At 66.4% G+C, this 115,343-nt stretch carries 88 protein-coding genes (2 of these 88 running past the window's edge); 59 read left to right on the forward strand and 29 right to left on the reverse strand.

The features are described 5' to 3' along the window. The 6 genes in view from smc to NX784_RS03515 are tightly spaced (at most 16 nt apart) and all read left to right on the forward strand, a layout consistent with a single transcriptional unit that may run on beyond the window. Positions 1-293 carry the final stretch of a chromosome segregation protein SMC gene (gene smc / locus NX784_RS03490; protein ID WP_258815302.1) on the forward strand. Its footprint begins 3,232 nt before the window's first position, so 293 of the gene's 3,525 nt are visible here — the last part of the coding sequence; its start codon lies off the left edge, out of view; the stop codon is at positions 291-293. Then, a complete protein-coding gene (locus tag NX784_RS03495) occupies positions 290-1,462 on the forward strand; it encodes a cell division protein ZipA C-terminal FtsZ-binding domain-containing protein (protein ID WP_258815303.1) in 1,173 nt (390 codons plus the stop codon). The genes smc and NX784_RS03495 overlap by 4 nt, the downstream gene beginning before the upstream one ends. A 7-nt stretch (positions 1,463-1,469) precedes the next feature. Beyond that, a complete protein-coding gene (ligA, locus tag NX784_RS03500) occupies positions 1,470-3,827 on the forward strand; it encodes an NAD-dependent DNA ligase LigA (protein WP_258815304.1) in 2,358 nt (785 codons plus the stop codon). A gap of 16 nt (positions 3,828-3,843) precedes the next feature. After that, the gene (gene galU, locus NX784_RS03505; RefSeq protein WP_258815305.1) at positions 3,844-4,734 is read left to right on the forward strand and encodes a UTP--glucose-1-phosphate uridylyltransferase GalU; all 891 of its coding nucleotides are present in this window, start codon (positions 3,844-3,846) and stop codon (positions 4,732-4,734) included. Next, the gene (gene def, locus NX784_RS03510; protein WP_258815306.1) at positions 4,731-5,267 is read left to right on the forward strand and encodes a peptide deformylase; all 537 of its coding nucleotides are present in this window, start codon (positions 4,731-4,733) and stop codon (positions 5,265-5,267) included. The genes galU and def overlap by 4 nt, the downstream gene beginning before the upstream one ends. After that, a complete protein-coding gene (locus NX784_RS03515) occupies positions 5,264-5,752 on the forward strand; it encodes a hypothetical protein (RefSeq protein ID WP_258815307.1) in 489 nt (162 codons plus the stop codon). The genes def and NX784_RS03515 overlap by 4 nt, the downstream gene beginning before the upstream one ends. Positions 5,753-5,758: 6 nt before the next feature. Here the strand turns inward: NX784_RS03515 and NX784_RS03520 are convergent, their stop codons facing one another. Beyond that, positions 5,759-7,546, reverse strand: coding sequence for a DUF885 domain-containing protein (locus tag NX784_RS03520; RefSeq protein WP_258815308.1), 1,788 nt, complete (start codon positions 7,544-7,546; stop codon positions 5,759-5,761). Between the two features lie 272 nt (positions 7,547-7,818). Here NX784_RS03520 and NX784_RS03525 point away from each other — a divergent pair, with 272 nt between their 5' ends. Genes NX784_RS03525 through NX784_RS03535 form a run of 3 tightly spaced genes read left to right on the forward strand, consistent with a single transcriptional unit; the run spans position 7,819 to position 11,090 of the window. Beyond that, a complete protein-coding gene (locus NX784_RS03525; RefSeq protein WP_258815309.1) occupies positions 7,819-8,241 on the forward strand; it encodes a hypothetical protein in 423 nt (140 codons plus the stop codon). Continuing rightward, positions 8,238-9,698, forward strand: coding sequence for an ATPase domain-containing protein (locus tag NX784_RS03530; protein WP_258815310.1), 1,461 nt, complete (start codon positions 8,238-8,240; stop codon positions 9,696-9,698). The genes NX784_RS03525 and NX784_RS03530 overlap by 4 nt, the downstream gene beginning before the upstream one ends. A gap of 9 nt (positions 9,699-9,707) precedes the next feature. Beyond that, positions 9,708-11,090 (forward strand): hybrid sensor histidine kinase/response regulator, encoded by a 1,383-nt coding sequence (locus NX784_RS03535; RefSeq protein ID WP_258815311.1) that lies wholly within the window; start codon positions 9,708-9,710, stop codon positions 11,088-11,090. A 9-nt stretch (positions 11,091-11,099) separates the two neighbouring features. Here the strand turns inward: NX784_RS03535 and NX784_RS03540 are convergent, their stop codons facing one another. From NX784_RS03540 to NX784_RS03550, 3 genes are all read right to left on the reverse strand, one after another. Further along, a complete protein-coding gene (locus NX784_RS03540) occupies positions 11,100-12,296 on the reverse strand; it encodes a pyridoxal phosphate-dependent aminotransferase (protein ID WP_258815312.1) in 1,197 nt (398 codons plus the stop codon). A gap of 63 nt (positions 12,297-12,359) precedes the next feature. Next, the gene (locus NX784_RS03545) at positions 12,360-15,254 is read right to left on the reverse strand and encodes a sensor domain-containing protein (RefSeq protein ID WP_258815313.1); all 2,895 of its coding nucleotides are present in this window, start codon (positions 15,252-15,254) and stop codon (positions 12,360-12,362) included. A gap of 13 nt (positions 15,255-15,267) precedes the next feature. After that, entirely contained in the window at positions 15,268-16,122 is an 855-nt protein-coding gene (locus tag NX784_RS03550; RefSeq protein WP_258815314.1) for a phosphate/phosphite/phosphonate ABC transporter substrate-binding protein, read from the reverse strand. Positions 16,123-16,558: 436 nt separating this feature from the next. Here NX784_RS03550 and NX784_RS03555 point away from each other — a divergent pair, with 436 nt between their 5' ends. Both NX784_RS03555 and NX784_RS03560 read left to right on the forward strand, forming a co-directional pair. Beyond that, complete coding sequence (locus NX784_RS03555; protein WP_258815315.1) at positions 16,559-19,882, forward strand: PAS domain S-box protein; 3,324 nt, start codon at positions 16,559-16,561, stop codon at positions 19,880-19,882. 164 nt (positions 19,883-20,046) lie between these two features. Further along, positions 20,047-20,352, forward strand: coding sequence for a hypothetical protein (locus NX784_RS03560; RefSeq protein WP_258815316.1), 306 nt, complete (start codon positions 20,047-20,049; stop codon positions 20,350-20,352). 77 nt (positions 20,353-20,429) lie between these two features. Here the strand turns inward: NX784_RS03560 and NX784_RS03565 are convergent, their stop codons facing one another. The 3 genes from NX784_RS03565 to map are packed head-to-tail and all read right to left on the reverse strand — an operon-like array spanning position 20,430 to position 24,682. After that, positions 20,430-21,176, reverse strand: a complete 747-nt coding sequence (locus NX784_RS03565) for a pseudouridine synthase (protein WP_258815317.1) — start codon at positions 21,174-21,176, stop codon at positions 20,430-20,432. A gap of 32 nt (positions 21,177-21,208) precedes the next feature. Beyond that, positions 21,209-23,800, reverse strand: coding sequence for a [protein-PII] uridylyltransferase (locus NX784_RS03570; protein WP_258815318.1), 2,592 nt, complete (start codon positions 23,798-23,800; stop codon positions 21,209-21,211). Positions 23,801-23,857: 57 nt separating this feature from the next. Next, positions 23,858-24,682, reverse strand: coding sequence for a type I methionyl aminopeptidase (gene map / locus NX784_RS03575; RefSeq protein WP_258815319.1), 825 nt, complete (start codon positions 24,680-24,682; stop codon positions 23,858-23,860). Positions 24,683-24,986: 304 nt separating this feature from the next. Between map and rpsB the strand changes: the two genes are divergently transcribed. From rpsB to NX784_RS03665, 18 genes are all read left to right on the forward strand, one after another. After that, positions 24,987-25,733, forward strand: a complete 747-nt coding sequence (gene rpsB / locus NX784_RS03580) for a 30S ribosomal protein S2 (protein WP_166856233.1) — start codon at positions 24,987-24,989, stop codon at positions 25,731-25,733. A 144-nt stretch (positions 25,734-25,877) separates the two neighbouring features. Next, positions 25,878-26,786, forward strand: coding sequence for a translation elongation factor Ts (tsf, locus tag NX784_RS03585; RefSeq protein WP_258815320.1), 909 nt, complete (start codon positions 25,878-25,880; stop codon positions 26,784-26,786). 117 nt (positions 26,787-26,903) lie between these two features. Further along, positions 26,904-27,620 carry a UMP kinase gene (gene pyrH / locus NX784_RS03590; protein ID WP_105375943.1) on the forward strand — a complete coding sequence of 239 codons (717 nt, stop codon included), beginning with the start codon at positions 26,904-26,906 and terminating at the stop codon, positions 27,618-27,620. A gap of 27 nt (positions 27,621-27,647) precedes the next feature. Beyond that, positions 27,648-28,208, forward strand: a complete 561-nt coding sequence (gene frr / locus NX784_RS03595) for a ribosome recycling factor (protein WP_258815321.1) — start codon at positions 27,648-27,650, stop codon at positions 28,206-28,208. Between the two features lie 161 nt (positions 28,209-28,369). After that, the gene (uppS, locus tag NX784_RS03600; protein ID WP_258815322.1) at positions 28,370-29,122 is read left to right on the forward strand and encodes a polyprenyl diphosphate synthase; all 753 of its coding nucleotides are present in this window, start codon (positions 28,370-28,372) and stop codon (positions 29,120-29,122) included. Between the two features lie 13 nt (positions 29,123-29,135). Beyond that, a complete protein-coding gene (locus NX784_RS03605; RefSeq protein WP_258815323.1) occupies positions 29,136-29,963 on the forward strand; it encodes a phosphatidate cytidylyltransferase in 828 nt (275 codons plus the stop codon). Positions 29,964-30,058: 95 nt separating this feature from the next. Further along, positions 30,059-31,228 (forward strand): 1-deoxy-D-xylulose-5-phosphate reductoisomerase, encoded by a 1,170-nt coding sequence (ispC, locus tag NX784_RS03610; RefSeq protein WP_258815324.1) that lies wholly within the window; start codon positions 30,059-30,061, stop codon positions 31,226-31,228. A gap of 34 nt (positions 31,229-31,262) precedes the next feature. Beyond that, positions 31,263-32,609, forward strand: a complete 1,347-nt coding sequence (gene rseP / locus NX784_RS03615) for an RIP metalloprotease RseP (protein ID WP_258815325.1) — start codon at positions 31,263-31,265, stop codon at positions 32,607-32,609. Between the two features lie 96 nt (positions 32,610-32,705). Continuing rightward, positions 32,706-35,066 carry an outer membrane protein assembly factor BamA gene (gene bamA / locus NX784_RS03620; protein WP_258815326.1) on the forward strand — a complete coding sequence of 787 codons (2,361 nt, stop codon included), beginning with the start codon at positions 32,706-32,708 and terminating at the stop codon, positions 35,064-35,066. Positions 35,067-35,098: 32 nt separating this feature from the next. Beyond that, a complete protein-coding gene (locus tag NX784_RS03625; RefSeq protein WP_258815327.1) occupies positions 35,099-35,623 on the forward strand; it encodes an OmpH/Skp family outer membrane protein in 525 nt (174 codons plus the stop codon). A 77-nt stretch (positions 35,624-35,700) separates the two neighbouring features. Further along, positions 35,701-36,759, forward strand: a complete 1,059-nt coding sequence (gene lpxD, locus NX784_RS03630; protein WP_258815328.1) for a UDP-3-O-(3-hydroxymyristoyl)glucosamine N-acyltransferase — start codon at positions 35,701-35,703, stop codon at positions 36,757-36,759. Next, positions 36,756-37,232, forward strand: coding sequence for a 3-hydroxyacyl-ACP dehydratase FabZ (gene fabZ, locus NX784_RS03635; RefSeq protein ID WP_258815329.1), 477 nt, complete (start codon positions 36,756-36,758; stop codon positions 37,230-37,232). Before lpxD ends, fabZ begins: the two co-directional genes overlap by 4 nt. Further along, a complete protein-coding gene (gene lpxA / locus NX784_RS03640) occupies positions 37,232-38,020 on the forward strand; it encodes an acyl-ACP--UDP-N-acetylglucosamine O-acyltransferase (protein ID WP_258815330.1) in 789 nt (262 codons plus the stop codon). The genes fabZ and lpxA overlap by 1 nt, the downstream gene beginning before the upstream one ends. Next, positions 38,004-39,161: a lipid-A-disaccharide synthase gene (lpxB, locus tag NX784_RS03645; RefSeq protein WP_258815331.1), complete on the forward strand. Its 1,158-nt coding sequence runs from the start codon at positions 38,004-38,006 to the stop codon at positions 39,159-39,161. Before lpxA ends, lpxB begins: the two co-directional genes overlap by 17 nt. Beyond that, positions 39,158-39,829, forward strand: a complete 672-nt coding sequence (rnhB, locus tag NX784_RS03650; RefSeq protein WP_258815332.1) for a ribonuclease HII — start codon at positions 39,158-39,160, stop codon at positions 39,827-39,829. Before lpxB ends, rnhB begins: the two co-directional genes overlap by 4 nt. Next, on the forward strand, positions 39,826-40,614 hold the full coding sequence (locus tag NX784_RS03655) for a TrmH family RNA methyltransferase (protein ID WP_258815333.1): 789 nt from the start codon (positions 39,826-39,828) through the stop codon (positions 40,612-40,614). Before rnhB ends, NX784_RS03655 begins: the two co-directional genes overlap by 4 nt. Before the next feature lie 51 nt (positions 40,615-40,665). Continuing rightward, on the forward strand, positions 40,666-41,877 hold the full coding sequence (locus NX784_RS03660; RefSeq protein ID WP_258815334.1) for an EAL domain-containing response regulator: 1,212 nt from the start codon (positions 40,666-40,668) through the stop codon (positions 41,875-41,877). Then, a complete protein-coding gene (locus tag NX784_RS03665; protein ID WP_258815335.1) occupies positions 41,878-42,777 on the forward strand; it encodes a DUF2071 domain-containing protein in 900 nt (299 codons plus the stop codon). It abuts the gene before it with no gap. A gap of 104 nt (positions 42,778-42,881) precedes the next feature. Here NX784_RS03665 and ppsR read toward each other — a convergent pair whose 3' ends face one another. Then, complete coding sequence (gene ppsR / locus NX784_RS03670) at positions 42,882-43,730, reverse strand: posphoenolpyruvate synthetase regulatory kinase/phosphorylase PpsR (RefSeq protein ID WP_258815336.1); 849 nt, start codon at positions 43,728-43,730, stop codon at positions 42,882-42,884. Between the two features lie 371 nt (positions 43,731-44,101). Here ppsR and ppsA point away from each other — a divergent pair, with 371 nt between their 5' ends. Continuing rightward, the gene (ppsA, locus tag NX784_RS03675; RefSeq protein ID WP_258815454.1) at positions 44,102-46,456 is read left to right on the forward strand and encodes a phosphoenolpyruvate synthase; all 2,355 of its coding nucleotides are present in this window, start codon (positions 44,102-44,104) and stop codon (positions 46,454-46,456) included. Between the two features lie 66 nt (positions 46,457-46,522). Here ppsA and NX784_RS03680 read toward each other — a convergent pair whose 3' ends face one another. After that, positions 46,523-47,488, reverse strand: coding sequence for a tetratricopeptide repeat protein (locus NX784_RS03680; RefSeq protein ID WP_258815337.1), 966 nt, complete (start codon positions 47,486-47,488; stop codon positions 46,523-46,525). Positions 47,489-47,800: 312 nt separating this feature from the next. Here NX784_RS03680 and NX784_RS03685 point away from each other — a divergent pair, with 312 nt between their 5' ends. The 9 genes from NX784_RS03685 to NX784_RS03725 all read left to right on the forward strand — a co-directional run bounded on the left by NX784_RS03685 (position 47,801) and on the right by NX784_RS03725 (position 55,261). Further along, on the forward strand, positions 47,801-48,175 hold the full coding sequence (locus NX784_RS03685) for a hypothetical protein (protein ID WP_258815338.1): 375 nt from the start codon (positions 47,801-47,803) through the stop codon (positions 48,173-48,175). Positions 48,176-48,229: 54 nt separating this feature from the next. Then, positions 48,230-48,652, forward strand: a complete 423-nt coding sequence (locus NX784_RS03690) for an NfeD family protein (RefSeq protein ID WP_258815339.1) — start codon at positions 48,230-48,232, stop codon at positions 48,650-48,652. Continuing rightward, positions 48,649-49,020: a hypothetical protein gene (locus NX784_RS03695; protein ID WP_258815340.1), complete on the forward strand. Its 372-nt coding sequence runs from the start codon at positions 48,649-48,651 to the stop codon at positions 49,018-49,020. The genes NX784_RS03690 and NX784_RS03695 overlap by 4 nt, the downstream gene beginning before the upstream one ends. Before the next feature lie 28 nt (positions 49,021-49,048). Beyond that, on the forward strand, positions 49,049-49,972 hold the full coding sequence (locus tag NX784_RS03700) for an SPFH domain-containing protein (protein ID WP_258815341.1): 924 nt from the start codon (positions 49,049-49,051) through the stop codon (positions 49,970-49,972). 3 nt (positions 49,973-49,975) lie between these two features. Beyond that, complete coding sequence (locus NX784_RS03705) at positions 49,976-50,782, forward strand: SDR family oxidoreductase (RefSeq protein ID WP_258815342.1); 807 nt, start codon at positions 49,976-49,978, stop codon at positions 50,780-50,782. 32 nt (positions 50,783-50,814) lie between these two features. Beyond that, complete coding sequence (locus NX784_RS03710) at positions 50,815-51,165, forward strand: hypothetical protein (RefSeq protein WP_258815343.1); 351 nt, start codon at positions 50,815-50,817, stop codon at positions 51,163-51,165. 102 nt (positions 51,166-51,267) lie between these two features. Further along, the gene (gene lepB / locus NX784_RS03715) at positions 51,268-51,954 is read left to right on the forward strand and encodes a signal peptidase I (RefSeq protein ID WP_258815344.1); all 687 of its coding nucleotides are present in this window, start codon (positions 51,268-51,270) and stop codon (positions 51,952-51,954) included. A gap of 176 nt (positions 51,955-52,130) precedes the next feature. Then, positions 52,131-53,327: a multidrug effflux MFS transporter gene (locus NX784_RS03720; protein ID WP_258815345.1), complete on the forward strand. Its 1,197-nt coding sequence runs from the start codon at positions 52,131-52,133 to the stop codon at positions 53,325-53,327. A gap of 68 nt (positions 53,328-53,395) precedes the next feature. Continuing rightward, entirely contained in the window at positions 53,396-55,261 is a 1,866-nt protein-coding gene (locus NX784_RS03725; RefSeq protein ID WP_258815346.1) for a GGDEF domain-containing protein, read from the forward strand. A gap of 13 nt (positions 55,262-55,274) precedes the next feature. On the opposite strand, the gene smpB is transcribed toward NX784_RS03725, so the two are convergent. Next, a complete protein-coding gene (gene smpB, locus NX784_RS03730) occupies positions 55,275-55,724 on the reverse strand; it encodes an SsrA-binding protein SmpB (protein ID WP_056435493.1) in 450 nt (149 codons plus the stop codon). Between the two features lie 79 nt (positions 55,725-55,803). Here smpB and NX784_RS03735 point away from each other — a divergent pair, with 79 nt between their 5' ends. Next, positions 55,804-56,235, forward strand: a complete 432-nt coding sequence (locus NX784_RS03735; protein ID WP_258815347.1) for a type II toxin-antitoxin system RatA family toxin — start codon at positions 55,804-55,806, stop codon at positions 56,233-56,235. Further along, positions 56,228-56,539 (forward strand): RnfH family protein, encoded by a 312-nt coding sequence (locus NX784_RS03740; protein ID WP_258815348.1) that lies wholly within the window; start codon positions 56,228-56,230, stop codon positions 56,537-56,539. The genes NX784_RS03735 and NX784_RS03740 overlap by 8 nt, the downstream gene beginning before the upstream one ends. On the opposite strand, the gene NX784_RS03745 is transcribed toward NX784_RS03740, so the two are convergent. Beyond that, complete coding sequence (locus NX784_RS03745; RefSeq protein WP_258815349.1) at positions 56,540-57,076, reverse strand: DUF4124 domain-containing protein; 537 nt, start codon at positions 57,074-57,076, stop codon at positions 56,540-56,542. 154 nt (positions 57,077-57,230) lie between these two features. Here NX784_RS03745 and guaB point away from each other — a divergent pair, with 154 nt between their 5' ends. The 5 genes from guaB (at position 57,231) to NX784_RS03770 (ending at position 63,940) form a co-directional block, all read left to right on the forward strand. Continuing rightward, positions 57,231-58,691: an IMP dehydrogenase gene (gene guaB / locus NX784_RS03750; protein WP_258815350.1), complete on the forward strand. Its 1,461-nt coding sequence runs from the start codon at positions 57,231-57,233 to the stop codon at positions 58,689-58,691. A 54-nt stretch (positions 58,692-58,745) separates the two neighbouring features. Then, complete coding sequence (gene guaA, locus NX784_RS03755) at positions 58,746-60,356, forward strand: glutamine-hydrolyzing GMP synthase (RefSeq protein ID WP_258815351.1); 1,611 nt, start codon at positions 58,746-58,748, stop codon at positions 60,354-60,356. Between the two features lie 294 nt (positions 60,357-60,650). Continuing rightward, positions 60,651-61,052 (forward strand): Arm DNA-binding domain-containing protein, encoded by a 402-nt coding sequence (locus NX784_RS03760; protein WP_258815352.1) that lies wholly within the window; start codon positions 60,651-60,653, stop codon positions 61,050-61,052. Between the two features lie 155 nt (positions 61,053-61,207). Further along, a complete protein-coding gene (locus NX784_RS03765; protein ID WP_258815353.1) occupies positions 61,208-62,455 on the forward strand; it encodes an efflux RND transporter periplasmic adaptor subunit in 1,248 nt (415 codons plus the stop codon). Between the two features lie 9 nt (positions 62,456-62,464). Then, on the forward strand, positions 62,465-63,940 hold the full coding sequence (locus NX784_RS03770) for an efflux transporter outer membrane subunit (RefSeq protein ID WP_258815354.1): 1,476 nt from the start codon (positions 62,465-62,467) through the stop codon (positions 63,938-63,940). A 457-nt stretch (positions 63,941-64,397) separates the two neighbouring features. Here NX784_RS03770 and NX784_RS03775 read toward each other — a convergent pair whose 3' ends face one another. Then, positions 64,398-66,095, reverse strand: a complete 1,698-nt coding sequence (locus NX784_RS03775) for a hypothetical protein (RefSeq protein WP_258815355.1) — start codon at positions 66,093-66,095, stop codon at positions 64,398-64,400. 120 nt (positions 66,096-66,215) lie between these two features. On the opposite strand from NX784_RS03775, the gene NX784_RS03780 reads away from it, so the two are divergent. The 3 genes from NX784_RS03780 (at position 66,216) to NX784_RS03790 (ending at position 71,541) form a co-directional block, all read left to right on the forward strand. After that, the gene (locus NX784_RS03780; RefSeq protein ID WP_258815356.1) at positions 66,216-68,612 is read left to right on the forward strand and encodes a TonB-dependent receptor; all 2,397 of its coding nucleotides are present in this window, start codon (positions 66,216-66,218) and stop codon (positions 68,610-68,612) included. A gap of 74 nt (positions 68,613-68,686) precedes the next feature. Continuing rightward, the gene (locus NX784_RS03785; RefSeq protein ID WP_258815357.1) at positions 68,687-69,877 is read left to right on the forward strand and encodes a helix-turn-helix domain-containing protein; all 1,191 of its coding nucleotides are present in this window, start codon (positions 68,687-68,689) and stop codon (positions 69,875-69,877) included. Between the two features lie 233 nt (positions 69,878-70,110). Continuing rightward, positions 70,111-71,541 (forward strand): polysaccharide deacetylase family protein, encoded by a 1,431-nt coding sequence (locus NX784_RS03790; RefSeq protein WP_258815358.1) that lies wholly within the window; start codon positions 70,111-70,113, stop codon positions 71,539-71,541. On the opposite strand, the gene NX784_RS28910 is transcribed toward NX784_RS03790, so the two are convergent. Then, the gene (locus NX784_RS28910) at positions 71,496-71,714 is read right to left on the reverse strand and encodes a hypothetical protein (protein ID WP_370662903.1); all 219 of its coding nucleotides are present in this window, start codon (positions 71,712-71,714) and stop codon (positions 71,496-71,498) included. The genes NX784_RS03790 and NX784_RS28910 overlap by 46 nt on opposite strands. Positions 71,715-72,521: 807 nt before the next feature. Between NX784_RS28910 and NX784_RS28915 the strand changes: the two genes are divergently transcribed. Both NX784_RS28915 and NX784_RS03800 read left to right on the forward strand, forming a co-directional pair. Next, positions 72,522-72,845 (forward strand): helix-turn-helix domain-containing protein, encoded by a 324-nt coding sequence (locus NX784_RS28915; RefSeq protein ID WP_370662907.1) that lies wholly within the window; start codon positions 72,522-72,524, stop codon positions 72,843-72,845. Between the two features lie 83 nt (positions 72,846-72,928). Then, positions 72,929-74,044 carry an extracellular catalytic domain type 1 short-chain-length polyhydroxyalkanoate depolymerase gene (locus tag NX784_RS03800; RefSeq protein ID WP_258815360.1) on the forward strand — a complete coding sequence of 372 codons (1,116 nt, stop codon included), beginning with the start codon at positions 72,929-72,931 and terminating at the stop codon, positions 74,042-74,044. A 33-nt stretch (positions 74,045-74,077) separates the two neighbouring features. Here the strand turns inward: NX784_RS03800 and NX784_RS03805 are convergent, their stop codons facing one another. The 10 genes from NX784_RS03805 to NX784_RS03850 all read right to left on the reverse strand — a co-directional run bounded on the left by NX784_RS03805 (position 74,078) and on the right by NX784_RS03850 (position 86,043). Continuing rightward, on the reverse strand, positions 74,078-75,460 hold the full coding sequence (locus NX784_RS03805) for an esterase-like activity of phytase family protein (RefSeq protein WP_258815361.1): 1,383 nt from the start codon (positions 75,458-75,460) through the stop codon (positions 74,078-74,080). Positions 75,461-75,598: 138 nt separating this feature from the next. Then, a complete protein-coding gene (locus NX784_RS03810) occupies positions 75,599-76,306 on the reverse strand; it encodes a YukJ family protein (protein ID WP_258815362.1) in 708 nt (235 codons plus the stop codon). A 170-nt stretch (positions 76,307-76,476) separates the two neighbouring features. Further along, on the reverse strand, positions 76,477-77,520 hold the full coding sequence (gene pstS / locus NX784_RS03815; RefSeq protein ID WP_258815363.1) for a phosphate ABC transporter substrate-binding protein PstS: 1,044 nt from the start codon (positions 77,518-77,520) through the stop codon (positions 76,477-76,479). 119 nt (positions 77,521-77,639) lie between these two features. Beyond that, positions 77,640-78,050: a hypothetical protein gene (locus tag NX784_RS03820; RefSeq protein WP_258815364.1), complete on the reverse strand. Its 411-nt coding sequence runs from the start codon at positions 78,048-78,050 to the stop codon at positions 77,640-77,642. Positions 78,051-78,325: 275 nt separating this feature from the next. Continuing rightward, positions 78,326-79,066 carry an aquaporin gene (locus NX784_RS03825; protein WP_258815365.1) on the reverse strand — a complete coding sequence of 247 codons (741 nt, stop codon included), beginning with the start codon at positions 79,064-79,066 and terminating at the stop codon, positions 78,326-78,328. Between the two features lie 18 nt (positions 79,067-79,084). Then, a complete protein-coding gene (locus NX784_RS03830) occupies positions 79,085-79,573 on the reverse strand; it encodes an arsenate reductase ArsC (RefSeq protein WP_258815366.1) in 489 nt (162 codons plus the stop codon). A 37-nt stretch (positions 79,574-79,610) separates the two neighbouring features. After that, positions 79,611-79,955 carry an ArsR/SmtB family transcription factor gene (locus NX784_RS03835; protein ID WP_258815367.1) on the reverse strand — a complete coding sequence of 115 codons (345 nt, stop codon included), beginning with the start codon at positions 79,953-79,955 and terminating at the stop codon, positions 79,611-79,613. 454 nt (positions 79,956-80,409) lie between these two features. Next, complete coding sequence (locus tag NX784_RS03840) at positions 80,410-82,704, reverse strand: ATP-binding protein (RefSeq protein WP_258815368.1); 2,295 nt, start codon at positions 82,702-82,704, stop codon at positions 80,410-80,412. 75 nt (positions 82,705-82,779) lie between these two features. Next, positions 82,780-85,068, reverse strand: a complete 2,289-nt coding sequence (locus NX784_RS03845) for an ATP-binding protein (RefSeq protein WP_258815369.1) — start codon at positions 85,066-85,068, stop codon at positions 82,780-82,782. A gap of 114 nt (positions 85,069-85,182) precedes the next feature. Continuing rightward, entirely contained in the window at positions 85,183-86,043 is an 861-nt protein-coding gene (locus tag NX784_RS03850) for an alpha/beta fold hydrolase (RefSeq protein ID WP_258815370.1), read from the reverse strand. Between the two features lie 89 nt (positions 86,044-86,132). Between NX784_RS03850 and NX784_RS03855 the strand changes: the two genes are divergently transcribed. Next, positions 86,133-86,984 carry a LysR substrate-binding domain-containing protein gene (locus NX784_RS03855; RefSeq protein WP_258815371.1) on the forward strand — a complete coding sequence of 284 codons (852 nt, stop codon included), beginning with the start codon at positions 86,133-86,135 and terminating at the stop codon, positions 86,982-86,984. A 23-nt stretch (positions 86,985-87,007) separates the two neighbouring features. Here NX784_RS03855 and NX784_RS03860 read toward each other — a convergent pair whose 3' ends face one another. Next, positions 87,008-87,475 (reverse strand): MarR family winged helix-turn-helix transcriptional regulator, encoded by a 468-nt coding sequence (locus tag NX784_RS03860; protein ID WP_258815372.1) that lies wholly within the window; start codon positions 87,473-87,475, stop codon positions 87,008-87,010. 92 nt (positions 87,476-87,567) lie between these two features. On the opposite strand from NX784_RS03860, the gene NX784_RS03865 reads away from it, so the two are divergent. The 5 genes from NX784_RS03865 to NX784_RS03885 all read left to right on the forward strand — a co-directional run bounded on the left by NX784_RS03865 (position 87,568) and on the right by NX784_RS03885 (position 100,338). Beyond that, the gene (locus NX784_RS03865) at positions 87,568-88,401 is read left to right on the forward strand and encodes a p-hydroxycinnamoyl CoA hydratase/lyase (protein ID WP_258815373.1); all 834 of its coding nucleotides are present in this window, start codon (positions 87,568-87,570) and stop codon (positions 88,399-88,401) included. A gap of 45 nt (positions 88,402-88,446) precedes the next feature. Continuing rightward, positions 88,447-90,333 (forward strand): feruloyl-CoA synthase, encoded by a 1,887-nt coding sequence (locus NX784_RS03870; RefSeq protein WP_258815374.1) that lies wholly within the window; start codon positions 88,447-88,449, stop codon positions 90,331-90,333. Positions 90,334-90,353: 20 nt separating this feature from the next. Next, positions 90,354-92,045, forward strand: coding sequence for a tannase/feruloyl esterase family alpha/beta hydrolase (locus tag NX784_RS03875; protein WP_370662904.1), 1,692 nt, complete (start codon positions 90,354-90,356; stop codon positions 92,043-92,045). Positions 92,046-92,329: 284 nt separating this feature from the next. Further along, a complete protein-coding gene (locus NX784_RS03880) occupies positions 92,330-99,334 on the forward strand; it encodes a hybrid non-ribosomal peptide synthetase/type I polyketide synthase (protein WP_258815375.1) in 7,005 nt (2,334 codons plus the stop codon). 140 nt (positions 99,335-99,474) lie between these two features. After that, on the forward strand, positions 99,475-100,338 hold the full coding sequence (locus tag NX784_RS03885) for a CE1 family esterase (RefSeq protein ID WP_258815376.1): 864 nt from the start codon (positions 99,475-99,477) through the stop codon (positions 100,336-100,338). 82 nt (positions 100,339-100,420) lie between these two features. Here the strand turns inward: NX784_RS03885 and NX784_RS03890 are convergent, their stop codons facing one another. Beyond that, on the reverse strand, positions 100,421-101,854 hold the full coding sequence (locus tag NX784_RS03890; protein ID WP_258815377.1) for a sugar porter family MFS transporter: 1,434 nt from the start codon (positions 101,852-101,854) through the stop codon (positions 100,421-100,423). A gap of 280 nt (positions 101,855-102,134) precedes the next feature. Between NX784_RS03890 and NX784_RS03895 the strand changes: the two genes are divergently transcribed. Together NX784_RS03895 and NX784_RS03900 are read left to right on the forward strand one after the other, a co-directional pair. Further along, positions 102,135-104,657, forward strand: coding sequence for a glycosyl hydrolase 115 family protein (locus NX784_RS03895; protein WP_258815378.1), 2,523 nt, complete (start codon positions 102,135-102,137; stop codon positions 104,655-104,657). An 85-nt stretch (positions 104,658-104,742) separates the two neighbouring features. Beyond that, entirely contained in the window at positions 104,743-106,341 is a 1,599-nt protein-coding gene (locus tag NX784_RS03900; protein WP_258815379.1) for a histidine kinase N-terminal 7TM domain-containing diguanylate cyclase, read from the forward strand. A 30-nt stretch (positions 106,342-106,371) separates the two neighbouring features. Here the strand turns inward: NX784_RS03900 and NX784_RS03905 are convergent, their stop codons facing one another. The 4 genes from NX784_RS03905 to NX784_RS03920 all read right to left on the reverse strand — a co-directional run. Beyond that, a complete protein-coding gene (locus NX784_RS03905) occupies positions 106,372-106,971 on the reverse strand; it encodes an NF038129 family PEP-CTERM protein (protein ID WP_258815380.1) in 600 nt (199 codons plus the stop codon). Between the two features lie 11 nt (positions 106,972-106,982). Further along, positions 106,983-110,954 (reverse strand): OmpL47-type beta-barrel domain-containing protein, encoded by a 3,972-nt coding sequence (locus tag NX784_RS03910; protein WP_258815381.1) that lies wholly within the window; start codon positions 110,952-110,954, stop codon positions 106,983-106,985. A gap of 138 nt (positions 110,955-111,092) precedes the next feature. After that, positions 111,093-111,707, reverse strand: a complete 615-nt coding sequence (locus tag NX784_RS03915) for an NF038129 family PEP-CTERM protein (RefSeq protein WP_258815382.1) — start codon at positions 111,705-111,707, stop codon at positions 111,093-111,095. Between the two features lie 11 nt (positions 111,708-111,718). Continuing rightward, a protein-coding gene (locus NX784_RS03920; RefSeq protein WP_258815383.1) for a discoidin domain-containing protein crosses the window boundary here: on the reverse strand, positions 111,719-115,343 show its 3' portion. It continues 1,130 nt past the right edge of the window; 3,625 of the gene's 4,755 nt are visible here — the last part of the coding sequence; the start codon falls outside the window, past its right edge; it ends in the stop codon at positions 111,719-111,721.

A 115,343-nucleotide genomic window follows, 5' to 3' on the forward strand; every position in this document is an offset into this window, starting at 1 on the left:
CGCTGACGGCGACGGCGCTCGTGTTCTCGATGTTCCGCCTGAACCCGGCACCGTTCTGCCTCCTCGACGAGGTCGACGCGCCGCTGGACGACGCCAACACGGAGCGCTTCTGCCGCATGGTCAAGCGCATGTCGGACCATACCCAATTCCTCTTCATCTCGCACAACAAGATCGCGATGGAGATGGCCAACCAACTGATCGGTGTGACGATGCAGGAGCAGGGCGTATCGCGCATCGTGGCGGTGGACATGGAGTCCGCCGCGAATTTCGCTACTGAGGCACAAGCAGCATGACAGACCTTCAAATGAGCCTGATCGCGGCCGGCGGCGTCTTCGTCGTCGGCGTCATTAGTTACAACAAGTGGCAGGAGTACAAGGCCCGCAAGAGCGTGGAGCGCGCGTTCGCGCACGACCACGACGACGTGCTGATGACGGGTGGCGCGGACGTCGCCCCCGCGCACGCGGGGCGCCACGAGCCCGTGCTGGACGGCGCGCTGCCGAACCACGACGCGTTGATCGAACCGAGCATCATGGCCGAGCCGCTGCAGCATGCCGCGCCGGGCGCCGTGCCCGCGGCTGCACCGATGCCGGCAGCCGCCGCCGCGCTGGACCCGATCGCGGGTCTGCCCGCCGTGAAGCCGGACACGCCGCCCGCGCAACTGGCAGAAAACCTCGTCGACCCGCTGATCGACTGCCTGATCCCGCTGAATTCGGAAGGCCCGCTGCGCGGCGACCGCATCCTGCCCGCGCTCGTGAAGCTGCGCCGCGTCGGCAACAAGCCCGTGCACTTCGTCGGCCTCGCCGTGAACGGCGACTGGGAACCGATCGTGCACGGCGGCGTGTACACGAAGTTGCAGGCCGGCGTCCAGCTGGCCACGCGCACGACGGCGCTGAACGAACTGGAATACTCGGAGATGGTCACGCGCCTGCGCGCCGTTGGCGACGAGATTGGCGCCGAGCCGGAAGTGCCGGACATGATCGAAGTGATGAGCGAGGCGAAGACGCTGCACCGCTTCGTCGCCGGCCACGATGCGCAACTGGGCGTGAACCTGGCGTCGAAAGGGGCGCCGTGGGCGATGGCCACGTTGATCGGCGCGCTGGAAAACGCCGGCTTCGACGTGCGCCCGGACGGCAAGTTCGTGATGCCCGACCGCGAAGAGGGCGGCGGCACCTTGTTCACCCTGTCGACCAACGTCACCTTGGGCGCCGACACGACGTCGCGCCTCACGCTGCTCTTGGACGTGCCGTGCGTGGCCCCGGCGCGCGATGGCTTCGGCAAGATGGTCGCCTGCGCGAAGGATCTCGTGCAGCGCCTGGACGCGGCCATCGTCGACGACTACGACCAGCCGCTGACGGATGCCACGCTGGAAGAGATCGCGGGCCAGGTGCGCGAGTTCTACCAGGAGATGGACGCGTCCGACATCGCGGCCGGCTCCACGCGCGCGCTGCGCCTGTTCAGCTGAGGTGACGATGAGCGGACCGCAGGCCGACCTGGAACGGATGGCGTGGCTCGTCAAGGAGCTGAACCACCACATCTACAACTACCACGTGCTCGACGCGCCGACGATTCCCGACGCCGAGTACGACCGCCTGTTCCGCGAACTGCAGGCGCTGGAAGAGCAGCATCCGCAGGCCGTGTCGGTGGACTCGCCGACGTCGCGCGTGGGCGCGGCGCCGATCCCGGAATTCAAGCAGGTCACGCATGCTGTGCCGATGCTGTCGCTGAACAACGGCTTCTCCATTGATGACATCGACAACTTCGACCGCCGCGTGCGCGACGGCCTGGGTCATGCGCACGTGCAGTATGCGGCCGAGCTGAAATTCGACGGCCTCGCGATGAGCTTACGGTACGAGAATGGCGTATTCGTGCAGGCCGCCACGCGTGGCGACGGTTACACGGGCGAGGACGTCACGGCGAATATCCGCACGGTGCGCGTGATTCCGCTGCGGCTGCGCGGCGACGACATCCCCGACGTGCTGGAAGTGCGCGGCGAAGTGCTGATGTTCAAGGAAGACTTCGAACGCCTGAACCAGCGCCAGCGCGACGCGGGCCAGAAGGAATTCGCGAACCCGCGCAATGCCGCGGCGGGCAGCCTGCGCCAGCTCGACGCGCGCATTACGGCGCAGCGCCGGCTGCGCTTCTTCGCCTACGGCATCGGCCTGCTGGAAGGCGCCGCGCTGCCGGAGTCGCACTCGAAGGCGCTCGACTGGCTCGATCAACTGGGCCTGCCCGTGTCGAAGGAACGCGCGGTGGTCACCGGCTGCGAGGGCATGCTGGGCTATTTCCGCGACATCGGCGCGCGCCGCAAGGCGCTGCCGTACGAGATCGACGGCGTCGTATATAAAGTCGACCGCCTCGCGGACCAGCGCGAGCTGGGCTTCGTGTCGCGCGCGCCGCGCTTCGCGCTCGCGCATAAATTCCCGGCCGAGGAAGCGCTGACGACCGTGTCCGCCATCGACGTGCAGGTGGGCCGCACCGGTGCGATTACGCCCGTGGCGCGGCTCGTGCCCGTCTCGGTCGGTGGCGTCACCGTCACGAACGCCACGCTGCACAACGAGGACGAGGTGCGGCGCAAGGACGTGCGCGTGGGTGATACGGTCGTCGTGCGCCGCGCCGGCGACGTCATCCCGGAAGTGCTGTCCGTCGTGCTGGAACGCCGTCCGACGCCGATTCCACCTGTGTACGAGTTGCCGAAGACGTGCCCCGTGTGCGGCTCGCACGTCGTGCGCGAAGAGGGCGAGGCCATCGCGCGCTGCTCCGGCGGCCTGACGTGCGCCGCGCAGCGCAAGGAAGCGATCCGCCACTTCGCGGGCCGCCGCATGATGGACATCGAGGGCCTCGGCGACCGCTACATCGACAGCCTCGTGGAAGCGGACCTGATCCACGGCGTCGCGGACCTGTACCGCCTCACCCTGGACGATCTCCTCAAAATGAAACGTCTTGCCGATGAACGCGACGGCACGACGCCGGAGACCGTCAAGCAGGGCAAGGTCGCGACGAAATGGGCCGACAACCTGCTGGCCGCCATCGCCGCCAGCAAGCATCCGCCGCTGGAACGCCTGCTGTTCGCGCTGGGCATCCGCCACGTGGGCGAGTCGACGGCAAAGACGCTGGCCGACTGGCTGGGCAGCCTGGACCTCGTGCGGCGCGCGCCCGCCGCGCTGCTGCGCGTGCTGCCCGACATCGGCGGCACGGTCGCGGAAGCCATCGCCGACTTTTTCGCGGAACAGAAGAACCAGCAGGCGCTCGACGCCTTGCTCGCCGCCGGCGTTACGCCGCAGGGCGAGCATCCGCCGCGCGCCCAGTTGCGCGAAAAACTCGACGACGTGGGTCTGCTGGCCGCGCTCGGGATTCCGAAGCTGACGGAGCCGCGCGCGCGCCAGTTGCTGGCCGATGGCCGCACTTTGGACGACCTCGCGCACCTGAAGATCTTCACCGTGTTCGGCTTGCCGGACGGCGTGGCCGGCGCGCTCGAACAATGGATGGGCGAGCCTGGCAACCGTGACATGCTGGCCGCGCTGGCCGCGTTGCGCGCCGAGCTGTTGGCGCTACTGCCGCAGGATGCCGTCGATGCCGCCGGCCCGCTGACCGGAAAGACGTTCGTGCTGACCGGCACTTTGCCCACGATGTCGCGCGACGCCGCGGGCGCGCTGATCGAACAGGCCGGCGGTAAGGTGTCCGGTTCCGTGTCGAAGAAGACGTCGTACGTCGTCGCCGGCGCGGAGGCGGGCAGCAAGCTGGAAAAGGCCGAGCAGCTCGGCGTGACCGTGCTGGACGAAGCCGGTCTGCTCGCGCTGCTGGGCGGCGCACAGAATACAACTCAATAATGGATGGAGCTTCACAATGACCGCAATTAAGAAAGCCGTATTCCCCGTCGCGGGCCTTGGCAGCCGCTTCCTGCCGGCGACCAAGGCGCAGCCGAAGGAAATGCTGCCCATCGTCGACAAGCCGCTGATCCAGTACGCGGTCGAGGAGGCGGTGGCCGCCGGCATCACGGAACTGGTGTTCATCACGGGCCGTAACAAGCGCGCCATCGAAGACCATTTCGACAAGGCGTACGAGCTGGAATCGGAGCTGGAAGCGGCCGGCAAGAAGGAGTTGCTGAAGCTCGTGCAGCAAGTCATCCCGAAGAACGTCAACTGCATCTACATCCGCCAGCCGGCCGCGCTGGGCCTGGGCCATGCCGTGCTGTGCGCGCGCCCGGTGATCGGCAACGAACCGTTCGCCGTGCTGCTGGCCGACGACTTCATGGACACGGCCGACGGCCACAAGCCCGTGCTGGCGCAGATGACGGATTTGTACGGCTACGAGAAGTGCAGCGTGCTCGCCGTGCAGGACGTGCCGCGCGCGAACACGCGCCAGTATGGCATCGTCAGCGCACGCGCCTACCGGCCGGATCTGGAACTCGTGTCGGGCATCGTCGAGAAACCGAAGCCCGAGGACGCGCCGTCCACCCTGGCCGTCGTGGGCCGCTACGTGCTGTCGGGCGCGATCTTCGAGCACCTGGAAAACCTGGGCACGGGCGCCGGCGGCGAAATCCAGCTGACGGACGGCATTGCGTCCTTGATGTCGCGCGAACGCGTGCTCGCGTACCGCTATGCCGGCACGCGCTACGACTGCGGCTCCAAGCTGGGGTATCTGAAAGCGACGGCCGCCATCGGCATGAAGCACCCCGAGACGGCCGAAGGCTACCGCGAATTCCTCGCGCAATTGTGTGCGGACCTGCCGAAATGACGATCCGCGAGATCCTGAAAATGGGCGACCCGCGCCTGCTGCGCGTGGCCGAACCCGTACGCGACTTCGACACGCCGGAACTGCATGCGCTCATTGCCGACATGTTCGAGACGATGCACGCCGTCGACGGCGCCGGCCTCGCCGCGCCGCAGATCGGCGTCAACCTGCAGCTCGTGATCTTCGGCTTCGGCAAGAACCAGCGCTATCCCGACGCGCCCGCCGTGCCGGAGACGGTGCTGATCAACCCGGTGTTGACACCGCTGTCGGAAGAGATCGAAGAGGGCTTCGAAGGCTGCCTGTCGGTGCCGGGACTGCGCGGCAGCGTGCCGCGCTACACGCAGCTGCATTACGAAGGCGTCGACCAGTACGGGCGCGCCATCGTGCGCGACGTGGATGGTTTCCATGCGCGCGTCGTGCAGCACGAGGTCGACCATCTGCACGGCATCCTGTACCCGATGCGCATCCGCGACTTTTCCCGCTTCGGCTACACCGAAGTGATGTTCCCCAACCTCGACCCGAAGGCCGACGATTGAAGCCGTATCACATATTCGCCACGTGCGCGCTCGCGCTGGCCGGCGCCTGCGCGCATGCCGATGACCTGTTCACGAAGATAGCCGCCGACCCGAAGAGCGAGCTGTGGATCGACAGCGGCTTCGCCACGTACCACTTCGACCACGACAAGAACCTCAACGGCGGCAACCGCGGCATCGGGGTCGAGTACCGCTTCTCCGGCACGATGGCCGCGGCTGCCGGCCGCTTCGTCAACAGCGACCGCTATTACTCGAACTACGCGGGCGTGCTGTGGCAACCGTACGCGCTGGGACCCGTGCGCCTCGGTGCCGCGATCGCAGCATTCGACGGCTATCCGAAGATGCGCGACCGTGGCTGGTTCCCGGCCGTGATTCCCACGTTCACGTACGAATACCAGCGTGTCGGCCTCAACGTCGGCGTGATCCCCACCTACAAGGATCGCTTGTATGGCGGAATTTCCGTGCAGCTGAAGGTCAAGCTGTTCTGATTCGCATCACTTGCCCGTCGCATACGGCGACTTCCCACCCTCCGCGATGAACGTGTCGATGCGGGCGCGCAGCACCGGGAGCGGCACGGACCCGAGCTGCAGCACCGTGTCGTGGAACGCGCGGATGTCGAACCGGTCGCCCAGCGCCGCCTCGGCCTTCCGGCGCGACTCCACGATGGCCATCTCGCCCAGGTAGTACGACAGCGCCTGCCCCGGCCAGGAGATGTAGCGGTCGACTTCCGTTTCGATCTCGTGGTCCGACAGCGCCGTGTTGTCGTGCATATAGGCCTGCGCCTGTGCGCGCGTCCAGCCCATTGCATGGATGCCCGTGTCGACGACGAGGCGCGCGGCGCGCCAGGCCTGGTAGCTCAGCATGCCGAACGTTTCGTACGGCGTCTCGTACATCCCCATCTCGCTGCCCAGGCGCTCGCAATACAGGGCCCAGCCTTCGCCATAGGCCGAGATGTAGGCGCGGCGGAACGGCGGTACGTCCGTCTGCTCCAGCGCGATCGGCATCTGGAACGCGTGGCCCGGCGCCGATTCGTGCAAGGTCAGCGCGGGAAGGCTGTACAGCGCGCGGGCCGGCAGGTTGTACGTGTTGACGAGATAGATGCCGGGGCCGCCGCGCGCCGACGTGTAGTACGGCGCCTGGTCCGCCGGGACGGGCTGGATGGCGAAGCGGCGGCGCGGCAGGTAGCCGAAATACTGGTCGGCCTTGCCGTCGAACTTCTTCGCGATCCACGCGGCGTCCTTCAGCAGTTCGTCCGGCGTCTTCGCGTAGAAGCGCGGGTCGCTGCGCAGGAAGGCGAGGAACGCGGGCAGGTCACCCTTGAAGCCAGCTTGCGCCATCGTCTGTTGCATCTCGGCGCGGATCTTCGCCATCTCGGCCAGGCCGATCGCGTGGATCTGCGCGGCCGTCAGGTCGGTCGTCGTGTACTCGGCGATCTTCGACTGGTAGTACGCCTTCCCGTCCGGCAGGCTCTCCGCGGCGAGCGTCGTGCGCGCGTGCGGCACGTACTCGTCGCGCATGAAGCGCAGCGCCTTCGCGTACGCGGGCTTGACGGCGCTGCCGATCAGCGCGATGCCCTGGGCGCGCAGGCGCGCCTGCTCGTCCATCGAGATCGTCGCGGGCATCGTCTTGAAGGGCAGGTACCAGACCGTGTCCTCGGGGCGCTGTGCGTCCGCCATGGCGACGAGCGGCGCGTCGCGGCCGGCCAAGGTGACTTGCGGCGGCGTGAAGCCGCGCGCGAGCCCCGCGCGCATGTTGTCGAGTTCCTCGTCGAAGTAGCGGGGCAGGTCGGCCAGCTGGGCCAGGTAGCCGCGGTATTCGTCGGCCGTCTTCAAGGGCTGGCGCGCGACGTAGGTGATGTCGGACCAGAACGCGCTGTCCGCATTCACGGGCTGCTCGTATTCGCGGAAGCGCTGCGCCGCGACCAATGCGGCGATCTGCGCGCGGTACACGGCGTAGTTGATGCGCTCCGGCGGCGACAGGTCGGCGGGCCGGATGGCGTCCAGGCGCCGCAGCACGCCTTCCCACTCGCCCAGGCGCGCGGCCTGCGTGCGCGCATCGATCTTCGGCAGCGCGGCGCCGGCATCGCGCGGCTCGTCCTCGTCCCAGGCCATGCGCTGCTTCACGCGCCATTGCCACTCGGCCTTGTAGATGGCCTGGAAACGGGCGTCGGCGGCGGCCGTCGCGCGGGCGGGTGCGGGGCGCGTGGCGGCCGAGGCGGCGGCCGGCGCGAGCAGCGTCGACAGGGCGAGGGAGAGGCTTGCTGCGAGCATGGTCTGCTTCATGGAGGTCCTGTGGTCGAGGTGGGGCGAGGCCGGGTGATGCCTCAGCCCGCGATCTTACCGCCGCGCCACGCGCGCCGCCAGTGCGGCTGAGCGCTCGACCGGCCGCAGGCTTCTCCCGCCGCCACACCGGATGCGCGACAATGATGAATTGCTATGATTGTATTGACGCCATTTTAAAAATTTAACTTTTCCATCGCAGGTTATAATGGCCGAACGGACGTGCCAGCCGAGGCCACGCCGCCATGGCATGACAACCCCGACACCACCCCTGCATGGATAAAGACGAAAACAGAGCGCAGCAGGTTGCCGCCGACAGGCCGTCGGACGCGACGCGGCCCGGCCATGTCGAGCCCCTGATCCGGCCCTGGTCGCGCCTGGGCCGGCAGTTGGTGCCGCTGATCGGAGAAGGCGGTTTCGTCGCATTGTTCACCCGTTCCGCGCGCTTGCTGTCGCCGCCGCGGGAATGGCTCAGCGTCGATACCGCGCGCAGGACGAGCAGCCTGCTGCTGACGGCCCTCGAGCGCGACCTTGCGGCGGCCGACCCCGCCGAAGCGGCCGCGACGCACGAAGCATTGATGGGCACGTTCGTACGCCAGCTCGGCGCCCTCATCGGCCCCACGTTGACCGCACGGCTGCTGGCCGAGACCGGGGCGGACGGCGCACCGCACAAGAATCAAGAGGAGCACAAGCAATGAGCGGAAAAGTAACCCTGGAGAAATTGTGTACCGGCGTGCCCGGGCTCGATGTTCTCCTTGGGGGCGGCCTCAGCGAGTTTTCGTTCACGCTGATTGCCGGCGCCCCGGGCAGCGGCAAGACGACGCTCGCGCACCAGATCATGTTCGCGCTCGCGAACGTCGAGCGGCGCGCGCTGTTCTTCACCGTGCTGGGCGAACCGCCGCTGAAGATGCTGCGCTACCAGCAGCAGTTCTCGTTCTTCGACATGGACAAGGTCGGCCCGGCCATCCGCTACGTGAACCTGGCCGACGACCTGCGCGCGGGCGACTTCAGCGGCGTGCTGGAACGCATCATGCGCGAAGTCGAGGATTTCGCGCCGAGCCTCGTCTTCGTCGATTCGTTCCGCTCCGTCGTGCAGACGGCCCGCAGCGGCAACGAGGGCCTGTGGGACCTGCAGCACTTCGTGCAGGAACTCGGCTCGCGCATGGCGACCTGGCAGGCAACCACGTTCCTGATCGGCGAATACAGCCAGGCCGATGTCGAGGCCAATCCGATCATCACCGTCGCCGACGGCATGATCGCGCTGTCGCACAACCTCGACGAGGACTCGGTCGTACGCAAGATCCGCATCATCAAGATGCGCGGGCAGGCCCACATGGCGGGTGCGCACACGCTGCGCATCACGGACGACGGCATCCGCGTGTATCCGCGCCAGCTGGCGCCGATCCCGGAAGCGTACCAGACGATCGCCGACGGACCGCACCGGATCCCGGTCGGCGTCCCCGGCCTGGACGAGATGCTGCATGGCGGCCTGCCGAAGGGGCATACGATGCTCGTGTCGGGCCCCACCGGCATCGGCAAGACGATCCTCGGCACGCGCTTCCTGCAGGCCGGTGCCGCGCAGGGGGAGAAGGGCGTAGCCGTGTTCTTCGAAAAGCACACGGCGCGCCTGCACAACGCGGAACTCGTCAACCTCGTGCGGGACGGGCAGGTGACGGTGCTGGAATCGCTGTCGCTGTCGCTCACCGTCGAGGAACTGCTCGACCAGCTGACGGAGGCGATCGAGCGCACGGGCGCGACGCGCGTCGTGATCGACTCGCTGTCCGAGATCGGCCTGTACCTCGCGCCGGAATTCCGCTACGACCTGCGCCTTTCCGTGTTCCGCACGCTGTCGCTGCTGGCACGGCGCGGCGTGACGGCGCTCGTCACGGTGGGCTATGACGACAACTCGCCGAACTGGCGCTTCTCGATCGACAACCTGTGCTTCCTGGCCGACGCCGTGCTGTCGATGCGCTTCGCCGAGGTGGAAGGCCACGTCTGCAAGTTCATGACTGTCATTAAAGTGCGCGGTACGAGCCACAGCAACGAGCTGCGCGAATACCGCATCACCGATGCCGGCATCGAAGTGGCGCCGCACGCGGCCAACCTGGACGCCCTGATGTCGGGCTTCCCCACACGGCGCGAGCCGCACAAATAAAGGACCGCGATGGGAACGTACCGACAAGAGCCACCCGCCTGCGCGCAGCGTTCCATCGAAGATCTCATCTGCGACAGCCTCGGCGAGGCGATGCCCGATGCAGTCCTGCTGCGCCGCATCCGCGCACTGGAGGCCGAGCTGGACGCCGCGCAGGCGCTCGCCCGGCGCCAGGGCGAGGAACGCCTGGCCATCGAAGCATCGCTCGCGGAACTGCGTGAAGCGAACGAACACCTCGTGCTCGCCACGGTCAACGCCGAATACCAGCGCGAGGATGCGGAGGCCGTCAACCAGCGCCAGAACGAATTCCTCGCCATGCTGGCGCATGAATTGCGCAACCCGCTGTCGCCGCTGGCGATGGCCGCGTCGCTGCTGGAACGCGACGCCGGGGCCGCGCCGCAGCAGCTCAAGCTCGCGCGCGTGATCGGGCGCCAGGTCGACCACATGGCGCGCCTGCTCGACGACCTGCTCGACGCGGCCCGCATCAGCAGCGGCAAGATCACGCTCGACGTCGACGCGCTGGCGCTGGCCGACGTGCTGCGCCACGCCGTCGAGACCGTGCAGCCGCGTATCGCGGAGCGGGGGCAGACGCTCGACGTCGACCTGCCGGACGAAGCGGTGGCCGTGGCGGGCGACAAGGTGCGCCTGGCGCAGGTGTTCACGAATTTGCTCGGCAATGCGTCGAAGTACACGGGCGATGGCGGCCACCTCGCGCTGGCCGCGCAGGTCGGTCGCGACGAGATCGTGGTGACGGTGCAGGACAACGGCACGGGCATCGCCGCCGACGTGCTCCCGTATATCTTCGACCTGTTCACGCAGGGCCCGCGCTCGCTGGCCCGGTCGGAGGGCGGGCTGGGCGTGGGCCTGAACGTCGTGCGCAACCTCGTGGGCATGCACCGGGGTACGGTGGAGGCGCACAGCGACGGTCCGGGACTCGGCAGCCGCTTCACGGTGCGCCTGCCGCGCGCCACCGGCCTGCCCGCCGTGCCCGCCGAACCGAAACGGACAGGGGCGACGCCGCGCCGCCGCATCCTGCTCGTGGAAGACAATGTCGACGCGTGCGCCACCCTCGCCGACATCCTGGCCGCGGAAGGGCATGACGTCGTGTGCGCCGTGGACGGCCGCGAAGGCCTGACGCTGGCGCTCGGCCGCCAGTGGGACGTGATCCTCTGCGACATCGGCCTGCCGGAACTCGACGGCCTCGCATTGATGCAGGCGCTGCGCGCGCAGCAGGAAGGCGCGCGGCCGTACGCCATCGCGCTCACGGGCTACGGCCAGCCCGACGACGCGGCGCGTGGCCTGGCGGCCGGCTTCGACCGCTATCTCGTGAAACCCGTCGGCGCCAGCGCGCTGCTCGGCGTCGTCGCCGACGCGCCCGTTCCCGCGCGCGTCTGACGCGCGCCGTCAGCGCCGCAGCAGGCGCGCGAGGCGGTCGACGGCCTGTTCGATCCGCTCGTATTTCGTCGCGTAGGAAAAGCGCACGTGTTGCTTCGGCGCGGCGAAGCCGAAGTCGTCGCCGGGCACGATCGCGACGAGGGCGTCACGCAGCACGGCCATGCCGAACGCGCTGCTGTCGTGCGCGTCGCGGTGGTCGACCTGCGTGATGTCGGCATACACGTAGAACGCGCCGTCCGGCAGCACGGGTACCTGGAAACCCAGGTCGCGCAGCGCGGGCACGAGGAAGTCGCGGCGCCGGCGGAACTCATGGCGGCGTTCCTCGAAGATGGCGATGGCGTCGTCGTGGAACGCGGCCAGCGCCGCGTGCTGCGCGATCGCGGGTGCGCAGATGAACAGGTTCTGTGCAAGCTTCTCGACGGCCGGCACGAGCGCTTCCGGCAGCACGAGCCAGCCGAGGCGCCAGCCCGTCATGCTGAAGTATTTCGAGAAGCTGTTGACGGTGATGACGTCGTCGCCGAACGACAGGGCGCTCGTCGCGCGGTCGCCTTCCTTCTCGCCGTAGTACAGGCCCTGGTAGATCTCGTCGACGATGGAAAAGCCGCCGCGCGCGCGTACGGCCGCGACGAGGTCCTCCGTCTGGCCCGGGGGCATCGACGTGCCCGTCGGGTTCGATGGCGACGCGACGATGACGCCGCGCGTGCGCGCCGTCCAGCGCGCCGCGACCTGGGCCGCCGTCAACTGGTAGCGTTCGGCGGGCCCGGACGGCACGAGGACCGCGTTGCCGCCGAACGCGCTGACGAAATGGCGGTTGCACGGGTAGCTCGGGTCGGGCATCAGGATCTCGTCGCCGTCGGCCACGAGCGCGGCGCAGGCCAGCAGCAGGCCGGCCGACGCGCCCGCCGTCACGACGATGCGCTGCAGCGGGATGTCCAGCCCGTAGGCGCGGGCATAGTGGGCGGAGATGGCTTCGCGCAGGGCGGGCAGGCCCAGCGATTCCGTGTATTGCGTGGCGCCGCGCTGGATGGCGTCGACGGCGGCGCGGGCGACGATGTCGGGCGCCGTGAAGTCGGGTTCGCCGACGCTCATGCTGATGACGTCGTGGCCGGCGCGCGTCATGCTTGCCGCGGCCTTGACCATTTCCATCACGCGGAAGGGTTCGATGGCGTCGACGCGGCGCGCCACCTGGATTCGATTCTCTGACATGGTCGGTTTGAAACTGAGGAATCCCGCTATCTTAGCCGATGCCGGGGTTCCCTGCCGCCGCCCTCACGCCATGGCCGGCGCCCCCGCCAGCAGCGCGGCGCAGCCGTGGGCCGGCAACGGACGGCTGACGTAATAGCCCTGGATCTCGTCGCACGCATACTGTTCCAGTTCGCGGATCTGCTCGACGTTCTCGACGCCCTCCGCCACGACCTTCAAACTCAGGCTGTGCGCGAGGCGGATCACGGCCTTCGTGATGGCGGCGTCGTCCGGATCGTCCGGCAGGTCGCGCACGAACGTGCGGTCGATCTTCAGCGCGTCCAGCGGGAAGCGCTTCAGGTACGCAAGGCTCGAATAACCGGTGCCGAAATCGTCGACCGACAGCCGGATGCCGAGCGCCTTGATGCGCGTGAGGATCTCGACGGCGGCCTCCGGGTTCGCCATCAGCATCGATTCCGTCAGCTCGAATTCGAGCAGCGCGGGGTCGACACCGGCGCGGGCGACGATGCGCTCGACGGCGCCGTCCAGGTCGGCCTGCTGCAGCTGGCGCGCGGACAGGTTGATTGCCACCGGCCGCACGGCCATCCCTTGCGCCTGCCACGCGGCGAGCTGGCGGCACACTTCGCCGATCACCCATTCGCCGACCGGGAGGATGAGGCCCGTGTCCTCGAGGATGCCGATGAATTCCAGCGGAGCCACGAGGCCGCGCTGCGGGTGGTTCCAGCGCAGCAGCGCCTCGAACCCGCTGATGGTGCCGGCCGCGAGGTTCAGTTTCGGCTGGTAGTGCAGCAGGAATTCGCCGCGCTCCAGCGCCTGGCGCAGCTGGACTTCCGTCTGCAGGCGCTGCGCGGCGTTCTCGTGCATCGCGGCGACGTAGAACTGGTAGTTGTTGCGGCCGCCGTTCTTCGCGCCATACATCGCGGTGTCGGCGTTTTTCAGCAGCGCTTCCGCGTCGCGCCCGTTCTCGGGATACGTCGCGATGCCCACGCTGGCCGACACGAACAACTGCTGGCCCGCGAGATAGAAGGGCTGCGCCAGCGCCTCGATGACGCGTGCCGCGACGGTCGCCGCGTCGGTGTCGGCGGCGATCGCGGGCAGCACGACGGCGAATTCGTCGCCGCCCAGCCGCGCCACGACGTCCTCGTCGCGCGCGCAGGCGCGCAGGCGCTTCGCGGCCTGCACGAGCAGCTGGTCGCCCACACCGTGCCCCAGCATGTCGTTGACGTCCTTGAAGCGGTCCAGGTCGATGAACATGACGGCCGCACGGTCGCCGCCGCGGCCTGCCTGCGCGATCGCGTCTTCCAGGCACTGGGCGAGGCGGCGCCGGTTCGGCAGATTCGTCAGCGCATCGTATTGCGCGAGCCAGGTCAGGCGGTTGCGCGCCTCGTGGCGTTCCACCGCGGTGGCCAGGATGTTCGCGACGCCGTGCAGGAAGCTGGCGTCGTCCGCGCCGAAGCGCCGGGTGCCGGCGGCGTACACGCCCAGCACGCCGAACATCCGCTCGCCGCACATGATGGGCGTGTCGATGCCGTCCGCGATGTCGTGCGCGGCGGCCAGCGGCGCGAACCACGCGCGCCGCGCGGCCCGTTCGTTCGCGGCGAGCGGCTCGCCCGGCACGTGGCCCAGCTGCAGGCCCGTGGCCGGCGCGAGGCGGCCCGCGCCGGCGCGCAGCACCATGCCGTTCGGCGTCAGCTCGAACAGGCCGGCGCAGGGGGCCTTGATGCCGCGCGCGGCGGCGTCGGCCGCGTCCGCGAACAGGTCGTCGAGGTCGTTCGCTGCGAGCGCCTTGCGTCCCAATTCCGCGATCAGGGTCTGGCGCTGCGCGTTCTCGACGATCGTGCGCTCGAATTCCTTGCGTTCCGTGATGTCGATGTCGATGCAGATATAGCGCTCGACGGCGCCGTCCGCGCCGAACATCGGGACGATCGTGCGGTGCCAGTGGCAGCGGCCGTGGCGTCCCTCGATCACGACTTCGCCGTTCCACACGCGGTCGGACGGCCGCCACGGCAGGCGCGCGCCGGCGGGACGGCCCACGTCGCCCAGGCGCTGGCCCACGACCTCGGGCCGCGTGAAGCCGCTGCTCGTGACGAACAGGTCGTTCACGCCGGTGACGATGCCCGCCGCATCGGCCTCGCACACGATCGCGGCCTGGTCCATCGCGCTCTTGTGCTGCACGAGGGAGTTCATCAGCGAGTCGATGCGCTGGCCGAACTGGTCGCGCAGGCTCGCGGCGCTGCGGTTGACGGCGCGGATCGCTTCCTTGATCTCGGTGGGCGCGTCCGCCAGCAGTGCGGCTTCCGCGGTGACGCGGCCGGCGGCCACGTCGTCCTCGAACGAGCGCAGCCGGCCCAGGTTGTCGAGCCAGCGGCGCACGAGCGTGCGCATGAGCGCGAGGCTCGCCACGAACACGATCGATGCGACGCCGGCCGTTTCCAGCACGAGGCTCCACAGCTGGGCCGCCAGCTTCTCCTCGTCGAACTGCAGGCGCACGACGCCGTAGTCGCGGCCGCCCACGTTGGCGATGCGGTTGACGTCGTACAGCTTGGCGGCGAGGAGGCCCTCAAGCCAGCGCGGCGCCAGCGCGCGCGTCACGCGCGGCGCGTCCACGCGCAACGTGCCGCCCGCCATGTCGATGAATTCGGCGCGCCTGAACGGCGACTGGAACAGCATCTTGCCCAGCGTGCGCTTGACGGTGTCGTAGTCGCCGATGACGACGCTGTCCTCGATCGTCTGCGTGGCCACTTCGACGAGGGTCAGCGCCGTGTCCTGCGTGTCCTCGATGTGCTGCAGGAACTGGTAGCGGTAGAACAGGCCGAGGCCCGTACCCATGGACAGCATCAGCGTGAACGTGAACACGGTGAACACGCGGCCGACGAGGGAGCGCGGCAGCAGGCAGGCCAGCAGCGCCGCCGGGGAAAGCAGCCGGCGCGGCCTGCGCAGGGGGGAGCGGAGCGGAGTCATCGCGGCGGTGTCCTCAGCGCACGTCGCGGGGCGCCGTCGCGCAGAACGCGCGGTAGCTCGCGTAGTCGGCGCCGGTGGCGGGGACGAAGGTGAACGGTGTGTCCGAATGCACGAGTGTCGTCGCCTCGGCGAGGATGCGCAGGCCTTCCGGATCGCGGTCCATGTCGAAGAACGCCTGGGCGACGGCGCGCACCTCGGCGGCGGGCACGCGGGGCGAAGCCATCAGCGCGAGGTCGGTGAACGGCGGCGAGCTCCACAGCACGCGGAACGCCTTGTGCTCGCGTCCCGCGTAGTGCTGCGCGAGCTGGGAACTGGCGCCGGCGGCCCGGACCCTGCCTGCGAACAGCTGGGTGAAGACGGCATCCATATTCCCGGCGAAGACCACGTCCACGGACACGTTGCGGCGCAGCAGCTCGGCGTAGGCGACCTTGTAAGCGATCATCGCTTCCGGCCCCGGGAACGCGACAGGGGTGCCGGCCAGCTCCTCGACGCGCCGGATCGGCGAATCCGCCGGGACGACGATCTGCGCGTGCACGGGCGGCGTGCCGCGGCGGCCGAACACGGTCCAGCCCATGCCGGCCCGTCCGGGACAGAACAGGCGGTTCGTGAACGCGAAATCGGCCTCGCGCGCCAGCACGTAGCTCGTCGCGTCGGCCGACGTGCGGCCCAGCTTCAGGTTCAGGCGCACGCCGCTCTTTTTCGACACGTATTCGATGATCGGGTTCCAGAGGCCGGCCGACATCTGCAGACTGTATTGGTTGACGGGCGCGAAATTGTACGACGGCGGCTCGGCCGCGCAGGCGGCGCCGGCGAAGAGCACACCGGCCGCGAGGGCCAGGATCGAAGGGGCGAAGTAGGGACGGAGCATGCTGTACGTTCGGCAAGATTTATTGACTATAGCATATTTCCGGTTTGCAACAAGATGGGACTTTTTGCCAATGTGTCCGCTATCCCGGGTTGCCACGATTCCGGATGAGCATTCCGCAATACGAGATGGCGGAGCCTGTCCCGATGCGACAAAACTGGGGAGGCGCGCACGCTGCCTTCGGGTATCTTCTTTTCATTACGGTCGCCATGTGAGCACGGCCGTTGGCTGTTATCGCTATCGTTTTTGTACCGTGAAATGGAACGGCGGCCATGTAAATAGCGCCATTTGACGGTCTCGCCACATTTTCGATCGCCGCTGACTCGGATTGCTTCAAATTTTGTTAAACATGGCGAGCACGATTGAAATTCGATTGGCACTGATCGAATTGTCAAGTAATCTGAAGTTCCAGGGTGGTGGCAACCAATAATCGACAATCATGGCCGACTCGACACCCGACGCATCGCTCGGGGTCCGCGACAACGACGTCGTGGAAGCGATGCTGCGTGAGCGTCCCAACCACCTGTCGGCGCACGACGGGGCCGAGGAGGCGGGAAAGCTCGCGGCGCTTGCGCAGGCGATGGGCGACGCGCCTGAGCACGCGATGCAGCGCCTGGCCGATGCCGTGCTGGCCTTGTGCGGTGCCGATGCCGTCGTCGTTGCCGTGCGCGACGGCGACTGGAATGCGGCGCCGGACGGCGGCGAGACGGTGCGCTGGTGCGCCCTGTCCGGCGCGCTTGCAGGGCACCAGGCCGGCCGCTGGTCGATCGAGGAGTGCGCGTGCGGCAGCGCCATCCAGGCCGACGGCGCCGTCCTGTTCGAACACCCGGCCGACCATTTCGCGTCGCTGCGTTCCACCGGACTGTCTCCCCGTGAATTCCTCGGCGTGCCGTGGCGCATCCGCGGTGGCATCGCCGGTGCGGTCGGGATGGTGCTGGGCGACGGCGAGGCCCGTTTCGACGCCGACGACCTGCGCCTGCTGCGCGCTGGCGCCGCGTTCGCCGCGGCCGCCCACCAGGCCGGCGGCGGCCGCGCCGGGGCGGACGGCGGCGAGATCGAACGCAAGGTCGAGGAGCGCCTGCGTCCCGTCCTCGAAAGCAAGGAACACCTGGAACGCGAGGTGGAGGAGAGCCGCGCGGCCGAGCGCGCGCTGCGCGAACACAAGGCCCTCATCGACGCGACCCTCAGCATCGGCACGGTCGGCGTGCTGTATTTCGACATCGACGGCACGGTGCGCGACGTCAACCCGGCGTTCGAGCGGATGACGGGCTATACACGCGACGAGCTGCGCACGATGCCGAACTGGCGCGACATGACGCCGCCCGAATTCTGGGACGTGTCGGCGCGGGCCCTGCGCGACCTCATCGACCACGGCGTCACGGCGCCGTACACGAAGCAGATGCGGCGCAAGGACGGCAGCCGCTGGTGGGGCCTGTTCGCGCCCGCGCGCATCTGGGGCGAGGGCGCGAACGCGCGCTGCGTGCTGTTCGTCATCGATGTCACGGAAAACAAGGAGACGGAGGCACGCCTTGCCGAAAGCGAGGAGCGGTTCCGCGCGATGGTCGAAGGCTTTGCGCAGACCGTGTGGGAAACGGACGCGCACGGGCGCGTCGTCAATGGCTCGCCCAGCTGGACCGTGTACACGGGCCAGACGGAAGCCGCCTCGCTGGGCGTGGGCTGGATCGAGGCCGTGCACCCGGACGACCGCGCCTATGTGTTGCGCGAATGGCGCGCGGCCGTCGGCACGCGCCGCGTGCTCAATGCCGAGTTCCGCGTGCAGTCCGCCGCGGGCGGCTGGCGCTGGACCAATGCACGCGCCGCCCCGCTGTTCAACCGCGACGGCAGCGTGCGCAAATGGGTCGGCATGCACATCGACGTCGACGAGCGCCGCCGCACGCAGGCCGCGCTGGCGGAGAGCGAGCGGCGTTACCGCATGCTGTTCGAGGCGATGGACGAAGGCTTCCTGCTCGCGACGGTGCGCTTCGACGACGCCGGCCGTGCCGTCGGCCTCGACTATGCGGAGGCGAACCCGGCCGCCGTGCGCATGGCCAACATTGCTTATGCGGGCCCCGGCCAGCTGCGCATGCGCCCCGAGCACGAGCCGTGTTGGCTCGACGCGTGCGCCCAGGTCGTGCGCACGGGTGTGTCCAGCCGCTCGCAATGCTTCTCGCCGCCGCTGTCGAGCTGGTACGACTTCTTCGTCTACCCGGTGGGCGGGCGCCAGGTGCCGCGGGTGGCGATCCTGTTCCACGACATCACGGTGCGCAAGCGCGCCGAGGATGCGCTGCGCGAGAGCGAAGGGCGGTTCCGCGCGCTGGCCGACGCGTCGCCCGCCCTCGTGTACCAGTTCGACGTCGACGGCAATGTCATCTATCTGAACCAGCGTTGCGTGACGGACGAAGCCCCTGCGGGCCCGGGCACCACCGGCTGGACGGACATCGCGCGGCCCGACGACATGGATGCCTACCTGCGCGACGTGTACGGCGGCATCCGCAAGAACGGCACCTTCACCCAGCGCGTGCACACGATGGTGAAGGACGGCAGCTGGCACTGGTTCGAATCACATGCCTCGCCGTGGTACTCGGGCGAAGGCGAACACCGTGGCTACGTCGGCATCTCGCTCGACATCACGGGGGCCGTACAGGCCGAGGAGGCCCTAAAGGAGGCCGATCGTCGCAAGGACGAGTTCCTTGCGACGCTGGCCCACGAACTGCGCAACCCCCTCGCTCCGATCAGCAACGCCGTGCAGCTGATGCGTCGTCCGGATGGGCGGCGCCAGGCCGACCGCGTCGTCGAGATGGTGGGGCGCCAGGTCAAGCAGATGGCGCGCCTCGTCGACGACCTGCTCGAAGTGTCGCGCATCACGCGCGGCAAGATCGACCTGAAGCTGGAGCGCGTGCCGTTCACCGAGATCGTCCACAGCGCCGTCGAGACGGCCCAGCCGATGATCGACCGGGCCGGCCACCAGCTGGCCGTCGCGTTGCCGGAGCAGCCCCTTGTGCTGGAGGCCGACCGCGTGCGCCTGACGCAGGTGTTCTCGAACCTCCTGAACAACGCCGCGAAGTACACGGACACAGGCGGCCGCATCTGGTTCGACGTGCGCCGCGAGGACGACCAGGTCGTCGCCACCGTGCGCGACACGGGCATCGGCATCCCGGCTGACGCGCTGCCGGGCGTGTTCGACATGTTCGCCCAGGCGCACCGGTCGGCCGGGCGGGGACAGGGTGGGCTCGGCATCGGCCTGACGATGGTCCGCAGCCTCGTCGAGATGCATCACGGCACCGTGGAAGCCCGCAGTCCCGGACCGGGCCAGGGCAGCGAATTCATCGTGCGCCTGCCGCTCGCCCCCGCCATCGACGTCGACGACGACGTGCCCCAGCTGGGACAGGCGCGGCCCACCGCGCCGTTCCACGGCCAGCGCATCCTCGTCGTGGACGACAACCGCGACGCGGCCGACACGCTGGGCCTGCTGCTCGAGGCGGACGGCGCCGAGGTACGTGTCGTGTACGACGGCCGGGCCGCGTTGGCCGCGGCGGAATCGTTCCTGCCGACCAGTGTCCTGCTCGACATCGGCATGCCCGGCATGGACGGTTACGAAGTGGCGCGCCGCTTGCGCCAGGACGAACGCTTCTCCGGCGTGCGCATCGCCGCGCTGACGGGCTGGGGCCAGGACGCCGACCGGCGCCAGACGCGCAACCGCGGGTTCTCGCACCACCTCACGAAACCCGTCAGCATCGAGGACTTGCACCAGATTCTTGCCTGAGACACGAGGAGGGTTGCCGAAACAATAAGTTACAAATATGTGACATATGCCACCCGCATTTACTTCACTGTGTGCGTTAGCGAACGTCAATGTTGCAAGTTGCTGCGTAGACTGATCTCAACGTCAAACGATGTTGGGAGGCAGCGATGGCGTGGATTTCAACAATGGTCAGGTATCTGGGCGTCCTGCGCGAGCCCCAGTTACAACACCCCGAGACGATCTCGGACCTCCCACCTTTCGCGCTACGCCAGACGTTGGAAGCGTTGCTGCGCACAGGTTGGATGAAGACGTTCGAATACGATGCGGACGATGCGTGGGTCGACTACGCGCGTGTCGATTTGCGCCGCGGACGGTCGAAGCTCAGGCTCGAATGGGACCTGGACACAGGCGGCACCGTCGCGGGCCCGCGCGCCATACTGAACGAGCTGCACGTGCTCGATCCTTGGACGCAGATGCGGCATGCGCACTGAGCGGAACCGGTATTGAGCGGCGCGGACACTGAGCGGCGCGGACACTGAGCGGTGCGCGTGCGCCCACGCGGCGCCGATCAGAAGCGCTCGTCCGCGCCCAGGTAACGCCACTGTCCCGGCGGCAATTCGCCCAGCTTGACGCGGCCGATGCGGACGCGCTTGAGGCCGATGACCTTCAATCCGACCATGTCGCACATGCGGCGGATCTGGCGCTTGCGGCCTTCCTTCAAGGTGAAGCTGAGCTGGTCGTCGTTCTGCCAGCGCACCTTCGCCGGGAGCAGGGGCTTGCCGTCCATCCAAAGGCCGTGATTGAGCTTCTTGAGGTCCGCGTCCGGCAGGCGCCCTGGCTTGGTGTACTGCACGCGCACGAGGTATTCCTTCTCGATCGCCGTGTCTTCGCCGATCAGCTGCTTCGCGATGCGGCCATCCTGCGTGAGAACGAGCAGGCCGACGGAATCGATGTCCAGGCGGCCGGCCGGCACGAGCGACTTCAGCTGCGTCGGGTGGAATTGCTCCGGCGATGGATCGTCCGGCCAGCGATTCTCCGGCTTGACGAGCACGACGGCCGGCTTGTAGCCGTCCTCCGCCTGGCCGCTCACATAGCCGACGGGCTTGTTCAACAGGACGGTCACGCGCTTCGCCTGCTGGGCAGCGGCCTGGCGCTCGACGGTGATTTTCTGGTGCGGCAAGACTTTGCTGCCCAGCTCGGACACCACTTGGCCGTCGACGCGGACCCAGCCTTTCGCGATCCACTCGTCCGCCTCGCGGCGGGACGAGAGGCCAAGTTCGGACATGCGTTTGGACAGGCGTACGGGTTCAGTCATGGTCAATCGAAAAACGAATAAATCAATTTAAATCAAATCTTGACGGCGTCCAGCAGCTCGGTCTCCAGCTGCACCTGCACGCGCTGGTTGTTCAGCGCCTGCCCGTCGATGAGGAACACGTCCTCGACGCGCTCGCCGAGCGTCATGATCTTCGCGGTGTGGAGGTTGATGCGGTAGCGCGCCAGCACGTTCGCGATCGCGTACAACAGGCCGTTGCGGTCGTTCGCGCCGATCGACAGCACCCAGAACTGGCCCCGCTCGTCCGGGCGCATGTCCACGGTCGGCGTGATGGGGAAGGTGCGCGACATGCGCGACAGCCGGCCCCGCAGCGGCGGCGTCAGCGGTTCCTGGCGCACGAGCACTTCGCACAGCTCGTGCTCGATCAGGTTGATGATGTCGCGGTAGCTATTGGCGAAATGCTCGTCCGTGATGAGGAATGTGTCGAGCGCATAGCCGTCCTTCGTCGTGTGGATCTTGGCGTCGAGGATGGAAAAATTCTTGCGGTCGAAATAACCGCAGATGCGCGCGAACAGGTCGGGCTGGTCCTTCACGAAGATCGTCACCTGCAGGCCTTCGCCGATCGGCGCCAGGCGCGATTTCACGACGGGCTTGTCGCGCCCCAGCTTGTCGTACAGGCAGCGCGTCTGCCAGGCGATGTCGGACGCGTCGTGGCGCAGGAAATAGGCCATGTCGAGCTGCTTCCACAAGGCTTCGTGCGCATCCGCCGGGAGGCCGAACAGGCGCAGGGTGGCCAGCGCTTCCTGCTGGCGCGCGCGCAGTTCGCGGTCGGCGGACGGCGGCTCGCCGCCGAGCACGCGCAACGTCATCTTGTACAGGTCTTCCAGCAGCTTGGCCTTCCATGCATTCCACACCTTCGGGCTCGTGCCGCGGATGTCGGCCACGGTCAGGAGGTAGAGCGCGGTCAGGTGGCGCTCGTCGCGCACGAGGCGGGCGAACGACTGGATCACGTCGGGGTCGGACAGGTCCTGCTTCTGGGCGACGACGGACATCGTCAGGTGGTGCTCGACGAGGAACACGACGAGTTCCGTGTCCTCGTCGGACAGGCCGTGGTCGCGGCAGAATTCCAGCGCGTCCGTCTTGCCCAGTTCCGAGTGGTCGCCGCCGCGGCCCTTGGCGATGTCGTGGAAGAGGGCGGCCACGTACAGCAGCCAGCGGTCGCGGAAGTTGGCGATCAGCTGGCTGCAGAACGGGTATTCGTGCGCGTGTTCCGTCATCGTGAAGCGGCGCATGTTCCGCACGACCATCATGATGTGCTGGTCGACCGTGTACACGTGGAACAGGTCGTGTTGCATCTGGCCGATGATGCGGCGGAAGTTCGGCAGGTAGCGGCCCAGGATCCCCATGTCGTTCATGCGGCGCAGCGCGTGCACGAGGCCGGCGGGCGCCTGCAGCACGCGCACGAACAACGCGCGGTGCGCCGGGTTGGCGCGGAACGCGTCGTCGATCAGGGTGCGCGCATGCCACAGCGCGCGCATCGTGCGCGCCGTCATGCCCTTGATGTCGGGACGCTCCGTCATCAGCACGAAGATTTCCAGCACGGCCGACGGCGTGGCCTCGAACGTGTCGTCGGCGGCGATGTCGATGAAGCCGCCCACCTCGTTGAAGCGCGGGTTGATCGGCACCGGCTGCGACGGCGTGGGGAACAGGTGCGCCTCGATGTTCTGCAGCAGGATCGTGTTCAGCTGGGTGACGGTCTTCGCGGCCCAGTAATAGCGCTGCATCAGGTATTCGCTGGCGCGGCGCCCGCCCAGGCCCGTGCCCGTCGTCGTGAGGCCGAACGTTTCCGCGATCGCGGTCTGGACGTCGAACACGAGGCGGTCTTCGCGCCGGTTCGTCTGCAGGTGCAGGCGCACGCGGATGTCCTTGAACGCGTATTCCTTTTCCATGAGCTGGCGCGCTTCCTCGCGCGTGATCAGGCCGCGGATGGCGAGCTGGGTCCAGGAATTGCCGAGCCCCGCCGCCTTCGCGACCCACAAGATCACCTGCAGGTCGCGCAGGGCGCCCGGACTTTCCTTGACGTTGGGCTCCAGCGAAAATGGCGTGAATTCATACTTGGCGTGGCGCAGCCGCATCTCGGCCGTCTTGGCCTGGAAGAACGCCTGCGGGTCCATCGCGGCGTCGTAGCGGTGCTGCAGCTCGCTGAACACCGTCAGGCTCCCCGTCACGAGGCGCGCTTCCAGCAGGCTCGTCTGCACGGTGATGTCGGCGGCCGACTCCGTCATGCACTCGTCCACGGTGCGGATGCTGTGGCCGATTTCCAGGCCCAGGTCCCACAGGAGTTGCACGAAGTTTTCCAGCTTCGCCTGCACGATCGCGTCCGGCGGCGTGCCCAGCAGGATCAGGAGGTCGACGTCGGAGCAGGGGAACAGTTCGCCGCGCCCGTAGCCCCCGACGCCCACGAGGGCGGCGTTGGCGGGCAGGCCGGCCGCGTTCCACGCGTCGGTCAGCACGCCGTCGACGCTGTGGCGCAGGCCACGCAGCAGTTTCTCGGGCTTGCCGTTCGCGCGGAACTCGGCGATGACGTGCTGGCGCTCGGCCTTCAGGCGCTGCTTCAGTTGCAGCGGCTGCAGGGGCTGGGGCGGGGCGATGGTGGCGGTGGACATGGCGGCTCGATAGGGACGGCGGAACGCGGCCGGCGCACCGGCCGTACGGGTTGCGGGTCAGGCGGCGACGGCGTCTTTCGGCTGTACGATCGCGGGCGGGGGCGGCGTGCCGGCCGACGTGGTCAGCACCTCGTAGCCCGTCTCCGTCACGAGGATCATGTGTTCCCACTGGGCGGACAGGCTGCGGTCTTTCGTCTTGATGGTCCAGCCGTCCGGCATTTCGCGGATCTCGCGGCGGCCCGCGTTGATCATCGGCTCGATCGTGAAGATCATGCCGGCTTTCAGCTCCTCGCCGGTGCCGGGACGGCCGTAGTGCAATACCTGCGGCTCTTCGTGGAACACCTTGCCGATGCCGTGGCCGCAGAACTCGCGCACGACGGAATAGCCGGCGTTTTCCGCGTGCTGCTGGATCGCGTGGCCGATGTCGCCCAGGTGCGCGCCCGGTTTTACTTTGGCAATGCCCAGCCACATGCATTCGTAGGTGATGTCCGTCAGGCGGCGCGCCAGCTTCGACGGTTCGCCGATGAAGAACATGCGGCTGTTGTCGCCGTGATAACCATCCTTCGTGATCACGGTGACGTCGATGTTGACGACGTCGCCGTTCTTGAGCACCTTGTCGCCCGGAATGCCATGGCAGATCACGTCGTTGACCGAGGTGCAGACGGCTTTCGGGAACGGCGGATAGCCGGGCGGCGCATAGTTCAGCGGTGCGGGAACGGTGCCTTGCACATTGACCATGTATTCATGGCACAGACGGTCGAGTTCGCCGGTCGTGACGCCCGCCTTGACGAAGGGGGTGATGTAGTCGAGCACCTCGGCACCGAGCCGGCCCGCGATGCGCATGCCTTCGATGTCTTCCGGGGTCTTGATGGAGATGGTCATGGTGATCCGTTCTGCAATATGTTCTGTATCGGGCATTATAAGTGATTCAAGGGCAGGCCGGGCCGCCCCCCGCCGGCCGGCCGGCAAGGGGGTGCGCGGAGCGGGAACGTGCGCAAGCTTGAAATTCGTGTCAAATCCCGCTAGAATCTCGGGTTGCTCGTGTTCGTATCGGGCAAGCTCGTGAAAAGCCGTGTTTTGATGGTTTCAAACCACGGTCTCATTTTTAAATCGCGAATGCGGTCGATAAGGGTGCCCGTCAAGGGTGGACTGGCCGTCATTCAAGAACCAACCCTGGAGAATTACAATGTCTGTCACTATGCGCGAAATGCTGGAAGCCGGTGTTCACTTCGGCCACCAGACCCGTTTCTGGAACCCGAAAATGGCGCCGTTCATCTTCGGTCATCGCAACAAGATCCACATCATCAACCTGGAAAAAACCATGGCGATGTACCAGGATGCGATGAAGACCATCAAGCAGATCGCCGCCAACCGCGGCACGATCCTGCTGGTGGGTACGAAGCGCCAGGCCCGCGACATCATCGCCGCCGAAGCGCAGCGCGCCGGCGTGCCGTACGTCGACCAGCGCTGGCTGGGCGGCATGCTGACCAACTTCAAGACCATCAAGACCTCGATCAAGCGCCTGAAGGACATGGAAGCCGCCATCGAGTCGGGTGAAGTCGAGAAGATGAGCAAGAAAGAAGCGCTGATGTTCTCGCGCGAACTGGAAAAGCTGCAGAAGTCGATCGGCGGCATCAAGGACCTGCAGGGCGTGCCGGACGCGATCTTCGTCGTGGACGTCGGCTACCACAAGGGCGCCGTCACCGAAGCCGGCAAGCTGGGCATCCCGGTCATCGGCGTGGTCGACACCAACCACTCGCCGGAAGGCGTGACCCACGTCATCCCGGGTAACGACGACTCGTCGAAGGCCATCACCCTGTACGCACGCGGCGTCGCCGATGCGATCCTGGAAGGCCGTGCGAACGCGTCGAACGAAGTGGTCGAGATGGTCAAATCGGCCGACGACTTCGTCGAAGTTTCCGAGCAAGCTTAAGTTCCGGCGGGCCCTGGCCCGCTGAGCAGTAAAGGGGCGCCGAGCCTAAGATCGAGCGCCCCTTTTTGCAAGCAATTCCTGGACAGATCAACAATTTTGCAAGACGTCGCACCGACGGCTTGCTCCGACATTAGGAGAAATGACATGGCAGCGATTACTGCAGCGATGGTGGGCGAACTGCGCGCGAAGACCGACGCACCGATGATGGAATGCAAGAAGGCACTGAACGAAGCCGAAGGCGACATGGCACGTGCCGAAGAGATCCTGCGCGTCAAGCTGGGCGGCAAGGCATCGAAAGCGGCATCGCGTATCACGGCCGAAGGCGTCGTGACGGCATACGTCGCCGGTAACATCGGCGCGCTGGTGGAAATCAACAGCGAAACCGACTTCGTCGCCAAGAACGACGAGTTCATGGCCATGGCCAACCTGGCTGCCAAGCTGGTCGCCGAGAACAACCCGGCCGACGTCGCCGCCCTGGCCGCGCTGCCGGTCGACGGCAAGTCGTTCGACGACGTGCGTACGGCACTGATCGGTAAAATCGGCGAGAATATGACGGTTCGCCGCTTCCAGCGCTTCGAGACGACCGGCAAGCTGGCGTCGTACCTGCACGGCGCGCGCATCGGCGTGATCGTCGACTACGACGGCGCCGACGAGCAAGTGGGCAAGGACGTCGCCATGCACATCGCCGCGATGAAGCCGGTCTCCCTGTCGGCTGATCAAGTGCCGGCCGAGCTGATCGAGAAAGAGCGTTCGGTTGCTCAGCTGAAAGCCAAGGAAGACGCCGACAAGGCCGTCGCCGAAGGCAAGCAGCCGCAATCGGCCGAGATCGTCGCCAAGCGTATCGACGGTTCGGTGCAGAAGTACCTGAAGGAAGTGTCGCTGTTCAACCAGGCTTTCGTGAAGAACGACAAGCAGAGCGTCGAGCAGATGCTGAAGGCCGCCAACACGACCGTGAAAGCGTTCGTGATGTACGTGGTCGGCGAAGGCATCGAGAAGAAAGTCGACGACTTCGCGGCAGAGGTCGCAGCGCAGATGGCTGCTGCCAAGCAGTAATAAACAGAACGGGCCGCAAGGCCCGTTTTTGTAACCGGTTGTAAGACCGAAGGGCGGGGCAAGCCCCCGCCGGCAGTACCGAACTCGAAACATTCAATGACCACAGGAGCCCCATTCATGACAAAACCAGCCTACCAACGAGTCCTCCTCAAACTGTCTGGCGAAGCGCTGATGGGCGACGATCCGTTTGGCATCAACCGCGCCACCATCGAGCGCATGGTTGCCGACGTTGCGGAAGTGTCGAAGCTGGGTGTGGAACTGGCTGTGGTGATTGGCGGCGGCAACATCTTCCGCGGCGTGGCACCGGGCGCGCAAGGCATGGACCGCGCGACGGCCGACTACATGGGGATGCTGGCCACCGTGATGAATGCGCTCGCGCTGGCCGACGCCATGCGCCAGCAGGGCATCACCGCCCGCGTGATGTCCGCGATCGGCATCGAGCAGGTCGTGGAGCCGTACGTGCGCCCGAAGGCGCTGCAATACCTGGAAGAGGGCAAGGTCGTCGTGTTCGCTGCCGGCACCGGCAACCCGTTCTTCACCACCGACACGGCTGCCGCGCTGCGCGGCTCGGAAATCTCGGCCGAGATCGTCCTGAAGGCGACCAAGGTCGATGGCGTATATACTGCCGACCCGAAGAAGGACCCGCACGCGACCCGCTACGAACAGATCACGTTCGACGAAGCGATCGCCAAGCACCTGCAGGTGATGGACGCCACGGCGTTCGCCCTGTGCCGCGACCAGAAGCTGCCGATCAAGGTGTTCTCGATCGTCAAGCCGGGTGCGCTCAAGCGCGTGATCATGGGCGAGGACGAGGGTACACTCGTACACGTTTAATCAATTTTAGAAAGACAGGAGAGCAGCATGTCCGTCGCTGACGTTAAAAAAAGTGCCCAGGACAAGATGGCGAAATCCATCGAGACCCTGAGAAGCAATCTGGCCAAGGTTCGCACCGGCCGCGCCCACACCGGCATCCTGGACCACGTGATGGTCGACTACTACGGCTCGCCGACCGCGCTGCCGATGGTCGCGAACCTGACGCTGATCGACGCCCGCACCATCGGCGTCCAGCCGTATGAAAAGAAAATGCTGAACGTCATCGAAAAGGCAATCCGCGAATCGGACCTGGGCCTGAATCCGTCGACGTTCGGCGAGATGGTTCGCGTGCCGACGCCCGCGCTGACGGAAGAGCGCCGCAAGGAAATGGTCAAGCTGTGCAAGTCGGAAGCGGAAGACGCGAAGATCGCCGTCCGCAACGTGCGCCGCGACGGCAACGAACAGCTGAAGAAGCTGGTCAAGGACAAGGCGATCTCGGAAGACGACGAGCGCCGCGCCCAGGACGACATCCAGAAAATGACCGACAAGGCCGTCATCGACATCGACAAGCTCGTTGCCGAAAAAGAAAAAGAAGTGATGACCGTTTAAGCCGATACGTATTGCGGCGCCCCCGGGTCGCGGGTATCGTTGTGGACGTCGGACCGGCAGGCTAGGCCTGACCGGTCCGTTCCACCTTTTTCAGTCGCCGTCTTTGCAGTCGTCCGCCGGACGGCGACCGTGATCCTTTGCAGTCTTTTCGCAGTCCATTTATGATTTTCAAAAGTTCGACCACCGCAGTTCCCGAAGCGCCGACGGTGCCGCGCCATATCGCCATCATCATGGACGGCAACGGCCGCTGGGCGACCAAGCGCCTGCTGCCCCGCGTGGCCGGCCACGTCAAGGGCGTGGACGCCGTGCGCAAGATCGTCGAAGCGTGCGTGGAACGTGGCGTGGAATACCTCACGCTGTTCGCGTTTTCCTCGGAAAACTGGCGCCGTCCCGCCGACGAAGTGTCCTACCTGATGGGCCTGTTCGTCACGGCGCTCGAGCGCGAAGTGTCCAAGATGCACGCGAATAACATCCGCCTGAAGGTCGTGGGCGATTTGTCGCGCTTCGCGCCGAAGCTGCAGGACATGATCGCCAACGCCGAGCGCCGCACCGCGAACAACGCGCGCCTCACCGTCACCATCTGCGCCAACTACGGCGGCCGCTGGGACATCATGCAGGCGACGGGCAAGATGGTGGCCGCGAATCCGGGCGTGACCGAGTACACCGAAGAGATGCTGGCCCCGCACCTGGCGATGGCCTATGCGCCCGAGCCCGACCTGTTCATCCGCACGGGCGGCGAAGAGCGCATCTCGAACTTCCTCCTGTGGCAGCTCGCGTATTCCGAGCTGTACTTCACCGACACCTTCTGGCCGGACTTTTCGCCCGAGTCGCTCGACACGGCGATCGCGTCCTACCAGAGCCGGGAACGCCGCTTCGGCCGCACCGGCGAACAAGTCGCCAACAAGGCTAAATAAGGCTGAACCGCTGATGCTCAGAACCCGCGTCGTTACCGCCGTCGTGCTGCTGGCAGTCCTGCTGCCGGTCCTCTACTTCAAAAACTATCTGGCGTTCGCGGTGGTGGCGACGGTGTTCTTCGGCGCCGCCATCTGGGAATGCTTCCGGCTGTTCAACCCGGATACGCACAACGCCCACGTGATCGCGCTGGTCTGGGCCGCCGTCTTCGCGATGGCCGTCATCACGGGGCACACGAACCTGTCGTTCTGGGCCGCGCTGAGCGTGGCGCTGTGGATCGCGCGGTTCGCACCGTCGCTGAAGATCGGCCTGCCGCCGCTGCACACGCCCGCGAACACGCTGCTGTCGCTCGTGTACGCGTTCGCCGTCGTCGGCTGCTTCGCGGCGATCGTGGCCCTGTATTCGCATTCGCCCCTGTTCCTGCTGTCCGTGCTCGCGATCGTATGGGTGGCCGATATCGGCGCGTACTTCTGCGGCAAGGCGTTCGGCAAGCGCAAGCTGGCGCCCTCGATCTCGCCCGGCAAATCGTGGGAAGGCGCGATCGGCGGCGGCATCGCCGTGCTCGTGCTGGCCGGCCTCTCCGTGCAGTTCGGCGGCGACGCCTTCGCGAACACGTTCGCCGCGGCCGTCCAGCATCGCTACGGCTGGCCGGCGCTCGTCGTGGTGCTCGTGCTGATGGTCGCCGCCAGCATCGTCGGCGACCTGTTCGAATCCCAGCTCAAGCGGCGCGCCGGCATGAAGGACAGCAGCAACCTGCTGCCGGGCCACGGCGGCGTGCTCGACCGGATCGACGCGCTCGTCCCCGTGCTGCCGCTCGCCGCGCTGATCGGGGCGCGGCTGTAACACACCAGGTCGTTCGGACAGGGCGGCGCCGCTGCGGCGCCTGCCGTGCCAGAATCCCTTAACGCCATGGGACGACCTTGACAATGGAACGCAACATGCAACGCATCACTATTCTGGGCGCCACCGGCTCCATCGGCGTCTCGACCCTCGACGTGCTCGCGCGTCATCCCGACAAATACCGTGTCTATGCGTTGAGCGCGCACGAACGCGTGGACGCGCTCGCCGCGCAGTGCCGCGTGTTCCGTCCGCAGCGCGCCGTCGTCGGCACGGAACAGGCGGCGGCGCGCCTGCGCGAGCTGCTGGCCGGGCTGCCGATCGACGTCGCCCACGGCGAGGCGGCATTGTGCGAGATCGCGTCCAGCCCCGACACGGACACGGTGATGGCCGCCATCGTCGGCGCCGCCGGCCTCGCGCCCGCGCTCGCGGCCGCGCGCGCGGGCAAGAAGATCCTGCTGGCGAACAAGGAAGCGCTCGTGATGTCGGGCCAGCTGTTCATGGACGCCGTCAAGGAGCACAAGGCGACACTCCTTCCCATCGATTCCGAGCACAACGCGATTTTCCAGTCGCTGCCGGGGACGTATGGACGCTCGCCCGATGCGGCCGGCGTCGCGAAGATCCTGCTGACGGCATCGGGCGGTCCGTTCCTGCAGCGCGCCGTCGAGACGCTGGAAGCCGTCACGCCGGAAGAGGCGTGCAAGCACCCGAACTGGTCGATGGGCCGCAAGATCTCCGTCGATTCCGCGACGATGATGAACAAGGGCCTCGAAGTGATCGAGGCGCACTGGCTGTTCGGCGCGCCGGCCGACCGGATCGAGGTGGTGATCCACCCGCAAAGCGTGATCCACTCGATGGTGTCGTACGTCGACGGCTCCGTGCTGGCGCAGCTCGGGAATCCGGACATGCGCACGCCGATCGCCCATGCTCTGGCGTACCCGGAACGCATCGCGTCCGGTGTGGAGCAGCTCGACCTGACGCAGTGGGCGGCGCTCGCGTTTCACAAGCCCGACTTCGACCGCTTCCCCTGCCTCGCGCTCGCGTTCGACGCGCTGCGGGCGGGCGGCACGGCGCCGGCGCTGCTGAACGCGGCGAACGAAGTGGCGGTGCAGGCATTCCTCGAGCGCCGCATCGGCTTCCGCGACATCGACCGCGTCGTGCGCCGCGTGATGGACGAGAATCCGCATGGCGCGGCCACCAGCATCGCGGCCGTGATGGCCCAGGACGCGCGTGCCCGCGCCGCGGCCGAACGCATCGTGCATGCGTCGTAATACGATTTCGAGCGGGCCCTGACGGGAGAAAGTCATGAACCTGATCCACACCGTGCTGGCGTTCCTGTTGGCCCTGGGACCCCTGATCATCTTCCACGAGCTGGGGCACTACGCCGTCGCGCGGCTGTGCGGCGTGAAAGTGCTGCGCTTCTCGATCGGCATGGGACGCATCGTGTGGTCGCGCCGCTTCGGCCCGGACCAGACGGAATGGGCCATCTCGGCGCTGCCCATCGGCGGCTACGTCAAGATGCTCGACGCGCGCGACCCCACGACGGCGCCGACGAATGACGCCGACCTGCCGCGCGAATTCACGCGCCAGAACGTGTGGAAGCGCATCGCCATCGTGGCCGCGGGCCCCATCGCCAACTTCATCCTCGCCATCGCCCTGATGGCCGCGCTGTTCATGCACGGGAAGGAAGAGCCGGGCACCCGCCTGCGGCCGATGGCGCAGGCGTCCGTCGTGTACCAGGCGGGCGTGCGCGGCGGCGACGTCGTCACCGCGGTCAACGGCCGCCCCGTGCAATCGTGGACGGAGCTGCGCTGGGAACTGGTGCGCGCCGCCATCGACAAGCATGCCGCCGAACTCACGTTGCGTGGCCCCGTGGCCGATTCGGCGCCGTACCGCGCCGTGCTGCCGGCCGACCGCATGGCCGCACTCGACGTCGACGGCGACATCCTCGGCGCGCTCGGCATGCAGATGTGGCGCCCGCGGCCGACGATCGAGAAGGTCCTGCCGGACGGCCCCGCCGCGCGCGCGGGCCTGCGCCAGGGCGACCTCGTGACGGCGATCGACGGCAAGCCCGTCGTCGACGGCATCGCGTTCATCGAGGCCGTGCGCGGCGCGGCCGGCAAGCCGCTGCAGGTCGGCGTGCTGCGCGGCGCGGACCAGGTCGTGCTGCCGGTGACCCCCGACCGCGACCCGCAATCGGGCAAGGGCATCGTGAAGGCGATGATCGCGCAGGCGCCGGAGATGGTGACCGTGCAGGCGGGCCCGCTGGACGCGGTCGCGAAGGGCGCCAAGCGCACGTGGGAGACGAGCGCACTGACCGTCAAGATGATCGCGAAGATGATCGTGGGCGAGGTCTCGCTGAAAAACGTGACGGGCCCGATCACGATCGCGGACGTGGCCGGACAGACGGCACGCTCGGGCGTCGAGCCCTTCCTCGAGTTCATCGCATTCATCTCGATCAGCCTGGGTGTAATGAATCTGTTACCAATTCCCGTTCTGGACGGTGGCCATTTGCTGTATTATTCGCTGGAAGTTTTGACCGGGCGACCCTTGCCCGCGCGGATCGGCGAGATCGCGCAGCGTGCCGGGGTGGGCCTGCTGTTCATGCTGATGGCGCTTGCCGTCTTCAACGACCTGGTGCGACTGCTCTGAACACACGGCACTCCGAAAGTACGCTGCGTCCGCGGCGGGCATCGGAGCGTCCGGCTTAGGTAACGTTGTCCAATGACTGACCCATTGATCTAACCGATGAATTTACAACCCGAACGTTTTGCCCAATCGCGTTTTGCCTTTCCCTCCCGCCGCAGCTTGATCGGCGCCGCCGTGCTGGCCCTCTGTGCCGGCCACGCCGCCGCAGTCGCTCCCTTCGTCGTGAAGGACATCCGGGTCGAAGGCATCCAGCGCACCGAGGCAGGCACGGTGTTCAGCTACCTGCCGGTGCGCGTGGGCGAAACCTTCGATGACGACAAGGGCACGGCGGCGATCAAGGCGCTGTATGCCACCGGCTTCTTCAAGGACATCCGCCTGGAAGAGGAAAACGGCGTGCTCGTGGTGCTGGTCGAAGAACGTCCCGCCATCGCCGCCGTCGAATTCACGGGCACCAAGGAATTCGAGAAGGACATGCTCGTCAAGGCGCTGAAGGAAATCGGCGTCGGCGAGACCAAGATCTTCGACAAGGCCTCCGTCGACCGCGCCGAGCAGGAATTGAAGCGCCAGTACCTGTCGCACGGCCTGTACGGCGTCAAGATCACGACGACCGTCACCCCGATCGAGCGCAACCGCGTGAACATCATGTTCAACGTGGACGAGGGCGACGTCGCCAAGATCAAGCAGATCAACATCGTCGGCAACAAGGCGTTCTCCGACAAGGACCTGCGCGCGCTGCTGCAGCTGAACACGTCCGGCTGGCTCACGTGGTATTCGAAGGCCGACCAGTATTCGAAACAGAAGCTGACGGGCGACCTGGAAGCCATCAAGTCGTGGTACCTGAATCACGGCTACCTGGAAGTGAACGTCGAGTCCACGCAGGTCTCGATCACGCCGGACAAGAAGGACATCTACCTCACCATCAACATCACCGAAGGCGAGAAGTACACCGTCTCCGGCGTCAAGATGGACGGCGAGATGTTCGGCCGCGAGCAGGAACTCAAGAACCTCATCCTGCTGAAGCCGGGCCAGACCTATTCCGGCGACCTGCAGGAAGCGTCGAACAAGCGCATCGCCGACCGCCTCGCGAGCTTCGGCTACGCGTTCGCGAACGTCACGGCGAACCCCGAGATCAACCGCGAGAAGCGCGAAGTCGCGTTCACGTTCTTCGTCGATCCGGGCAAGCGCGCGTACGTACGCCACATGACCATCTCCGGTAACACGATCACGCGCGACGAAGTGATCCGCCGCGAATTCCGCCAGTTCGAGAGCTCGTGGTACGACCCGAACCGCGTGAAGCTGTCGCGCGACCGCGTCGACCGCCTCGGCTACTTCAAGGACGTGACGGTCGAGACGCCGGAAGCGCAGGGCACCAACGATGCCGTGGACGTGAACATCGCCGTCGTCGAAAAGCCGACCGGTAACTTCATGGTCGGCGGCGCGTTCTCGCAGGCGGAAAAATTCACCTTCACCGCGTCCGTCACGCAGGCCAACTTCGCCGGCAGCGGCAACACGGTCGGCATCGAACTGAACACGAGCCACTACAACCGCACGATCTCGTTCGCGCAGACGAACCCGTACTTCACGGACGACGGCATCTCGCGCGCGTTCCAGCTGTACCTGCGCACGTCGCGCCCACCGGCGCTGAACATCGGTTCGTACACCGTGCGCCAGCAGGGCGGCAACCTGACGTTCGGCGTGCCGTTCTCGGAAATCGACACCGTCTACTTCGGCGCGGGCCTCGAACGCACGCGCCTGGAGACGGACGAGAGCTCGCCCACGCTGTACAAGCAGTTCGTGATGCAGAACTCGAAGAACGCGACGGCCAAGGCGACGGGCATTGGCGAGGCGACGACCAACGCCATCCCGCTGACGGTGGCGTGGGGCCGCGATTCGCGCGACTCCGCCATCACGCCGACCCGCGGCCGCTACCAGCGCGCCAACCTCGAGATCGATGCCGTCGGCGACGCCAAGTACTACCGCGTCATCTACGAACACCAGTGGTATCGCCCGATCACGCGCTGGATGACCCTGGCGCTGAAGGGTGAGCTGGACTACGGCGCGGGCCTGGGCGGCCACTCGTACCCGGTCTTCAAGAACTTCTACGGCGGCGGCATCGGTTCCGTGCGCGGCTACGAGAGCTCGTCGCTGGGTGTCGTCGACCCGTACACGTACGACGCCCTGGGCGGCGCCAAGCGCGTCATCGGCAACGCCGAGCTGCAGTTCCCATTCCCGGGCAGCGGCCAGGACCGCTCGCTGCGCTGGTTCACCTTCGCCGACACGGGCCAGATCTACCAGGAGCACGAGCCGATCCGCACGTCGCAGCTGCGCTACTCGGCGGGTATCGGCCTGTCGTGGATTTCGCCGGTGGGTCCGCTGAAGTTGAGTTATGCTAAGCCGTTGAACGCGAAGCCGGGCGACCGCCTGGAGCGCTTCCAGTTCCAGATGGGTACCGGTTTCTGATCGGCCCATCGCCGAGACAAGGATTGCGAAGAATGATGTTGAAAAAATCGTTAGCCTCGTTGCCGCGCAGCCTCGTGCTGGCGCTGTTGTGCGCCGGAGCGATGGCGCAGGCGTCGGCGCAGACCGGCACCAGCCGCATCGGCTTCGTGTACACGGAGCGCCTGATGACCGAGTCCAAGCTGGCCAAGGCGGCGGACGCGAAGCTGCAGTCGGAATTCTCGAAGCGCCAGAAACAGCTCGACGATGCGGTGCAGAAGTACAAGCAGAGCCGCGAGAAATTCGACGACGAAGCGCCGAAACTGTCCGACGTCGACCGCACGAAGCGCACGCGCGAGCTGCTCGACATGGAAAAGGACGTACAGCGTATGCAGCGCGAGTACAACGAGGACCTGTTCCAGCGCAAGAACGAGGAGCGCGCCGCCATCGCGCAGAAAGCCTATAAACTGATCGAGCAGGTGGCCGAGCAGGATCACCTCGACGTCGTGCTGCAGGAAGCCATCTGGACCAGCCCGCGCATCGACATCACCGACCGCATCCTCAAACTGCTCGACAAGTGAGCCGCACGCGGCTCCCCCGATGCCGGCCGGCTTCATGAGCGGCCGGCAATTTTCACTTCTTTTACGGAACGACCACGATGGGCACTCGACTGGGTGATTTGGTCGAACGCTTCGGTGGGCAGCTGGTGGGTGACCCGAACCTCGAGGTTCAGGGCATCGCACCGCTCGACAGCGCCGGCGCTTCGCACATCAGCTTTCTCAGCAACAGCAAACTGCGCGCACTCGCGGCACAAAGCAACGCGGCCGCGCTGATCGTCTCGCCGCTGGACGACGCCACCGTCGCCACCACGTATGCCGGCGCGCGCATCGTCACCACGAACCCCTACGCCTATTTCGCCCGCGCCGCCCAGTACTTCGTCGCGCTGGACGAGTACGTGCCGCCCGCCGGCATCCACCGCAGCGCCGTCGTGGACGAGACGGCGCAGGTCGACCCGACGGCGACCATCGGCCCGAACGCGACGGTGGAGGCGGGCGCCGTGATCGGTGCGGGCGTCCGCATCGACGCGGGCTGCTTCGTGGGCCGCGAGGCGGAAATCGGCGAGGACACGCACCTGTTCGCGAACGTGACCTTCCATGCGCGCTGCAAGATCGGCAAGCGCGGCATCCTGCACTCGGGCGCCGTGATCGGCACCGACGGCTTCGGCTTCGCGCGCGAGAACGGCGTGTACATCAAGATTCCGCAGACGGGCCGCGTGCTGCTGGGCGACGACGTCGACGTGGGCGCCAACACCACGATCGACCGCGGCGCGCTCGACGACACCGTGATCGAGGACGGCGTGAAGCTCGACAACCAGATCCAGATCGGCCACAACTGCCGCATCGGCGCGAACACCGCGATGGCAGGCTGCGTGGGGGTAGCCGGCAGCGCCAAGATCGGCAAGAATTGCACGTTCGGCGGCGCGGCGATGGTGCTGGGCCACCTGGAAATCGCGGACAACGTCCATATCTCCTCGGGGAGCATGGTGTCGCGTTCCGTGCTGGAGCCGGGGCAGTACACGGGCTTCTATCCGCTCGCCAAGAACGCCGAATGGGAAAAGAGCGCCGCCATCGTGCGCAACCTGTCCTCGCTGCGCGAGAAGATGCGCAGCCTGGAAAAACAGATCAAACAACTCACCGAACCATCAGAACAAAAATGACGACCGAATCCACGAACAAAACCCTGGGGATCAACGAGATCAAGGAATACCTGCCGCACCGCTATCCGCTGCTGCTGGTGGACCGCGTGGTCGACTACGAGATCGGCAAGACCATCACCGCCATCAAGAACGTGACCGTCAACGAGGAATTCTTCAACGGCCACTTCCCGCACAAGCCCGTCATGCCGGGCGTCTTGATGATCGAAGCGCTGGCGCAGACGGCCGCGATCCTGTCGTTCATGACCATGAACGTCAAGCCGGACGAGAACTCGGTCGTGTACTTCGTCGGCATCGACAACGCGCGCTTCAAGCGTCCCGTCGAGCCGGGCGACCAGCTCAAGATGGACGTCGAGATCCTGCGCACGTCGCGCGGCATCTGGAAGTACAAGGCCACCGCCAGCGTGGACGGCAAAGTCGCGGTCGAAGCGGAACTGATGTGCACGATCCGCGCGAACGAAAAAGCGGGGCAGTGATGAGCAAGGTCCACCCGAGCGCGATCGTCGACCCGAAGGCGGAGCTGGACTCCACCGTCGAAGTCGGCCCGTACTCCATCATCGGGCCGGACGTGCGCATCGGCGCGGGCACCGTCGTCGGGCCGCACGTCGTCATCGAGGGCCACACGACGATCGGCCGCGACAACCGCATCTTCCAGTTCGCGTCGCTGGGCGCAGCCCCGCAGGACAAGAAGTGGGCCGGCGAGCCGACGCGCCTGGAAATCGGCGACCGCAACACGATCCGCGAATTCTGCACGTTCAATCTCGGCACCGCGCAGGACGCGGGCGTGACGCGTCTGGGCGACGACAACTGGATGTCGGCGTACACGCACCTCGCGCACGATTGCCAGGTCGGCAGCAACACGATCTTCTCGAACAACGCGCAGCTCGCGGGCCACGTGCACGTGGGCGACTGGGCGATCCTGTCCGGCTACTGCGGCGTGCACCAGTTCTGCAAGATCGGCGCGCACGCGTTCATCGGCATGTACACGAGCCTCACGCAGGACGTGCCGCCGTTCGTCCTCGTCTCCGGCAACCCGGCCGAGGCGCACGGCGTGAACATCGAGGGCCTCAAGCGCCGCGGCTTTACGCGCGAGCAGATCAACGCGATCCGCGCCGCGTACAAGCACATCTACCGGTCCGGCCTCACGCTGGAAGAAGCCAAGGCGAAGCTGGCGGAAGAAGAAGCCGCGGCCGGCGACGCCGCGCCGCAGCTGCGCGCCATGCGCGACTTCCTCGACACGACGACCCGTGGCATCGTCCGCTAACACGTCGCTGGCCCTGGTGGCCGGCGAACTGTCGGGCGACCTGCTGGCCGCGCGCCTGATGGCGGGCCTGAAACCGCACCTGCCGGACGTCGCCTTTTCCGGCATCGGCGGCCCGCGCATGCTGGAGCAGGGCCTCGTCTCCGACGTCCCGATGGACACGCTCACCGTGCGGGGCCTGCTCCCGGTGCTGCTGCGCTACCGCGAACTGAAGGGCATCCAGAACCGCCTGCGCGACCGCCTGCTGGCCGAGCGGCCGGCCGCCTTCATCGGCGCCGACTACCCCGGCTTCAACCTCGGCCTGGAAGAGCAGTTGCGCGCGGCCGGCATCCCGACCGTGCACTTCGTCGGCCCGCAGATCTGGGCCTGGCGCGGCGGGCGCATCAAGAAGATCCAGCGCGCCGTGTCGCACATGCTCGTGATCTTCCCGTTCGAGGAAGAAATCTACCGGAAGGCCGGCGTGCCCGTGACGTACATCGGGCATCCGCTGGCGGAGACGATCCCGCTGCGCCCGGACGTGGCGGCCGCGCGCCGCCAGCTCGGCCTGTCGGAAGACGCGAAAGTCGTCACCGTCATGCCGGGCAGCCGCATGTCCGAAATTAAGTACCTGACGGCGCCGTACGTGCGCACGGTGCAGCTGCTGGCCGCGCGCGATCCGGGCGTACGCTTCATCGCGCCGATGGCGGGCGAGCGCCAGAAGGCGTATCTTAAGGAGCTCGTGGCGAAGGCCGGCTTGCAGGACGTGCCGCTGCAGCTCGTCGACGGCGAATCGCATGCGTGCATCGCGGCGGCCGACGCCGTGCTGGCGGCATCCGGTACGGCGACGCTGGAAGTGGCGCTGTTCAAGAAGCCGATGGTCATCGCGTACAAGGTCCTGCAGGCGGAGTGGATGCTCATCAAGAACATGGGCTACCTGCCGTGGATCGGGCTGCCGAACATCCTCGCGCGCGACTTCGTCGTGCCGGAATTTTTGCAGCACGCGGCGACGCCCGAGGCGCTGGCGGACGCCGTCTGGTTCCAGCTGACGGACGAGAATAACCGGGCGAGGCTGCAGGAACGCTTCACCGAGATGCATCACAGCCTGCTGCGCGACAGCGCGCGCGAAAGCGCCCGCGCCGTGCTCGAGATCATAGGCAAAGCATGAGAAAAAAGAAGTTCGATTTCTATCCCGGCCTGCCGACCAGGAACCGGCCGTTCACGCTCGAGGACATCGTCTGCGGCGTGGACGAGGCCGGGCGCGGACCGCTGGCCGGTCCCGTGTTCGCGGCCGCCGTGATCCTCGATCCGGCCCGCCCGATCGACGGCTTGCGCGACTCGAAGAAGCTGACGGAAGCGCGGCGCGACGAGCTGGCCCCGCTGATCAAGGCGCATGCGCTGGCGTGGGCCATCGCCGAGTGCTCGCACACGGAAATCGACACGCTGAACATCCTGCAGGCGACGATGCTGGCCATGCGCCGCGCCGTCGAACAACTGGCGACCGTGCCCACGATCGCCCTCATCGACGGCAACCGCTGCCCGCAGTTCGCGCCGCACATCCGCGCCCACGCGGTGGTGGAGGGCGACGACAAGGTGCACGCGATTTCCGCCGCGTCGATCCTCGCGAAGACGGCGCGCGATGCGGCGCTGGTCGCGCTGCACGCCACGTATCCGCAGTATGCGTTCGACCAGCACAAGGGCTATTCGACGGCGCTGCACCTCGCGCGCCTGCGCGAGCACGGCCCGAGCCCGGTGCATCGGCGCAGCTTCGCGCCCGTGCGTGCGCTTCTCCAGCCCGACCTTATCGAACCCGACCTGTTCGGGGAAACGGCATGAAGAGCATCACGTCGCGCGACAACCCGTTTTACAAGGAACTGAAACACCTCGCCGGCAGCAGCCACGCGCTGCGCAAGGCGGGGCGTTCGCTGCTGGACGGCGTCCACTTGTGCCAGGCGTACCTGGACCTCGTCGGCCAGCCCTTGCACTGCATCGTGTCGGAAGGCGCGCTGGCCAACGAGGAAGTCGCGGCCATCGTCGACCGCGTGACGGCGCCGGCCACGTCGCTGCCGGACGCGCTGTTCGGCGCGCTGTCCCAGGTCGAACACGGCATCCACCTGCTGTTCCTCGTCGAGACGCCGCGGCCGCAGCGGCCTGACGCCCTCGTGCAATCGGCCGTGCTGCTGGACGGCGTGCAGGACCCTGGCAATGCCGGTTCGATCCTGCGCAGCGCGGGCGCGGCCGGGATCAAGCAGGTGTATTGCAGTCCCGGCACGGCGTCGATGTGGTCGCCGAAAGTGCTGCGCGCCGCGATGGGCGCCCACTTCGTGCTGGAGATTTACGAAAACGTCGACCTCGCGGACGTCGTGCGCACGGCGCGCGTGCCCGTGCTGGCGACCAGCGGTTATGCGAGCGAGCGGATCTACGACGTGGACCTGGCACGTCCCGTCGGCTGGCTGCTGGGCCACGAAGGACAGGGCGTGTCGGACGCGCTGCTGAACCTGGCGACGCACCGCGTCGTCATCCCGCACGCGGGCGCCGTGGAATCGCTGAACGTGGCCGCCTGCGCGGCCGTGTGCTTCTTCGAACAGCTGAGGCAACAACACGCCGTTCGCCAGCCATAGACGCCACCGGCCGTTCAGGTTACGCTTCGTGGACGTATCGATGGAGTAGAGATGGACATGGGGCAATCGCAGTTGCAGTCTTTGCATTTCCTGGTGGCGGAAGCCGACCCGGTGCAGCGCCGCGCGCTGATCGAGGCGCTGGGCCAGGTGGGCGCCACGCGCGTCACGGACGTGCCGGACGGCCCGATGGCGCTGCGCACGCTGCAGGCCAGCTTCACGCCCAAGGTGGACGTCGCCATCATCGATCTCGACCTGGGCGGCATGGACGGCCTGGAACTGCTGCGCGCCATCGCCGCATTGAAATCCACGGTGCGCCTGATCGTCGTGGGCGCCCAGCCCGCGAGCGTGCTGTTTTCCGTCGAGAGCCTCGCGCAGGCGCACGGCGTCGACCTGTTGGGCACGATCGCCAAGCCCGTCACGAGCACGAAACTGAAGGCCTTGCTGGACAATTACCAGCCGCCGGGTCGCCCTGCGCCGCCGCCGCCGGGGCCCAGTTTTTCGTTCGCCGAAGTGGGCGTGGGCCTGCAGAAGCGCCAGTTCGAGCCGTTCTTCCAGCCCAAGATCGAATTGGCGACAGGCCAGGTGAAGGGTCTCGAGACGTTCGCCCGCTGGCGCCATCCCGACCACGGCATGCTGGGGCCGTCGTCGTTCATCGGCGCGCTGGAGCAGAACAACCGCATCGACTTCCTCGACTGGACGATGCTGGAAATGTCGGTGGAGCGCTGCCGCCGCTACCACGACCAGGGCATCCCCATCTCCATTTCGCTGAACCTGGCGCCGGAGACGCTCGCCCATCCGAACTTCATCCGCCAGGTGGCGTCGACGATGAAGCGCCACGGCGTGCTGCCCGACTACCTGACGTTCGAGATGACGGAATCGTCGATCCTGAGCTTCGACGCCGACTTCATCGAACGCCTCGTCCGGCTGCGCATGCTGGGCTTCGGCCTCGCCATCGACGACTACGGCACGGGGCGCTCGAACCTGCAGATCCTCGCGCGGATCCCCTTCTCGGAACTCAAGATCGACCGCTCGTTCGTCGACGGCGCGTCGAAGAAGCGGCCGCTGGGCACCGTACTGAAATCGTGCCTCGGATTGGCGCACAGCCTCGACCGCATGTCCGTCGCCGTCGGCGTCGAGACCCGGCAGGACTGGGACTTCCTGCAGGACCTCGGCTGTACGTACGCGCAGGGCTACCACATCGCCAACCCGATGGCGGCGGACGAATTCCCCGGGTGGCTCGAGGACTGGCGCCAGTTCTTCTGAATGGACGGTTCCGCACCGCCCACCGCCGCCACCGCCACCGCGCAGCATGCGCGCGGGACTTACCGCCATCCGTATCCCGGCCTCGTTGGACGCCTGATCGAGCGCGTGCTGAACGCGCGCACGCTCGCCCGCGTGCGCCTTGCCCTGTTTGCGCGCCTGCCGTTTCCCGTCTTGCGCAGCGACGTCGCCGACGTCGTCTACGTCACGTGGATGGTCGATGCGCGCGCGGCCGCGGCCTTGCTGCCGGCCGGATTGCGCTTGTGGACCCATGAAGGGAAGACGCCGCTGACGGCGCTGACGTACCGGCACGGCCATTTCGGCCCTGCGCTGGCGGGCCCGTTGCGGCGCTTGTTCCCGTCGCCGCTGCAGAGCAATTGGCGGCTGTACCTGGACGGCCCGCTGCCGCCGGGCGCGCCCCCGCAGACGGTCTGGTTCCTGGAAAACATCATCGACAACGGGGCCTATGTCGCGGCCACGCGCCTGTTCAGCGACATCATGCAGACGCATCGGCCCGCGCATTTTTCGCACGGCCCGCGTGGCGATGGTTACGCGACGCGGATCGAGCCGGGTGCCGGCAGCGCGCCGTCGCTCGCGTGCACGGTGGCGCAGGCCGTGCGGCCCGTGCTGCCGCCGGAGTTCGCCGCCGCGTTCGCGAGCTGGGACGCGGCCGTGGCGATGCTCGCGTGCCAGGACGCGGCGCTGGGCTGGTCGGCGCGGCTCGGCAAGCTCGTGCTGTCGCACATCGACCTGCCGATTCCGCTCGATGTGGTGCTGCCGCTCGTGCCGGTGGAGCCCATTGCGTGTTCGCTGCTGGATGCGCTGCCGGCGGCGGGCGAGCCGCTGTGCTTCCTCGTGCCGCAAGTCCAGTTCAAGGTCTTGTCGGAGCAGGTGCTGGCGTAGGGTGGACGGCTGGGCCGTCCGCGCGGAGATACGCGATATCGGATATGTCGCGTCCTTGCCGGCGGACGTTGAACGCGTGGACGGGGAACCCGTCCATCCTACGTTTAATATTCGCGGCGGTCCGGCTTGATCTCCTGAAGGATGGTCGTCGAAATCTCCTCGATCGACTTCGTGGTCGACGATAGCCAGCGGATGCCTTCGCGCCGCATCAGCTGCTCGGCCTCGTTCACCTCGTAGCGGCAATTCGCCAGCGACGCGTACTTGCTACCGGCACGCCGCTCGTTCCGGATCTCGGACAGGCGTTCCGGCGAGATGGTCAAGCCGAAAATCTTGTGCTTGAACGGCGGCAGCGCCGACGGCAGCTTGCCGCGCTCGAAATCGTCCGGGATCAGCGGATAGTTCGCCGCCTTGATGCCGTATTGCATGGCGAGATAGAGGCTCGTCGGCGTCTTGCCGGACCGGGACACGCCCACGAGGATCACGTCCGCATCCGCGAGGTTCTTGTGCGACTGGCCGTCGTCGTGCGCCAGCGAGAAATTGATGGCCTCGATGCGGTTCTTGTATTCCTCCGTGTCGACGACGTTGTGGATGCGTCCGATCGTGTGCGTCGACTTCACCCGCAGCTCCTGCTCGAGCGGGGCGACGAACGTCTGGAACAGGTCCATGTGCATGCCCTGCGCGGCGCGGATCACGGCCGACAGGTCGTGCTTGACGAGGGTGGAGAACACGATGGGGCGCTGGTTGTCGGCGATGGCGACGTCGTTGATGCGGCGCGCGGCCTCGTAGGCCTTCTCGATCGTGTCGATGAAGGGCAGGCGGATCTGGCGGAAGCGCATCTCGAACTGGCTCAGCACCGCGTGGCCGAAGGTTTCCGCCGTGATCCCGGTGCCGTCGGAAACGAAGAACACGGTGCGGGCGGTGGTCGGACTGTCTGGGGTGCTCGGGTGGGACATGATGTTTTTTTGTATAGAGAATGACAAAGTTGCAGCCCTAGGGCTGTGTAACCCAGTCGCACGGGGTAAAATGCTCGGCAACTGGTTTTGATTGTGCTGTACGACGCCAAGAATAACAAGAAATCCCCCGCAAACCCGACCAGCCTGCCGCGCGAAGCCGGCCAGGAGCGCAGCCGTGTCCCGCACGGCAACGCCCGGCCAGCCGCCGCCGCCTCGCCAGGCTCTGTCGTCACCGGGACGTCGGCAGCCAGCCGTACAGATTTCCATCATCAAAAAGGTGTTTTACCATGACTAACCTGTCGAATGCAGTACTGAAGGCGCCCGACCCGGCGGCCGAAAGCGTGTACGTCGCCTCGTTCGAGACCCTGCGCATGACCGACGTCGAATCCGTCGGCGGCAAGAATGCGTCGCTCGGCGAGATGATCAGCCAGCTGGCCGAAGCCGGCGTGCGCGTGCCGGGCGGCTTCGCCACGACGGCACAAGCCTTCCGCGACTTCCTGAACCACAGCATCGATGGCGGCCCGTCCTTGGGCGACCGTATCGCCACGCGCCTGGAAGGCCTGGACATCGACGACGTCCGTTCGCTGGCCGCAGCCGGCGCGGAAATCCGCCAGTGGATCGTCGACACCCCGTTCCAGCCGCGCCTGGAACAGGAAATCCGCAGCTTCTACGACCGCCTCGTGGCCGACTCGGACACGGAAGTGTCGTTCGCCGTGCGCTCGTCCGCGACCGCGGAAGACTTGCCGGACGCCTCGTTCGCGGGCCAGCAGGAGACGTTCCTGAACGTCGTCGGCATCGACAACGTGCTGGAAGCGATGAAGCACGTGTTCGCGTCGCTGTACAACGACCGCGCCATCTCGTACCGCGTCCACAAGGGCTTCACGCACGCGGAGGTGGCGCTGTCGGCCGGCGTGCAGCGCATGGTCCGCTCCGATACGGGCGCGGCCGGCGTCATGTTCACCATCGACACGGAATCGGGCTTCCAGGACGTCGTGTTCGTCACGTCGAGCTACGGCCTGGGCGAGACCGTCGTGCAGGGCGCCGTGAACCCGGACGAGTTCTACGTGCACAAGCCGATGCTGGCACAGGGCAAGAAGCCCGTGATCCGCAAGAACATCGGCTCCAAGCTGATCAAGATGGAATTCACGAAGGAAGCCAAGGCCGGCCGCTCCGTGCAGACCGTCGACGTGCCGGTCGAGCAGCGCAACCGCTACTCGCTGACGGACGACGAAGTGGTCGAACTGGCCAAGTACGCCGTCATCATCGAGAAGCACTATGGCCGCCCGATGGACATCGAGTGGGGCAAGGACGGCCGCGACGGCAAGCTGTACATCCTGCAGGCGCGCCCGGAAACGGTGAAGTCGCAGCAGAAGGCGACGGATTCCCAGCAGCGCTTCAAGCTGAAGGGCACGGGCACCGTGCTGACGTCCGGCCGCGCCATCGGCCAGAAGATCGGCGCCGGCCCGGTCCGCGTCATCAACGACCCGTCCGAAATGGAACGCGTGCAGCCGGGCGACGTGCTCGTCGCCGACATGACCGACCCGAACTGGGAACCCGTCATGAAGCGCGCCTCCGCCATCGTGACGAACCGCGGCGGCCGCACGTGCCACGCGGCGATCATCGCCCGTGAACTGGGCGTGCCGGCCGTCGTCGGCTGCGGCGACGCGACGGAGACGCTGAAGGACGGCACGTTCGTGACCGTGTCCTGCGCCGAGGGCGACGAAGGCCGCATCTACGACGGTCTGCTGGAAACGGAAGTGACGGAGACGGCGCGCGGCGACCTGCCGAAGATCCCGACCAAGATCATGATGAACGTCGGTAACCCGCAGCTCGCATTCGACTTCCAGTCGATCCCGAACGCCGGCGTGGGCCTGGCCCGCCTGGAATTCATCATCAACAACAACATCGGCGTGCACCCGAAGGCCATCCTCGAGTACCCGAACATCGACAACGACCTGAAAAAGGCGGTGGAGTCGGTCGCCCGCGGCCACGCGTCGCCGCGCGCGTTCTACGTCGACAAGCTGGCCGAAGGCGTGGCGACGATCGGCGCCGCGTTCTGGCCGAAGCCCGTCATCGTGCGCCTGTCCGACTTCAAGTCGAACGAGTACAAGAAGCTGATCGGTGGCTCGCGCTACGAGCCGGACGAGGAAAACCCGATGCTGGGCTTCCGCGGCGCCGCGCGCTACCTCGCCGAGGACTTCGCCGAGTCGTTCGAGATGGAATGCATGGCCATGAAGCGCGTGCGCGACGAGATGGGCCTCACCAACGTCGAGATCATGATCCCGTTCGTGCGCACCTTGGGCCAGGCCGAGAAGGTCATCGCCCTGCTGGCGAAGTACGGCCTGAAGCGCGGCGAGAACGGCCTGCGCGTGATCATGATGTGCGAAGTGCCGTCCAACGCGATCCTGGCCGAGCAGTTCCTGCAGTACTTCGACGGCTTCTCGATCGGCTCGAACGACCTCACGCAGCTCACCCTGGGCCTCGACCGCGACTCCGGCATGGAGCTGCTCGCGAAGGACTTCGACGAGCGCGATCCGGCCGTGAAGGCGATGCTGTCGATGGCGATCAAGGCTTGCCGCGCGCAGGGCAAGTACATCGGCATCTGCGGCCAGGGGCCGTCCGACAATCCGGACTTCGCCGTGTGGCTGGTGGAGCAGGGCATCGAGTCGATGTCGCTGAACCCGGACTCCGTGATCGACACGTGGCAGAAGCTGGCGTCGCTCTGATCTCCTGAGCGTCCAATGAAAAACCGCTGCTTCGGCAGCGGTTTTTTTATGTGCGGTGTGCGTGCACTACGCGCGCGCCGTGGCCTGGTCGCCGGCTGTGGCGTGCAGGCGGTCGAACGCCCGCTGGAATTCGTCGAGCTGGCGCGCGAACGGCGGCGGTGCGAGCGGGCGCAGGCGCGCAAGGAGCGCTTCGCCGTCGGCGACGCGCTGCGTGTCCAGGCAAGCGCGCAACAGGCTGAAGCCGGCCTGCGGGCCGTGCATCGCCGGCTCGTAGACGGGCCCCACGAGCGTGACGACGAGCCCCGTGTGGCCGTGGCGGGCCAGGTCGGCGGACATCGTCGTCAGCGCGCTGCCGTCGACGTCGGCCGCGGCCAGCACGGCCGTGTACTCGTCGCGCGCCGCCGGCAGGTCACCGGCCGCGAGGTGGTGGCGGGCCAGAATGAGTCGCGCGCGCCAGCTGCCGGGCAGGGCGCACGCGTCGCGCAGCGCGTGCAGGAAGCCGCCCTCTCCGGCGCGCTCGCGCTCGATGGCGAGCCAGCCGTTCAGCGCGCGCTCGTAGTTCGGGTCGAGCCGGACGGCGCGCCGCAACAGGTCGGCCGTGGCCGCCGTGTCGCCGCGGTAATGGCTGACCTTGGCGAGGTTCGTCAGCAGCACGGCCGTCTCGCCGGCGACCCGGATGCCGGCCCGCAGCACGGCCTCCGCGTCGTCGGGCCGGCCGCTTTCCAACAGGACGATGCCGTGCGTGGCGTGGCTCCGTTCCGGCAGATCGTCGATCTCGACGAGACGCGCGGCCGACGTCATCAGCTCCGGCGCGAACCCGTCGGCCAGCGCGGCCATGATGGTGCCGTACAATGCATCCGGTGTGTTCCACTGCTGCTTGAGGCGCGGGTGCAGCACCCGGTCGCGCCATTCGTCCCGGGGCATCGCCGTGTGGCGGGCGTGCTCACCGGCGACCGCGATCGCGTCGTGGGCGGCGGTGCGCCGCATGGCGGGCGGACGGGTGCGGAACGCGGCGAACAGGCGTTGGAACATGGCGGTCTCCGTTGAGCAATTTCAGTGGGGGCAATGCAGGCATTATCAAATTCATTTCCACTTGGAAATTGATCTTCCCTGGTGATGACCTCGTTTTGCGATATCGGTCAATGCCGGGATACCGGAGCATACGCTTGGCTTGCGCATAACAACATTAACATTTGGTAAAGATGTCTTGTGTCATCGACAATGATGTCCGGTGCGGGCGGCACGACGGCACGCCATCAAATGTTGAGGCATGAGCAATAAACTTGGACGCTAGCCGGAAAAACGTTACACTTTGGCAAAACTCAACCCCGATGGAGATTGTCGATGAAACGTTTGGCTTTGATGCCGGTGTTAATGTGCCTGCTGTCGATGGGCGCCGCCCGCGCCGCCGAGCCGACCTTGTGCAAGTCCCTGTGCGACAGCGAGCGGCGCGAATGCCGCGCGAACATCCAGGAGCTGGCGTCGGACCGTAGCGAGGATTTGATGCCCGAGAAAAACCCGATGGCCCGCGCGGCGCAGCATGAGGTGGCGACGCCGGCGTCGCAGGCGATCGAAAACGCCGGCACGCAGGGACGCCGTCTCGGGCACGCGGGACAATGCGACGCGAGTTACCTGCGCTGCACGCGCGCGTGCGCGGCGCCGCAAGCGTCATCCGTCCTGACGCCGGAAGCGGCCCGCCGCAACCAGCAGGGCCGTTGACGCTGCGTGCAGACGCAGTAGACTGGCACTGACGATCCGACCACGGAGGAAACCATGGCTGACTGGATGGACTGGCTCGTAGCGGCCGGCGTGCTCGTGATCCTGGAGCTGTTCACCGGGACGTTTTATCTGCTGATGATCGCCATCGGCCTCGCGGCCGGCGCGCTCGTCGCGCTGGCCGGCCCCGGCGTGCCCGCGCAGGCGATCGTCGCCGCCGTCGTCGGCGTGCTCGCGACGGGATTCCTGCACCGGTCGCGCTTCGGCCATCCGGCGCGCACCGATGCCCAGCGCGACCGCAACGTCAACCTGGACATCGGCCAGCGCGTCACGGTGCCCGCCTGGGACAACGGCCGCGCGCGCGTCATGTACCGCGGCGCCTTGTGGGACGTGGAGCTGACGCACGGCGTCGCGCCGCATGCGGGCGAGTTCCGCATCGTCGAAGTGCACGGCAGCCGGCTCGTGGTGGGGAATCCATGACGAAGGCGCACGTGCGCATCCTGCTGCTCGCCGCCATGCTCGTGTACGGCGTCGTCGACGCGCGCGCGAAGACGTCGGGCGTCCAGGCCAACGGCTGGATCGTCCTGTCCACGGTGCTGTTCAGCTTCCTGATCTTCAGCTGGTATCGCCTCGACAGCGACGCGCGCCTGTACCGGCGCACCGTCCTGCTCAACATCGGCATCGTCATGGCCGCGATCGTCGCCGTGCCGTACTACCTCGTGCGCAGCCGCCCGGCCGGGCAGCGCGGTGCGGCGCTGCTGCGGCTCGCCGGCTTCTGGCTGCTGATGATCGCCGCGGGTGTGGTCGGCGGCACAGTCTACCTGGCGTTCGCCCCTGGCGCCGCCTGAACTTCTTCCGCCCTTTGAAAGGACAACCATGGGATTCTCGTTCGGAACCGTCGCGCTGGTGATCTTCATCGTCGCCCTGGTCTTCGTGTTCAAGACCATCAACGTCGTGCCCCAGCAGCATGCGTGGGTCGTCGAACGGCTCGGCAAATACCACGCCACCCTGGCACCGGGCCTCAACATCGTCGTGCCGTTCATCGACCGCGTGGCCTACAAGCACAGCCTGAAGGAGATCCCGCTCGACGTGCCGCCGCAGGTGTGCATCACGAAGGACAACACGCAGCTGCAGGTGGACGGCATCCTGTACTTCCAGGTGACGGACGCCATGCGCGCATCGTACGGCGCGTCGAACTACATCCAGGCCATCACGCAGCTCGCGCAGACGACGCTGCGCTCCGTGATCGGCCGCATGGAACTCGACAAGACGTTCGAAGAGCGCGACCACATCAACACGACCGTCGTCAACGCGATCGACGAATCGGCCGCCAACTGGGGCGTCAAGGTGCTGCGCTACGAAATCAAGGACCTCACGCCGCCGGCCGAGATCCTGCACTCGATGCAGCGCCAGATCACGGCCGAGCGCGAGAAGCGCGCGCTGATCGCGGCATCGGAAGGCCGGCGCCAGGAAGCCATCAACATCGCGACCGGCGAGCGCGAAGCCTCGATCGCCCGCTCGGAGGGCGAGAAGCAGGCCGCCATCAACCGCGCGCAGGGCGAGGCCGCCGCCATCATCGCGCTGGCCGACGCCAGCGCCAGCGCGCTGCGCGAGGTCGGCGAGGCGATCCGGTCGCCGGGCGGCATCGACGCCGTCAACCTGCGCGTGGCCGAGCACTACGTCGACGCGTTCGGCAAGCTCGCGAAAACGAACAATTCCATCATCGTCCCCGCCGACCTGGGCGACATGAGCGGCCTGATCGCATCGGCCCTCACCATCGTGAAGTCGCAGAAGGCGTAACGGGTGCGGGTGGTCGTCGTCACCGGCGCGTCGGACGGCATCGGCGCCGAGATCGCGCGCCAGCTCGCGGCGCGCGACGGCAGCGCCGTGGCCCTCGTGCTGGCTGCGCGCGACGAGGCGAAGCTGGACGCCGTGGCCGCCGCCTGTGCGCGCCACGGCGCAGAAGCGCTTGCCGTGCACACGGACGTCGCCGACCCGGCGCAGTGCCGCGCGCTGGTCGCCGCGGCGGTCGAGCGCTTCGGCCACATCGACGTCCTCGTGAACAACGCGGGCCGCTCCGCGCACGCGCTGTTCGAGGACGTGGCCGACCTGCGCTGGTACGAAGACCTCATGCGCGTGAACCTGTGGGGCGCCGTCTGGTGCACGCAGGCGGCACTCCCATACCTCAAGGCGAGCCGGGGCAGCGTCGTCGCCGTGTCGTCGCTCGCGGGCCTCGTGGGCGTGCCGGGCCGCACCGCGTACAGCGCGTCCAAATTCGCCATGACGGGCTTCTTCGAAGCGCTGCGCGCCGAGCTGAAACGGGCGGGCGTTTCGGTGACGGTCGCATATCCGGGCGTCGTCGACACGCGCATCCGCTACCGCGGCTACAACGCGGCAGGACAGCCGATGGGCTACAGCGGCTTGCGCGAAGAGGGCGCGATGACCGTCGAGGAATGCGCGCGCCTGATCATCGCCGGCATGGACGGGCGCCGACGCGAAGTCGTGATGACGCTCAAGGGCAAGCTTGGCCGGATCCTTAAGCTGGTCGTTCCCGGCCTGGTCGAACGCATCGCCCTGGCCGCTCTCAAGGACGACGTCAAACCGCGCTGACGGAGGGCTTCCGCGGCGCGCAAGGAGCCGCGATGAGCCATCAGCGTGTCGTGTTGTGGGTGATGGTCCTGATGGCCGCGACGGGCTTGCTGGATGCGAGCCACGCCGACGATGCGGCGCAGCTGCACCTCGCGGTGGGCATCGCCGTCAGCTATCTGTGCTTCCGGTGGTACCGCGGCGACAGCGATGCGCGCGGCTACCGGCGGTCGCGCTGGCTCAGCGTTGCCCTCGTCGCGTTCACGGTGGCCACGATCCCGTACTACCTCGTGCGCAGCCGGCGCGACGGCGAACGGGGACAGGCGCTGCTTGCGTACGCGGCCTATCTCGCGGCGGCGGCGTTTGCCGTGTGGGTCGGCATGGCCGTCCACATCGGGCTCGCCTAGCCTGTCGGCCTGGCGCGTTTAATTCTCCATTAAGCCTGCCCCCGCCGAAGCCGCGTATAACACCTCGAAGCACGGCACAACACAACCAAAGCGGGGTCCTGAATGAAGAATTGGGTGCGTAACAACAAAGGTTTCCTGGCGTTTCTCGTCCTGTTCGGTGTGTTCCGCACGGCCGTGGCGGACTGGAATCCGATCCCGTCCGCGTCGATGCATCCGAACCTGCTGGAAGGCGACGTCGTACTCGTGAACCGCCTCGCGTTCGACCTGAAGGTGCCGCTGACGGACGTCGTGCTCGCGCACCTGGGCGAACCGCACCGCGGCGACATCGTCACGTTCCGCTCGCCGCGCGACCGCACGCTGCTCATCAAGCGCGTCGTCGCGCTGCCGGGCGACGTCGTCGAGATGCGCAACGAACGCCTGTACATCAACGGCCGCGGCGCCGACTACCGCGTGCTGGAGCAGTCGGTCGATTCCATTGGCGGCACGGCGATGCCCACGGTGCAGCTGGCCGAATCGTGGGACGGCAAGGCGGCGCAGCCGCGCCGCCACATCCAGATCATCCCGGACGTGACGGCGCCGCGCACGTTCGGCCCCGTCACCGTGCCGCAGGGCGAATACCTGATGCTGGGCGATAACCGCGACAACAGCGCCGACTCGCGCGTGATCGGCCTTGTGCCGCGCAAGCTTCTCGTGGGCCGCGCCGAGCGCGTGCTCGTCTCCGCCGACTACCAGGGCAACTGGATGCCGCGCACGGAACGTTTCGGCATGTCGCTGTACCGCCAGGACTGATTCTCCATCGCGTGCGCGCAGGCGGCACTGGCTGCGCCTGCGTGCCCTCGGTATGTGCGCGCGCCGCCGCCGGATAACCGCGGCGGCGCGCCGGGACGGTTCTTGCAATACCCGCTACAATTTCGTCTTCGGACGCTCGCATGGTGCAGTGCCGATGTTCCAATCAAGGCATGCATATGCAAAGACTCCTCACCGTCATCCTCGCCTGCCTCGGCATGGTGGGCGCCCTCGCGATCGACACCTATCTGCCGTCCATTCCCGCCATCGGCCGCGCGTTCGACGTGGGCCCCGTGGCCGTGCAGCAGACGCTGTCGGTGTTCCTGTTCATGTTCGCGTTCATGATGCTGTTCTACGGCACGCTGTCCGATTCGTTCGGCCGCCGTCCCGTGATCATGGTCGCGCTGACGATCTACACGCTGGCGTCCGCCGGCGCCGCGCTGGCGCCCACGTTCGGCTGGCTGCTGCTGTTCCGCGCGCTGCAGGGCATGTCGGCCGGCGCCGGTTCCGTCATCGGCCAGGCAATCGTGCAGGACCGCTTCAGCGGCGCCGACGCGCAGCGCATGATGTCGCACATCATGATGGTGTTCGGTCTCGCGCCCGCGATCGCGCCCGTGCTTGGGGGCTGGCTGCACGTGACGTTCGGCTGGCGCGCCACGTTCGTGTTCCTCGCGGTGTTCGGCACCGTGATGCTGCTCGCAAGCTGGCGCCTGCTGCCGGAAAGCCTGCCGCGCGAAAAGCGGCACGCGTTCCACGGCGTCGCGATCGCGCGCAACTACCTGAAGGTGCTGGGGCATCCGCAGTTCGTGCTGCTGTCGCTGTCCGTGGGCCTCGCGTTCGGTGGTCTTTCCCTGTACATCGGCTCCGCCGCGAATTTCGTGATGGTGATCCTGCACCTGCCCGAGACGGCGTTCGCGTGGATGTTCATTCCCCTGATCAGCGGCATGGTGATCGGCTCGGCCTGGGGCGGCAAGCGCGCAGCGCGCATCCCCGCGCCGCGCATGCGTGCGATCGGCTTTGTCACGATGCTGGTCGCGTGCGTACTGAATGTGGGTTATACGGCGCTCGCGGGCGATGCCGTCGCCGTGCCGTGGGCCGTGCTGCCGCTGATGGTCTACACGTTCGGCCTCGCCGTGGCGATGCCCGCGATCCAGGTGGGCGCGCTCGCGCTGTTCCCGGACAACCGCGGCCTCGCGTCGTCGATGCTCGCGTTCATCCAGATGATGTCGTTCGCGCTCGTCTCCGGCCTCGTTGCGCCGCTGCTGTTCGACAGCGCGTTCAAGCTCGCGTGCGGCGTGGCCGTGGGTCTCGTCGCCAGCTTCCTGGCCTGCCAGCTGGGGATGGCGCTCGCGCGCGGCCGAGTGGCGACGGCCTGAGCTGGCGCGCACGGCCGGCCGCGGACCCGATGATGTATATTGCCGGGATTGTCCACCGATCGTCGGCCATGCGCACTTCGCTTCGCATCTTCGTTTTCCGCCTGCTGCAGGCCGGCCTCGTCGCCGTGGTCGCGTGCGCGCCGGCCGCGGCGGATGTCCGGGCCCAGGTGGCGCAGGCGGAAAAGCTTGCGGACACCGACCCCGCCGCAGCGCTGCGCCAGCTCGACGCGCTCGCAGCAAAGGCGCGCGGCCGCTCCGAACGCGACCTGCTGGACGCGGAGGCGGCGCGCTGCTGGCTGCTGGCATACACGGAGCCTGCGCGCGCCATCGACCTCGCCGCCGCCTTGCTCGCCGACCCTGCCAACCATGACGCTCCGTATGTGCACGTGTGCCGCGGCTATGCTTACGAACGGTCGCAGCGCGTCGACGACGCGCTGGCCGAGTACGATCACGGCATCGAGCAGGGTCGCCGGACCGGCGACGACGCGGCCGTCGCGCGCGCCCTCGCGCTGCGCGGCGAGCAGCGCCACGTACGCGGCCTGTACGGCGATGCGATCGCCGACCTGCAGGAGGCGTACGCCATCGAACACCGCCTGGGCAACCGCGGCAACGAAAGCTATGTGCTGAACGCGCTGGCGAACCTGTACGGCGACGCCAACGTGCGCGACTTCGACGCCGCGCTCGACACGTACGCGCGGCTGCTGGCCGAGCATGAACAGGCGGGAAGCGAGCGCGAGCAGGCTACCGCGCACTTCAACATCGGCAGCACGCTCGAGAACATCGGCGACCTGGCTGGAGCCCGCAGCCACTTCGCCACCGCGCTGCGGCTGGACGAGGCGCGCGGCGCGGCCGCGGAGGAGATCGCCGAAGACAAGCGCGCGTACGGCGTCATCCTGTCCAAGTCGGGCGACCATGTGCACGCGCTCGCGCTGCTGGGCAAGGCGGCCACGCTGCTGCAGGTCCATGCGCCGGGCGACGCGGACGCCGTCGCGACGCTGCGGCTGTCGCGCGGCGCCGCGTACCGGCGCGCGGGCCGCCCGCTCGATGCGCTGGTCGACCTGGAAGCGGCACGCCGCTATTTCGCGGCCGGCGCCAACATGCGGTTCCTCGTCAAGGTCCACGAAGAGCGTGCCCTCGCGTTCGCGCAGGCCGGCGATTGGCGCGCCGCGTACGGCGCTCAGCGCGCGATGGGCGAGGCGCAGCGCGACATCGAGAAGCAGACGCAGGACGAACGCACGGCGCGCCTGCGCGTGCAGTTCCAGTCCGAGCAGGCGCGCCTGCGCAACGCGGAGCTGCAATACCAGAACACGCTGCAGCGGCGCGACCTCGACGCCGCGCGCCACATACGGCGCTGGCAATACGTCGCGCTCGGCGCGTGCGCGGGACTGGTCGTGATGCTCAGCATCGTGGCTGTGCGCCAGCGCCGCTTCAGCCGGCGCATGCGCGACCTCGCGCTGACGGACGAATTGACCCGCCTGCCGAACCGCCGCCACTTCATGGCGCTCGCCGACGAGGCGTGCGCACGGAGCGGCCCGCTGGCACTGGCCGCGCTCGACATCGATCACTTCAAGCGCATCAACGACCGCCACGGCCACGCGGCCGGCGACGTCGTGCTGCAGCGGGTCGCGCACGCGCTGCGTGTGGCGCTGCGGCCGGGCGACGCGATCGGCCGCACGGGGGGCGAGGAATTCCTTGCGCTGCTCGTCGGCGCGACGGAAGACGATGCGGTGGGTGCGGCGGAGCGGCTGCGGGCAGCGGTCGGGGACATCGATTGCGCCGGCCTGCCGGCAGGCGTGCGGCCCAGCATCAGCATCGGCGTCGCGGCTTGGCTCGGCCCGGACGACACGCTCGACGCGCTGTGCCGGCGCGCGGACGCGGCGCTGTACGCCGCGAAGGAGGGCGGCCGCAACCGCGTGGAGCTGGCCGCGGCCTGACGGTGGGCGCCGCTCAGCGGCGGTGTTGCTTCATCGCCTTGTCGACTTCGCGCTTGGCGTCGCGGTCCCTCTCGGTGTCGCGCTTGTCGTGCTGCTTCTTGCCCTTCGCGAGGCCGACTTCGCATTTCACGCGGCCGCCCTTGAAGTGCAGGTTGAGGGGAACGAGGGTGTAGCCGGACCGCTCGACCTTGCCGACGAGCTTGTCGATCTCGGCCTTGTGCAGCAGCAGCTTGCGGGTGCGCAGCGCTTCCGGATGGCTCCAGGCCGACGCCGTCGTGAGGGCGCTGATGTGGGCGCCGAACAGGTACAGCTCGCCGTTGCGCACGACGACGTACGCTTCCTTGATTTGCACGCGGCCGTCGCGGATCGCCTTCACTTCCCACCCTTCCAGCACGAGGCCGGCTTCGTAGCGGTCCTCGATGAAGTAGTCGAAAAAGGCTTTTTTATTGTCAATAATACTCATGAAATCGCTAATTTGCGCGCGTCGGTTAAACTATCGTTGAAAATGCAACGTAACCAACATCATAACAAACGGTTGACCAATGGCAGTAGTGCACAAATCAGTTTTCCTCGGGTACAGCGCCGAACAGATGTTCGACCTCGTGGCGAAAGTCGAGGACTATCCGAAATTCCTCCCCTGGTGCAGCGGCGTCAAAGTGCTCGAGCGCGGCGACGACAAGCTGGTGGCCTGCCTGCAGATCAATTTCCACGGCGTTAAGCAAAGTTTCACGACGTCGAACCACAACCAGCGCCCGACGCAGATGAAGATGCACCTCGTCGATGGCCCGTTCAAGATGCTGGAAGCCACGTGGAGCTTCAAGGCGCTGCGCGCCGACGCCTGCAAGATCGAGTTCGACATGCAGTACGAGTTCTCGAGCGTCATCCTCGAGCAGCTGGTCGGCCCCGTGTTCGGCATGATCGCCAATACGATGGTCGATTCGTTCTGCAAGCGCGCCGAGGTTATCTATGGCTGAGGCGGCGGAATTGCAAGTGGTCGTGGCGTATGCGACGGCGCAGGACGAGTTCGTCCGTCCGCTGCGTGTCGCGCCGGGCACGACGGTCGGCCAGGCCATCGAGCAGAGCGGCGTGCTGGCCAGCTTCCCGGACATCAATCTGGTGACGCAGCCCGTGGGCATCTACGGCAAGAAGAAGACGCTGGACACGGTCTTGCGCGAGCGCGACCGCATCGAGATCTATCGCCCGCTCGTGGCGGACCCGAAGGATTCGCGGCGCAAGCGCGCGGCCAAGAAGCAGGGCAGCCAAGCTCCTGCGGCGTAGTTATTGGGGCGGGCAGTCGGCCAGCACGCGCCGCGCCCGTGCGAGACGGGCCGCCTTGTCCTCGTCCGTCAGCACGGCGCGTTCGCCTTTTTCGTTCACGCCGATCATGCGCCGCGTCTTCCTCATCAACTGTTCCTCTTCGCGCGCGGCCGCGCAGGCGTTCGCGTGCTCGGCCTTGAGCCGCGCTTCGTCCGCAGCCTTCTTCGTGTCGGCCTCGCGCTGCGCGGCGCGTTCGCGGTAGGCCGCTTCGCGGTCGGCCAACGTCGGCTGCGCGTGCTTCGCGCCCGCTGCCGGCGCGGACTTGTCGGGCGGGTTGCCCGCATCCGTCGCCGGTGGCGGTACCTCGACCGGTGTCGATGCAGTGGCCGAGCGCGGCGCCTGCAGGATGCGCGATGCGGGCGTGCCCACCGGCGGCGGGCGGTCGGAGAATACGCGCGTGCCGTGCTCGTCGATCCACGAGTATTGGGCGTGCGCGTGCGCGGCGAGCAGCAGCGCCGCGCCGGCGCACAGCGCGCGCAAACAGCGGATTGGTTTCATCGGATTATTTCCTTGCGTCATACCTCGATTTCGCCATGCCGCGCGTGCACTGTCAATTGCCGCATTGCGGTAATTCCGGTCGTTTTTTGGCAAGCCGGCGACGTTTTCCTAGAGTTTCTGTATAATTCGCTTTTGCGCCTATAGGAAATCAACTATGCGTCTTCTCCAGAAAGCACTCACGTTCGATGACGTGCTGCTCGTCCCGGCCTACTCCAACGTCCTCCCGGCCAATACGTCCCTGCGCACGAAGCTGACCCGGAATATCTCGCTGAACATTCCGCTGCTGTCCGCCGCCATGGACACCGTGACCGAAGCCCGCCTCGCGATCGCGATGGCGCAAGAGGGCGGTATCGGCATCATCCACAAGAATCTTCGTCCGGCCGACCAGGCGCGCGAAGTCGCGCGTGTCAAGCGTTTCGAAGCGGGCGTGCTGCGCGACCCGATCACGATCCCGCCGACGATGAAGATCCGCGAAGTCCTCGCGCTGGCCCAGCAACACGGCATCAGCGGCTTCCCGGTCGTGGAGGGCAAGCAGGTCGTCGGCATCATCACGAACCGTGACCTGCGTTTCGAGGAAGACCTGGACGCCGAGGCGCGCGCCAAGATGACCCCGCGCGACAAGCTCGTGTACGTCAAGGAAGACGCCGGCACGGACGAGGCGAAGCGCCTGATGAACAAGTACCGCCTGGAGCGCGTGCTGGTCGTCAACGACGAGTTCGAACTGCGCGGCCTCATCACCGTCAAGGACATCCTGAAGTCGCACGAGCACCCGAACGCATCGAAGGATGCGCAGGGCAAGCTGATCGTGGGCGCGGCCGTGGGCGTGGGCGACAAGGACAAGGAACGCGTCGAGCTGCTGGTGAAGGCCGGCGTCGACGTGCTGGTGGTCGATACGGCGCACGGCCACTCGCAGGGCATCCTTGACCGCGTGAAATGGATCAAGACGACATATCCGCACGTCGACGTCATCGGCGGCAACATCGCGACGGCGGCTGCCGCACGCGCGCTGGTGGAAGCGGGCGCGGACGCCGTCAAGGTCGGCATCGGTCCCGGCTCCATCTGCACGACGCGTATCGTGGCGGGCGTGGGCGTGCCGCAGATCACGGCGATCTCGAACGTGGCCGAAGCGCTGGCCGGCACGGGCGTGCCGTGCATCGCCGACGGCGGCATCCGCTACTCGGGCGACATCTCGAAGGCGCTGGCCGCCGGTGCGCACACGGTCATGATGGGCTCCATGTTCGCGGGCACGGAAGAGGCGCCGGGCGAAGTGATCCTGTATCAGGGCCGCAGCTACAAGGGCTACCGCGGCATGGGTTCGCTGGGCGCGATGGCGGAAGGCTCGGCCGACCGCTACTTCCAGGAAGCGTCGAGCAAGGCCGACAAGTTCGTCCCGGAAGGCATCGAAGGCCGCGTCGCCTACAAGGGCAGCGTGCTGGCGATCATCTACCAGCTGGTCGGCGGCGTGCGGCAGTCGATGGGCTATTGCGGTTGCGCGACGATCGAAGAACTGCGCGAGAAGGCGGAGTTCGTCGAGATCACGTCGGCGGGCATGCGTGAATCGCACGTGCACGACGTGCAGATCACCAAAGAAGCGCCGAACTACCGTACGGAATAAGATCCCCGAACGCGGCCTGCGGGCCGCGTTTTTGCATTTACCATCGAAAACTACATGCACTCGAAAATCCTCATCCTCGACTTCGGTTCCCAGGTTACCCAACTGATCGCCCGCCGCGTGCGCGACGCCGGCGTGTTCTCCGAGGTCTTCCCCTACGACATCGGCGACGACTTCGTCCGCAACTACGGCGCCTCGGGCGTGATCCTGTCCGGCAGCCACAACTCCACGTTGGAAGGCGACTCGCCGCGCGCGCCGCAAGCCGTGTTCGAACTGGGCGTGCCCGTGCTGGGCATCTGCTACGGCATGCAGACGATGGCCGCGCAGCTGGGCGGCAAGGTCGAGAACGGCAAAGTGCGCGAATTCGGCTACGCCGAAGTGCGCGCCCGCGGCCACACGAAACTGCTGAACGACATCAACGACTTCGTCACGGACGAAGGCCACGGCATGCTGAAAGTCTGGATGAGCCACGGCGACAAGGTCCTCGACATGCCGCCGGGCTTCAAGCTGATGGGCTCGACGCCCAGCTGCCCGATCGCCGCCATGGCCGACGAGGAGCGCAACTTCTACGCGCTGCAATTCCACCCGGAAGTGACGCACACGACGCAGGGTGAAGCCATCATCGGCCGCTTCGTGCACGAGATCTGCGGCTGCAAGAGCGACTGGAACATGCCGGACTACATCTTTGAGGCCGTCGAGAAGATCCGCGCGCAAGTGGGCACCGATGAAGTGATCCTGGGCCTGTCGGGCGGCGTCGATTCGAGCGTCGCCGCCGCGCTGATCCACCGCGCCATCGGCGACCAGCTGACCTGCGTCTTCGTCGACCACGGCCTGCTCCGCAAGGACGAGGGCAAGATGGTCATGGACATGTTCTCGAAGAACCTGGGCGTGAAAGTGCTGCGCATCGACGCGTCCGACCAGTTCATGGGCCACCTGGCCGGCGTCAACGACCCGGAGCAGAAGCGCAAGATCATCGGCCGCGAATTCGTCGAAGTGTTCCAGGAGCAGGCCAAGCAGCTGACGAGCGCCCGCTGGCTGGCGCAGGGCACGATCTATCCGGACGTGATCGAATCGGCCGGCAAGGGCAAGAAGGGCCAGACGATCAAGAGCCACCACAACGTAGGCGGCCTGCCGGAGACGCTGAACCTCAAACTGCTGGAACCGCTGCGCGAGCTGTTCAAGGACGAGGTGCGCAAGCTGGGCGTCGCGCTGGGCCTGCCGCACGACATGGTGTACCGCCACCCGTTCCCGGGCCCGGGCCTGGGCGTGCGCATCCTCGGCGAAGTGAAGCGCGAGTTTGCCGACCTGCTGCGCGAAGCCGACGCGATTTTCATCGAAGAACTGCGCAACACGCCGTTCGAATCGCCGCGCGTGCCGGGCATCGACGCGGGCAAGGCGCCCGTCAACTGGTACGAAGCGACGTCGCAGGCGTTCGCCGTGTTCCTGCCGGTGAAATCGGTGGGCGTGATGGGCGACGGCCGCACCTACGAATACGTCGTGGCGCTGCGCGCCGTGCAGACGCTCGACTTCATGACGGCGCAGTGGGCGCACCTGCCGCACGAGTTGCTCGGGAAGGTGTCGAACCGCATCATCAACGAAGTCCGCGGTATCAATCGCGTCGTGTATGACATTTCGGGGAAACCGCCGGCGACGATTGAGTGGGAATGATTCGCAGCCCGGCAGTAGCTGGCAAGCTCAGGCATTTTGAATGAACTAAGCCCCTGATTTAAGGGGCTTTTTTCTTTTCTGGACGGCAGGGTCCGGCAATAGTGAGCAGCATCTAGCGTCATCTTTTGATGGTATCGGTCATGGCGCGATCTCAGGGCTGTACCATCGTTCAGAGTATATACCATGTTGTATACGCTCACTCAAACATGGTACGAGATTCTTCTAAGTTGCTGAATTTATAGGAAACATCGGCATCAAAACCGGTGCTCGCAAACATGGTATTAGGAGGCGCTCATGCTGACAGACACAGCCCTGCGCAGTCTCAAGCCGAAGGAGAATCCCTACAAGGTTTCGGACAGGGACAGACTATACGTTTATGTGCTAGCTTCTGGAACGATTTTGTTCCGGTACAACTATTCGATCAACGGTAGACAAGAGACCCTTGTGCTCGGACGCTACGGACCTGGAGGGATAAAGTTTGCCGAAACCAGGGAGCTGTTGATAGAGGCGAAGAAGGGACTGGCCGCGGGCAGATCGCCGGCCCGGCAGAAGGCCTCGGTCACGGAGCGTAAGCGGGATGAAAATACCTTTGGTGAATGGGGAGAGGAGTGGCTTGAGAAGTATGATGGCAGAATCGACCAGGGACATGCGGCGCGGCGTACAAGCGCGACCTGGAGCGGCCATTCGGGAAACTGAAGCTAGAAGAAGTCAGTGAGGTTGAGTTGAGACGCTTGTGTGTCCGCATCGTAGAACGATCGCGGCGAGAGACCGATGGGCACACATTGCAGTGGCGAAGGGGGCAGCCCGCTCTCGGAATGTGTGTATACTCAGAATTTTTCTAATGTAGTCCCATGCCTGCCGATCAACAAGACAGAACATCGCCCTTGGCCAGCCGCGCGCAGCGCGTGTCTTCCCGCGACGTGGCAGCGGCTCTGCTTTCCCTGGCTGCTGTGCTCGGGCCCAGCCCCGCGTTGGCGCAAGCAACCAAACCGTCACCGCCCGCGGCCTCAGCCGCGCCCGTCAAGCTCGACACCGTCACCGCGCGCCGCGGCGACATCCAGCAGACGGTCGACGCGACCGGCAAGCTTCAACTCCACACCTGGGCCGACGCGTACGCCCAGATTGGCGGACAGGTGAAAGAGGTGTCCGTCGCCATCGGTGACACGGTCCAGGCCGACCAGGCCCTGCTCGACATCACGCCGACTCAACAACCCGCCAAAGTCGAAAGCAATCGTGCGCAGATGGCCCGACTGCAGGCGGATCTGGCCGACCAGCGCGCGCAACTTGAATTCGCCCAGCTTCAGTTCAAACGCCAGACCCAGCTGAAAGCGCAAAACGCGACCCGCGAGGATGTCTTCGAATCGGCGCGGATGAACGCATCATCGGCAAACGCGCGCGTCGATGCGATCACGGCGCAGATCCACGAACTCGAAGCAACATTGAAAATCGATGAGGAAGCGCGTCAGAAAACGATCGTAAGGTCGCCGATTTCCGGCACCGTGGTGTCGATGGCGGTTCGCACGGGACAAATGGTCGCTGCCGCGCAACCTGCCGCACCCTTGCTCCGGATTGCCGACCTGTCGGAAATGACAGTGGCCGCGCTCGTTGCGGAAAGCGATGTGACGCGCTTGCGGCCCGGCATGGCAGCGAGTTTCACGACCCCTGGCTATCCCGGAAAACACTGGTCGGGAAAGCTGCGCCAAGTCATTCCCGTCCCGGCCGACGGCACGGGCGAGCAGGGCAAGCAGGCCTTTTATACTGTCCTGTTCGAGGTCAAGAATCCGGATCACGAACTGATGAGCGGCATGAGTGCGCAGGTGCAGTTCGTCGTCGCGCAGGCGCGCGATACGTTGCTGCTGCCGGCGAACGGCCTCGGTGCGCAGGACGAGGACGGCCAGTACAACGTCAATGTGCTCGACGCGGGCCAACACGTCGGCGCCCGCAAGGTGAAAGTCGGATTGCGCAATGTGCAGCAGGTGCAGATCCTGTCCGGCTTGGCCGCAGGCGACAAGGTGCTGGTCGGCCCCGTGCCGAATGTGCTTGCGACGCCGGCTGGGCCGGATGCCGGCACGAAGTCCCCCAACGTATCGGGCTCCTGAGGCACACCGATGACACACCGCGCCTTGACGCTGACATTGTTGGCTTGCTCCGTGCTGACGGGATGCGCCAGCCATGCTCCCATCACCGAGCCGCCGCCCAAGGTCGACTTGCCGACCGGTTGGACTGTCGCCGGAGCGCCGGCCGCCGGAACGCCGGCCGCCGGAGCGCCGGCCGCCGGAACGCCCGCCGCCGGCACGCCGGACCATCAGGAGTGGCCTGACAAGAATTGGTGGCAGCGGTTTGGGAGCCCTGAACTGACGCATCTTGTCGACGAAGGCCAGTCCAGCAATCTGGAACTCGCGGGCGCGCTGGCACGCGTGAAGCAGGCCGAGGCCGAGGCGCGCATTGCCGGCGTGTCTTTGCTGCCGACCGCAAATTTTTACGGCGACGCGAGCCGCGCCGTGCCGATTGGAAGCGGCAGGGCGAGCACCTCCGCCGGCGGTTCGTTGCAAGTGTCCTACGAAGTCGATTTCTGGGGCAAGAACAAGGCGAGCGTGGCGTCCGCGGAAGCGTCGCTCGCGGCCAATCGTTTCGACCGTCAGACCGTCGCATTGACGGTTACCAGCGGCATCGTTTCGACGTATCTGCAGGTGTTGTCGCTGCACGACCGGCTTGCCGTCGCGCGCGAGCACGTTGCGAACGCCGAACATGTGCTGAAGCTGGTCGAGGTCCAACAAAGCGCGGGTGCCGCCTCGACGCTCGATCTCGCACGCCAGCGGTCCGCCGTCGCGCAGCAAAAATCGGACATACCGGACTTGATGCAGCAGGAGCGCGAAGCGCAGTCGGCGCTGGCAATCCTGCTCGGTAAAACGCCGCAGACATTCTCCGTCGGCCAGCATGGACTGGACACGATCACCTTGCCCGAGGTGTCCCCGGGCTTGCCGTCCGAGCTCCTGTCGCGCCGGCCCGATATCCGCCGCGCCGAGGCCAACCTGGCTGCCGCCGATGCCAACGTCGCCGTCGCTCGGGCAAACCTGTTCCCCAGCATTAACCTCACCGGGGCGATGGGCGCGCAAAGCAGCGCCTTGCTGTCGCTGCTCAATGCGCCGAATCTGCTCGCCAATGTCAGTGCCTCGCTGATGGCGCCGATTTTCGATGGCGGCCGGCTGAAGCGGGAACGCGACCTCGCCATCGCCCGAAAACAGGAATTGGTCCAGGTGTATCGCGCGACCGTGATCACCGCCTTGTCGGAAGTGGATACGGCGCTGGGCCAGATACGCAGCCTGGATGAGCAGCAGCGCTTCAAGACAGCCGAACTGGAGCAGGCGCGCCAGGCGTACGACCTGGCGGAAATCCGATACAAGTCGGGCGCCGAAGATTTGATGACGGTTCTCGATACGCAGCGCGCGTTATCGGACGTGCAGAACGATATGGGGAAATTGAAACTGAAACGCCTGCAGGCGACGGTCTCCTTGTATAAGGCACTCGGCGGTGGCTGGAAGGACGATCAACGCCAAGGCAGTTCGCCGCCCGCAACAACTTGATCGATGGTGGCGGGGCGGCCGGACTGACGCCCTGGTCGATCGCCAGTTCGGTGCTCACGCGGCTAAGCAGGTTGCCTTCAAACCGGGGAAGTCCCCGCCAGATACGCTGTTACCGAACCGCGCTCGGCCAAGAAGTTTAGACTCCGGAGTACCGCTTGCTTCACATGAAAAGTTCGGCGAATCATTTCTCGGTTACTCAGCGTAGCCGGTAGCGAGATTTCCAATGCAGGTTGGGTGTCGCGATTCTTCAGGCATGCAATTCTTTCCTTCGACTTTTCGCCGCGACCGAATTGCACATTGTCGTCGGTGACGGCGCCGCGGCGCCGGCATTTTCCATGATGGCTTATGCGTTGCCGGCCACATCGCGCGGAAAACGCTGAAATATGTCATTCGTGGCATTGCCTGTTTTGGCGATCAGATATTGCAGCGCCGCCCCACCAATGCGGACCGCAAAGCGTCAGGGCGCGCTCGGCGTCGAGGTCGACAGCAAATTCATCACCTCGCTCGTGCTCTTGCCTGCCTTGATCGCTTCGAGCGCCTTTTGGACGCGCGCCGCCCAGGCCCGGTTGTGCGGATCGTTGCCCAATGGGGCCAGCGCAGCGGCGGCCTTGTCGCGCCGGTTGTTGCGCAGATTGACCCAGCAATCGAAGGAGGCGTATTCCCATACGGACGGCGCCAGGTAATGCGCACTGTCGGCGGCATTCAGCACGTTCGCATCCGGGTAATCCGGCTTGTTGCCGAAGCTGCGCGCCAGGTAGTACAGGTTCGCGGCGTCGAGCTTTTTGGTGCGGTAGGCGGCAATGAAGAACGTACGGGCCTGGTCCATGCGTTCGGATTTCGCCGCGCCTTCCGCTCGCTCGGCCTGGGCGAAACGCACGCGCCCCATCAGGTAATTCACCTCGAAATCGTCGGGGCGGGTAGCTTGGATCTCGGTGAGCGCTGCTTCCGCTTCGCCGAGTTCGCCAAACAGCAACTGCGCCTTTGCCAGTTCGAGGCGGTATTGCGGATCGCCGGCGAGCGCCGTCTTCTGGGCCGCGATGCCTGCGAGGAGCGCCTTGCCGTACTCCCATGTGGGGCAGGTCGTCAGGAGTGACGCCTTCAGCACGTATTGCTCGGCACCCTTGGGCAGGCGCGTGACGCGGACCGACGACTCCGGATAATCAGCAATCGGCACGTTCATGAAAAACATGTTGTCGCTGTAGCGCTGCAGCACACGTTGCAGCGTATCGATCTTGATGCCGGTGGCGCTCTCCCAACTGGCAATGGGATCGCCGCCGCCGCCCGCCGCGTTGAAATAGGCATACAACGCCTTGGTGCGCGCGGGATCGCTGAGCATGTAGTGCGCGAGCAGCCAGGACTGCGCGTAGAAGCGCCACATGGTGCGCGGATCGGCATCCTTGTCGCCGTCGATGCGGAATTTCGGATCGATGATCTTGTCGAAGCCGATCCAGTTTTCCTTGGCCAGCGTGTAGTTGCGCATGGTCGAGGATTCGCCGATGGAGATCGAGCCGCGGTCCGGATAAGCGGTGCTCAGGTATTCCGCGAATCCTTCGACGAACCAGGCCGGGTAATAGGTGCGCGCATGCTGGAACATCACGTGGTGCGCATATTCGTGAAACAGCGTCGTCAGGTTAGTCTCCTGTTGGCCGTAACCCGGTGCCTTCGCGTACGCGATGCTACCCTCGCCGCAGTGGAAATACACGCCGCCCACGTTGTCGGAGAAATTCGGGCGCACCACTTTCATCTGCTCCGGATCGGCAAGCAGATAGATCTGGAACTTCGCCTGCGTCGTGCCCCCGGCTCCGCCCAGAAGCAGGTTCGTCAGCGCGTGGAACGCTTCGAGCTTCTGGACGTAGCCGACCGTCTTGGCTTCCGTCGTGCTGCTGGTGATGACGAAATGCTCGGACTCAGCCCGCACCCAGTTTTCGGCGGCAGCGGCCGATGCGCCCAGGCAGGCGGACAGCGCAAGAACCTGCAGGCATTTCCCCAGCAATTTCATCGATTGATCCTTATTGAATATTTGCGATTCACATAAATCGTCGCGTGCCGGCACGATGGCACATTGGCAATTAGTTCCTGCTGTCAATACTACCGCAGCTCCGGCCGTCTGTGCATCTAAGTTTGGAATGCGGGACCATAGGGTCGGCTCCGTCACTGCTCATCGAATGGGATGTAGTGCGTTGTCGCGCCCAAACGGTTATGCTGCGTGCTGCAAAGTATCGAATTGTTGCATGGACCCATGATGAAGATGAAGCAGAGGAGTTTGCGCGGAGGTATGAAGCCACATGCCGTCAGTCTTGCACTGACCACGACGGTTGCGGCCGCGGGCGTGCCGGCAGTCTGTCACGCTCAAGACAGCGTGCCAGTGGTCATGGTCACGGCGCAGAGCCGCAATCAGCAAATCCAGAACGTGCCGATCGCCATGCAGACGTTGGCCGGCAACGCGCTCAAGGATGTCGGCGTCGCCAACCTGGCCGACATGGACGCGTTCGTCCCGGGCTTGACGGTCGATGCGCTGCAATCGACCCGTCCTCTCATCTTCCTGCGTGGCGTCGGCACCGAGGACTACGGCATCGGCACGGACTCGCCGGTCGGTATCTACACGGACTCCGTGTACGTCGGCAAGACCGGCGGCGCGCTGCTGAACTTCATCGACGTCAAGCGGATCGAGGTGTTGAAAGGTCCGCAGGGTACGTTATTCGGACGCAATGCGGCCGCAGGCGTCATTTCCATTGTCACCAACGACCCGGTCGAGCGGCTCGAAGCCAGCGGACTGGTCCGAGTGGGAAACCGTGGGGCCGTCCATGCCGAGATGCTCTACAACACGCCGCTGGCCGAGGGGCTGGCGCTGCGCATCGCGGCGATCGACCAGCGGGACAACGGCTGGGCCCGCAACACGTTCAACGGTCAGCGCAAGGGCGACGACGGCGTCAGCGGCTTGCGCGCCGCCCTGCGCTGGCGGCGCGACGACACCGACGCCATTCTCGGCTGGCAGCACGAGGTCATGCGCGTGTCCGGCCCGCCCGTATTTTCCCTCACGGGTGGGAAGATCGACTTCGGCGGACCCTCGACCTGGGTCGATCCGCGCAAGCAGGCGCTGGCCAACGACGCCTCGCCCGATGCCCAGTCGCGCACGTTCGACGGCGTCACGCTGCGTGTGACGACGCCGCTGCGCCACGCGACGCTGAGCAGCATCACCGCGTACCGCCACTTCAACACGCAGAACTGGCAGGACAATGACGGCTCGGCGAATCCGGCTGCGTATATCGGCATCGGCAACGTCGAATCGAATTCGACCTGGCAGCAGGAGTTCAAGTTGAGCGGGCAGACCGGCGCGCTCGACTGGGTGGGGGGCGTCAGCGCCTACCGCGAGCGCGCCGTCCAGGCGGAGAAAGTGGACTTGACGACCCTTTCGCTGGATACGCTGATTCGCCACGCGGCCGGCAGCGCACCATACGCGACCCTGACCAGCCTCGCCCAGGGCATCGGCCGTGCCTCCGGTAATGGCGTGCTGCAAGGACTGAGCCTCGCCGGCCTGCCGTGGCGCGAGAGCATCTACGACAGGGGCGCATACCGTGCTTATGCCGCATATGGCGACATGCTTTGGCATCTGGACCCGGTCACCAACCTCACGCTTGGCGGCCGCTTCACGCACGATGACAAGACCTTCAGCTGGTATAACCCGCCGCGTACCGCGACCGAGCTCGACGCACGTCTCGCCGTCATGCGGCAAGCACAGCTGTTTCCGACCGCTGTCGCCCTGAAACTGCTGACCCCGCAACAGGCGGCGTCGCTGCAGGCAGTCGTCGCACGCAATGTCGAGTTCAGCAACGCCGTATCGAGCGCCACGCCGTTCCCGGCCTCGAGGAGCTGGAATAACTTCAGTCCGCGCATCGTTCTGGACCGTCATCTGACGCCGGACCGCATGGTGTACGGCTCGTGGAGCAAGGGCTATCTCGCCGGCGGTTTCGATGCCCTCGGGGTCAATGGCTATTACGACCAGGAACTGGTGACAAATATCGAGATCGGCATCAAGGGGCAACTGCGTGCGCTGGGCGTGTCCTACGATGCGTCGATCTTCCATTACGACTACACGAACCTGCAAAGCCTCATCCTGGTGCCGGGCAATGCCGGGGCCGGGGTGCCCAGCTACCAGGTCGTCAACAGCGACCAGCGCGCCACGGGCGCCGAGCTGAACGCGCAGTGGACCGTCAACCGGATCTGGCGCCTGAACGGCGCGCTGGCCTATCTCGACCAGACCTATGCGAACTACGTGTCGCCGACGGGTGTCAGGCTGGACGGGCAGCCGGTCGGGGCACCCCGCCTGAGCGCCACTGCCGGCGCCACCGCGCGCTGGCCGCTGTGGGCGGGCACGGCGGACTTCAACCTGATGCTCGGCTACATCGGCGCGCGGCGCTGCAATGCCGACACGACGGCGCAGGGAACGTGCAGCCCCGAGGGCAATGTCGACACCGGCGCGGCACGCGAGAAAGTCGACATGCGCCTCGGCTGGTCGGCGCCGTCCGGGAACTGGGGCGTGGGCGTGGTCGTGACGAACCTCACGAACAGGCAATACGTAACGGTCAGCACACTGGGTGCGGTCGTAGGCTCGCCTTACAGCTATGTGTCCAAGCCGCGTACGATCGCGCTTGAACTGCGTGGCGCCTTGTAAGCGATGACCCGATGTGAGGAGGGCGGCGGCAGATCCGTTCCCGCGCTTACGCCGCAGCCATTCTCCCGCTAACCATGCAGCACTTTTACAGGAAGGCGCTCGTCGCGTTCGTTTTCCTTCTGATTGCCGATGCGCTGATCGCGTGTTACTGCGTCTATCGAAGCAATCCATCCCTGTCGCTCATGCCGCCGGAACAAGGCACGACACGGTGGCACATTGCCCCCATCACGGACGTTTCGTTCGGCGGCGCGTCGACGGTGCGCATCCTGGATACGGCGCGACAGTCGCTCAGCTTCGACTTCAGGGTGTCGGGGACTATCGCGAATCCCTGGGCGTGGGCCGCATTGATGATCGACCGCGCGGACGGGAAGCCTGGCCTGGTGGATCTGTCGAAGTACTCGACCATTTCTTTTCTTGCCAAATGCCAGCCCGCAAATTCGCTGATACTCAACGTCGTCACGCGTGACGCGAGCGTCACGAAACAGGGCGTCAAGCAGACTTGGCTCCCCGTCATGACATATTTCTCTTGCAACGAGCGAGGCATGCCGGTGTCGCTGGACCTCACGCGCCTGACGATTCCGGGGTGGTGGTACGAGGCTGAACATGTCGACATTGCGCGCAGGTCCTACAAGCTGGACCATGTGGTCAAACTGGAATTCGGTGCAGGCCCGTTCAGCCCGCACGAGACGGATTCCCATGTCGAGATCAGTGATCTCGCGCTGCACGGGCGCGACGATCGCTACCTCATCGCGCTGGCGGTGGCGGTGGTGATCGGCTGGTGTGTGTTCGGCGTCTGGTTCTTCCGCGCGCAGTCGCGCGCGCTCATTGCGAAGGTGGACTCCCGCCTCAAGAAGGACCTGACTTTCGTAGCATATCGGCACTTGACCGTTGAACCGTTCGAGGACAAGGAAAAAGCGGCCATCCTGCGCTTCATTGCGTCACATTATGAGGATGCCGGACTGGACCTGGACGGTGTCGCCGCGGGCACGGGCGCCAACCGCAGCAAGATCAATGACGTGCTGAAAACGGAACTCGGCATGACGTTCAACAGCTACCTGAAGAAGCTGAGGTTGACCGAAGCCGCCCGATTGCTGACCGACGAAGCCGGCGCGACCGTGGCTGAAATCGCGCGTTCGGTCGGCTATGCCAACAGTGCGTACCTCAACAAGATATTCAAGGAAGAGTACGGCTGCTCGCCCAGGCAGTTCAGAACGTTGGCCGCCCGGTCGGACGTCCTTGACGAGCAAGAACCTGCAGGACAGTAGTTTCCGCAACAGCGCCCCTCGCGCCGTACGCGCTTCTCCATGTAGACCGCCTGGTCACTACAACAATCTGCGCACATTCCTATGAATTTTTGCACAGACAGGAAATTCCCCCAATAAGCGTTAGAGCGATCGCCTGATCGGCTTCTACGCTGGCACAGCGTGACTCGCGACGACGCGCGGTCACTTGTCGTCAATTCGAAAATTAAAAACAACCCATCCTTGGAGGAGTTATCTTGAACAGGAAGCGCACCCTACGTTTCGTCATCCCGGCCCTGTCGGTCGCATTTCTCGAAGCCTGCAGTGGAGGCAGCAAGGCGACCAACAGCCCCGACGTGCAGGCTGCCGGCAAGCCCTCGGCGGCGCCCGTACTGTCCGTCCCGGCGACCGTGAACGTCTATGAAGGTCTGACGGCGACTTTCCTGATGCCGTCGGCGACCGTCGGGGCAGGGCGCAGCGCGAGCTGGTCCATGTCGGGCCTTGACGCGGCGCGCTTCCAGATCGATCCCGCGACCGGCGCCCTGTCGTTCCGCCAGGCCCCCGACACCGCGAAGCCCGCCGACGCCGACGCCCACAACGACTATGACATCGTCGTGCAGGTCAGCGATGGCCAGCGCAGCACGCAGGCCCCGCTGAAGGTGCAGGTGCTGGCGTGGAACGACGGCGGTGCGGCCGGCCTGCCGCTGCCGCTCGCGGCCCGCGAGGTGGCACGTCCGGCCGGCACCACGGGACAGCCGGGGCTGCGCGTGCTCGACTGGGCCGGCTTCAAGGCCGCCATGTCCTACACCTTCGACGACTCGCAACCGTCGCAGATCGATCACTACCCTGAGCTGAAGGCCCAGCGCGTCCGCGTGACCTACTACATCAACCCGGTCGCCAACTGGTATCCGAACTTCGACGCGACCTGGAAGGACGCCGTCGCCCAGGGTTCGGAAATCGGCAACCACACCACGCACCATTGCAGGGCCGCGGAACTGACCGACAATGACCCCAACACGTGCCCGCAAGGACTGGGCAGCGCCGGGGCCGAGTTCGACGACACCAGCGACTACATCCGCACGAAGATCGGACAGTCCGGAGTCTGGACGAGCGCCTACCCGTTCGGCGACATGGACTACAAACCGGCGGCCACGTCGCGCTTCATGGTCGCGCGCGGTGTGTGGCCGGGAATGGTCGCGCCCGGCACCGGCAGCGATCTGATGAACCTGCCGCTTGCACAGGTCCCGGGCGCTGCCACGGCGGACGGCCATCCCGTGTCCGCGTTCAACACGGCCGTGGATACCGCCCTGGGCCAGGGCAAGTGGATGATCTACCTGTTCCACACGCTGGTGCCCACGACGCAGAACTGGGGTGGCGCGGAGAGCATCGCCGCGGTCACGGGCAATATGGCCTATGCCAAATCGTCGGGCACGATGTGGATCGACAGCGTCGTCAACATCGGCGCTTATTGGCGCGGCCAGCAGCTGCTGCAGGCGGCGACGCCCGCTACCCTCGGCGGCGTGACGACGTGGACCTGGACGCTGCCCCCCAACTTCCCGTCGGGCCGCAAGCTGCGTGTCGTCGTGAATGGCGGTACGCTGACGCAGAACGGCACGCCGCTGAGCTGGAATGCCCGCGGCTATTACGAGGTGTCGCTGGATGCGCAATCGCTGAGCTGGACGCAGTAATCTCCGTTCTCGCCGGCGGGGCATGCCGCCGGCGAGAGCTGATATGATCCGGGCGGGCTATCGGGACGGAACGAATCCGGCTGAGCGTTATGCAAGAATTCTTCAGGAAGGCGCTCGTTGCGCTGATCCTTCTTCTGATCGTCGATGCGGTGGCAGCCGGTTTCTGCATCCATCAAAGCCATCCTTCCACGTCGCTCATCCCGAAAGGGCGAGGGTGGCCGCACTGGCGCCCGGTCACCACGACGGATGCCGCACTGGGCGGCACATCGACCATTCGCATTCTCGAGCCGGGCCGGCACTCGTTACGTTTCGATTTCAGGTTCACGGACGCCGCGAACTATCCCTACGTCGCGGCGGACATGCTGCTGGAAGACAGTCAGGGCAATGCCATGCCTGCGGACCTGTCGAGGTACACCACCGTGTCTTTCGTCGCCAAATGCGCGCCCGCGAACTCATTGTTGTTCGCCATGCCGCTATTCGACGCGACCGTCGCGAAGCCGGGCGAATTCTGGACGTATCCAACGCCGGGCACCTACTTCTCATGCAGCGAACGGGGAACGCCGGTGTCGCTGGACCTGACCCGTCTCAGCATTCCACAGTGGTGGTTCGGCGAGTACAAGGTCGATCCGGCGCGCCAGTCCTACAAGCTCGACCAGGTTGCCAAATTCGTGTTCGGGATCAGCCATCGCAGCCCGCGCGGCGTCGATTCGCATGTCGAGATCAGCGATTTCACGCTGCACGGGCGCGATGATCGCTACCTCGTCGCCCTGGCCGCCATCGTCGTGGCGGGCTGGGCCGCATTCGCTGTCTGGTTTTTACGGGCACACTCGCGCGCGCTGGCCGCGAGCCTTAATGCGCAGTTGAACAGCGACAGGTCGTTCGTCGCATACCGGGAATTGACCCTGGAACCCTTCAAGGACAAGGAAAAGGCCGCCATCCTGCAGTTCATCGGCATGCACTTCGCGGATCCTGAACTGAACATGGCCACCGTCACGGCGCGGATCGGCGCGGACCGCAAGAAAATCAACGAGATCCTGAAAATGGAGCTCGGCCTGACCTTTACGGGCTACGTCAATACATTGAGGCTGACGGAAGCCGCACGGTTGCTGCAGGACCGGCAAGGCACCCCCATCGCGGAGATTGCATATTCGGTCGGTTATACCAGCATCTCGCATTTCAACAAGGTGTTCAAGGAAGAGTACGGCTGCACGCCCGGGGTGTTCCGGCGCCTCGCGACCCAACGGGCAGCCTCGCCCGAACCCGCGCCGGCGGGCCCGCCGGATCCGCCGCTCGACACTGCTTGAGGGCGTTCTGGTGTATGCCAGCGCACAGAGCAAGGACACGGTCCGGGATATATTGCAGTGCAACATAACTACTCCGAGGTCTTATGGCCAAACGCGCCCCGGGCGTCCGCCTCATGCGCACTCTGGCTCGCGCCGCCACAACGCAACAGGTGGCGCTGGTCAAGATGTTGGGCAGCCCTGCGACGCCAACGAAAAAACGCAAGCGCAAGGCAGCGCCGCGCCAGCCTCAGCCGTCCTCGAAGACGGAACACGACCCGCGATCCGGTCCGTCCGCGCAGGGCCAATGGCTGGCGGGGCGGTATCCGATGCCGCTACGGCCCGGACAGGCCGTCGTGCAGCACATGTCGTACTGGCTGTACCTGCCGCAGCCTCGTTCCGACAGCGCGGCGACGGATGGCTGGCCGCTGATCGTCATGCTGCATGGCTGTCAGCAGAGCGCGACGCAGTTCGCCGAGGGCACGCGCATGAACCGGCTGGCGGAGCAAAAAGGGTATGCCGTGCTGTATCCCCAGCAACCGATGCGTGTGCAGGCGCAGCGCTGCTGGCGCTGGTACGAACGATCGGTCCAGCAAGGCGGCGGGGAGACTCTTGCGTTGGCAGGGTTGATCGAGCGCGTATGCGAGCAGCACCGGATCGATCGGCGTCGCATCTACGCGTGCGGCTTGTCGGCCGGGGCCGCCATGGCAGCCGTGCTGGCCGTGAATCGTCCGGACTTGATCGCTGCCGTCGGCATGCATTCCGGCCCCGTGTTCGGCGCCGGCCACACGCCGATGGGCGCGCTGCACGTGATGCGGCACGGGGCAGCCGTGCAGTCGGAGGCGGCGATTCTGGGCGTATTGGCGCGCGGACCGATGCCGTTGATGCCCGCTCTCCTGATCCAGGGCGATGACGATAGTGTCGTACGTCCGATCAACCAGCAGCAATTGGCGCGTCAGTGGCTGCAACTGAATGGCTTGCCGGACGGTCCGGCAACGCGGGTCGCAGTCAAGCCCGCGGGGCGGGGTGCACGCCGGAACGCGCACGAGATCCACGACTACGTGGTGGGTCGCAAGGTCGTGCTGCGCGTCGTTCGTATCGCGGGTCTCGGCCATGCCTGGAGCGGTGGCGATCCGGCATTGAGGTTCAATGCGGAAGCGGGACCGGACGCGAGTCGCATGCTGCTGGAATTCCTTGGCAGGCATCGGCGCCAACGCAGGTGACCTGCGATACGGGCCCAACGCCCGCCAAGCCGGTCAGGCTCGACGCCGTACGCGCGCGGTGAGCATGCCCAGGCCAGCCAGCACGAGCGCGATCGACGCCGGCTCCGGTACGTCCGCCGCGAACTGCTGGGACGAATAGGTTGCGCCTACCTTGCTCAAATCCGCATCGCTGAGGCCGAACACGTAAAACTTGTTGTCGCCAGCAGTCGCGCGCACGAAGTCGTTGTCGTTCGCGACGTACAGCGTGTGCATCAGCACGCCGTTGTCGACCACGTCCGCGCCGAACGCCAATCCTTCGATCTTGGCCGGGATTTGCGCGGGCGCGATGCCATTGGCGCCCAACACCGCGACCACATCGAGCACGAGGCTTTTCGCGACTGCCTTGGCCGACAGGTCGCCGCTCAGCGCCGCGACGTCCTGTGCACCGTTCAGGTCGATCTTGAAGATCTGCTTGACCGATGCCTTGGTGCCATCCCCCAGGCCCTTGCCGTCGCGCTCGTCGACGAGGAACTGGTGGTCGTTGAGGGCGACGATCTCGCTGACGCCCGAGCCGCTGGTCAGCATGTACGCGTATTCGTGCGTGGCGCCGGTTGCGATATCGATCGTCACGATGCGCAGGTTCTTGGCTCCGTCCTGTTCCAGCGGGGCCTGCATGATGCCGACGAGGGTCTTGCCGTCGGGCGTGATCGCCAACCCCTCCATGCCCTTGTTGGCGACGCGGCCGACGCTGTTGCCGCTGATTTCCGCGTCGCCTTGGGCGCTCAGGTGAGTGACCGCGAGGTTGGCGGGCAAGGCATACGAGCGGATACGCTGCCCGCTGGCGCGGTCGATCTGGTAGACGTACGGGCCGTATTCGTCGGACACGAAGATCGACTTGCCGTCCTTCGACACGCGCACGCCTTCCGGGTCGAGGCGCGCGTTGTTCGGGTTGGTCGACGGCTGCGCCGGGTCGAAATTGTCCGAGCGCCCGGAGAAGTAATAATGGTCGGCGTCGTTGAGTGCCGGGGTGGCGCCTGCCGCGTAGGCGAGCGGCGTGGGGCTGTACATCAGCGTCGTGGCGGAGAGCGTCGGCGTCAACGTCCACCCGGTGCCGTTCTTGACGAGGCCCAGTTGGAGCGTCTGAAAACGGGAGAGATAGGACGTCGTGTTATCGAGCGCCGCATTCCAGTTGGTCGCGTTCGGGCCCCGGTCGGGTGTCGCGATGAACGTCGTGCCACCTGCCCAGGCCAGGCCTGAACCGATACCACCCAGCAGGTTGCCGGCGGTCCCGTTTTCGAGCGATCCCGCCGTTGCAGAAGACAGGTCGCCACCGCTGCCGTTCAGTGTCCCGGTCGCCAGCAATACGGGCGCGGCCAGCGCGGGTTTCAGCCCGCACAGCGCCACGACGAGGGCCATCGAGAGTGTTGATTTGTTCATCGTCCCCAGCTCCATTGATTGAAAATAATTCAACTTTAAAGCTGGAAAGTTACCGGACGATTACCGTCCGCATGCGCGGCGACTCCAGTAAGCATGTGGGATCGACATCATGCCGTGCCGGCCCGTTCGAGCACGCGACTATGCGGTTTTTTTATCCGCACGTTTGGACAGCTTGTTCTTTTTCGGTTTCCGATCGTCGAGCGCGTTCCCCGTCTTGTCGTCCGTTGCGAACGTCTGCGACTGGAAAGCGAAGAAGAACGCCTGGCGCTTGCCGTTCGGGTATTCGAACACGAGGCCGCCATCCTGGAACACGCCGTTGTCCTTGCGATAGCCGGCGCCATTCCCCTGATTCATGTGGATGTCGTGGATGCCGTTCCCGGGCAAGAAGCGGAAATAGCGGTCCTTCTTATCTTTTTCGGGGCCCCATTTGCTGCCGAAAGCATAGACGACGCTGCCTTCCTGGCGGATCGCCGCGACGACCGCCGCTTCGATCTTGTCCTTCAAGTCGTTGTCGGCACCCGGCTGATACGGGGGCACCGCGCGCATGGCCGTCGGCTTGATCCAGTCGCAACGGACGTAATCGAGCGCGAGCCCGCCGGGTTTCGACGCGAGGCGCGTGTAACCCGGTTCCAGTGCCTGCAGCGCAGCCACATACGTGTCGGGGATTTTATTCGCCGTCATGAACAGTAAATCGGATGGCGCTTTCGGTGCCGACGATTTGACGTTGACCGCGATCCGAAACATGGTGCCAGCTGCGGAAACGAGGATCTGGTAATGGTCGTCGTCGGCGTCGCGCAAATGACCGGCGATCGTGCCCTTCAAGACGCCGTACTTCGAAATAGGCATGGATGGTTCCTTTCGATGGATGGCAAGCCGATGCCCGGAATGGCGTCACGCCCGCCCATCCATCAAGAGTGCCAGAAATTCGTGTGATTTCTACATCCGGAGAGGTGAAACGGACGAAAAATCGCCCGCTGAAACGCGGGCGCGTGGAAGGGCTGATTCAGCGGGCCGGCTTACCAGACCGCTTTGCCAGAACCGTCCTTGAGGTTGTTCTTCCAGGCCGTTTCGATCAACTTGGCGACCGATTCCGGCATCGGCACGTAGTCCAGTTCGTTGGCTGCGGCGGCGCCGTTCTTGAATGCGTAGTTGAAGAAGTTCAGCACTTCCTTGGCTTTGGCGGCGTCAAGCTGCTGCTTGTGCACGATGGCGTACGTCGCACCCGTGATCGGCCATGCGGCCTTGCCCGGCTGGTCGGTCAGGACGACGCCGAAGCCCGGTGCCTTGGCCCAGTCGGCGTTGGCGGCGGCGGCCTTGAACGCGTCGTCGTCCGGCTGCAGGAAGTTGCCGTCGTGGTTCTTCAGCTGGGTGTGCGCCAGCTTGTTCTTCTTCGAGTACGCCCACTCGACATAGCCGATCGAGCCCTTGATGCGCTGGACGTTGGCGGCGACGCCGTCATTGCCCTTGCCACCCACGCCGACGGCCCATTTGACGGCGGTGCCGGCACCGATCTTCGCCTTGAAGTCGGCGTTGGTCTGCGACAGGAAGCTCGTGAACAGGAACGACGTGCCCGAACCGTCGGCGCGGTGCACGACCGTGATGTCTTCGGCCGGCAGCTTGACACCCGGGTTCAGGGCGGCGATTTCCTTGTCGTTCCACTTGGCGATCTTGCCGAGGTAGATGTCGGCCAGCACGGGGCCCGTCAGCTTCAGCTGGCCCGGCGCCACGCCGTCCAGGTTGACGATGGCGACGACGCCGCCCATGACCGTCGGGAACTGCATCAGGCCCGCTTCGTTCAGTTCTTCGACCGGCAGCGGCATGTCCGACGCGCCGAAGTCGACGGTCTTGGCCTTGATCTGCTTGATGCCGGCGCCCGAGCCGATCGATTGGTAGTTCAGGCCGTTGCCGCTCGTCTTCTTGTACATCTCGGCCCACTTCGAATAGATCGGGTAGGCGAAGGTCGAACCGGCGCCCGTGATGTCGGCGGCCAAGGTCGCGGTGCTCGCGAACGCGGCGGTGGTGCCGATGATGATGGTGGCCAGCAGTTGCTTCATGCGCATATCAGTCTCTCAGTGATGAATAAAGTCCACGCATTGTAAGCACGATAAATAACATGTTCATGACATAACTATTGTTGTCGTCAAGGATCGTAATGCGAGGGATGACTGGTGCCGACGATTCATGTGGGGCGTTCCGCATCGTCGCGCAGTTGGCGGCTGATCAATTCCAGTACCGTCACGAAGTCGTGGTCGAACTGGAAGTGCACGAATCCCGACAGGTGCGACAGGCCAAAGCTGTCGAGAAAGAACCCCGTGGAAACGCTTTGACCCTCGGACACGCGCCAGTAGGAGTCCGCGACGTCTTCCAGCACTTCCAGGAGCGCGTCCTCGGCGGCGGCCATGCTGCCGCCGTCGGCGGCATCGCCGCGCATCGCCTCGAGCAGGGCGGCGCGCGGCACCAGCGTCGGTTCGCCGCGCAGCGCGACGGGGCTTGCCGTCAGCAGCGCTTGCAGGACGCGGGTCGTGCGGCTGGGCAGGCGCGCGTCTTCGGCCAGCAATCGGAACGCGCGGGTGCGATACGTGTATTCCATTCCGCATCCTTTCACGAAGCGTTTCAGCTGCATGAGGCAAGGCGAGGCAGAAGCTTGCGCGCGCTCGTGCGGTGGCGCGGGTGGGCCCGCGGCGCCGTCAGCTCTTTCAACCGATCGGCCTGCGCGTTGACGTCACTGTCGCAGCATCTATCGTAGTGCGGCTTTATGACGAACCTGTGACGTGTTCACGGACGGACATGGCGCGGAGCAGAGCAACGGCGCCGACATGCTCCGTGCCGGTGCCTCAGTCGATTGATCGGCTTGCAAACAGGGGCTCAACCATGCGTGGCGTCCCGACGCGCAGCCACGCCGGCGAAGTCGTCTTTTGCCACCGTGCCGGCCACCGTCGCCTCGCGATGAGCCGCCGGATACAGCCAGCAGAACAGCGGCGTCGCCGCCGCGGCGCCCAGCATCTGCGCGATGATGAACCCGATGGTATCGACAGGGCGAATGCCCGCGAACGTATTGGTGACGCTGCGCGCCAGCGTCACGGCGGGGTTCGCGAACGATGTCGACGAGGTGAACCAGTACGCGGCCACGATGTAGGCGGCCACCGCGAATGGCGTCACGCCCGGCCGGCTGCGCGAACAGCCGATGATGACCGCGACGAGGCCGAACGTGGCGACGAATTCGCTCCACCATTGCGCAACGCCGGTTCGCACGTGCGTCGACGCGCTCACCACGGGAACGTCGAACATCAGGTGTGCGGCCGCCACGCCGGCGAATGCTCCCGCGATCTGCACGACGATGTACGGGATCGCGTCCGAGGCCGGCATATTCTTTTGCCATGCTTCCGACAGCGTGACGACCGGGTTGAAGTGCGCACCCGATATCGTCCCGAACATCAGGATCAGTGCGACGAGGCCGGCACCGGTCGCGATCGCGTTGGCGAGGAGGGCGATGGCCACGTTGCCGCCGGCGAGCCTCTCGGCCATGATCCCCGAACCAACGACCACGGCAAGCAGGAGTGCCGTACCAAGTCCCTCGGCAACGAGCCGTCTGGCGAGTGTCGTCATGCGTATCTCCGTTCGTCGTCAAGCCACACCGGGCCGCAGGTGTCCGATGCGATCCAGCTCCCCCTTGAGACGGGCCTTGTCGTCCTTCAGCACGTCGAGCGGCAAGGCCAGGAAGGCTTCGATGCGCGCACGCAGCGTGGCGTAGGCGATTTCGAAGGCGGCGTCGATGTCTTCCTCCGTGCCGATCACATGGCTCGGGTCGTCCACACCCCAGTGCGCACGCAGGACCGGGCCGAGATAGGCCGGGCAGGTTTCGCCGGCTGCGCTGGCGCAGACAGTGACCACGATATCTGGCGTGAGGGGCAGGGCGTCCCACGACTTGCTGTAGTAGCCCACGGTGGAGATGCCTTTGCCGGCCAGGAGTGCGAGTGCCTTCGCGTTCAGGGTGCCGGTAGGCCGGCTGCCGGCGCTGCTGGCGCGCCATCCGGCCGGCGCCAGGTGATTGAAGACGGCTTCGCTGATGAGCGAGCGGCAGGAGTTGCCGGTGCAGAGGAAAAGTACGTTCACGTCAGAGGTCGATTGAAGTTGGATGGATCGACGGCAGTCATCGGCCGCAGCCGGCGGCGCCGGGTTCGCATGCCGGGCCGCCGGGCGGCGAGCAGGGGTTGCCGCCGCAGCAGTTCTCGGTGAGAAAGCTCAGCAAGGCGTTCATGCTGTCGAACCGGGCGGCGTAGATGATGAACCGTCCCTCCTGGCGGGGCATGATGAGGTTGGCGTTCGTCAGTTCCTTCAAGTGGAAGGACAGAGATGACGGTGGAATGTCGAGCGCATCCGCAATCCTGCTGGCGGCCAGGCCGGCCGGACCGGCCTGCACGAGGAGCCGGAAGGTCGCCAGCCGCGATTCCTGCGCGAGTGCGGCCAGCGCCGTCACTGCCTCCTTGTTTTGCATGCGTGCTCCACGGTTCATTTTATATTTCCAGTATAGTCGAAATATTGCGAACGGTTCAACCGCTTGTTTGTCTTGCCGAGACGGCGCATGGCGCTGGCACCGTGCTGTTCCGGAAATAACTTATACTGAAGCGGGCTGCAATACCAAACCCGCAAGATTTGCAGACAACCCACGAAAACATTCACTTGGAATTAAGTCTTCATAAACTACTTTAAGTGCGTCCGGGGCTCTGCTAGCATCTTTCGCTCGTATGGAGGAGCGCATGGATGTACGAAAAGCACACGATGTGAGGACCGACGTCATGACCGCCCGATCCGTCGAGGAAGGGTTGCAGCGTTGTCGTCGGGATGGCGTTCACCCCGCCTTGCTGTTCATGGAGCAGGCGGGGGTGCCGCGGTCGGTGGCGCTCCGCGTCCTGTGCTCGCCGGCGTATTTCCGCAAGCAGGACGTCAGGTCATAGCGGCGGCACCGTGTTCTCGGCCCGGAAGCGCGCCACGAAGGCAGCCAGCTGTTTCGAATGGTAGCCCTGCGCCAGCGCGTCCACGCGGCTCGCGAACGCGGCATAGGCGGGATCGAGTCCGCGCAGGTAAGCGGCCTGCTCGCGGATCCGGCGCATATTCCCCATTTGCGCCAGCTGCCAGAGTTCGTCGATCTCTTCGGCCGGTGGGGCGACCATCCCTGCGTCGTCGTCGCCGGTCGATGCCGCGGCCGGTGCCGGTTGTTCCGTGATCCATGTCAGCGAGAGCAGCTTGCCGATGGTGCGCATGAGGACATCGTAGTCGACCGGCTTGCCGAGGAAGGCGTTGGTGCCGGCGTCGCGACTCTTGCGTTCATCCTCCGCGCCGGCGCTGGCCGTCACGGCGATGATCGGGACGTCTGCCCAGCCCGGTGTGAGACGTATCCGCCGCGTCGTCTCGTTGCCATCCATGACCGGCATCATGATGTCCATCAGGATCAAGTCGGGCTTGAACGTAGCGAGCAGCACGAGACACTCGAGGCCGTTCGTCGCCGCGGCCACGATGAAGCCCGCTTGCTGCAGCAGGTCGAGCAGGAGCGCGCGATTCTGCGGCATGTCGTCGACGACGAGCAGGCGCTTGCGCTCGCCTTCATAGCCGACCAGGGTTTCCCGTGGCGCCACGGCGGCCGGACCGGTGCTGGCCACCGGTACCGCGATGTCGAACCAGAACGTGCTGCCCACGCCGGGTTCGCTGGCGACCTCGATCTTGCCGCCCATGAGGCGCACCAGTTCCTGGCTGATGGTCAGGCCCAGGCCCGTACCGCCCTCGCGCCGCTGCGCCGTCGCCACCTGTTCGAAGGGGTGGAAGATGCGTCCGAGCTGTTGCGCGCTCATGCCGATGCCGCTGTCGGCCACTTCGAAGCGCAAGCGCGCGCCGGCCTCGCCGTGCTGGCCTTGCGGCACGGCGGCGGGCGGCGCCGGCAGCACCCGCAGCGAGACGCGCCCGCTGTCGGTGAATTTCACCGCATTGCCCAGCAGGTTGAGCAGGACCTGGCGCAGGCGCGTTTCGTCGATCGTCACCGCGGCCGGGAAGCCGGGCGCAAGTTCGCAGCTGAACGCCAGGCCTTTCTCCTCGGCCTTCACGCGCATGATGTTGGCCAGCACCTGCAGGAAACTGCCGAGGTTGACGGCGGCCGGCGTCAGCACCATCTTGCCGGCTTCGACCCGGGCCAGGTCGAGGATGTCGTTGATCAGCGTGAGTAGATGCTGGCCGCTGTCGTTGATGGTCGCCAGGCCGGACGCTTGTCGTTCGGTCAGGTGCTGGCGGTCGCGTTCCAGCAGGTGGGCATAGCCGATGATGGCGTTGAGCGGGGTGCGCAATTCGTGACTCATCTGCGCGAGAAAATTGCTGCGCTGGCGGGCCAGCGCGACGGCCTCGGCCAGCGCCGTTTCCCGCGCCGCCGCGGCTTCCTTGCGATCCCGCTCGATGGCGGCCAGTTGTTCCACGCGTGAATTGCTGGCTTGGGCATTCGCGCGGAAGTGCAGCAGGGCCAGCGTCAGGCCGAGAATGCCGAAGCCGATCCAGGTGGACACCAGCCAGGTCAGCAGGGTGGTCTTCGCGATCCACTTGCCGCGAAACTCGATCTTCCCCACCGCGATCGTGAAGGGCTGTCCGATGGCGCTGCTGTCGGCCGTCGACAATTCCACGGCCGTGATGTGGTCGAGCCGGACATGGCTCTTGGACAGCGGGATCTGATGCGAGAAGTGCCACCAGTCGGCAGTGCGCAGGGCATTCATCGGGATCGTGAACTGCGGCTCGGCAGGAAGGTCGATCAGCAATTCGTTGAACCGCTGTGAATTCCAGTCGCTCAGCGTGGAAAACTCCGGTTCGAAATTCATCAGGTGCAGCTTGACGACGTGCCGGCCCGGGCCCGCATAGCGCACGTCGAGCGCAATCGTGTCGTACCCGCTCAAGTCGATGCCCTTGACCGGGTCGCCCATGAAGAACTGGAATTTGCAGAACGGGTACGATGCCTTCGCGCCCAAGCGGCAGGCCATGACGAAGGCATCCTTCGTGACGGTCAATGACGCGACCGAATCGCCATTCGAGTAGTTGCCGCGCGTGGTGTCGCGGTCGTCGGTCACCCTCGCGCCAAAGGGGTGCCGCGGGGAGATCTCGAGGGTGCGCGTCATCCCGACGTGCTGCCAGACCAGCAGCAGCGGGGTCGCCAGCATGAGCAGGATGGCCAGGACGTAAGCGATCCTGGTCGAACGGGAAAGCCATGGATGCATGTGCGTGCCGATTGGGAATCGGAAAGATGAATCAGTATATACCTGGGCCAACCACGCATGGCCGTCTCTTGGGCGTCACGCCGGCGGTATCGCGCTCTCGGCCCGGAAGCGCGCCACGAAAGCCGCCAGCTGCTTTGAATGGTAGCCCTGCGCCAGCGCGTCCAGCCTGCTCGCGAACGCGGCATAGGCGGGATCGAGTCCACGCAGGTACACAGCCTGCTCGCGGATCCGGCGCATATTCCCCAGTTGCGCCAGCTGCCAGAGTGCCTCGATCTGGTCAGCCGGCGGGACGACCATGCGCGCCTCGTCGTCGCCCGCGGAAGCCGATGCCGGCGCCAGTTGTTCCGTGAGCCATGTGAGCGACAACAAGCTGCCGATGGTGCGCAGCAGCTCGTCGTAGTCGACCGGCTTCGCGAGGAAGGCGTTGGCGCCCGCATCGCGGCCCGTGCGTTCGTCCTCCGCGCTGGCGCTGGCCGTCACGGCCACGATCGGGACGTCTGCCCAGTCCGGCGTATGACGTATCCGTCGCGTCGTTTCGTTGCCATCGATCTCCGGCATCATGACGTCCATCAGGATCAGGTCCGGCTTGAACGTATCGAGCAGCACCAGACACTCGAGGCCGTTCGTCGCCGTGGCCACGATGAAGCCGGCGTCCTGCAGCAGGTCGAGCATCATCGCGCGGTTCGCTGCCACGTCGTCGACGACGAGCAGGCGTTTGCGCTCGCCTTCATAGCCCACCACGGTGTGCTGCGGTGCCGCGGCGGCCGGTCCCCGGCTTGCCACCGGCACCGTGATGTCGAACCAGAACCTGCTGCCCTTGCCGGGTTCGCTGACCACGTCGATCTTGCCGCCCATGAGGCGCACCAGTTCCTGGCTGATGGTCAGGCCCAGGCCCGTGCCGCCTTCGCGCCGCTGCGCCGTCGCCACCTGTTCGAACGGTTGAAAGATGCGGGCGAGCTGTTGCGCCGTCATGCCGGTGCCGCTGTCGGCCACTTCGAAGCGCAAGCGCGCGGTGGCCCCGCGGGCCTCGCCGGCCGGCGCCCCGGGTGCCGGCAGCACCCGCAGCGACACCCAGCCGCCGTCGGTGAATTTCACCGCATTGCCCAGCAGGTTGAGCAGGACCTGGCGCAGGCGTGTTTCGTCGGCCGTCACCGCGGCCGGCAGGCCGGGCGCAAGTTCGCAGCTGAACGCGAGACATTTCTCCTCGGCCTTGACGCGCATGATGTTGGCGAGGACGTGCACGAACGTGCGGAGGTTGACGGGGGCCGGGTGCAGCGCGATCTTGCCGGCTTCGACCCGGGCCAGGTCGAGGATGTCGTCGATCAGCGTGAGCAGATGCTGGCCACTCTCGTTGATGGTCGCCAGGCCGGCGGCTTGTCGTTCGGTCAGGTGCTCGCGGTCGCGGATCAGCAGGTTGGCATAGCCGATGATGGCGTTGAGCGGGGTGCGCAATTCGTGACTCATCTGCGCGAGGAACTGACTGCGCTGGCGGGCCAGCGCGACGGCCTCGGCCAGCGCCGTCTCCCGCGCCGCCTCGGCTTCCTTGCGATCCCGTGCGATGGCGGCCAGTTGTTCGAGGCGTGAATTGTTGGCTTGCATGTTGGCGCGGAAATGCAGCAGACCCAGCGAGAGACCGAGGAAACCGCAAGCGATCCATGCGGACATCAGCCAACTCAGCAGGGTCGCCTTCGATATCCACTTCCCGCGAAATTCGATCTTCCGCAGTTCTGCCGTGACGACGTGTCCGGTGGCGCTGTTGTGGTCCGCCGACACCTCCGCCGCCACGACATGGTCGAGGCGCACGTACCGCTTGGACAACGGCACATGGTGCGAGAATTGCCACCCGTCCGTCGTGCGCAGGGCATCCATCGGGATCGTGAACCGGGGCTCGGCAGGCACGTCGATCAGCACTTCGTTGACCCGCTGCGAATTCCAGTCGCCCGGCTGGACGAACTCGGGTTCGAAATTCATCAGGTGCAGCTTGACGACATGCCGGCCCGGGCCCGCATAGCGCAGGTCGAACGCGATCTCGTCGTAGCCGCTCAGGTCGATCCCGTTGCCCGGCGCGCCCATCCAGAACAGGAATTTACAGTAGGGATACTTGGCCTGCGCCTGCAAGTGGCAGCGCATGACGAAGGCATCCGGCGTGACGGTCAATGCCGCGACCGAATTGCCGTGCGGGTCGTCGCCGTACCTCGGGTCGCGGTCGTCGGTCACCATGACGCCATAGGGATGCCGCGGCGAGATCTCGAGGGTACGCGTCATCCCGACATGCTGCCAGACCAGCAGGATCGGGGTCGCCAGCACGAGCAGGATGACGAGGACGTAACCGATCCTGGTCGCGCGCGAAAGCCATGGATGCATGTGCATGCCGATTGGAAATCGGAAAGATTGTCAGTATATACCCCGACAATGCCCTCCGTAATGACATTCACGCTGCGCCGGCGTGCCCCGCGGCCGAACGTGGCCGGATCGGGTTCAGGCGGCCACGCTGCTTACGAACGCGTCGACCAACCGGTTGAATTCCGCCGCGTGCGTCACGTTCATGCCATGCGATGCGCCTGCGATCATGCGCTGTTCGGCGCTCGGGATCCACGCCGACAGTGCCGTCACATTGTCGCGATACATCGCGGGGCTGTTCGCGCCCGAGATCAGCAGCGTGCTGCACCGGATGCCTGCCGCGGCGGCCTGCGTGTAGGCCGGCAGCGGATCGCGGAACTGTTTCGGCAGCGTGTCCGCATTGTCGATCGCCATCGCGCGGAACGCGGGCGGACTCTTGCGCCAGATGCCCGGCATGCTGACCGAGTCGACGAACATCTGCAGGCCCGCGTCGAGCGCGCCGTCCTCGATGAGGTCGGCGACCTGGGCACGCAGGGCGTTCGTCGCCGCCGGCAAGGCCGCTTCCTCCACGCCGTCGATCTGCAACGGGCCGCCCGGGTCGGCCAAGGTCAGCGATTTCACCAGGTACGGGAATTCGCGCGCCAGCTGGAAGGCGACGCACCCGCCGCGCGAGTGGCCGACCAGATGTACCGGACCGATGCCCAGCGCCGTGATGAACTCGGCGAGTTCAGCCACGTGCGTGCTCCAGCCGAACGCGCCCGGTATCGACATGTCGTCGGCCGGCCAGTAGTGGCTCAGGCTCACCGACACGCACAGGAAGCGCTGCGACAGCACCTTCACCTGGCTGTTCCAGTACCGGTAGTCGCACAGCGATCCGTGGACGAACAGCAGCGGTTCGCCGGCGCCGTGCGTCACATACGGCATGCGCACGCCGGAAGGCAGGGTGGCAAAGTACGTTTCGGGACGGGCGAGGGCGTGTTGGTCGGTGCGTGCGTTCATGGTTGGGCTCCTTTCCGCTACTATGCACCACACCTGGTCTCAAGAAAATCGCATAATATTGATCATATCAATCAGATTTTCTGAAGCTTATGAAAGCACTCGATCTCGACGTCCTGAACATGATCGTGGCCGTGGCCGATACCGGCAACATCAGCCGCGCGGCCGAAGTCGTGCACCGCTCACAATCGGCGGTGAGCATGCAGATCAAGACACTGGAGACGGCGCTCGGCAAACCGCTGTTCGTCCGGGGCGCCCGCAGCGTGACGCCGACGCAGGATGGCGAAGTCCTGCTGACGTACGCCCGGCGCATGCTCGCGCTGCGCGACGAAGCGTGGGCAGCCGTCGTGCGGCCGGACATCACGGGGCGCGTCGTCATCGGCGTGCCCGACGACTACGCGTCGTCGCTGCTGCCCGCTATCCTCAAGAAGTTTTCGGCCACCTATCCCAAGGTCCAGATCCAGGTCGTGGGCCTGCCCAGCGTGGCGCTCGCGCCGATGGTCAAGGACGGATCCGTCGACCTGGTGTGCGCGACGCGCGTGAAGGGCCTGTCGGGGGAGTTCATCCGCTTCGAACCGATGGTCTGGGCCGCGTCGCCCGGCGCCCGGGGCATCTGGAGCGAGCGGCCGTTGCCGATCGCCGTGTTCCTGCCCGGCAGCGTCGCGCGCGAGAACGCGATCCGCAGCCTCGAACGGGCGAAGATTCCCTACCGGACGTCGTACGAGAGCCCGAGCCTGATGGGCCTCATCAGCATGGTCGAAGCCGGGCTCGCGGTGGCGCCGCTCGCGCGTTGCGCCGTGCCGGCGCATTTCTCGCTGCTCGGCCAGGCGCAGGGCTTGCCGGAAATCGATCCGTTGGAGGTCGTCCTCGCGCGCAGTACGAAATCGAAGCGGCCGCCGTGCGATTTCCTCGCCGAGAAGATCATGTCGGAGCTGCGGCGCTGACCTGGCGGGGGCGGCAGGCGCGGTCAGATGCCCTGCAGATTGAGCGCGCGGACGGCACTGCGCAGTTGCGCGTGCAGGCGCGCCCGCTCGTCCGCGGAGAGGTCGGGGAACATCGCTTCCTCGACGTCGCGCACGACGCCGTCGCAGCGCTGCAGGCACGCCGTGCCTTCTTCCGTCAGGCGGATGTGGATGATGCGGCCGTGGTCCGGATCGGGACTGCGTTCGATCCAGCCCTTCGCTTCCATCGCCTTCACCATTTCGTTGGCGGACTGCGGCGACATCATCGTGCGCTCCGCCAGTTGGGCATTCGAGATCGTGCCCAGCGCGCGGAACACCGACAGCGCCGTGTAGTGCGACACGTTCATGCCCAGCGGCGCGAGGCCGTCGCGCAAGCGCCTGTTCAGCACGTGGTCGAGGCGGCCCACGATGTAGGCAAGGCCGCTGGGCGTCTTGTCCGCCCGGGAGGCGGAGGTGGGTTTTTTTGCTGGCATCGATATTTTTCTTGTCAAAGCATGAAGGCCGAATTAGTATAAGTTGAATATCAGGTTACCTGATACAGCCCGCACACATGAGGAGACATTGTATGTCCAAATACGAAGGCCGTTGGCAGACGGTGAAGGTCGACGTCGACGGCGGTATCGGCTGGATCACGCTGAATCGTCCCGAAAAGCGCAATGCGATGAGCCCCACGCTGAACCGCGAGATGATCGCCGTGCTCGAGATGCTGGAACTGGACGACGACGCGCAGGTGGTGGTGCTGACGGGCGCGGGCGAATCCTGGAGCGCCGGCATGGACCTGAAGGAATACTTCCGCGAGACGGACGGCAAGCCGGAAATCATGCAGGAGCGCATGCGCCGCGATTGCTCGCAGTGGCAGTGGAAACTGCTGCGCATGTACAGCAAGGCCACCATCGCGATGGTCAACGGCTGGTGCTTCGGCGGCGCGTTCTCGCCGCTCGTCGCCTGCGACCTCGCCATCGCGGCCGACGATGCCGTGTTCGGCCTGTCGGAAGTGAACTGGGGTATCCCGCCCGGCAACCTCGTGTCGAAGGCCGTGGCCGACACGATGGGGCACCGCCAGGCGCTGCACTACATCATGACGGGCGACACCTTCACCGGTAAGGAAGCGGCGGCGATGGGCCTCGTCAACAAGAGCGTGCCGAAGGCGGAGCTGCGCGACGCCGTGATCGCGCTGGCGGCCAAGCTGCTGGAAAAGAACCCCGTCGTGCTGCGCCATGCGAAGATCGGTTTCAAGCGCTGCCGCGAGCTGACCTGGGAGCAGGGCGAAGACTATTTGTACGCGAAGACCGACCAGTCGAATTACCGCGATCCGGAAAAAGGCCGCAAGGAAGGCCTCAAGCAGTTCCTGGACGATAAGACGATCAAGCCCGGCCTGCAGAGCTACAAGCGCGCCTGAGACGCGCCCGCACGTCTCGGTCAGAGCCGATCAAGGAGACCTCCGATGTTGGAAACCGATTTGCCGATCGCCGGGCAGGGCCGCCCGGACCGGCCCGCGTCGCGCTGCCGCCCCGTCCACCTCGGCCATCCGGAGATCCGCGCCTGGCGCGAGGGCGACGTCTGGCACGTCGACGCCGTCACCCCGCTGGCAGCGGCGCCGCGGCGCTGGACCGACCCGCTCGTGCGCTGGGCCGCCGCGCATCCCGAGCGCACGCTCGTCGCGCGGCGCGGCCCGGATGGCGCCTGGATCCGCATCGGCTATGCCGACATGCTGCACCGCGCGCGCCGCATCGGCCAGGCGCTGCGCGACCGCGGGCTGTCGGCCGAGCGGCCGCTGGCGATCCTGTCCGGGAATGACCTGGAACATTTTCAGCTGGCGCTGGGCGCCGCCTACGCCGGGATTCCCTACGCGCCGATCTCGCCCGCGTACTCGCTGGTCGCCGCGGACGACGGCAGGCTGCGCGACCTCATCGCGCAACTGACGCCGGGCGCCGTGTACGCGGCGGACGGCGCCTCGTTCGCGCGGGCGCTGCATGCGGTGCTCCCCGAGGATGTGGAGCTGATCCTGGGCGAGGGCGTCCATGCGGCCCGCGCGGCGACCCGCTTCGGCGACTTGCTCGACACGGCGGTCACCGACGTCGATGCGGCCAATGACGCCGTCGGCGCGGACACGATCCTGAAATTCCTGTTCACGTCCGGCTCGACGAAACAGCCGAAGGCGGTGGTCACGACCCACGGCATGCTGGCCCATAACCAGCAGATGCTGCTGCAGACCTTTCCGTTCTTCGGCGAGACGCCGCCCGTGCTCGTCGACTGGCTGCCGTGGAACCACTGCTTCGGCGGCAGCCACAACGTCGGCATCGCGTTGTACAACGGCGGCACGCTGTACCTGGACGACGGCAAGCCGACGCCGGCGGAGTTCGCGCGCACGCTGGACAACCTGCGCGAGATCGCGCCCACCGTCTACTTCAACGTGCCGAAGGGCTTCGAGATGCTGACGGAGGCGCTCGAGCGCGACGCCGCCCTGCGCGCGACCTTCTTCTCGCGCGTGAAGCTGTTCCTGTGCGCGGGCGCCGGGTTGTCGCAGGTGGCGTGGGACCGGCTCGATGCCGTCGCGCGCGCGCACTGCGGCGAATCGATCCGCATCATGACGGGCCTCGGCATGACGGAGACGTCGCCGTCGAGCACGTTCGGCACCGGCGACATCGCGCAGGCGGGCTATGTCGGGGTGCCGGCGCCGGGCTGCCGCGTGAAGCTGGTGCCCGTGGACACCAAGTTCGAAGCGCGCTTCGCCGGTCCGCACGTGATGCCGGGCTACTGGCGCGCCCCGGACCTGACGGCGGCAGCGTTCGACGAGGACGGCTACTACCGCACGGGCGACGCGCTGCGTTTCTACGATGCGGCCCGGCCGGAGCTCGGGTTCGTGTTCGACGGCCGCATCGCCGAGGACTTCAAGCTGTCGTCCGGCACGTTCGTCAGCGTGGGGCCGATGCGCGCGCGCGCCATCGCGCTGGGCGCGCCGTACGTGATGGATGCCGTCGTCACGGGCCTGAATCGCGAGACGGTCGGCCTGCTCGTCTTCCCCCGCATGGAGCATTGCCGCGCACTGGCGGACCTGTCGGCCGATGCGGATGCCGCGCAGGTATTGGCCAGCCCTCCCGTGCGCGCCATGTTCGCGCACCTGCTGGCCGACCTGAACGCCGGCGCGAGCGGCTCATCGACCCGCATCGAACGCCTGCTGCCGCTGGCGGTGCCGCCGTCGATCGACCAGCGCGAGCTGACGGACAAGGGCTCGATCAACCAGGCGGCCGTGCTGGCGCACCGCGCCGCGCTCGTCGACGACCTGTACGCGGACCGTGTGCCGCTTGCCGTGCGGGCCGGCGCGCGTTGATCTCTCACCAGGAAACCACGATGAATTCACGACAGGCGATGGCCGTGCTGGCCGTCCTCACCATGGCCGGCTGCGGCACGACCAACGTCGGCGTGCACGACCCGGCGCTGCCGCAACTGGCGCAGGCCACCGGCGCCGGCTTGACCGCATGCGCCGAACTGGCGACCCGCATCGCCTATCCCGACACGACGATCACGGCCGCGAATGCCGTCGCGGCCGGCGTGCTCACGGTGGACGGCAAGCCGCTGCCGGCCCATTGCCAGGTGCGCGGCGAGATGCTGCGCCGCACGGGCGTCGACGGCAAGCCCTATGCCATCGGCTTCGAACTGCGCCTGCCCGTCGCGTGGAACGGCCGCTTCTTTTACCAGGCCAACGGCGGCGCCGACGGCAGCATCGAGACGGCGACGGGCCCCGTGGGCGGCGGCGGTGCGCTCGACAATGCACTGAACCAGGGCTTCGCCGTCCTCAGTTCGGACGCGGGCCACCGCGGGCCCTCGCTGGACTTCGGCCTCGATCCGCAGGCCCGGCTCGACTACGGCTACCAGGCCGTCGGCAAATTGACGCCGATGGCGAAGGCCGCCATCCGCACCGCCTATGGCAAGGCACCGGACCGCTCGTACATCGGCGGCTGCTCGAACGGCGGACGCCACACGATGGTCGCGGCGGCGCGCTACGCCGACCAGTACGACGGCTTCCTCGTCGGCGACCCGGGCTTCCGCCTGCCGCTGGCCGCCATCGCCGACATCGCGGGCGGTAAGACCTACGCCGCGCTGGCCAGCACGCCCGGCGACCTCGGCTCCGCCTTCACGCAGGCCGAGCGCACGCTCGTGGCGAACGCCGTGCTCGCGCGCTGCGATGCGCTGGACGGCGCCAGGGATGGCCTCGTGCAGGACACGACGGCGTGCCAGGCCGCCTTCGACCTCGCCCGCGACGTGCCCACGTGCGCGGGCGCGCGCGACGGGACGTGCCTGAGCGCCGCGCAGAAGCGTGCCGTCGCCGGGCTGTTCGCCGGCGCGAAGACGGAGACGGGCGCTAAGATCTATGCCAGCTTTCCGTGGGACGCGGGTATCGCGGCGGGCGGCTGGGCGGGCTGGAAATTCGGCGTGCCGTTGACGCTCGACGCCGCTGCGGTCGGCCTGATCTGGTCCGTACCGCCCGAGAACCCGGCCACGTTCGACAGCCGCACGTTCGCGCTGAACGGCAACCTGGACACGATGCTGGCTCGCGTGGGCGCGACCGACGCGACCTATCGCGAATCCGCGCTGTCGTTCATGTTGCCGCCGGACCCGTCGAACCTGGCGACCCTGAAGCACCGCGGCGCCAAGATGCTCGTCTACCACGGCACGAGCGACCCGATCTTTTCCAGCGACGACACGACGGCCTGGTACGAAGCGCTGCGTGCGGCGAACGGGGGCGATGCATCGGATTTCGCGCGCTTCTTCCGCATCCCGGGCATGAACCACTGCGCGGGCGGGCCGGCCACCGACCAGTTCGATGCGCTGACGCCGCTCGTGAACTGGGTCGAGAAGGGCCAGGCACCGGACGCGCTGCAGGCCAGCGCACGCGGTGCCGGCAATGCGGGCGGCGCGAACGGGGACGTGCCCGCGTCGTGGTCGGCGGCGCGCACGCGGCCGTTGTGCGCGTATCCGAAAGTGGCGACCTACGACGGATCCGGCGACGTGGAGCAGGCTGCGAGCTTCACCTGCCGGTGACGACCACCGGTTGCGCACATCCGTGGCGGCGGTGCGACATCGACGCGACAAATGATGCGAACGGCCACGTTGGCCTCTGGCGAGCACAGCCGCCCGTGATATGATGCCCGCCATCCACGGGCCGTGCTCTGGCGCACTGTCCGCAGCGTAGTGAAAGCGGCATTCTTGCCCCGTTTCGATCAGCCGCCCCACATCTCTTCTCACCACTCCACCGATTCTTTGGCAGCGATGTCGTCCCGGTACAGCGGAACGCTGGCGGGCGCGCACGGCTGCGACGCACAACCATGCACAACGCTCCCTCATCGAACAACGGGCCGGCCGGCCCTGCCTCCACCATGCTGTCGCGCGGCCAGCGCGCCATGTGGTTCCTGTGGAATCTGAATCCCCGGGGAGCGGAATACGGCCTGCCGATGGCGTGGACGATCAGGGACGCGCTCGACGTCGACGCCTTGCGCGCCGCGTTGCAGGGCCTCGTCGATCGCCACCCCGTGTTGCGCACGACGTATGCGGCGCCTGCGGGCGAGCCGGTGCAGGTGGTCCATGCGGCGGCGCCGGTCGCGTTCGACCATGTGGACGCGGCCGGCTGGGACGCGCCCCGGCTGCATGCGCGGCTGACGCAGGCGGCCGAGGCGCCGTTCGACCTGGAGCACGGCCCCGTATTTCGCACCCACCTGTTCGCCCGCGGCCGTGACGAGCACGTGCTGCTGTTGAACTGCCACCACATCGCCGGCGATACCTGGTCGCTGATCGTCATGATGGAGGAACTGGGCGTGCTGTACCGGGCCAGGCTGGCCGGGCAGGCGGCCCAGCTGCCGTGGCCGGGCAGCCTGCCGTTCGAGGCCTATGTCGACTGGCAGCAGCGCTTGCTCGAGTCGCCGCGCGGGGAAGGGCATTGGTCGTACTGGCGTGAGCAACTGACGGCGCCTCCCACCCTCGGCCTGCCCACCGATCGGCCGCGTGCGCCCGTGCAGCGCCATGCCGGCGCCGGCCAGCCGTTCACCCTCGATGCCGAACTCACCGCGCGGGTGCGCGCGCTGGCGCGCGAGGAAGGCGTGACGTTCTATACCGTGCTGCTGGCGGCGTTCTACGTCATGCTGTATCGCTATACCGGCCAGGACGACCTGGTGGTCGGTTCGCCACGCTTCGGACGCCCGCCGGAAGGTTTTGAGCGCACCGTCGGCTACTTCGCGAGCCCGTGCGCGCTGCGCGTCCAGGTGGACGGCGCGGCGAGCTTCGGCACCTTCCTGCGACAGGTGCGGGAAGTCCTCGTCGGCGCCAAGGAGCATCAGGACTTTCCGTTCCCGTTGATCGTCGAGCGCCTGGGCCTGCCCCGCGATCCGAGCCGCGGCCCCGTGTTCCAGGTCGCGTTCACCTATCAAAAAGCGCAGCTGCCCCACATGCAGGGCGTGGCTGCGGCGCGCATGGGCGTCGGCGGCGTGCGGCTCGACCTGTCCGGACTGGCGCTCGAGTCGTATCCGCTGGAACAGCGCACCGTCAAGTTCGACCTCGACCTGGTGGTGGAGGAGGTCGACGGCTGCCTGCGCGGCGTATGCTGGTACGACACCGATCTGTGGAACCACGACAGCATCGCCTACCTGGTCGGCCATTACCAGGCGTTGTTGCAGCAAGCCGTGCGCGACCCCGCACTGGCGGTGAACCACGTGCCCATGCTGACGCCTCCCGAGCGGGCGGCGATGGCGGCGTGGAACGCCACGGACGCCGATTTTCCGCAAGCGTGCGCCTACCGCCTGTTCGAGCGCCACGCCGCGAGCGCGCCATCGGCGCCGGCGCTCGACGTCGATGGCGGCACGCTGACCTACGATGCGCTGAACCGGCGCGCGAACCGGCTCGCGCATTACCTGCGCAGGCTGGGCCTGCGGCGTGGACAGGTGGCCGGCGTGAGCGTCGAACGCGGACGGCCCGAACTCGTCGTCGCGGTGCTGGCCGTCATGAAGGCGGGAGGCGTCTATCTGCCCCTCGATCCGGATTATCCGCAGGATCGCCTGGCCTATATGCTGGAGGACGCGGACGTGCAGTTCCTGCTGACGCACGCGGCGGCAGTGGACCGCTTGCCGGCGGGCGCTGCGCGCCGCGTGTTGCTCGATACCGACTGGGACGGCAGCGTGCAGGACGCGGATACGAACCTGCCGGACAGCCCGGGACCGCACGACCTGGCCTACGTCATCTATACGTCGGGCTCGACGGGCCGTCCCAAGGGCGTGCAACTGGAACACCGGGGCCTGACCAATATGGCGCACCTGAAGCGTGGCGCGTTCCAGGTCGACCCGGCCAGCCGCATGCTGCTGTTCGCGTCGTCGAGCTTCGACGCGTCGATTTCCGAAATCTTCACCACCCTGGCTGCCGGCGCCTGCCTGTGCCTCGCGCCGAAGATGGCGCTGATCCCCGGTTCGGCCCTCGTCGATACCCTGCGGCGCCATGCCGTCACGGTCGTCACGTTGCCGCCTTCCGTGCTCGCGCTGTTGCGGCCGGACGATGTGCCGGCATTGAAGACCGTGATCACCGCGGGTGAAGCGTGCAGCCTGGAACTGGCGCGGCGCTGGAGCGGCAAGGTGCGCATGTTGAACGCCTATGGCCCGACCGAGGCGACCGTGTGCACGACGATGGCCGTGCTGCACCCCGACCTGGAACGGGTCAGCATCGGCGGCCCCATTTCCAATATGCGCGTGCACGTGCTGGATGCGCGGCTGCAGCCGGTGCCGGTGGGCGTGCCCGGAGAATTGCATATCGCCGGCATCGGCCTGGCGCGCGGGTATCTCGGCCGTCCCGACCTCACCGCCGAGCGCTTCATTCCGAACCCGTTCGGCGCGCCCGGCGAGCGCATGTACAAGAGCGGGGACCTCGTGCGCCACCTGCCCGACGGCAGCCTCGAATTCCTGGGACGTCTCGACCACCAGGTCAAGATCCGCGGCTTCCGCATCGAGCTGGGCGAAGTCGACGCCATCCTCGCCAGCCATCCGGACGTGCGCGAAACGCTGGTGCTGGCGCGCGACGATGGTGGCGTCCAGTCCATCGTGGCTTACGCCATCGCGCACGAAGGCGCGGCACTCAGTGCGGCGGACTTGCGCGCACATGCGCAAGGCAAGCTGCCCGACTTCATGGTGCCTGCCAGCGTGACGATGCTGGACGCGTGGCCCACCACGCCCAACGGCAAGATCGACCGCAACGCCTTGCCGGCGCCCGGCGCCCGGCGCGACGGCGCCGCGGGCCAGGCGCCGCGCAACCCGTTGGAGCGGCAGATCGCGGCGATCTGGTGCGAAGTACTGGGGCTGGCGGCGGTCGGCATCGACGACAGTTTCTTCGACGTGGGCGGCCATTCGCTGAACCTCGTCGAAGTGGAGGTCGCGCTGGAGCGGACACTGGGCCTCGCCGTGCCGACCATGGACCTGTTCCGCTTCCCGACCATCCGCGCGCTCGCCGGCCATCTGGACGGCGCGTCCGATGCGCATGCCGCGCCCGACACGCAGCCGACATCCTCCGCGGCTGCCGCTGGTGATGCCGGCACCGACATCGCCATCGTCGGCATGGCCGGGCGCTTCCCCGGTGCCGACGACGTCGACACCTTCTGGCGCAACCTGTGCGACGGCGTGGAGTCGATCCGCGACCTGGACGACGAGACGTTGCGCGACGCCGGCGTCGCCGCGGCGCAGCTGGACGACCCGCGCTACGTGCGGCGCAAGGGCGTGCTGGACGACGTCGCCCGTTTCGATGCGCCGTTCTTCGGCTATCCGCCGCGCGAAGCGCTGTTGATGGATCCGCAGCAGCGCCTGTTCCTCGAGGTGGGCTGGCAGGCGCTGGAGCATGCGGGCTACGACGGCCAGACCTACGGCGGCCGGATCGGCGTGGTGGGCGGCATTGGGCGCGCCGCCTACATGCTGCATTTCCTCGACACGCATCCGGAATCGGCCGCCGAACTGTTCCAGACGACGATCCTGAACGAGAAGGATTTCCTGGCCACGCGGCTGGCCTATAAACTGAACCTGCGCGGCCCCGCGCTGACGGTGCAGACGGCATGTTCGACGTCGCTGGTCGCCGTGCACGTCGCCTGCCAGCAGCTGCTGCAGCGCGACTGCGACATGGCGCTGGCGGGTGGCGTCGCGATCGAAGTGCCGCATGGCGCCGGCTACCAGTACCAGGAAGGGCACATCCTGTCGCCGGACGGGCGCTGCCGGGCGTTCGATGCGCACGCCAACGGCACGGTGCGCGGCAGCGGCGGCGCGGTCGTGGTCCTGAAGCGGCTGGCCGATGCGGTGCGCGACGGCGATACCGTCTGGGCCGTGATCAAGGGCTCGGCCATCAACAACGACGGCGCCGTCAAGGTCGGCTACACCGCACCGAGCGTGGACGGCCAGGCCGAAGTCATCGAACAAGGGTTGCAGCGCGCCGGCGTCGATCCGCGCACGATCGGACTGGTCGAGGCGCACGGCACCGCGACGCCGCTGGGCGACCCGATCGAAGTGGCCGCGCTGACGCTCGCCTGGCGCAAACACACGCGCGACCGCGGCTATTGCATGCTCGGGTCGGTCAAGACCAACGTCGGCCACCTGGATGCGGCGGCCGGCGTGACGGGCCTGATCAAGGCGGCGCTGGCCCTGCATCACGGCGTCGTCCCGCCGACCTTGCATTTCCAGTCCCCGAATCCCAAGCTGGACCTCGGCAACAGCCCGTTCACCGTCAACACGGCCCTCGCGTCCTGGCCGGCGACGGATGCGCCGCGGCGCGCGGCCGTCAGCTCGTTCGGCATCGGCGGCACCAATGCGCACGTCGTGCTGGAGCAGGCGCCCGCGCCTGCGGCAGCGACGAACGCCGAAGGCCCGCAACTGATCACGTTGTCGGCGCGCTCGGCCACGGCGCTGACCGCGATGAGCGCGAGGCTCGCGCAGCACCTGCTTGCGCACCCGGACGCCGGCCTGGCGGACATCGCGCACACCCTGCAGACAGGGCGCGCACAACTGCCGCACCGCCGCGCCGTGGTGGCCGCCAGCCACGCCGCCGCGGCCGCCGCGCTGGCGGCGCCCGCGGCGGCGCATGCCGGCACGGGCGGGCGCGTGACGTTCCTGTTCCCGGGCCAGGGATTGCAGAAGGTCGGGATGGGCCGCGGGCTGTACCAGGCCGTGCCGCAGTTCCGCGCGTGCGTCGACGAGTGTGCCGCCATGCTGCAGGCGGAAGTCGGTTGCGACCTGCGTGCCTTGCTGTATCCGGAACCGGGCCAGGAAGAGGAAGCAGGGCGGCGGCTGGCCGACACGGCGATCACGCAGCCGGCCATGTTCGTCGTGGAGTACGCGCTGGCGCGCCAGCTGATGCACTGGGGCATTCAGCCCGACGCGATGATGGGACACAGCCTGGGCGAGTACGTGGCGGCCTGTCTCGCCGGCGTGATGTCGCTGCCGGATGCGCTGAAGCTCGTGTGCGCCCGCGGACAACTGATCCGGCAACTGCCCGGCGGTGCGATGCTCGCGGTGGAAGCGTCGCCCGAGCAGGTGCAGCCTTTCGTCGGCGCCGGCGTCGACCTGGCCGTGATGAACGGCCCGCAAGCGTGCGTGCTGGCGGGCCCGCACGACGCCATCGCGGCGGTCAAGGGCGCGCTGGAACGAGCGGGCCTGCGCCACAAGCTGATCCCGACCTCGCACGCCTTCCATTCGGCCATGCTCGATCCGGTGCTGGCGCAGTTCCGCGCGCGCGTGGCCGACGTCGCGCTGCACGCGCCGCGCATCCCGTATGTCACGAACGTCACGGGCACGTGGGTCACGGACGCCCAGGCGACGGACCCCGATCATTGGGTCCGGCACCTGCGCGGCACCGTACGTTTCGCACAGGGGCTGGAGCTGCTGCTCGACACGGCGGACGGCATCTATCTCGAAGTGGGGCCGGGGCAGGGCTTCAGCGCCATCCTCAAGCGTCATCCGCGCAAGGGGATGGTGGCTCTGGCCATGCCTTGCCTGGGCCACGCGGCGCAGCCGTCCGACCACGACGCGCTGCTCGCGTGCCTCGGGCAGCTCTGGACGGCCCACGCCGCCGCGCCGGCATGGCAGCACCTGCATGGGGACGGTGCGCGGTGTCGCGTGCCGTTGCCGGTATATCCGTTCGACCGTCATCGCTACTGGCCGCAAGCGAGGACGGCGCCGACGCGTGTGGCCGGGCCAGTGCTGGCGTCCGACGCGGTCCGGTGCGGTGCCTCCAGCGAACGCGTGATGCCGACGGCGCACCCGGTGCTGTTTGAGGACGAGATCGAACGCCGGGTGGCGCGCGTGTTCGCCGACGTCCTCGGCGTCGAGTCGGCGGCGCGGGACGACAGTTTCTTCGATCTGGGCGGCACGTCGCTGTCCGCGCTGAGCGTCCTGATCAGCCTCGAGCAGATCGTCGCGCGCGAGCTGCCGAACGCCATCCTGATCGAGAACCCGACGGTGAGTGGCCTGGCGCGCGCGCTGCGCGCGGGCGCGCAGGGAGAAGGTTCGCGCCTGATCGGGTTGCGTGCCACGGGCAGCGCCGCGCCGATATTCTGCATCCATCCGTACGGCGGGCACACGACCGGCTACGTCGACCTGGTGCGCCGGATGGGGCCGGAGCAGCCCGTGTTCGGCATCCAGGCGCGCGGCCTGCAAGGAGAAGCGGCGCCGCTGCGCACGATCGAGGCGATGGCTGCGGACTACATCGGTCTCGTCAAGGCGCACCAGCCGTCCGGCCCGTATCGCCTGGCCGGCCATTCGATGGGCGGTTGCATCGCCTACGAAATGGCGCAGCAGCTGACCCGCGCCGGAGACAGCGTCGCGCTGCTCGCATTGTTCGACTCGCGCGCGCAGAACGCCAGTGCGCAGCCGCTGTATCGCAACGGCGCCTACGGCCGCATGGCCAGCAAGGACTGGCTCAGCGACGACGCCGTGATGCTGGGCATCCTGTTTCCCAAGCTGGACATGGACTGGGAATCGCTGCGTGCCGCGCCGCCGGCGCAGCAGTGGTTGCTGGTCAAGGATGCGATCGTGGGCCAGGGATTGCTGCCGTCCGGGACCGGGCAGGGGCAGGTGGAACAGCTGCTGGCGGTCACCCGCGCCAACGACGAGGCCTTGCGCACGTATCGTCCGTGCGCCTATGACGGCGACGTGCTGCTGTTCTGCGGCAGCGAAGGCTTTGCCCCGCAATTCGGCGAACCCGACCTGGGGTGGGGCGAGCTGGTGCGCGGCACGCTGAACACGATGGTGGTGCCGGGCACGCACCACACGATCATGGGCGGTACCGGCGCGCAGGCGATCGCACGGCGTTTGGTGGGGCGCTAGCGTGCAGGCGCCGGCTTTCGCTCACGTTAAGTGCTCGAAAAACATGTCGGCGATTCGCGAAAAATGTAAAACACGGCCGCAATCGTGGCCGTTATCGTTTCAATCCTTATGAAGGGAGTTTCGTCAAACCAGGAGAAGATATGAGACATGTGTGGACCGTATTACTTTTCACGACGCTCGTTGCTTGCGGAGGCGGGACAGGCGCCACCGGCGCGTCGACATCTGCAACCGAGTCGGCTTCGCCACCGCCGCCTCCCGTCGCCTCGCCGGCGACGAGCACCGCGGGCTGCGGCAGCGGTTCCAAGCTGACCACCGGCATGCATTCGCTCAGCAGCGACGGACTCCAGCGCAGCTACTGGGTCGAGATGCCGGCCTCCTACGACCGCAACAAGACCTATCCCGTCATCATCGGGCTGCACTGGCGAGACGGCAGCGCCGCCGATGTCTACGGTTGGAGCGGCTTTTTCGGGCTGAAGAATTTGTACGGCGACAATGCCATCTTCGTTGCCCCGGAGGGCCTGGACAAGGGGTGGGCCAACACTAACGACCGCGACATCCGCTTCATGCGCGCCATGATCGGCGAGGTCCAGCAGGGCGCGTGCACCGACGCGCAGCGTGTGTTCGCTACCGGCTTCAGCTTTGGCGGGATGATGTCCAACGCCATTGGCTGCGAGATGGGCGACGTGGTGCGGGCGATCGCGCCCATGTCCGGGTCGCTCTGGAGCGGCTGTGCCGGTTCTTCGTACAAGGTGGCGGCCATGTTCATCCACGCGAAGGACGACAACACCGTACCGTACTCGGCGGGGATGGAAGCGCGCGATGTTTTCCTGAAGCGCAATAGCTGCAGTGCCACTACGGTGCCGGTGGGAAGTCACGGCTGCGTCGAATACCAGGGCTGCGACAGCGGCAAGCCCGTACTCTGGTGCGGCACCGAGACCGGCGGACACTGGTACCCCAATTTCTCGGCGCAGGAGTCCAAGGCGTTCTTCGATCGGTTCAAGTAGTCGACCACAGTCCCGGTAAAAGCGAAAGGCCGTCGATGATTCGATCATCGACGGCCTTCTTGCTGGCGGCTCTCGCGCGCCGTCAGCCTTCCATCTGCTCCAGTTCCTTGCCGCGCGTTTCATGCACGTAGCGGATCACGAAGTAGATCGAGATCACCGCGGCCACCGTGTACAGGCCGTACGCGCCGGCCAGGCCGATGCTGGTGAGCAGCATCGGGAAGGTCACCGTGATCAGGAAGTTGGACGACCATTGGGCGGCGCCGGCAACGGCCAGCGCGGAACCGCGGATCTGGTTGGGGAACATCTCGCCTAGCATGACCCACATCACCGGGCCCCAGGAAATATTGAAGAAGATCACGTAGACATTCGCCGCCACGAGGGCCAAGACGCCCAGCGAGCCGGACAGGGCCAGTTTGCCGTGCGCGTCGAGCGAGGCGCTGGCGAAGGCGTACGTCACGAGGCCGAGCGTCACCGCCATGCCGGCCGAACCGATCCACAGCAGGGGCTTGCGGCCGATGCGGTCGATCAGGAACACCGTGACGATGCAGGCGCCGATGCTCAGGCCGCCCGACAGGACGTTGATCAGCAGGGCATCGCTCTCGGAAAAGCCCACGGCCTGCCACAGCACCGCGCCGTAGTAGAACACCACGTTGATGCCGACCAGCTGCTGGAACGTCGCCAGGCCGATGCCGACCCACACGATCGGGCGCAGCTTGCCGGTGGCCTTGTTGATCAGGTCCGACAGGCGCGGACGATGGTGGTCTTCCGCCAGCGACACGTCGATCGAGTCGAACTTCGTGCGGGCCACGGCCGCGCCGTACAGGCGAGTCAGCACGGCCAGCGCCTCGTCCTTGCGCTTCTTGGCGACGAGGAAGCGCGGGCTTTCCGGGATCGTCAGCAGCAGCAGCAGGAACAGCACGGACGGAATCGCCATCATCCAGAACATCCAGCGCCATGCTTCCTGGCCCAGCCACAGCACGCCGGTCGACGCGCCGGCCTCGTGCGCGAGGAAATAGTTGCTCAGGAAAGCGCAGAACAGGCCGCTGATGATGGCGATCTGCTGCACCGTCGCCAACCGGCCCCGGTAGCGGGCGGAGGCCACTTCGGCGATGTAGGCCGGCGACATCACGCTCGCGGCGCCGACGGCAAAGCCGCCCAGCACACGGGCGGCGACGAAGACGACCGACGTCGTCGCAAAGCCGGCACCCAGTGCCGACGTCAGGAACATCAGCGACGAGATCAGGAGCACGGTACGGCGGCCCCACAGGTCGCCCAGGCGGCCGGCGCAGAAGGCGCCGAGCGCGCAGCCCAGCAGCATCGATGCGACTTCGAAGCCGAGCTCGGCATCGGTCGAATGGAAGGCCTGCTTCAGGCCGTCGACGGTGCCGTTGATGACGCCGCTGTCAAAGCCGAACAGGAAGCCGCCGATCGTGGCGACGCAGCTGATCAGGATGATGAGGCCGGTGTTTTCCGCCTCTTGTATGGGATTGGTGCTCTCTAGAGCAATACCGTTCATGGTGTCTCCTTCGTTTGTTTTTACATCTGCGGCGGACGTCGCGAGCTATAACATTTCATACCATCAAACAAATAGCGCTAACATCTTTGCGGAGTCTGGCCGATTTCGGTCTGTGTGTCAAATGCTATCGCTGCGACTACGCATCTGATCGGAGCGGACTTCGTCCTACCGCGAAACTCCGAAAAAAGTCATTTACTTGGTAGCGCTATCTCACTATAGTCCAGCCAGTCGCCGACGCCCTGCGTCGCCATCCGTCCACCTGTCGAAAGGTCCTGCCGCGATGAAGCTGAAACCGCTCCGTATCGCCATCCTCGTGTTTTGTGCGACGCTCGCCGTGCTCCCCGCGGCGCACGCGGTGGAGGTCACGGAAGCCGCGCGTTCCGGCCCGGGTTCGTTGAACCTGGTCGGCGGCGCCGGCGTCGCCACGGTCGCGGTCGATGCGCATGACGACCCGCTCGTCGCCGTCGCCGCCCGCTTGTTCGCCGACGACGTCGAACGCGTGACGGGCAAGCGTCCCGCCATCGGTGCGCAGGCCGTGCGCGGGCGCCCGCTGGTCGTCGTCGGCACCCTGGGGCACAACGCGCTGATCGACGAACTGGCCGCCAGGGGCGCGCTGAAGGACCTGGACAAGGTCCGCGGCCGCTGGGAGGCGACGGTGGCGCAGATGGTCGAGCGACCGTTCCCCGGCGTGGAGCGCGCCTTCGTCATCGTAGGCAGCGATCGCCGCGGCGCCGCCTATGGCCTCATGCAGTTGTCGGAGCAGGTCGGGGTGTCGCCGTGGTACTGGTGGGCCGACGCGCCCGTCCGGCGCAGGACAGCGCTGACGATTCGTTCGGCCACGCCCGAGGTCACGGCGCCGGAAGTGAGGTACCGCGGCATCTTCGTCAACGACGAGGACTGGGGCATGCACGCCTGGGCCAAACAGACGTTCGAGCCGGAGGCCGGCGGGATCGGCCCGAAGACCTACGAGAAGCTCTTCGAACTCATGTTGCGCCTGCGCCTGAACACGATCTGGCCCGCCATGCATGAAGTCAGCCGGGAATTCCATGCCGTGCGCGAGAACGTCGTGCTGGCCGACAAATACGGCATCGTGGCCGGCGCATCGCATTGCGAGCCCATGTTGTACAACAACGTGAAGTGGAACCAGAAAGAGCGCGGGCCCTGGAATTACCTCACCAACCGCGACACGATCTACAAGACCTGGGAAGAGCAGGCCACCACGCGCGGCGGGATGGAGGCCATGTGGACGCTGGGCATCCGCGGCATCCACGACCAGGGCATGCAGACGCCGCCCGGCGACATGCCGGGCAAGCTCAAACTGATGGGGGAAGTGATCCAGGACCAGCGCAGCCTGATCCAACAGCACGTGACGACGAAGTGGGGCCCCGTCGCCCAGGTCTTCGTACCCTACAAGGAAGTGCTGCCGATTTACGATGCCGGCCTCGCGCTGCCGGACGACGTGACGCTCATGTGGACGGACGATAATTTCGGCTACCTCCGGCGCCTGAGTTCGCCCGACGAGCGCAAGCGCGCGGGCGGCGCCGGCGTGTACTGGCACCTCTCGTACTACGGCCAGCCGCACTCCTACCTGTGGATCAACACGACCGCGCCCGCGTTGATGTGGGAAGAGCTGCACAAGGCGTGGGAGAACGACGCGCGCACGATGTGGATGCTCAATGTCGGCGACCTGAAGCCGATGGAAATCGGCGTCGACTATTTCGCCCGCTTCGCGTGGAACCCCACGGCGTTCGGGCCCGATTCCCAGCCCGCGTTCCTGCGGTCGTTCGCGGCCGAGCATGTCGGCGGCGCGCTGGCGCCGGCCGTCGCCGATCTGCTGACCGAGTTTTACCGCCTTGGCACGATCCGCAAGCCCGAGCTGATGACGCGCGCGTGGGCGCTGGCGCTGCCGCCGGACGAGGCCGCCGAGCTGGGCCGCAGCTACGCACATCTGCTGGAGCGGGAGGCAGCGCTGGCCGCCGCGATCCCGGCCGGGAAGCGCGATGCCTACACCGAAATGATCGGCTTCCCCGCGCGCGTGCTCGGCGCCACCGGCTTGGTCTTCATGGCCGACCGCGCCGCCCAGCTCGGCGACGATCCCGCCGCGCAGGCCGCGGAGATCGCGCGCCGGCGCGCATTCCTCGAGCGGGAGGTCGATGCGTACAACTATACGGTGGCGGGCGGCAAGTGGAAAGGCATGATGCCCGGCCTCGTCACGGCGGCCAACCTGATGGCGTGGAACAGCCAGGTGCGCTGGCCCTGGGGCGAGCCGGCGGGCGGCTCGGCGTCCAAGGTCACGCCCGTCGACGCGGGACGCGCATGGCGCCCGGCCGCCGAGGCCGACAACCGGTCCGGCACTGCCGCCGCGCGCTGGACACCGGTCGCGGGGCTCGGCCAGTCGGGCCGCGCCGTCGCGCTGAAGCCGGCGGGCCTCGACGCGTCCTGGTCTCTTACCGACGACAAGGCGCCATCGCTCGACTTCCACTTCGAGACAGGCGCACAGGGCGCCGGAGGGGAATTGCTCATCGACTTCATGCCAACCTTCCGCATCTACCCGGGCAGGAAGCTGCGCGTCAGCGTCGTCGTGGATGGCGCCGACCCGATCGCCGTCGACGTGCCCGGTGCGAGCGGCCAGGAGGACGAGTCCGGCGCCATCCGCAAGGAAGGCGTGCAGAATAATGCGGTGCGCGCGCGGGTGCCCATGCCGGCGCTCGCCGCGGGCAAACACGTGGTGACGATCCGCGCCGTCGACCCCGGCGTCGTCATCGACCGGGTCGCGTTGCCGGGGCGGCAGGGCGTCATATGATGTTGTTTATATGTGGAAATAATAGTTCTACAATGAAACTAATGGTGGCGCGGTGCTAAGATGAAGCCTGCTTTTTCGCGCGACCATGCAAATCTTTAACTTCATTCTCCTCGCCGGTGCCGTCACCGCGCTGCTGCTGGCGGCCGTGGCGTGGCAGCGCCGTCACGCGCCCGGTGCGCCGGCGCTGCTGGCGATGCAGTTGTGCGCGGCGTGGTGGCTGACGTGCTATGCGCTGCCGTTCACGCAATTCGTGCCGCACGACGGCCTGTTCCTGCGCATGCGCGTCATCTTCCCCGGCGTCGTCGCCATCGCGCCGATCACCTTGCTGTTCGTGCTGAGTTATGCGCGCGGGACGAACGCGTTCCGCCCGTCGCGGTTGCTCGCCCTCGGGCTCGTGCCGACCGTCGTGCTGGCGGTCGCGCTGTCGCCGCTGCACGACCTGTGCTTCGGCAGCTGGCGCGGCGTGTCCACGGACAGCATTTTCCACATGGGACCGTTGTTCTGGGTGCATTCGCTGTACAGCTACGCGCTGATCGCGAAATCCGTTCTCGCGCTGCTCGCCGCCTACGAACACGGCACGACGCAGGTCCGGCGCCAGACGCGCATCCTGCTGGGCGCGCTGATCGTTCCCATCGTCTGCAACGTGACGTTCATTGCGGGCGTGTCGCCGCCGGACATCGATCCCACGCCGCTGGGCCTCGTCGCCAGCGGCATCCTCATCGCGCTGGCGATCTTCCGGCGCGGCCTGTTCGACCTCGTCTCCGTGGCGCGCGAAAAGATCAGCGAGGCGATCACGGACGGCTTCATCGTCGTCGACGCGCAGCGGCACATCGTCGAAAGCAATGCGGCGATCTGGCGCATCTTCGACATCGACCCGCCCGCGCAACCGGGCGAATTGCTCGGGGAGCGGATGGCGGAACTCGATGCGCACGTCGCCGGCGAAGGCTATGTCCCGACGACGGCGGAATTCGTGCATGGCGCCGGCAGGCATCTCGAACTGCGCACGTTCGCCATCTGCGCCGACGACGGCACGATACTGGGCTATGTGCTGATCGTGCGCGACGTGACCGATGCGCGCACGACGTCGTTCGCACTGGAACAGGCGAACAGGCAGCTGCGCGCGCAGCTGGACACCATCCGCTCGATGCAGGCGCAGTTGCAGGAGCAGGTCATCCGCGATCCTCTGACGGGCCTGTACAACCGCCTCTACCTGGCGGACGCGCTCGCGCGCGAACTGACATGGGCAGGCAGGACGGGCAAGTCGTTCGCCGTCGTGATGATCGACATCGACCACTTCAAGTCCGTCAACGATGACCACGGCCATGCGCTCGGCGACACGATGCTGCGCGCGCTGGGCAGCCTGCTGCGGCAGCAGGTCCGGCCGACGGATTCCCCGTGCCGTTACGGCGGCGAGGAATTCGTCATCGTCATGCGCGACGTCACGCTCGACCAGGCCGTCGAACGCATCGATGACTTGCGCCGCGCGTTCGCCGACCTGCGCTTCGCGTCGAGCGGCACGGAGATCGGCCGCACGTTCTCGGCGGGTGTCGCGCTGTATCCCGTGCACGGCAACGACGACGCGACGTTGCTCGCGGCGGCCGACGCGGCGCTGTATGCCGCCAAGGCCGCCGGCAGGAACCGGGTGTGCCGGGCGGCGGTTCCGGCGCCTGCATCGATCGCCTGACGCCGTCGGCCCGGTCGCCGGGCTGCAGGATCAGCGCCGGCGTGCCGCAGGTGCGCGCCACGCCAGCAGCGCCAGCATGGCCGCCAGCACCAATGCCGCCGTCGACGGCTCGGGAACCGTCACGCTGCCGAGTTGGCCGGCCGGTGCGCTCACGAGGACCTGCTTGCCGGCGGGCGCGTCCGGCTGCAGGAACAAGTCACCAAGGTCGCCGTCCGCGCCCAGGTAGCGCACCATGTCGAACAGCGCCCAGCCGAACGTGGTGCCCGTGTCGCCGGGCGCCATCGTGAAGGTGACGTCGAAACCGAACTTGCCCCCGAGCTGGATGCCCTGGACCAGATCGCCGCCACCGGCCGCATTGCTGAACGTGAACAGGCCCGACGTGCCGCTGGTGACGGCGCCCGTCAGGTCCGGCGCGCCGGCGAGTGCGCCGCTCAGGTTCCACACGGTGGCGGTGGCGGCGGGCGCGCCGTCCAGCGCCATGAAATACAGGTCGAGGAAGGCGGGGCCCGTGCCCAGCGACGCCGTGTCGATGTCGACGTGGTAGATCGGCATGGCGGCCGCCTGCGCGCAGGCGCCGACCATGGCGGCTGCGACGGCCAGCCGGGCAAGGGTGTACTTGAAGTTGAGCATGATGATGTCCTTTACTTGACGCTGAAGAGCAGGGGCGCGTAGCCGATGCCCGTCTTGGATGGATTGGAGAACGTGGTCGTCAGCGTGACGCTCTGTCCCGGCGCGAGCGCGGAGGGCAGGGCGATGTACGGCACGCCGTTCTGCAGGCCGGTCGCGTTGTCGAGCGTGACGCCGGCCGTCAGGCTCTGCAGGCGCAACCGCAGGGGCGCGTCCAGGGTCTGGCCGCCGGCGTTCGTGATGGTCACGGTGCCCGTGTACTTGCCGGTGAAGCGGTTCACCGTCAGGCCGGAGCGGGTGATCGTGGCGTCCGCCGTGACGTCGACGGACTTATCGATGGTCGCGGTCAATGCATGCGGCTGCTCCTTGTTGCCGGCCCAGTCGGTGCTCCAGTAGCTCACCGTATGCGTGCCGCTGGTGGTCAGCGTGGCCGTGGTGCCCGTCTGCTGGGCGCCGCCGTCGACCGTGTAATAGGTCGCCGCGACGCCGGAGCCGCCCTGGTTGTCCGTCGCACTGAAGGTGACCGTCGCATCTGTGGTGACGGTGCCTTGCGGCGCGGCGGCCGTGGTGGTCGGAGCGGTGACGTCGGCGCCGTGCAGCGAGCCGTGCAAGCGCACCTCGTTCATGTTGCCGTACCACGCGTTCGGGTTGTAGATGCGAATATAGCGGTAGGGAACCAGGCTCGCGACGGGCAGCATCTGCCAATCCATCGTCGATTTCGCCGCCGGGGTCAAGGTGGTCCAGGTGGCGTTGTCGTTCGAGCCCTGGAACACGGTGCCGTTGATGCGGCCGTAGTACCCGTCCTGCCGCGAGATGACTTCGGTGCTCGTGAGGGTCACCTGGTTGCCGTCCTTGAAGTCGAAGACCACCCAGGCACCCGAGCCGTTGCCGCCGGCGCCGTTACGGAAATCCGAACCCGTGGCCAGGTTCGCATCGAACAGGGCGTTCACGTTCTGCAAGGTCGTGGCCGCGGAGCGGTTCGTCGTCGAGTCGATCAGGGTCGCGATGGTCGGGACGTTCTGGATGACGTCACTCTCGTGGGCGATGACCAGGGACGTCGAATCGGTGGGGAACAGGACGGGTTCGGCGACTTTTCCGTCAGCGGTCTTGTAGTTGAGGAGGAGCTTCACCGGGCCCGGCGTCGTGGTGGCCTTGACGACCGCTGTTGCCGTCCAGTTCAGGTTGTCCGAGGTGGTGACCGTCGCGGGCTCGCCCTGGATCGTGGCGCCCACGTTGTTGATCCGCTCGGACGACTGGAACGACACCTTGATCGTGTTACCGGGCACGACCCTGCCCCTCAGCGCCTGGTCGGAACTCAGCGACACGCTCGTCAGCTTGTTGACCGTTTCGTAGCGGGTGCCGAAGATCCGGAATTCGCCGAGCTCGAGGATGTTGTACGACCACAGCAGATCGATCATCGAGATCTTGAAGAAGCGATAGCGCTGGGTACGCAGGTCGTCCTGCACGTTCAGCGTCTGCACGCCCTCGATGCCGAGTGTCTCGTCGGGCGTGATCCGCGTCCAGTTCTCGTTGTCGTTGGAGGCGAAGATGGTCACACCGCCCACGCGTTCCGGGAAGCTGGTGCGCGGCTGGATCTGGAACGACGTCGCCGCGACCTTGAAGCTCGGCCCGAAATCCAGCGTGAACGTGCGGTTGTTGTCCTGCGCGATCGTGTACGCGATGAAGCTGTCCGTATTGTTGTCGACCCCGTTGGCGGCCCAGTCGCCGAAGTTCGTCACCAGGTTCGTCTTGAAGAACAAGTTTGTGTAGTTCATGCTGCCGTCCTTCAGCAGCGGGGTCAGTTCCTGCAGTCCGGAGACCGCGGTGCGCAATGCCGCCAGCTTCTGGAAGTACGCATCGTCGGTGCTTGACCCGATCGTGGCCTGCATGTCCGCATAGGCGCTGTCATAGGCCGCCTTGGTCGATGTGACGTACAGCGTGTCCGGATTGACGGGCGCCGTCACGGTCGCCACCACCGACTGCCGGTCCGGGCCCACGACGACGGTGACACGCTTGGTGCTCACCGTGGTGCCGTCCGAGGCTTCGGCGGTGAACGTGTAGGTGCCGGCCTGCGTCGGCGTCCACGAGAATGCGCCGGTGCTGGTGTCGAACGTGGCGCCGGGCGGCAGGTTGTCCATGTTGTAGGTCACCACGTCGCCCGCTGCCGGGTCGGTGGCCGACAGGTCGAGCGTCACCGGGATGGTGGCGCCGGCATACGTGTACGCCGTCGTGTCGCTGTTGCCGGACTTGAAGACCGGTGGGCTCAGCAAGGTGCTGGACTTGACGTTGATGTGGTCGATGTCGACCGTCGTACCGGGGCCGGTGATCTTGAGCTGCAGGAAATCGCCCAGGTTGATCGGCACCACGAAGTAACGCCACTGGCCGCGCGTATCCGGCAGCGCGACCGGATTGCCGTCGACGTCCATCATGGCCTGGCCATTCGTGCGGATTCGGAAGCCGATGCTCGGGACGGCGGCCCCGTTGTAGCTGTACACGGCGATGCGGGTGCCTTCCGGCGTGGCCGTGGTTCTCACGAAGCCGGTCGTGCCTTCGGTCTGCGCGACCGCGTTGGTGTCGTACGCCGTGAACCGGTCTTCCACCTCCCGGTACGGATCGACGATCGGGATGCCCAGGTATGTGCTGCCCTCGGCCTCGGCGGCCTTGGGGATGCCGAGCCAGAAATCGCCGCCGCCGTCGGCGCCGTCCCAGTTGTAGGCCTTGCGCTTGGCATAGATCGTCGTGTAGTTCGGGGCGAGGTGCTCGACGTCGAGGCCGCGCACGTATTTGTAGTAATAGAAGGCTTCCCAGGAGTTCTGGGTCAGCCGGCCGCGATACGACCACGACACATTGGTGTACATCGCGCGGATGCTGCCGTCCGGATTGACGCTCATGGCGACGGGCACCCACGGGATGTCGTAGCCGACCATCCATTTGCCGAACAGCTCGTGGACGGCCAGCAGGCGGTCGTCCATGAATTCGTACGGGCCCACGGCGTTCGACTCGGTCGACGGCGTGCCCGTCACCGGATCGACCTTGGTGCCTTGCGCCATCATGAGGCGCGAGAGGATCTCCGCGTTGGTGAGGTCGCCGGCGCCGTGGGCCTGGTCGCGGCCCATTTCCACGTGCTGGATCTGCGGCGGAATCTCTTCGCCGGTGGCGTCGTTCCGCGTCACCGTCCGGAACAATTGCTTGATCGATCCGGTCCACGCTGGGTCGGGCGCATCCTTGTTGACCATGAACCACTCGACGGCCTGGTTGTACCCGTCCCGGTCGCCCATGAAGATGGAACCGGACATCTTGGCGATGGTCGTGTACAGATGCTGGTTCATGAACCGGCAGTTGCAGTTGTCGAAGGTCTGGATCACCGGGGTGACCAGGTTGGTCGAGAACTTTTGCGTGTCGTCGTCCGTCCACGCGAGCGCCGGATCCTGGCTGCTGGTGTAGCGAAGGATTTCCGCCGCGCCCGTCATCCGCTGCAGGGGGATGCCGGTATGGATGTGCGAGTCGGTGTAGTACACGTACTTGGACGGGTCCATCTGCTCGTACAGGCGGATGATCCGCATCGCGTTGGCGCGATAGACCGAATCGCCGGTCAGGTAGTACAGGATCGCCTGCGTGTAGGCGGTCAGCGCGTCGGCGATGAAGATGCCCTCGGCGCCCTGCGAGTCCAGCCCGTAGATCCGGGGTTTCGTCGGGTCCGACCCGCTGACGTTCGAGATGCCCGGCGTGCGCGACGCCTTGCCCGACTTGAGCATCATGTTGAAATGCGTATTCCAGGGCTCTTTCTTCGCCAGGACCTCGGCCCGCATGTTCTCGAGCATGTCCTTGGTGAATCCGACACCCGGGTGCTTGAATCCGTTGGCGTCGACGGACTCGCGGATGACCGGCTGGTAGCTGGTCACCATCGTGTCGATCGGGTCCGCCGCCATCGCGACCTGGCCCGGGAACGGTACCAGCGTCGTTGCGATGCCGACTGAAAATGCCATGCAGACGATGCGCCTCAACGCATGGTCCAACTTGATTGTTCTCATGTCTGTCCCCCCATTGTTAACCTCTTGAAAGAACCCCGAAAGCCGGGCACCGGCTTCCGGGTTTTCATCACGAATTGAAAGCGTCAGGACGGATCACAGCCGGCGCGCTCCTCGCCGGCGCAACGCGGCCAGCGCCAGCACGGCGGCCAGCATCAGCGATGCCGTCGACGGTTCCGGGACCGCCGTCACTTTGCCCAGCTGGCTCGCGGGCGCCGCGACGAGGACCTGTTCGCCGGCGGGCGCGTTCGGCTGCAGGAACAAGTCACCAAGGTCGCCGTCCGCGCCCAGGTAGCGCACCATGTCGAACAGCGCCCAGCCGAACGTGGTGCCCGTGTCGCCCGGCGCCATCGTGAAGGCGACGTCGAAACTGAACTTGCCCCCGAGCTGGATGCCCTGGACCAGATCGCCGCCTCCTGACGCGTTGGTGAACGTGAACTGGCCCGGCGTGCCGCCTGTGACGGCGCCGGTCAGGTCCGGCGCGCCGTCGAGCGCGCCGCTCAGGTTCCACACGGTGGCGGTGGCGGCGGGTGCACCGGCCAGTCCCAGGAAGTACAGGTCGAGGAACGCGGGGCCCGTGCCCAGCGAGGCGGTGTTGATGTCGACGTGGTAGTACGGCATCGATATCGGCGTGGCGGCCGCCTGTGCGCAGGCGCCGACCATGGCGGCTGCGATGGCCAGCCGGGCGAGGGAGTGCTTGAAGTTGAGCATGGCGATGTCCTTTACTTGACGCTGAAGAGCAGGGGCGTATAGCCGATGCCCGTCTTGGATGGGTTGGAGAACGTGGTCGTCAGCGTGACGCTCTGTCCCGGCGCGAGCGCGGAGGGCAGGGCGATGTACGGCACGCCGTTCTGGAGGCCGGTCGCGTTGTCGAGCGTCACGCCGGCCGTCAGGCCCTGCAGGCGCAGCTGCAGGGGCGCGTCCAGGGTCTGGCCGCTGGCGTTCGTGATGGTCACGGTGCCCGTGTACTTGCCGGTGAAGCGGTTCACCGTCAGGCCGGAGCGCGCGATCGTGGCGTACGCCGTCACGTCGATGGACTTATCGACGGTCACCGTGAGCGCATGCGGCTGCTCCTTGTTGCCGGCCCAGTCGGTGCTCCAGTAGCTCACCGTGTGCGTGCCGCTGGTGGTCAGCGTGGCCGTGGTCCCGGTCTGCTGGGCGCCGCCGTCGACCGTGTAATAGGTCGCCGCGACGCCGGAGCCGCCCTGGTCGTCCGTCGCCGTGAACGTGACGGTGGCGTCCGTGGTCGCCACGCCTTGCGGCGCGGCGGCCGTGGTGACGGGCGGCGTCGCGTCGGCGCCGTGCAGGGTACCGTGCAGGCGCACCTCGTTCATGTTGCCGAACCACGCGTTCGGGTTGTACACGCGGATGTAGCGGTAAGGGACGAGGCTTGCGACCGGCAGGGTTTGCCATTCCTGGGTCGACTTCGCCGCCGGCGTCAGCGTCGCCCAGTTGGTCATGTCGTTCGAACCCTGGAAGACGGTGCCGTTGACGCGCGTGTAGTACCCGTCTTGCCGGGCGATGACTTCGGCGGCGGTCAGCGTGACCTGGTTGCCCGCCTTGAAGTCGAAGGCCACCCAGGAACCGGTGCCCGAACCGCCGGAGCCGTTGCGGAAGTCCGAACCGGTGCTCAGGTTCGCGTCGAACAGCGCATTCACGTTCGTCAGCGTCGTGGCCGCCGTACGGTTCGTTGTCGAATCGATCAACGTCGCGACGGTGGGCACGTTCTTGATGGTGTCGCTTTCGTCGACGAGGTTCAGCGCGGTGCCGTCCGTCGTCTCCGTGACCTCGTAGCCGTTCTTGCCGTCCTGCCCGACGTAGTCGATGGCGAATTTGACGGGGCCCGGTTGCGTACCCTGGGCAAGCGTCGCGGTGGCCGTGAAGTTGATGTTGTCCGCCGTGGACAGCGCGGCCGGCAGGCCGGCGATCGTCACCGCCACGTTGCTGATCGTTTCCTTCGCGGTGAAGTTGAGCTTCACGGTATTGCCGGGCACGATGCGGTTGCGCTGCGCCTGCGCCGACGTCAGCGATGCGCTGGCGATGCGGTTGGTCGACGCGGTCACGCCATACAGGCGCAGCTCCGTCATGTTGCCGAACCAGGCGCCGGCGTCGACCATGCGGATGTAGCGGTACGGCGTCTGGTCGGTGATCGTCAAGGTCTGCCAGTCCGACGTGTTCGCGGTGGCGTTCGAGATCGTCGTCCACGTCGCATTGTCGTTCGAGCCCTGCACGACGGCGCCCGCGATGCGGCTGGCGTACTGGTTCTGCAGGCCGATGACCTCGACGCGGGACAGCGCCGCGGTGCCGCCGCCGCGGAAGTCGAACATGAGCCAGCCGTTGTTGCCGCTGCCGTTCAGGCGCAGGTCCGTCGCCGTCGTCAGGTTGTTGTCGAACAGCCTGCTGGCGTTCGCGAGCGCATCGGTGGCGTTGCGGCCATTGGAGTCCGTCACGGTCGCGATGTCGAACAGGTTGGCGATGTAGTTCTTCTGGTCGGCGATGAACAGCGTCGTCGAATCGGTCGAGAACAGCACGGGTTCGGCCGGTGTGCCGTCCGCGGTGTGGTAGTTGAGGAGGAACTTCACCGAGCCCGGCGCCGTCGTGGGCTTGATGAGGGCCGTCGCCGTCCAGTTCAGGTTGTCGCTGGTCGTGATGGTCGCGGGCTCACCCTGGATCGTTGCGGTCACCGTATTGATCGGCTCGGACGACTGGAACGACAGCTTGATCGTATTGCCGGTCACGACGCGGTTCTTGAGCGCCTGGTCCGACGCGAGCGACACATTGGTCAGCTTGTTCACCGTTTCGTAACGCGTGCCGAAGATCCGGAATTCGCCCAGCTCGAGGATGTTATACGACGAGATCAGGTCGATCATCGAGATCTTGAAGAAGCGGTAGCGCTGGCTGCGCAAGTCGTCCTGCACGTTCAGCGTCTGCACACCCTCGATCGCGAGCGTCTCGTCCGGCGTGATGCGCGTCCAGTTCTCGTTGTCGTTCGACCCGAAGATGGTCACCCCGCCCACGCGTTCCGGGAAGCTCGTGCGCGGCTGGATCTGGAACGCATTCGCCGCCACCTTGAAGCTGGGACCGAAGTCCAGGATCATCGTGCGGTTGCTGTCCCGCGCGATGGTGAAGGCGATGAACGAGTCCGTATTGTTGTCGACGCCGTTCGCCGGCGCGTCGCCGAAATTCGTCGCGAGGCTCGACTTGAAGAACAGGTTCGTGTAGTCCATGCTGCCGTCCTTCAGCAGCGGGGTCAGCTCCTGCAGGCCCGTGACGGCGCTGCGCAATGTCGCCAGCTTCTGGAAGTAGGCGGTGTCGGTGCTGGAACCGATCGTGTTCTCGATGTCCGCATACGCGTTGTCATAGGCCGTCTTCGTGGACGTGACGTACAGCGTGCCGGGCTTGAACGGGGCCGTGATGGCGCCCACCGTCGTCTGCCGGTCCGCACCGACGAAGACGGTGACGCGCTTGGTCGTCACGGTCGTTCCATCCGACGCTTCGGCGGTGAACGTGTAGGTGCCGGCCTGCGTCGGTTGCCACGAGAACGCACCAGTGTTCGCATCGAACGTGGCGCCTTGCGGCAGGTTGTCCATGTTGTAGGTGACGACGTCGCCCGCGGCGGGGTCGGTGGCGGACAGGTCGATCGTCGTCGGGACGGTGGCGCCGGCGTACGTGTACACGGTCATGTCGCCGTTGCCGGACTTGAAGACCGGTGGGCTGAGCAGCGTGTTGGACTGGACGTTGATGCGGTCGATGTCGACCGCCGTACCCGATCCAGTGATGGTCAGCGGCAGGAAGTCACCGAGGTTGACGGGTGCGACGACGTAGCGCCACTGGCCGCGCGTGTTCGGCAGCGCGAGCGAATTGCCGTAGACGTCCATCGACGCTTGGCCGTTGGTCCGGATGCGGAAGCCGATGTTCGGCACGGCGGCTCCGTTGTAGCTGTACACGGCATAGCGCGTGCCTTCCGCCGTGGCCGTGCTGCGCACATACGACGTCGTGCCGTCGTTCTGCGCGACGGAATCGCCGGCGAGCGGCGTGAAGCGGTCTTCCACTTCGCGGTATGGATCGATGATGGGGATGCCCAGGTATTTGCTGCCTTCGCCTTCGGCCGCTTTCGGAATCGTCAGCCAGAAATCGCCGCCGCCATCAGCGCCGTCCCAGTTGTAGGCCTTGCGCTTCGCGTAGATCGTCGTGTAGCCCGGCGCCACCTGTTCCAGATCGATGCCGCGCACGTATTTGTAGTAGTAGTAGGCTTCCCACGTGTTCTGCGTGAGGCGGCCGCGATATGACTGCGACACGGTCGGATACAGCGCGCGAATGGTGCCGTCCGGGTAGACGCTCATCGCG

This window comes from Massilia pinisoli, assembly GCF_024753285.1.
Classification (GTDB): domain Bacteria; phylum Pseudomonadota; class Gammaproteobacteria; order Burkholderiales; family Burkholderiaceae_D; genus Telluria; species Telluria pinisoli.

What these genes read in the sequence shown, in the direction of transcription:
- NX784_RS03495 (WP_258815303.1), top strand. Translation starts at nt 290, where the DNA reads ATGACAGACCTTCAAATGAGCCTGATCGCGGCCGGCGGCGTCTTCGTC.
- ligA (WP_258815304.1), top strand. Translation starts at nt 1,470, where the DNA reads ATGAGCGGACCGCAGGCCGACCTGGAACGGATGGCGTGGCTCGTCAAG.
- galU (WP_258815305.1), top strand. Translation starts at nt 3,844, where the DNA reads ATGACCGCAATTAAGAAAGCCGTATTCCCCGTCGCGGGCCTTGGCAGC.
- def (WP_258815306.1), top strand. Translation starts at nt 4,731, where the DNA reads ATGACGATCCGCGAGATCCTGAAAATGGGCGACCCGCGCCTGCTGCGC.
- NX784_RS03520 (WP_258815308.1), bottom strand. Translation starts at nt 7,546, where the DNA reads ATGAAGCAGACCATGCTCGCAGCAAGCCTCTCCCTCGCCCTGTCGACG.
- NX784_RS03525 (WP_258815309.1), top strand. Translation starts at nt 7,819, where the DNA reads ATGGATAAAGACGAAAACAGAGCGCAGCAGGTTGCCGCCGACAGGCCG.
- NX784_RS03530 (WP_258815310.1), top strand. Translation starts at nt 8,238, where the DNA reads ATGAGCGGAAAAGTAACCCTGGAGAAATTGTGTACCGGCGTGCCCGGG.
- NX784_RS03535 (WP_258815311.1), top strand. Translation starts at nt 9,708, where the DNA reads ATGGGAACGTACCGACAAGAGCCACCCGCCTGCGCGCAGCGTTCCATC.
- NX784_RS03540 (WP_258815312.1), bottom strand. Translation starts at nt 12,296, where the DNA reads ATGTCAGAGAATCGAATCCAGGTGGCGCGCCGCGTCGACGCCATCGAA.
- NX784_RS03545 (WP_258815313.1), bottom strand. Translation starts at nt 15,254, where the DNA reads ATGACTCCGCTCCGCTCCCCCCTGCGCAGGCCGCGCCGGCTGCTTTCC.
- NX784_RS03550 (WP_258815314.1), bottom strand. Translation starts at nt 16,122, where the DNA reads ATGCTCCGTCCCTACTTCGCCCCTTCGATCCTGGCCCTCGCGGCCGGT.
- NX784_RS03555 (WP_258815315.1), top strand. Translation starts at nt 16,559, where the DNA reads ATGGCCGACTCGACACCCGACGCATCGCTCGGGGTCCGCGACAACGAC.
- NX784_RS03560 (WP_258815316.1), top strand. Translation starts at nt 20,047, where the DNA reads ATGGTCAGGTATCTGGGCGTCCTGCGCGAGCCCCAGTTACAACACCCC.
- NX784_RS03565 (WP_258815317.1), bottom strand. Translation starts at nt 21,176, where the DNA reads ATGACTGAACCCGTACGCCTGTCCAAACGCATGTCCGAACTTGGCCTC.
- NX784_RS03570 (WP_258815318.1), bottom strand. Translation starts at nt 23,800, where the DNA reads ATGTCCACCGCCACCATCGCCCCGCCCCAGCCCCTGCAGCCGCTGCAA.
- map (WP_258815319.1), bottom strand. Translation starts at nt 24,682, where the DNA reads ATGACCATCTCCATCAAGACCCCGGAAGACATCGAAGGCATGCGCATC.
- rpsB (WP_166856233.1), top strand. Translation starts at nt 24,987, where the DNA reads ATGTCTGTCACTATGCGCGAAATGCTGGAAGCCGGTGTTCACTTCGGC.
- tsf (WP_258815320.1), top strand. Translation starts at nt 25,878, where the DNA reads ATGGCAGCGATTACTGCAGCGATGGTGGGCGAACTGCGCGCGAAGACC.
- pyrH (WP_105375943.1), top strand. Translation starts at nt 26,904, where the DNA reads ATGACAAAACCAGCCTACCAACGAGTCCTCCTCAAACTGTCTGGCGAA.
- frr (WP_258815321.1), top strand. Translation starts at nt 27,648, where the DNA reads ATGTCCGTCGCTGACGTTAAAAAAAGTGCCCAGGACAAGATGGCGAAA.
- uppS (WP_258815322.1), top strand. Translation starts at nt 28,370, where the DNA reads ATGATTTTCAAAAGTTCGACCACCGCAGTTCCCGAAGCGCCGACGGTG.
- NX784_RS03605 (WP_258815323.1), top strand. Translation starts at nt 29,136, where the DNA reads ATGCTCAGAACCCGCGTCGTTACCGCCGTCGTGCTGCTGGCAGTCCTG.
- ispC (WP_258815324.1), top strand. Translation starts at nt 30,059, where the DNA reads ATGCAACGCATCACTATTCTGGGCGCCACCGGCTCCATCGGCGTCTCG.
- rseP (WP_258815325.1), top strand. Translation starts at nt 31,263, where the DNA reads ATGAACCTGATCCACACCGTGCTGGCGTTCCTGTTGGCCCTGGGACCC.
- bamA (WP_258815326.1), top strand. Translation starts at nt 32,706, where the DNA reads ATGAATTTACAACCCGAACGTTTTGCCCAATCGCGTTTTGCCTTTCCC.
- NX784_RS03625 (WP_258815327.1), top strand. Translation starts at nt 35,099, where the DNA reads ATGATGTTGAAAAAATCGTTAGCCTCGTTGCCGCGCAGCCTCGTGCTG.
- lpxD (WP_258815328.1), top strand. Translation starts at nt 35,701, where the DNA reads ATGGGCACTCGACTGGGTGATTTGGTCGAACGCTTCGGTGGGCAGCTG.
- fabZ (WP_258815329.1), top strand. Translation starts at nt 36,756, where the DNA reads ATGACGACCGAATCCACGAACAAAACCCTGGGGATCAACGAGATCAAG.
- lpxA (WP_258815330.1), top strand. Translation starts at nt 37,232, where the DNA reads ATGAGCAAGGTCCACCCGAGCGCGATCGTCGACCCGAAGGCGGAGCTG.
- rnhB (WP_258815332.1), top strand. Translation starts at nt 39,158, where the DNA reads ATGAGAAAAAAGAAGTTCGATTTCTATCCCGGCCTGCCGACCAGGAAC.
- NX784_RS03655 (WP_258815333.1), top strand. Translation starts at nt 39,826, where the DNA reads ATGAAGAGCATCACGTCGCGCGACAACCCGTTTTACAAGGAACTGAAA.
- NX784_RS03660 (WP_258815334.1), top strand. Translation starts at nt 40,666, where the DNA reads ATGGACATGGGGCAATCGCAGTTGCAGTCTTTGCATTTCCTGGTGGCG.
- NX784_RS03665 (WP_258815335.1), top strand. Translation starts at nt 41,878, where the DNA reads ATGGACGGTTCCGCACCGCCCACCGCCGCCACCGCCACCGCGCAGCAT.
- ppsR (WP_258815336.1), bottom strand. Translation starts at nt 43,730, where the DNA reads ATGTCCCACCCGAGCACCCCAGACAGTCCGACCACCGCCCGCACCGTG.
- ppsA (WP_258815454.1), top strand. Translation starts at nt 44,102, where the DNA reads ATGACCGACGTCGAATCCGTCGGCGGCAAGAATGCGTCGCTCGGCGAG.
- NX784_RS03680 (WP_258815337.1), bottom strand. Translation starts at nt 47,488, where the DNA reads ATGTTCCAACGCCTGTTCGCCGCGTTCCGCACCCGTCCGCCCGCCATG.
- NX784_RS03685 (WP_258815338.1), top strand. Translation starts at nt 47,801, where the DNA reads ATGAAACGTTTGGCTTTGATGCCGGTGTTAATGTGCCTGCTGTCGATG.
- NX784_RS03690 (WP_258815339.1), top strand. Translation starts at nt 48,230, where the DNA reads ATGGCTGACTGGATGGACTGGCTCGTAGCGGCCGGCGTGCTCGTGATC.
- NX784_RS03695 (WP_258815340.1), top strand. Translation starts at nt 48,649, where the DNA reads ATGACGAAGGCGCACGTGCGCATCCTGCTGCTCGCCGCCATGCTCGTG.
- NX784_RS03700 (WP_258815341.1), top strand. Translation starts at nt 49,049, where the DNA reads ATGGGATTCTCGTTCGGAACCGTCGCGCTGGTGATCTTCATCGTCGCC.
- NX784_RS03710 (WP_258815343.1), top strand. Translation starts at nt 50,815, where the DNA reads ATGAGCCATCAGCGTGTCGTGTTGTGGGTGATGGTCCTGATGGCCGCG.
- lepB (WP_258815344.1), top strand. Translation starts at nt 51,268, where the DNA reads ATGAAGAATTGGGTGCGTAACAACAAAGGTTTCCTGGCGTTTCTCGTC.
- NX784_RS03720 (WP_258815345.1), top strand. Translation starts at nt 52,131, where the DNA reads ATGCAAAGACTCCTCACCGTCATCCTCGCCTGCCTCGGCATGGTGGGC.
- NX784_RS03725 (WP_258815346.1), top strand. Translation starts at nt 53,396, where the DNA reads ATGCGCACTTCGCTTCGCATCTTCGTTTTCCGCCTGCTGCAGGCCGGC.
- smpB (WP_056435493.1), bottom strand. Translation starts at nt 55,724, where the DNA reads ATGAGTATTATTGACAATAAAAAAGCCTTTTTCGACTACTTCATCGAG.
- NX784_RS03735 (WP_258815347.1), top strand. Translation starts at nt 55,804, where the DNA reads ATGGCAGTAGTGCACAAATCAGTTTTCCTCGGGTACAGCGCCGAACAG.
- NX784_RS03740 (WP_258815348.1), top strand. Translation starts at nt 56,228, where the DNA reads ATGGCTGAGGCGGCGGAATTGCAAGTGGTCGTGGCGTATGCGACGGCG.
- NX784_RS03745 (WP_258815349.1), bottom strand. Translation starts at nt 57,076, where the DNA reads ATGAAACCAATCCGCTGTTTGCGCGCGCTGTGCGCCGGCGCGGCGCTG.
- guaB (WP_258815350.1), top strand. Translation starts at nt 57,231, where the DNA reads ATGCGTCTTCTCCAGAAAGCACTCACGTTCGATGACGTGCTGCTCGTC.
- guaA (WP_258815351.1), top strand. Translation starts at nt 58,746, where the DNA reads ATGCACTCGAAAATCCTCATCCTCGACTTCGGTTCCCAGGTTACCCAA.
- NX784_RS03760 (WP_258815352.1), top strand. Translation starts at nt 60,651, where the DNA reads ATGCTGACAGACACAGCCCTGCGCAGTCTCAAGCCGAAGGAGAATCCC.
- NX784_RS03765 (WP_258815353.1), top strand. Translation starts at nt 61,208, where the DNA reads ATGCCTGCCGATCAACAAGACAGAACATCGCCCTTGGCCAGCCGCGCG.
- NX784_RS03770 (WP_258815354.1), top strand. Translation starts at nt 62,465, where the DNA reads ATGACACACCGCGCCTTGACGCTGACATTGTTGGCTTGCTCCGTGCTG.
- NX784_RS03780 (WP_258815356.1), top strand. Translation starts at nt 66,216, where the DNA reads ATGAAGCCACATGCCGTCAGTCTTGCACTGACCACGACGGTTGCGGCC.
- NX784_RS03785 (WP_258815357.1), top strand. Translation starts at nt 68,687, where the DNA reads ATGCAGCACTTTTACAGGAAGGCGCTCGTCGCGTTCGTTTTCCTTCTG.
- NX784_RS28910 (WP_370662903.1), bottom strand. Translation starts at nt 71,714, where the DNA reads ATGGATGCAGAAACCGGCTGCCACCGCATCGACGATCAGAAGAAGGAT.
- NX784_RS28915 (WP_370662907.1), top strand. Translation starts at nt 72,522, where the DNA reads ATGGCCACCGTCACGGCGCGGATCGGCGCGGACCGCAAGAAAATCAAC.
- NX784_RS03800 (WP_258815360.1), top strand. Translation starts at nt 72,929, where the DNA reads ATGGCCAAACGCGCCCCGGGCGTCCGCCTCATGCGCACTCTGGCTCGC.
- NX784_RS03805 (WP_258815361.1), bottom strand. Translation starts at nt 75,460, where the DNA reads ATGAACAAATCAACACTCTCGATGGCCCTCGTCGTGGCGCTGTGCGGG.
- NX784_RS03810 (WP_258815362.1), bottom strand. Translation starts at nt 76,306, where the DNA reads ATGCCTATTTCGAAGTACGGCGTCTTGAAGGGCACGATCGCCGGTCAT.
- pstS (WP_258815363.1), bottom strand. Translation starts at nt 77,520, where the DNA reads ATGCGCATGAAGCAACTGCTGGCCACCATCATCATCGGCACCACCGCC.
- NX784_RS03820 (WP_258815364.1), bottom strand. Translation starts at nt 78,050, where the DNA reads ATGGAATACACGTATCGCACCCGCGCGTTCCGATTGCTGGCCGAAGAC.
- NX784_RS03825 (WP_258815365.1), bottom strand. Translation starts at nt 79,066, where the DNA reads ATGACGACACTCGCCAGACGGCTCGTTGCCGAGGGACTTGGTACGGCA.
- NX784_RS03835 (WP_258815367.1), bottom strand. Translation starts at nt 79,955, where the DNA reads ATGCAAAACAAGGAGGCAGTGACGGCGCTGGCCGCACTCGCGCAGGAA.
- NX784_RS03840 (WP_258815368.1), bottom strand. Translation starts at nt 82,704, where the DNA reads ATGCATCCATGGCTTTCCCGTTCGACCAGGATCGCTTACGTCCTGGCC.
- NX784_RS03845 (WP_258815369.1), bottom strand. Translation starts at nt 85,068, where the DNA reads ATGCATCCATGGCTTTCGCGCGCGACCAGGATCGGTTACGTCCTCGTC.
- NX784_RS03850 (WP_258815370.1), bottom strand. Translation starts at nt 86,043, where the DNA reads ATGAACGCACGCACCGACCAACACGCCCTCGCCCGTCCCGAAACGTAC.
- NX784_RS03855 (WP_258815371.1), top strand. Translation starts at nt 86,133, where the DNA reads ATGAAAGCACTCGATCTCGACGTCCTGAACATGATCGTGGCCGTGGCC.
- NX784_RS03860 (WP_258815372.1), bottom strand. Translation starts at nt 87,475, where the DNA reads ATGCCAGCAAAAAAACCCACCTCCGCCTCCCGGGCGGACAAGACGCCC.
- NX784_RS03865 (WP_258815373.1), top strand. Translation starts at nt 87,568, where the DNA reads ATGTCCAAATACGAAGGCCGTTGGCAGACGGTGAAGGTCGACGTCGAC.
- NX784_RS03870 (WP_258815374.1), top strand. Translation starts at nt 88,447, where the DNA reads ATGTTGGAAACCGATTTGCCGATCGCCGGGCAGGGCCGCCCGGACCGG.
- NX784_RS03875 (WP_370662904.1), top strand. Translation starts at nt 90,354, where the DNA reads ATGAATTCACGACAGGCGATGGCCGTGCTGGCCGTCCTCACCATGGCC.
- NX784_RS03880 (WP_258815375.1), top strand. Translation starts at nt 92,330, where the DNA reads ATGCACAACGCTCCCTCATCGAACAACGGGCCGGCCGGCCCTGCCTCC.
- NX784_RS03885 (WP_258815376.1), top strand. Translation starts at nt 99,475, where the DNA reads ATGAGACATGTGTGGACCGTATTACTTTTCACGACGCTCGTTGCTTGC.
- NX784_RS03890 (WP_258815377.1), bottom strand. Translation starts at nt 101,854, where the DNA reads ATGAACGGTATTGCTCTAGAGAGCACCAATCCCATACAAGAGGCGGAA.
- NX784_RS03895 (WP_258815378.1), top strand. Translation starts at nt 102,135, where the DNA reads ATGAAGCTGAAACCGCTCCGTATCGCCATCCTCGTGTTTTGTGCGACG.
- NX784_RS03900 (WP_258815379.1), top strand. Translation starts at nt 104,743, where the DNA reads ATGCAAATCTTTAACTTCATTCTCCTCGCCGGTGCCGTCACCGCGCTG.
- NX784_RS03905 (WP_258815380.1), bottom strand. Translation starts at nt 106,971, where the DNA reads ATGCTCAACTTCAAGTACACCCTTGCCCGGCTGGCCGTCGCAGCCGCC.
- NX784_RS03910 (WP_258815381.1), bottom strand. Translation starts at nt 110,954, where the DNA reads ATGGCATTTTCAGTCGGCATCGCAACGACGCTGGTACCGTTCCCGGGC.
- NX784_RS03915 (WP_258815382.1), bottom strand. Translation starts at nt 111,707, where the DNA reads ATGCTCAACTTCAAGCACTCCCTCGCCCGGCTGGCCATCGCAGCCGCC.